The sequence below is a fragment of the Micromonospora olivasterospora genome (assembly GCF_007830265.1).
In the GTDB taxonomy this organism is placed as follows: Bacteria; Actinomycetota; Actinomycetes; order Mycobacteriales; family Micromonosporaceae; genus Micromonospora; species Micromonospora olivasterospora.
Map to the genome: position 1 here is coordinate 3,267,906 of NZ_VLKE01000001.1, position 115,343 is coordinate 3,383,248.

85 protein-coding genes, 2 pseudogenes and 1 riboswitch (2 of these 88 cut by a window edge) are annotated in these 115,343 nt (G+C 71.1%); of the genes and pseudogenes, 46 read left to right on the forward strand and 41 right to left on the reverse strand.

The genetic code is table 11. From position 1 onward, the window contains the following. A protein-coding gene (locus JD77_RS14935) for a TnsA-like heteromeric transposase endonuclease subunit (protein ID WP_246140673.1) crosses the window boundary here: on the reverse strand, window positions 1–429 show its 5' portion. It extends 300 nt beyond the left edge of the window; only the first 429 of its 729 coding nucleotides appear in the window; it begins with the start codon at window positions 427–429; its stop codon lies off the left edge, out of view. A 201-nt stretch (window positions 430–630) separates the two neighbouring features. Between JD77_RS14935 and JD77_RS14940 the strand changes: the two genes are divergently transcribed. Both JD77_RS14940 and JD77_RS14945 read left to right on the forward strand, forming a co-directional pair. Next, window positions 631–816, forward strand: coding sequence for an antitoxin (locus JD77_RS14940; RefSeq protein WP_145774941.1), 186 nt, complete (start codon window positions 631–633; stop codon window positions 814–816). A 223-nt stretch (window positions 817–1,039) separates the two neighbouring features. Then, window positions 1,040–1,288, forward strand: a complete 249-nt coding sequence (locus tag JD77_RS14945; protein ID WP_145774942.1) for a ferredoxin — start codon at window positions 1,040–1,042, stop codon at window positions 1,286–1,288. Window positions 1,289–1,352: 64 nt separating this feature from the next. On the opposite strand, the gene JD77_RS14950 is transcribed toward JD77_RS14945, so the two are convergent. From JD77_RS14950 to eccB, 7 genes are all read right to left on the reverse strand, one after another. Further along, complete coding sequence (locus tag JD77_RS14950) at window positions 1,353–1,988, reverse strand: C39 family peptidase (protein WP_145774943.1); 636 nt, start codon at window positions 1,986–1,988, stop codon at window positions 1,353–1,355. A 217-nt stretch (window positions 1,989–2,205) separates the two neighbouring features. After that, entirely contained in the window at window positions 2,206–2,541 is a 336-nt protein-coding gene (locus tag JD77_RS14955; RefSeq protein WP_145774944.1) for a YkvA family protein, read from the reverse strand. 91 nt (window positions 2,542–2,632) lie between these two features. Further along, the gene (locus JD77_RS14960; RefSeq protein WP_145774945.1) at window positions 2,633–3,469 is read right to left on the reverse strand and encodes a hypothetical protein; all 837 of its coding nucleotides are present in this window, start codon (window positions 3,467–3,469) and stop codon (window positions 2,633–2,635) included. Window positions 3,470–3,664: 195 nt separating this feature from the next. After that, window positions 3,665–4,129 (reverse strand): hypothetical protein, encoded by a 465-nt coding sequence (locus tag JD77_RS14965; RefSeq protein ID WP_145774946.1) that lies wholly within the window; start codon window positions 4,127–4,129, stop codon window positions 3,665–3,667. A gap of 200 nt (window positions 4,130–4,329) precedes the next feature. Beyond that, window positions 4,330–5,562: a WXG100 family type VII secretion target gene (locus tag JD77_RS14970; RefSeq protein ID WP_145774947.1), complete on the reverse strand. Its 1,233-nt coding sequence runs from the start codon at window positions 5,560–5,562 to the stop codon at window positions 4,330–4,332. Beyond that, complete coding sequence (locus JD77_RS14975; protein ID WP_145774948.1) at window positions 5,555–5,923, reverse strand: hypothetical protein; 369 nt, start codon at window positions 5,921–5,923, stop codon at window positions 5,555–5,557. The genes JD77_RS14970 and JD77_RS14975 overlap by 8 nt, the downstream gene beginning before the upstream one ends. A gap of 92 nt (window positions 5,924–6,015) precedes the next feature. Continuing rightward, window positions 6,016–7,644 carry a type VII secretion protein EccB gene (gene eccB / locus JD77_RS14980; RefSeq protein WP_145774949.1) on the reverse strand — a complete coding sequence of 543 codons (1,629 nt, stop codon included), beginning with the start codon at window positions 7,642–7,644 and terminating at the stop codon, window positions 6,016–6,018. 151 nt (window positions 7,645–7,795) lie between these two features. Between eccB and JD77_RS14985 the strand changes: the two genes are divergently transcribed. Continuing rightward, on the forward strand, window positions 7,796–8,989 hold the full coding sequence (locus JD77_RS14985) for a type VII secretion protein EccE (RefSeq protein ID WP_145774950.1): 1,194 nt from the start codon (window positions 7,796–7,798) through the stop codon (window positions 8,987–8,989). A gap of 249 nt (window positions 8,990–9,238) precedes the next feature. Here JD77_RS14985 and eccD read toward each other — a convergent pair whose 3' ends face one another. Next, a complete protein-coding gene (gene eccD / locus JD77_RS14990) occupies window positions 9,239–10,636 on the reverse strand; it encodes a type VII secretion integral membrane protein EccD (RefSeq protein WP_145774951.1) in 1,398 nt (465 codons plus the stop codon). Window positions 10,637–10,876: 240 nt separating this feature from the next. Here eccD and eccCa point away from each other — a divergent pair, with 240 nt between their 5' ends. The 6 genes from eccCa (at window position 10,877) to JD77_RS15020 (ending at window position 19,231) form a co-directional block, all read left to right on the forward strand. Continuing rightward, on the forward strand, window positions 10,877–14,842 hold the full coding sequence (gene eccCa, locus JD77_RS14995; protein ID WP_145774952.1) for a type VII secretion protein EccCa: 3,966 nt from the start codon (window positions 10,877–10,879) through the stop codon (window positions 14,840–14,842). A 186-nt stretch (window positions 14,843–15,028) separates the two neighbouring features. Further along, window positions 15,029–15,337 (forward strand): WXG100 family type VII secretion target, encoded by a 309-nt coding sequence (locus JD77_RS15000; RefSeq protein WP_145774953.1) that lies wholly within the window; start codon window positions 15,029–15,031, stop codon window positions 15,335–15,337. Between the two features lie 28 nt (window positions 15,338–15,365). Then, entirely contained in the window at window positions 15,366–15,647 is a 282-nt protein-coding gene (locus JD77_RS15005) for a WXG100 family type VII secretion target (RefSeq protein WP_145774954.1), read from the forward strand. An 82-nt stretch (window positions 15,648–15,729) separates the two neighbouring features. Then, complete coding sequence (locus JD77_RS15010; RefSeq protein ID WP_145774955.1) at window positions 15,730–17,310, forward strand: S8 family serine peptidase; 1,581 nt, start codon at window positions 15,730–15,732, stop codon at window positions 17,308–17,310. 37 nt (window positions 17,311–17,347) lie between these two features. Further along, the gene (locus JD77_RS15015; RefSeq protein WP_145774956.1) at window positions 17,348–17,890 is read left to right on the forward strand and encodes a hypothetical protein; all 543 of its coding nucleotides are present in this window, start codon (window positions 17,348–17,350) and stop codon (window positions 17,888–17,890) included. Window positions 17,891–17,908: 18 nt separating this feature from the next. Continuing rightward, window positions 17,909–19,231 (forward strand): WXG100 family type VII secretion target, encoded by a 1,323-nt coding sequence (locus JD77_RS15020; RefSeq protein ID WP_145774957.1) that lies wholly within the window; start codon window positions 17,909–17,911, stop codon window positions 19,229–19,231. 85 nt (window positions 19,232–19,316) lie between these two features. On the opposite strand, the gene mycP is transcribed toward JD77_RS15020, so the two are convergent. Next, on the reverse strand, window positions 19,317–20,312 hold the full coding sequence (mycP, locus tag JD77_RS15025) for a type VII secretion-associated serine protease mycosin (protein WP_246140674.1): 996 nt from the start codon (window positions 20,310–20,312) through the stop codon (window positions 19,317–19,319). 569 nt (window positions 20,313–20,881) lie between these two features. On the opposite strand from mycP, the gene JD77_RS34740 reads away from it, so the two are divergent. Continuing rightward, window positions 20,882–21,589: a hypothetical protein gene (locus JD77_RS34740; protein WP_170286311.1), complete on the forward strand. Its 708-nt coding sequence runs from the start codon at window positions 20,882–20,884 to the stop codon at window positions 21,587–21,589. A gap of 103 nt (window positions 21,590–21,692) precedes the next feature. Here the strand turns inward: JD77_RS34740 and JD77_RS15035 are convergent, their stop codons facing one another. From JD77_RS15035 to JD77_RS15050, 4 genes are all read right to left on the reverse strand, one after another. Next, window positions 21,693–22,070, reverse strand: a complete 378-nt coding sequence (locus tag JD77_RS15035; protein WP_145774958.1) for a hypothetical protein — start codon at window positions 22,068–22,070, stop codon at window positions 21,693–21,695. Between the two features lie 211 nt (window positions 22,071–22,281). After that, window positions 22,282–22,635: a WXG100 family type VII secretion target gene (locus tag JD77_RS15040; protein ID WP_145774959.1), complete on the reverse strand. Its 354-nt coding sequence runs from the start codon at window positions 22,633–22,635 to the stop codon at window positions 22,282–22,284. 44 nt (window positions 22,636–22,679) lie between these two features. Continuing rightward, window positions 22,680–22,982: a hypothetical protein gene (locus tag JD77_RS15045; RefSeq protein ID WP_145774960.1), complete on the reverse strand. Its 303-nt coding sequence runs from the start codon at window positions 22,980–22,982 to the stop codon at window positions 22,680–22,682. 573 nt (window positions 22,983–23,555) lie between these two features. After that, window positions 23,556–23,891, reverse strand: coding sequence for a helix-turn-helix transcriptional regulator (locus JD77_RS15050; RefSeq protein ID WP_145774961.1), 336 nt, complete (start codon window positions 23,889–23,891; stop codon window positions 23,556–23,558). 197 nt (window positions 23,892–24,088) lie between these two features. On the opposite strand from JD77_RS15050, the gene JD77_RS15055 reads away from it, so the two are divergent. Then, window positions 24,089–24,805, forward strand: a complete 717-nt coding sequence (locus JD77_RS15055; RefSeq protein ID WP_145774962.1) for a carbonic anhydrase — start codon at window positions 24,089–24,091, stop codon at window positions 24,803–24,805. Between the two features lie 136 nt (window positions 24,806–24,941). On the opposite strand, the gene JD77_RS15060 is transcribed toward JD77_RS15055, so the two are convergent. Continuing rightward, a complete protein-coding gene (locus JD77_RS15060) occupies window positions 24,942–25,964 on the reverse strand; it encodes a coiled-coil domain-containing protein (protein WP_145774963.1) in 1,023 nt (340 codons plus the stop codon). Window positions 25,965–25,968: 4 nt separating this feature from the next. Then, window positions 25,969–26,099, reverse strand: a riboswitch (cyclic di-AMP (ydaO/yuaA leader). 166 nt (window positions 26,100–26,265) lie between these two features. After that, window positions 26,266–27,642 carry a YibE/F family protein gene (locus JD77_RS15065; RefSeq protein WP_145774964.1) on the reverse strand — a complete coding sequence of 459 codons (1,377 nt, stop codon included), beginning with the start codon at window positions 27,640–27,642 and terminating at the stop codon, window positions 26,266–26,268. Between the two features lie 239 nt (window positions 27,643–27,881). On the opposite strand from JD77_RS15065, the gene JD77_RS35490 reads away from it, so the two are divergent. Continuing rightward, on the forward strand, window positions 27,882–28,127 hold the full coding sequence (locus JD77_RS35490; RefSeq protein ID WP_425463569.1) for a hypothetical protein: 246 nt from the start codon (window positions 27,882–27,884) through the stop codon (window positions 28,125–28,127). Next, entirely contained in the window at window positions 28,064–29,896 is a 1,833-nt protein-coding gene (locus JD77_RS15070; RefSeq protein ID WP_425463570.1) for a copper-translocating P-type ATPase, read from the forward strand. Before JD77_RS35490 ends, JD77_RS15070 begins: the two co-directional genes overlap by 64 nt. A 121-nt stretch (window positions 29,897–30,017) precedes the next feature. Here JD77_RS15070 and JD77_RS15075 read toward each other — a convergent pair whose 3' ends face one another. Beyond that, complete coding sequence (locus tag JD77_RS15075) at window positions 30,018–30,320, reverse strand: metal-sensitive transcriptional regulator (RefSeq protein ID WP_145774965.1); 303 nt, start codon at window positions 30,318–30,320, stop codon at window positions 30,018–30,020. 151 nt (window positions 30,321–30,471) lie between these two features. Here JD77_RS15075 and JD77_RS15080 point away from each other — a divergent pair, with 151 nt between their 5' ends. The 5 genes from JD77_RS15080 to JD77_RS15100 all read left to right on the forward strand — a co-directional run bounded on the left by JD77_RS15080 (window position 30,472) and on the right by JD77_RS15100 (window position 35,000). After that, window positions 30,472–30,681, forward strand: a complete 210-nt coding sequence (locus JD77_RS15080; RefSeq protein ID WP_145774966.1) for a heavy-metal-associated domain-containing protein — start codon at window positions 30,472–30,474, stop codon at window positions 30,679–30,681. Between the two features lie 31 nt (window positions 30,682–30,712). Further along, on the forward strand, window positions 30,713–31,708 hold the full coding sequence (locus JD77_RS15085; protein WP_145774967.1) for a hypothetical protein: 996 nt from the start codon (window positions 30,713–30,715) through the stop codon (window positions 31,706–31,708). A 13-nt stretch (window positions 31,709–31,721) separates the two neighbouring features. Further along, window positions 31,722–33,980, forward strand: a complete 2,259-nt coding sequence (locus tag JD77_RS15090) for a heavy metal translocating P-type ATPase (protein ID WP_145774968.1) — start codon at window positions 31,722–31,724, stop codon at window positions 33,978–33,980. Between the two features lie 162 nt (window positions 33,981–34,142). After that, complete coding sequence (locus JD77_RS15095; protein WP_145774969.1) at window positions 34,143–34,316, forward strand: CsbD family protein; 174 nt, start codon at window positions 34,143–34,145, stop codon at window positions 34,314–34,316. 141 nt (window positions 34,317–34,457) lie between these two features. Next, window positions 34,458–35,000, forward strand: a complete 543-nt coding sequence (locus tag JD77_RS15100; protein WP_211372572.1) for a hypothetical protein — start codon at window positions 34,458–34,460, stop codon at window positions 34,998–35,000. A gap of 90 nt (window positions 35,001–35,090) precedes the next feature. On the opposite strand, the gene JD77_RS15105 is transcribed toward JD77_RS15100, so the two are convergent. From JD77_RS15105 to JD77_RS15120, 4 genes are all read right to left on the reverse strand, one after another. Continuing rightward, the gene (locus tag JD77_RS15105) at window positions 35,091–36,341 is read right to left on the reverse strand and encodes an RNA polymerase sigma factor (RefSeq protein WP_145774971.1); all 1,251 of its coding nucleotides are present in this window, start codon (window positions 36,339–36,341) and stop codon (window positions 35,091–35,093) included. Further along, on the reverse strand, window positions 36,338–36,697 hold the full coding sequence (locus JD77_RS15110; protein WP_246141291.1) for a YciI family protein: 360 nt from the start codon (window positions 36,695–36,697) through the stop codon (window positions 36,338–36,340). The genes JD77_RS15105 and JD77_RS15110 overlap by 4 nt, the downstream gene beginning before the upstream one ends. A 162-nt stretch (window positions 36,698–36,859) precedes the next feature. Then, complete coding sequence (locus JD77_RS15115) at window positions 36,860–37,930, reverse strand: DUF2786 domain-containing protein (RefSeq protein WP_246140675.1); 1,071 nt, start codon at window positions 37,928–37,930, stop codon at window positions 36,860–36,862. Window positions 37,931–38,258: 328 nt separating this feature from the next. Beyond that, on the reverse strand, window positions 38,259–38,702 hold the full coding sequence (locus tag JD77_RS15120) for an ATP-binding protein (RefSeq protein WP_145774973.1): 444 nt from the start codon (window positions 38,700–38,702) through the stop codon (window positions 38,259–38,261). A gap of 186 nt (window positions 38,703–38,888) precedes the next feature. Here JD77_RS15120 and JD77_RS15125 point away from each other — a divergent pair, with 186 nt between their 5' ends. After that, window positions 38,889–40,493 carry a glycosyltransferase family A protein gene (locus JD77_RS15125; RefSeq protein ID WP_246140676.1) on the forward strand — a complete coding sequence of 535 codons (1,605 nt, stop codon included), beginning with the start codon at window positions 38,889–38,891 and terminating at the stop codon, window positions 40,491–40,493. A gap of 142 nt (window positions 40,494–40,635) precedes the next feature. Here the strand turns inward: JD77_RS15125 and JD77_RS15130 are convergent, their stop codons facing one another. The 5 genes from JD77_RS15130 to JD77_RS15150 all read right to left on the reverse strand — a co-directional run bounded on the left by JD77_RS15130 (window position 40,636) and on the right by JD77_RS15150 (window position 49,635). After that, on the reverse strand, window positions 40,636–45,000 hold the full coding sequence (locus JD77_RS15130; protein WP_246140677.1) for an ExeM/NucH family extracellular endonuclease: 4,365 nt from the start codon (window positions 44,998–45,000) through the stop codon (window positions 40,636–40,638). 438 nt (window positions 45,001–45,438) lie between these two features. Next, window positions 45,439–45,960, reverse strand: a complete 522-nt coding sequence (locus tag JD77_RS15135) for an ABC transporter permease (RefSeq protein WP_145774974.1) — start codon at window positions 45,958–45,960, stop codon at window positions 45,439–45,441. A gap of 133 nt (window positions 45,961–46,093) precedes the next feature. Beyond that, the gene (locus JD77_RS15140) at window positions 46,094–47,269 is read right to left on the reverse strand and encodes a zinc-dependent alcohol dehydrogenase (protein WP_145774975.1); all 1,176 of its coding nucleotides are present in this window, start codon (window positions 47,267–47,269) and stop codon (window positions 46,094–46,096) included. Between the two features lie 13 nt (window positions 47,270–47,282). Beyond that, window positions 47,283–48,260: an SRPBCC family protein gene (locus tag JD77_RS15145; RefSeq protein WP_145774976.1), complete on the reverse strand. Its 978-nt coding sequence runs from the start codon at window positions 48,258–48,260 to the stop codon at window positions 47,283–47,285. Between the two features lie 388 nt (window positions 48,261–48,648). After that, window positions 48,649–49,635, reverse strand: coding sequence for a small ribosomal subunit Rsm22 family protein (locus JD77_RS15150; protein ID WP_145774977.1), 987 nt, complete (start codon window positions 49,633–49,635; stop codon window positions 48,649–48,651). A 413-nt stretch (window positions 49,636–50,048) separates the two neighbouring features. Between JD77_RS15150 and JD77_RS15155 the strand changes: the two genes are divergently transcribed. The 15 genes and pseudogenes from JD77_RS15155 to JD77_RS15225 all read left to right on the forward strand — a co-directional run bounded on the left by JD77_RS15155 (window position 50,049) and on the right by JD77_RS15225 (window position 84,349). Next, entirely contained in the window at window positions 50,049–51,062 is a 1,014-nt protein-coding gene (locus JD77_RS15155) for a hypothetical protein (protein WP_145774978.1), read from the forward strand. Next, window positions 51,059–52,711 (forward strand): type 1 periplasmic-binding domain-containing protein, encoded by a 1,653-nt coding sequence (locus JD77_RS15160; protein WP_145774979.1) that lies wholly within the window; start codon window positions 51,059–51,061, stop codon window positions 52,709–52,711. The genes JD77_RS15155 and JD77_RS15160 overlap by 4 nt, the downstream gene beginning before the upstream one ends. Before the next feature lie 256 nt (window positions 52,712–52,967). Then, window positions 52,968–53,462 (forward strand): hypothetical protein, encoded by a 495-nt coding sequence (locus tag JD77_RS15165; protein ID WP_145774980.1) that lies wholly within the window; start codon window positions 52,968–52,970, stop codon window positions 53,460–53,462. A gap of 374 nt (window positions 53,463–53,836) precedes the next feature. Continuing rightward, window positions 53,837–54,219 (forward strand): annotated as a pseudogene (locus tag JD77_RS15170) (MoaD/ThiS family protein). Window positions 54,220–55,148: 929 nt separating this feature from the next. Continuing rightward, window positions 55,149–65,852 carry a non-ribosomal peptide synthetase gene (locus JD77_RS15175; protein ID WP_145774981.1) on the forward strand — a complete coding sequence of 3,568 codons (10,704 nt, stop codon included), beginning with the start codon at window positions 55,149–55,151 and terminating at the stop codon, window positions 65,850–65,852. A gap of 16 nt (window positions 65,853–65,868) precedes the next feature. Further along, complete coding sequence (locus JD77_RS15180; protein WP_170286448.1) at window positions 65,869–75,522, forward strand: non-ribosomal peptide synthetase; 9,654 nt, start codon at window positions 65,869–65,871, stop codon at window positions 75,520–75,522. Window positions 75,523–75,582: 60 nt separating this feature from the next. Then, on the forward strand, window positions 75,583–76,839 hold the full coding sequence (fes, locus tag JD77_RS15185) for an enterochelin esterase (protein WP_145774983.1): 1,257 nt from the start codon (window positions 75,583–75,585) through the stop codon (window positions 76,837–76,839). A 59-nt stretch (window positions 76,840–76,898) separates the two neighbouring features. Further along, window positions 76,899–78,020 (forward strand): 3-isopropylmalate dehydrogenase, encoded by a 1,122-nt coding sequence (gene leuB / locus JD77_RS15190; protein WP_145774984.1) that lies wholly within the window; start codon window positions 76,899–76,901, stop codon window positions 78,018–78,020. A gap of 55 nt (window positions 78,021–78,075) precedes the next feature. After that, window positions 78,076–79,521 (forward strand): pyridoxal phosphate-dependent aminotransferase, encoded by a 1,446-nt coding sequence (locus JD77_RS15195; RefSeq protein WP_145774985.1) that lies wholly within the window; start codon window positions 78,076–78,078, stop codon window positions 79,519–79,521. A 117-nt stretch (window positions 79,522–79,638) separates the two neighbouring features. Next, window positions 79,639–80,952, forward strand: a complete 1,314-nt coding sequence (locus JD77_RS15200) for a hypothetical protein (protein WP_170286449.1) — start codon at window positions 79,639–79,641, stop codon at window positions 80,950–80,952. A 62-nt stretch (window positions 80,953–81,014) separates the two neighbouring features. Then, window positions 81,015–82,421: a 3-isopropylmalate dehydratase large subunit gene (gene leuC / locus JD77_RS15205; protein WP_145774987.1), complete on the forward strand. Its 1,407-nt coding sequence runs from the start codon at window positions 81,015–81,017 to the stop codon at window positions 82,419–82,421. 17 nt (window positions 82,422–82,438) lie between these two features. Continuing rightward, window positions 82,439–83,098, forward strand: a complete 660-nt coding sequence (gene leuD / locus JD77_RS15210) for a 3-isopropylmalate dehydratase small subunit (RefSeq protein ID WP_145774988.1) — start codon at window positions 82,439–82,441, stop codon at window positions 83,096–83,098. A 49-nt stretch (window positions 83,099–83,147) separates the two neighbouring features. Next, window positions 83,148–83,354, forward strand: coding sequence for an MbtH family protein (locus tag JD77_RS15215; protein ID WP_145774989.1), 207 nt, complete (start codon window positions 83,148–83,150; stop codon window positions 83,352–83,354). Between the two features lie 249 nt (window positions 83,355–83,603). Next, window positions 83,604–84,017 carry an MMPL family transporter gene (locus tag JD77_RS32095; RefSeq protein WP_170286450.1) on the forward strand — a complete coding sequence of 138 codons (414 nt, stop codon included), beginning with the start codon at window positions 83,604–83,606 and terminating at the stop codon, window positions 84,015–84,017. Beyond that, the gene (locus tag JD77_RS15225) at window positions 84,014–84,349 is read left to right on the forward strand and encodes an MbtH domain protein (RefSeq protein WP_145774991.1); all 336 of its coding nucleotides are present in this window, start codon (window positions 84,014–84,016) and stop codon (window positions 84,347–84,349) included. The genes JD77_RS32095 and JD77_RS15225 overlap by 4 nt, the downstream gene beginning before the upstream one ends. A gap of 112 nt (window positions 84,350–84,461) precedes the next feature. Here JD77_RS15225 and JD77_RS15230 read toward each other — a convergent pair whose 3' ends face one another. Then, complete coding sequence (locus JD77_RS15230; protein WP_145774992.1) at window positions 84,462–85,172, reverse strand: M23 family metallopeptidase; 711 nt, start codon at window positions 85,170–85,172, stop codon at window positions 84,462–84,464. Window positions 85,173–85,565: 393 nt separating this feature from the next. Between JD77_RS15230 and JD77_RS15235 the strand changes: the two genes are divergently transcribed. Next, window positions 85,566–86,243: a response regulator transcription factor gene (locus tag JD77_RS15235; RefSeq protein ID WP_145774993.1), complete on the forward strand. Its 678-nt coding sequence runs from the start codon at window positions 85,566–85,568 to the stop codon at window positions 86,241–86,243. A gap of 70 nt (window positions 86,244–86,313) precedes the next feature. On the opposite strand, the gene JD77_RS15240 is transcribed toward JD77_RS15235, so the two are convergent. Both JD77_RS15240 and JD77_RS15245 read right to left on the reverse strand, forming a co-directional pair. Continuing rightward, window positions 86,314–87,048, reverse strand: a complete 735-nt coding sequence (locus tag JD77_RS15240) for an ABC transporter permease (RefSeq protein WP_145774994.1) — start codon at window positions 87,046–87,048, stop codon at window positions 86,314–86,316. Further along, a complete protein-coding gene (locus JD77_RS15245; RefSeq protein ID WP_145777598.1) occupies window positions 87,032–87,970 on the reverse strand; it encodes an ATP-binding cassette domain-containing protein in 939 nt (312 codons plus the stop codon). Before JD77_RS15245 ends, JD77_RS15240 begins: the two co-directional genes overlap by 17 nt. Before the next feature lie 99 nt (window positions 87,971–88,069). On the opposite strand from JD77_RS15245, the gene JD77_RS15250 reads away from it, so the two are divergent. Together JD77_RS15250 and JD77_RS15255 are read left to right on the forward strand one after the other, a co-directional pair. Further along, on the forward strand, window positions 88,070–88,675 hold the full coding sequence (locus tag JD77_RS15250) for a TetR/AcrR family transcriptional regulator (protein ID WP_145774995.1): 606 nt from the start codon (window positions 88,070–88,072) through the stop codon (window positions 88,673–88,675). A gap of 117 nt (window positions 88,676–88,792) precedes the next feature. Then, window positions 88,793–89,827: pseudogene (locus JD77_RS15255) on the forward strand (metallophosphoesterase); the annotation flags it as partial. 124 nt (window positions 89,828–89,951) lie between these two features. Here JD77_RS15255 and JD77_RS15260 read toward each other — a convergent pair. Next, the gene (locus JD77_RS15260; protein WP_246140681.1) at window positions 89,952–90,536 is read right to left on the reverse strand and encodes a TetR/AcrR family transcriptional regulator; all 585 of its coding nucleotides are present in this window, start codon (window positions 90,534–90,536) and stop codon (window positions 89,952–89,954) included. 87 nt (window positions 90,537–90,623) lie between these two features. On the opposite strand from JD77_RS15260, the gene JD77_RS15265 reads away from it, so the two are divergent. After that, entirely contained in the window at window positions 90,624–91,238 is a 615-nt protein-coding gene (locus tag JD77_RS15265; RefSeq protein WP_145774996.1) for an amidohydrolase family protein, read from the forward strand. Then, on the forward strand, window positions 91,235–92,089 hold the full coding sequence (locus JD77_RS15270) for an alpha/beta hydrolase (protein ID WP_145774997.1): 855 nt from the start codon (window positions 91,235–91,237) through the stop codon (window positions 92,087–92,089). The genes JD77_RS15265 and JD77_RS15270 overlap by 4 nt, the downstream gene beginning before the upstream one ends. Before the next feature lie 168 nt (window positions 92,090–92,257). Here the strand turns inward: JD77_RS15270 and JD77_RS15280 are convergent, their stop codons facing one another. Both JD77_RS15280 and JD77_RS15285 read right to left on the reverse strand, forming a co-directional pair. Then, the gene (locus JD77_RS15280) at window positions 92,258–94,297 is read right to left on the reverse strand and encodes an amylo-alpha-1,6-glucosidase (RefSeq protein ID WP_145774998.1); all 2,040 of its coding nucleotides are present in this window, start codon (window positions 94,295–94,297) and stop codon (window positions 92,258–92,260) included. After that, window positions 94,294–94,671, reverse strand: coding sequence for an SCP2 sterol-binding domain-containing protein (locus JD77_RS15285; protein WP_145774999.1), 378 nt, complete (start codon window positions 94,669–94,671; stop codon window positions 94,294–94,296). Before JD77_RS15285 ends, JD77_RS15280 begins: the two co-directional genes overlap by 4 nt. Before the next feature lie 208 nt (window positions 94,672–94,879). Here JD77_RS15285 and JD77_RS32100 point away from each other — a divergent pair, with 208 nt between their 5' ends. Both JD77_RS32100 and JD77_RS15295 read left to right on the forward strand, forming a co-directional pair. Continuing rightward, window positions 94,880–95,257 carry an SCP2 sterol-binding domain-containing protein gene (locus JD77_RS32100; RefSeq protein WP_170286451.1) on the forward strand — a complete coding sequence of 126 codons (378 nt, stop codon included), beginning with the start codon at window positions 94,880–94,882 and terminating at the stop codon, window positions 95,255–95,257. Continuing rightward, window positions 95,254–97,317 carry an amylo-alpha-1,6-glucosidase gene (locus JD77_RS15295; protein ID WP_145775001.1) on the forward strand — a complete coding sequence of 688 codons (2,064 nt, stop codon included), beginning with the start codon at window positions 95,254–95,256 and terminating at the stop codon, window positions 97,315–97,317. Before JD77_RS32100 ends, JD77_RS15295 begins: the two co-directional genes overlap by 4 nt. A 385-nt stretch (window positions 97,318–97,702) precedes the next feature. On the opposite strand, the gene JD77_RS15300 is transcribed toward JD77_RS15295, so the two are convergent. Then, window positions 97,703–98,344 (reverse strand): hypothetical protein, encoded by a 642-nt coding sequence (locus tag JD77_RS15300; protein WP_170286452.1) that lies wholly within the window; start codon window positions 98,342–98,344, stop codon window positions 97,703–97,705. A 536-nt stretch (window positions 98,345–98,880) separates the two neighbouring features. Here JD77_RS15300 and JD77_RS15305 point away from each other — a divergent pair. Continuing rightward, window positions 98,881–102,021 carry a discoidin domain-containing protein gene (locus JD77_RS15305; RefSeq protein WP_145775003.1) on the forward strand — a complete coding sequence of 1,047 codons (3,141 nt, stop codon included), beginning with the start codon at window positions 98,881–98,883 and terminating at the stop codon, window positions 102,019–102,021. A gap of 251 nt (window positions 102,022–102,272) precedes the next feature. Here JD77_RS15305 and npdG read toward each other — a convergent pair whose 3' ends face one another. The 8 genes from npdG to JD77_RS15345 all read right to left on the reverse strand — a co-directional run bounded on the left by npdG (window position 102,273) and on the right by JD77_RS15345 (window position 111,041). After that, window positions 102,273–102,953, reverse strand: a complete 681-nt coding sequence (gene npdG / locus JD77_RS15310; protein ID WP_145775004.1) for an NADPH-dependent F420 reductase — start codon at window positions 102,951–102,953, stop codon at window positions 102,273–102,275. A gap of 150 nt (window positions 102,954–103,103) precedes the next feature. After that, the gene (gene rocD / locus JD77_RS15315; RefSeq protein ID WP_145775005.1) at window positions 103,104–104,321 is read right to left on the reverse strand and encodes an ornithine--oxo-acid transaminase; all 1,218 of its coding nucleotides are present in this window, start codon (window positions 104,319–104,321) and stop codon (window positions 103,104–103,106) included. Further along, window positions 104,318–105,175, reverse strand: a complete 858-nt coding sequence (ddaH, locus tag JD77_RS15320; protein ID WP_211372574.1) for a dimethylargininase — start codon at window positions 105,173–105,175, stop codon at window positions 104,318–104,320. Before ddaH ends, rocD begins: the two co-directional genes overlap by 4 nt. 6 nt (window positions 105,176–105,181) lie before the next feature. Continuing rightward, on the reverse strand, window positions 105,182–106,702 hold the full coding sequence (argH, locus tag JD77_RS15325; protein WP_145775006.1) for an argininosuccinate lyase: 1,521 nt from the start codon (window positions 106,700–106,702) through the stop codon (window positions 105,182–105,184). Next, window positions 106,699–107,601, reverse strand: coding sequence for an arginase family protein (locus tag JD77_RS15330; protein WP_145775007.1), 903 nt, complete (start codon window positions 107,599–107,601; stop codon window positions 106,699–106,701). The genes argH and JD77_RS15330 overlap by 4 nt, the downstream gene beginning before the upstream one ends. A gap of 33 nt (window positions 107,602–107,634) precedes the next feature. Next, window positions 107,635–108,426, reverse strand: coding sequence for an amino acid ABC transporter ATP-binding protein (locus tag JD77_RS15335; RefSeq protein ID WP_145775008.1), 792 nt, complete (start codon window positions 108,424–108,426; stop codon window positions 107,635–107,637). Then, window positions 108,423–109,346, reverse strand: coding sequence for an amino acid ABC transporter permease (locus JD77_RS15340; protein ID WP_145775009.1), 924 nt, complete (start codon window positions 109,344–109,346; stop codon window positions 108,423–108,425). The genes JD77_RS15335 and JD77_RS15340 overlap by 4 nt, the downstream gene beginning before the upstream one ends. A 90-nt stretch (window positions 109,347–109,436) precedes the next feature. Further along, window positions 109,437–111,041, reverse strand: a complete 1,605-nt coding sequence (locus JD77_RS15345; RefSeq protein ID WP_145775010.1) for a PucR family transcriptional regulator — start codon at window positions 111,039–111,041, stop codon at window positions 109,437–109,439. Window positions 111,042–111,359: 318 nt separating this feature from the next. Between JD77_RS15345 and JD77_RS15350 the strand changes: the two genes are divergently transcribed. The 4 genes in view from JD77_RS15350 to JD77_RS15365 are tightly spaced (at most 2 nt apart) and all read left to right on the forward strand, a layout consistent with a single transcriptional unit that may run on beyond the window. Continuing rightward, the gene (locus JD77_RS15350) at window positions 111,360–112,142 is read left to right on the forward strand and encodes an ABC transporter substrate-binding protein (protein ID WP_281292180.1); all 783 of its coding nucleotides are present in this window, start codon (window positions 111,360–111,362) and stop codon (window positions 112,140–112,142) included. 2 nt (window positions 112,143–112,144) lie between these two features. Continuing rightward, the gene (locus tag JD77_RS15355) at window positions 112,145–113,347 is read left to right on the forward strand and encodes an amidohydrolase family protein (RefSeq protein WP_145775012.1); all 1,203 of its coding nucleotides are present in this window, start codon (window positions 112,145–112,147) and stop codon (window positions 113,345–113,347) included. Continuing rightward, the gene (locus JD77_RS15360; protein ID WP_145775013.1) at window positions 113,344–114,372 is read left to right on the forward strand and encodes a zinc-binding dehydrogenase; all 1,029 of its coding nucleotides are present in this window, start codon (window positions 113,344–113,346) and stop codon (window positions 114,370–114,372) included. Before JD77_RS15355 ends, JD77_RS15360 begins: the two co-directional genes overlap by 4 nt. Next, window positions 114,369–115,343: the 5' portion of an LLM class flavin-dependent oxidoreductase gene (locus JD77_RS15365; RefSeq protein WP_145775014.1), read on the forward strand. The gene runs 54 nt beyond the window's last position; 975 of the gene's 1,029 nt are visible here — the first part of the coding sequence; its start codon is at window positions 114,369–114,371; its stop codon lies beyond the right edge, outside the window. Before JD77_RS15360 ends, JD77_RS15365 begins: the two co-directional genes overlap by 4 nt.

The window sequence follows — 115,343 nt, forward strand, 5'->3', positions numbered from 1 at the left end:
CGTCGCCGCGAACGCCGCAGCGTCCCTCGCCGCGATCCGGTCCGCCGGGCGGCAGTCGACCACCACCCCAACACCATCGCGCCGGCGAGCGAAGAAATCCGGTGCATGCGACCTCACCCGCCCCGTGCTCGGCCACCACAACCAGAACGGCTGTGCTGCGAAGCCAACCACCGACGCGTCGAAGTCCAACGCCATCGCCTCGTCGCGCTCCAGCCACGACTCGAACTCCACGTGAGCACTCATGCAGGCCGACCAGTACAAGCCCGGATAGTTGCGCTGCCCCCGGTACGACGGGAACGACCGAACCGCAGGCACCCGCTCGAACGGCACATCCGCCACCTCGACCAAGCGCCGACGCACCTCACTGCCGTCCTCACCGACGAAGCCCACCTCGAACTCAACCGGATCCGCCAGACGGCCGCCCGACACGGACCGAAGACTGGCCACCATGAAGACCACCCACATCCCTCACCGGTCCGCCAGTGTGGCAGCCACTGATCAGATTCAGTGGACCAGGTCGCAGATAGGTGGGCCGGCACCCCCAACCTCAGTGGCACATGTCAACTCCACTGGGCCAGGACAGCGGGGGCGGGGGAAGGCTCCTGGACGGACCGAGTGGAGGAGGACAGGATGAGGGACTTCATGGACAAGGCCAGAGATTTCGTCGACAAGCACGACAAGCAGGTGGACGAGGGCATCGCGAAGGCCGGCGAGGAGGCCGACAAGCGCACCGGCGGCAGGTACCGCGGGCAGATCGACAAGGGCATCGAGACCGCCCAGCGGCGTACCGGCAGGGGTGACACCTCGCCGCGCTGACCGTACCCAGCTTTCCCGGGCCGCCGGGTGCCCACGGTGGCCCGGAACCGTCCGCGTCCGACCTCTTTCCCGCCCCGCGGGAAATCCAGCCCCGCCACTGGCCGGGCATCGATTACCCTCGCTACCATCCGCAGTCGGGGCATGACTCACCGTCTGAGCCGTGCGCGCCTCCCCCAGGGGCCGCGGACGGGCACGCCGGCCGGGACGGAGGGAGGGGGCTCGGGTGAGCACGGACGGCGAGAAGACCGGCGTCGGTTGGCGGCTGCACGTCGACCCGGCCCGGTGCATCGGCACGGGCATCTGCGCCGGCGCGGCGCCCGGGCACTTCGCGCTGGTGGACGGGCTGTCCCGCCCGCTGGCCGAACGGGTGGCGCCGGCCCAGTCGGTGCTGGACGCCGCCGACTCCTGCCCGATGGAGGCCATCGTCGTCTCCGACCTGAAGAGCCGTCGGCGGATCGCGCCGGAGGAGTAGGCGGACGAGGCGAGGGCCGGCCTCCCACTGGGAGACCGGCCCTCTCGGTCGTCGTGCCGCCGGATCAGGAGCTGTAACCGCGGCTCGCGATCCAGTTGGCCAGCGCCTTCACGTCCATCCAGTACTCCTGGGCGGCCGGGTCGGCCGGGTCGGCGATCTTCACCGTGTGGCCGTCGTCCTTGTACTCCACGACCGTCAGGTAGTGGCCGGGGTAGCTGTGCTCCACACCGTCGGCGTCGACCGCGCTGCCCAGGACGTTGGCGACCACCGGCTCACCCGCGTCCACGGCGGCCCGCACGTCCGACCGAAGCTGCTCGACCTGCTCGTTCGAGGCCACGTCCGAGCTGATCTCGGTCGTCTTGTACCTGCCGGGCGCGTACTCGTTCAGCACCCGCGTGATGTCGATGGCCGAGTCCGTACCGTTCTCGGTCGTGCCCAGCTTCGCGGCCAGCTCGTCCTGGCTGACGTCCTTGCCCTCGGCGGACAGGGCGATCCGAGTCGAGGCCGGGCCGCAGTAGTAGTAGTTCGGCTGGGCCTGGTACTCGTAGCCGACCCGATGCTGGCCCGGGCGGTCGTTCTTGGCCGCGGGTGCGGTCCCGGCCGGTGCGGCGTGCGCGGCCACGGCCGGCCCCGCGACGGCGGCACCGGTCATCAGCAGGCCGGCGACGGACAGCATGCTCCTGCGCAGGATGAGGTTCATGTCGAGGCTCCGTTCGGGGGTTTGCCGCCTCCGTCGGGCCGGAGGCGCAAGCACCGGGAAAGGCGCTCGGCTGGCGGTCGTACGGGTGTTTCAACCGACCGCCACGTGCCGGCCATTCCGGGTTGGGGGCCTCGTCACGGCTCGACGGAGAACCCCGGCGAGCGGTCAGCTCGGGCGACAAACCGGGTTATACGCTGCGAACCGCCCGAAGGGCGGCTCAGGGAATCGGACGGCGCGGCGGCTCCGTCGGCGTCGTGGGCCGCCCGGGTAGCCGGCGGTCCGCGGCGCGCCGCTGCTGGGCCAGCCGACCGAAGTAGAGCAGCGCGGCGGCCAGTACGCCGATGTCGTCCAGGTAGATCGGGTCCGGCAGCACGTCCACGGGGAAGACCGTGTACGCCAGGGCGCCCCAGAAGGCGACCTTGCCGCTGGTGTCCAGCGCGCCGAGCAGCCGGCGGGCGCGCACCAACCGCACGGCGAGCAGCACGGCGCCGACCAGCATCGCCAGCACGATCGCGCCGGCGAGCGCCACGAGGACCCACTGCTCCCAGGACATGCCCGCAACGTTAGTGGATGCAAGGAAGGGGCCCCTGTCAACGCCGGACGTAGCGGGTGGTTTCCCGCTCACCCGGGCGCGGTGTGCGGGGCTAGGCCGGGACGGTGGCCCGCCCCCGGGCCACCGTCGACTGGCCGCGGCCGACCGCCGGGATCTCCCGGGTCACGGCCGCCGCCTCCCGGCCCCGCTCCGCGGCCGTCGACCGGCCGTCGATCCCGCCGGGCAGCAGCGGCTCCTCCTGCGGCGTCGGCGTGGCCGCGGCCAGCGCCTCGTCCCGCAGGCTGCGCGCCCCCACGGCGGCCCGCTCCGCGGCGCGCCACGCGGCCTGCTCCCGCTCCCGGGCAGCCCGCTGCCGGGCGCGCAGATGGTCCCGGACCGCCCGGTGCAGCACCAGCTCCTGCTCGACGGGGTGCAGCCGCGGGTTCCAGCCGTTGCGGTGCGCGAGGGCGTCGTCGAGCTGCTCCGCCGACAGTTCCCCGCGGCCGTACGCCTCCCGTGCCGCCCGGTGCAGGTACCGCTCGCGGTCCGCGTACTCGGCGGGGGTGCGCTCGGTGTGCGGCCGGGGCAGGGCGGCGGCGGTGACCAGCCGGCGGACGTCGGCCTCCGCGGCCTCGTACGCCTGCCAGGCGGTGTCGGCGTCCTCCTGGGCGGCCAGCCAATCGGCGCGCAGCCGCCGGGCCGTGGCCGCCGTCCGGTCGGCCGCGGCCGCCAGCTCGCCGGCGTACCGCCGTCGTTCCCGTTCCTCCGCCGCGTCCTTCAGGAGGCTGGGCATGGCGGCCTCGCGGATCCGCCCGCCGGCCACCGAGCGGAAGAGGTTGGGCCGGACGACCAGGGCCGCCACGGCGACGGCGGCGACGCCGAGGAGGGCCAGCCAGATCGCGGCGGCCCGGGGCACGTCAAGCAGGACGGTGGAGAGCGCGGTCTGCATCAGGAGCACCTCGGTTGGTACGACGTGGACTGACGTTCGTGGCCCGCTCGGCGGGCGATGGGGTGCGGGATACCCGGTGCCGAACCCGGGGGGAACGTCGTGCCGCCAGCGGTGTGGCCGGCCGGTCGACGGCGTCGAGGACGGCAGCCGGCGGCGGGCTCGCGACGAGCCGCGCGGCGCCGGAGGGCGCGGGGATCAGCGCCGGGGCGGCCCGCGGCGGGCGACGGCGTCCCGGGTGAAGTCGGCGGCCGGCCGGTCGACCGCGCCGGTCACCGGCGCCGCGACGGACGCCGGCCGTGCGGGGAGGGCGGGCCGGGCCTGCGGGAGGGCCGCGTCCGCGGGCAGCGCGGCGGCCGGGGCGCGCCCAGGGCGCAGCTCGTCGGGCCGGCTGGCCACCACGACGGGACGGGCCGCCCCGGCGGGCGTGGCGGCGGCCGGGACCGCGGTCGCGGCGCCGAGGCCGACCGCGAGGACCAGGGCGGTCAGCGCGAGGCGACCCAGCTCCCGGACCCGGCGCAGGCGCACCGGCCACGGCGGAGCGGCCACCCGCGGATGCGCCAACCGGGGCGAACGGAGCCGGCGCAGCCGCGTCGACCAGGCCGGGGCAGCCCCGTGCGGCATCGCCGGCCGGACGGGGCGGGCGAATGCGACGGACTGCACCCCACCAAGGTAGCCGGGTTGTCGGGGACCCGCAGCTTCACCGGCGTGTCGCGCGGGTGAGCCGGGCCACCACCGGAGTGGACGGTCGCGGCCCGGCGGGCCGCCCCGTCCGCCGTGCTCCCGCTGATGGTGGCGGACGAAACGGCGCGGCACCCCTCCCGCAGGTGGAGGGGCGCCGCGCCGGACGGGTGAAAGAAGAATCAGCTCGCCCCGAGGACCGGCGGGGCGGCGGTCTCGCCGTCGCTCCAGACCATCTCGTCCTCGGTCAGCCAGGTCAGCCGCTCGGCGGACTCATCCTCGTCGCCGTGGCCGTGCCCGCCGAGCAGGCCAGCCCGGTTACCGGCCGCGCCGGCCTTGCCCAGCTGGGCCCGACCCACGCCCGTCGCCGCGCGGTTGTCCGCCGCCGGCGTGGGGCCGGCCGGGCGGGCCGCCGGCGCGGTCGCGCCGCTGCCGGACCCGGCCAGCACACCGGTGCCACCCGCGATCAGGCCGCCCGCCGCGGCGCCGACGGGCGCGCCGAAGAGCAACCCGGACCCGGACGTGCTGGCGCCGCCCCCGGCCAGGCCCGTCGTGGTCGGCCCGCCCGCGACCGGCAGTGGGCTGGCCAGCGACGGGTCCGCGCCGGCGAGGGAGGTGCCGGTGCCCGGGTAGGTGCCGGTGCCGGTGCCGCCGATCGTGCCACCCCCGGTGGTGCCACCGCCGGTGTCCCCGCCGGGCAGGCCCGAACCGCCGGTCGGGCCGTGCGCCGGGCTCTTCGGAGCGGCCATCGTCTTGTGGCCGGTCGTCGGGGAGCCGCCGGTGCCTCCGACGGAGCCGGGCGTGGTGGCCCCGGGGCCGGCCGACGGCGTCGTCGTGTCCGTGTCGGGGTGGTACGGCAGATCCTCGTGCGGGTCGGGCGGCGAGACCATGCGCCCGTACGCGGACAGGTCGTAGCCGGCGGCGAGCTCGGAGACGACCTGCACCATCCGCTGGTGTGCCTTCTCCTGCTCCTCCTTGTCCTGCTGGTGCCCGACGATACCGCCGACGATCGCGCCGGGCAGGCCGAACATGGCCCCACCCTTCACCGCGCCCGAGACGGCCTTGTCGTGGTCGTCGGTCTCCTCCGGGCTCTCGGCCTTCTTCTGCGCCGTGCGCAGGTGGGTAGCCATCAGGGTCAGGCCCTGCCGGACGTCGGCCATCCCCTCCGAGAGGGTGGTCGAGTAGTCGACGATCAGCGACAGTCGGCGCTGGAACTCGCGACCGGCGTCGCCCGTCCAGGTGTTGCCCAGCTTCTCCAGGTCGCCCTTCAGGTCGCGGGCGAGGTCGTCGAGGGTGCCCTTCATCGAGTCCCACCCCGCGGCCAGCCCGTCGATCTGGGTCGGGTCGCCGGCGTTCACGCCGTCGTAGAGCTCCTTGTGGCTGACGTGCTGGTAGCGCGCGGTGTACTCAGACACGCGGGTCCTCCTGCCTGCCCAGTGCGTCGTCGACGCCGCTCAGCGCGGCGGCGATGTCGGCCGAGTTGGCCGCGTTGCGCGCCTCGGTGGTCCGGTAGTTGGTCAGGATCGTGCTGGTCGCCTTCTGCGCGGCCTTGACCGCGTCACGGAGCCGCTGGACCTGCTGGGCGTAGCTCAGGTGAAGCTGGCTGTACCGTTGGGCGTTGCTCGTGCCGTCGGCGAACGTGCCCAGCGTCGGGGGGCGGCACTGCAGCTCGGTGTTGAGCTTCTTGAGCACGGCCTCGGCCTCGCTGAGCCGACCGGCCAACCGCTGGTGGAAGTCCTCTAGGGAGAGTACGTCGACTGTCGTGCGCCCGGTCATGGCAGCATCCCCGTAGTCCTCGTCGATAACCGTTGGCGTGATCAGGTTAGTCGACGCCCCGCCAACCGGGCGACCCGGCGAGGCGAAGACGCTCATCTACTGTGGTCAGCCCCCGCTGGACGGGGCCCGGCTCGTCCCGGTCGACCCGCCGTCCGCGGTGGGGCCGGCCCCGCCCGTCGGCGTCCGGCTCGTACCCGCCGCCGGGTCGCCCGAGCGGCCGTCCGGCGTACCGCTCGCCTCGGGGCTCGCGCTCCGGCTCGCCTCCGGGACGCGCTCCGGCTCGGGCTCGACGCCGGCGTGCGGCCCGCCCCGTCGGACGTCGTGGCGCCCGGGGCGAAGTAGTTGAAGGCGTCCTTGCGCCTCAGGGTGGGGCCGGTCGGGATCAGCGACAGCAGCGACGCGGGCACCGCCAGCGGGGTCACGCCCTCGTACCCGAGCGCCTGCTGCGCCTCCGCGTCGAGCGGGTAGCGCACGCCCTGGGCGCCGATGAGGTAGACCGTCGCGCCCGCCGCGCCGGTGCCGCCCTCGCCGGCCCCCGGCGCCGCCTGCGCCAGCACGCCCTTGCCGCCCGGCAGCAGCACCTGTTCGGCGGTGCGGACCGCGTCCCGGGCACTCTGCCGGACGGGCAGGGCGGGGCCGTTCAGTTCGGCCGGCAACCGGTCGAAGACCTCCAGCGTGGTGACGGGCGGCCCGCCCGGGGCGCCCCTGCGGTACGTCGCGCAGAGCACCGTCTGGCCTGCCCGGACCGGCTGCAGCGTCGGCAGCGCCTGCGGCGTGCCCTCCGCGTCCAGCCGCTGGTCGGTGAACAGCCGGCCGGCCTGGTCCGGGGTGATCTCGGTGATCCGGCGGCCGTCGCGCTGCAGCAGCAGGGCCGTCACCTCGCCGATCTGCGCCAGCCCTTCCCGAGTCAGCACGTAGTGCAGCCCGGCGGCGCGGAACACCTCGCCGACCCGAGCCCGCCCGTCGCCCACGGTGAACCGGCTGACCTCCCCGTCGCCCGGGATGTCGGGCTCCCGGAGCACGGGCCCCGCCGGCACGGCGTTGAGCAACTGCTCGCCGACGTTCAGCGCGGGCGCGCCGGCCATCTTCAGCGCCGCGATCGCCGGGTCGCCGCCGGCGATGCGCAGCCGCGCGTCGCGGGTGAGCAGGTACCGCTCCCCGCCGGCGGTCACCAGCACCCCGCGCTCGCCCAGCGGCGTGCCGCCGGAGAGCGGGCGGTCGATCGCGACCCGGGTCGTGGAGCGGCGCGGGTCGGCCGGGTCCGGCACGTCGCAGACCGACCACGGCAACTCGACCAGCGACTTGGGCTCCGGCAGCGCGTCCGGGGCGCCGACGATCCCGACCGTACGGCCGCGCGGCCGGTCCGCGATCGACGCCTGCGACATGGTCCGTACGGCCGGCTGTGGCTCGTTGAGGATCAGCCGCGCCGAGGCGTAGTTCAGGGTCGGGTGCAGCAGCCCCTCGACGTAGACGTACGTCGCCCCGGTCTCCCGCTCGATCACCAGGGTGTTCTCCTCGAGCGGGGCGGCGTTGCCGGTGAGCTGGCCGTACGCGCCGACGCCGCCGAGCACGACCGCCGCGGCCACCACGCTGCCCACGACGGCCAGGCCCAACCGCCGCATCGGCAGGTTGGTGGTCTCCGGGTCGCCGGAGAGCAGCGCGGAGACGATCCGGCGGGTGACGAAGCGGTACGCCTGCACCTGGTCGCGGCGGGTCCGCATGACTTACCTCCGGCGGGGGTGGGTCCGGCGGCGATCAGGTCCAAGCTCCGCCGCGGGCTTCCCTACGATAAGGGGCCGCCGGACGCGGATCGGGACCACCGCCCGCCCGGCGCCGCCCTGGGAAGCCAGCTGTTCAGAAGGGACGCCACCGATGACGCAGGTCCAGGCGCCACCCGGTCGTACGGCCGCCGGCCCGGCCGGCCCGCCCGCGCGGTCGGCGCCGCCCGACCGTACGGTCACCCCGGCGGACCGCCGCAGCCGCGGCCGGCTCGGGCCGGTCGTGGTGGGGCAGCTCGTCGTTTTGGAGCTCTGCGCGGTGGCCGTGTACGCCGTGCTCGGCCGCCCGGACTGGCTGGTCGCCGCCGTCGCGGTGCCGGCGGTGGCGCTGGTCGTCGCCGCCTTCGCCCGCCGCGGCGGCCGCTGGTGGTACGAGGACCTGCTGCTGCGCCGCCGGTTGCGGCGCCGCCGGGACCGGGCGCGGGCGGCGGTGCACGCCGGCGGACCGGACGACTCCCGGCTGGCCGCCCTCGCGCCGGAGCTGACCGTCATCGAGCTGACCGAGCGGGGCACCCGGCTCGGAATCGGCCAGGACGGGCAGGGCTGGTTCGCGGCGGTGGCGCTGAACCCCCGTCCCGGCGCGCCCGCCGGCTCGGTCGACGCGGCGGCGGTGGACCGGGCGCTGGCCGTGCTGGCCGAGTTCTCCGCACCGGTCTCCCTCACCCAGGTGGTCTCGCACACGCTGGTCTGGTATCCGGCGCCCGGCGCGCCCCCGGCCGCCCACCGCAGCGTCTGGGTGGCGGTCCGCCTCACCGTCCGGGACGCCCGGACCGAGGCGGTGACCCGGGGCGGCGGGATGCTCGGCGTGCACCGGACCGTCGCGACGGCTGTGGGCCGGCTCGGCAAGGCGCTGAACGCCGCCGGTCTGAGCCACCGCGTCCTCGGTCGGGACGAGCTGCGCGCCGCCGTGGTCTCGGCGGCCGGCGTGGACCTCGCGTCCGCGCCGCAGGCGGAGACCTGGACGGGGCTGCGCGGCGGCGGCTGGACACAGCGCTGCCTGGCCCTGCGGGCCCGGCCCGGGGTCCCCTGGGGCGCCCTGGTGGATGCCGTGACCGCGACCTCGGCTCCCTCGCACACCCTCGCCGCCGTGGTGCGCCCCGGCGCCCGGCCGGCCCCGCTGCTGCGCGTGGCGGCCCCGGCCGACCACATCGAGGAGCTGGTGAAGGTGGTCCGGGACGTGGCGCGGCGCGGTGGCGTCCCGACCCGCCCCGTGGACGGGGAGCACGGCCCCGGCGTCTACGCCACCGCCCCGGTCGCCCTCCGCGTCGCCGACCTCCCCGCCGACTGATCCCCCACCCCACCCCACCCCACCCCACCCCACCCCCACCCCACCCCACCCCACCCCGGCCCACCCCCCACCCCACCCCCTCCGGCGATCTTGCACTTTGTGCCCCGACGAACCGGGGTGAAAAGGGCATCACGGGGGCCGAAAGTGCAAGATCGCCGCGGCCCGGGTGGGGCGCGCCGGGGGTGGGGGCGCGGCGGGGGAGGGGTGGGGTGGGGGAGGGGTGGGGTGGGGTGGGGTGGGGAGAGGGAGTCAGGGGCGGAGGTTGACGATCCAGCCGTACAGGCCGCAGACCCAGACGGCGAGCGGGACCAGCGAGATGATCAGCAGGATCTCGACGATGTCCAGCAGCCGGCCCCAGACCGGCGAGATCCGCTTGCCGGCCACCGTGAGGCCGTAGATCAGGCTGACCACGGCGGCCAGCACCAGGCCGCCGAGAACGACCCCGAGCTTCACCGCCGTCGAGCCCCCCGCGAAGGTGGCCGCCGCGGTCAGGCCGAGCCCGAGGGCACCGGCGAACAGCACGGGGACGCGCAGGGCGCGGCCGATGAACGGGCGGGCGCGCAGCAGCGACAGCAGGGCCAGCACCAGGCAGAGCAGCACGGCCGGCAGTCGGCCGTCCAGGGCGAGGATCACCTCGCCGCCGAGCACCAGCAGCCCCACGGTCCAGAGCAGGCCGGTGAGGAACGCGTCGGCCCGCTCGCTGAGCCGCAGCACCCGGCGGCCGTCGACGCTCTCGGTGTCGTTCTTCAGGTCGTCCGGCCCGGTCGGGATGGACGGCACCGGGAGCCGGGCGAGCCGGTAGGCCGCCATCGGCAGGGCCGGCACGACGGCGAACGCGACCGTGGCCACCACCGCCGCGGCGGCCGACGCGCCCACGCCGAAGGCCAGGCTGACCACCGCGCCGAGGCCGACCGCGCCGGCGACCGCCGTCGCGCCGAAGAACAGCGGCGCCCGATCCCCGACGGCGAGTACCGCCACCGCCCCGAACACCACCACCGCGGTCGCGGCGAGCAGCAGGTGGGGCGCGGCCAGCTCGGTCAGTCGGCGGTCCCCCGCCAGCACCAGCAGGCCGCCGACCGCGGCGTACCCGAGGCCGACCACGGCGAGCACGGAACCCGTGCGGCTGTCGCCCACCGCCCGCGACAGCACGGCGGCGCTCACCACCAGGCCGAGCGCGACCAGCAGGGCGACGAGCGCCCCGGGCAGCTGCGGCGGGCCGGCGAGCAGCGCCGCCAGCGCGCCGGCCCCCAGCGCCGCCGCCGCGAACAGCACCGCGAAGGACCGCGTCGTGCCGACCTGCCAGGTGCCCGGCCGCTGGTTCGTGGCCGTGGCGACCGCGTCGACCACGTCGTCGAAGACGATCTCCGGCGCCGCCGCCGCGCGGGGGTTGAAGTACAGCACCTCGCCGTCGCGGATGCCCAGCTGGGCTGGGGTACGCCCGCCGTCGAGCGGCTGCCCGCCGAGCCGGGACAGGCTCCAGCCGCCGTGCCGTACCCCCTCGTCGGCGAGGTCCTCGCCGGCGTACCGGAGCAGGGTCGGCAGCAGGTCTGCCAGCGGGACGTCCGAGGGTAGGGCGAGGTCCATCCGGGTCCGGGGAGCCACGATGGTGATCCGGCTCAGACCACCCGTCGCCGTCTTCGTCGCCACTGTGGCCTCCTCGCGCTCGCCTACGATGCACCCGCCGGGCGGCACCATCCCCCGTGGGTCCACGACGCCCACGGGAGATTACCTAGGATGGCGTCCGCGTACGATGCCCACCCGACGGCCCGCGCTCCGGCGGGCAGCACCGCAAGCCCGCCGGGCCGAACAGCGTCGTCGTGCCACCCCCGGTCGCACGTCACGCCGGGCCGGTCGGCGTCCGGGCCGCTTCTGGGGGAGGAGACAGCCGTGAGCACCGTCGTGTTCCGCCGGCTTCCGCGCCAACCGGGGCCCGCCCTGCCGCGCGGCGAGGTGCTGCTGGAGTCCCCGCCGGAGCTGCCCGAGCAGACCCCCCGGGGCATGGGGCAGCTGCTGATGATCCTGCCGATGGTCTGCGGCGTGGGCGCGATGGCGTTCCTCTACGCGGGCCGGGGCGGCGGGATGATGACGTACGTCGCCGGTGGGCTCTTCGGCGTCTCGATGCTCGGCATGGCGATCGGCACGCTGGCCCACGGCGGCGGCGACGCGAAGGCCGAGCTGAACGCCGAGCGCCGCGACTACATGCGCTACCTGGCCCAGATGCGCAAGCGCACCCGGCGCGCGGCCGAGCAGCAGCGGGCCGCGATGACCTGGCGGCACCCGGAGCCGGACGCGCTCTGGTCGATCGCCGCCTCCCGCCGGCTGTGGGAGCGGCGAATCACCGAGGACGACTTCGGCGAGGCCCGGATCGCGGTCGGCCCGCAGCGGCTGGCGGTGGAGATCGTGCCCCCGGAGACGAAGCCGGTCGAGGACCTGGAGCCGATGAGCGCGATCGCGCTGCGCCGGTTCGTCCGCGCCCACTCCACCGTGCCGGACCTGCCCACCGCGCTGTCGGTACGGGCGTTCTCCCGGGTGGTGCTGCGCGGCGACCGGGAACCGGTGCTCGACCTGGCCCGGGCGGTACTCGGCCAGCTCGTCACGTTCCACGCCCCGGACGACCTGATCGTCGCGGTGGTCGCCGCCCCGGACCGGCAGCCGGACTGGGACTGGGTGAAGTGGCTGCCGCACGCCCAGCACTCCGGTCGCGCGGACGCCGCCGGCGCCCACCGGCTCGTGTTCGCGACCCTGGCCGAGGCCGAGGAGGCCCTCGCCGAGGAGTTGGGTGGCCGGCCCCGGTTCGCCCCGGAGGCCAAGCCGCTGACCACCGCGCCGCACCTCGTCGTGCTGATCGACGGTGGCGAGGTCGCGGCCACCTGCCACCTGAACGGTCCGAGCCTGCTCGGCACCACCGTCGTCGACCTCTCCGGCACCGTGCCCCGAGACGCCGGGCGCTGGCTGCTCTGCCTGGACGCGGGCGACGGCAGCTCGCTGGACCTCGTCCGCGGCGCGTCCTCGTCCCGCCTGGGCACACCGGACCGGCTGAGCGCGGCGGCGGCCGAGGGGCTGGCCCGGCAGATCGCCCCCTACCGGCTGTCCCAGCAGCAGGCCAGCACCGACGAGCCGCTGGCCCGCAGCATGGAGCTGCCGGACCTGCTCGGCGTCGGCGACGCCGCCACGGTGGACGTGCGGCAGACGTGGCGGCCGCGCAGCCAGCGGGACCGGCTGCGCATCCCGCTCGGCCTCGGGCCGGACGGCAACGTCGTGGAGCTGGACTTCAAGGAGTCGGCGCACGAGGGCATGGGCCCGCACGGCCTGGTCATCGGCGCCACCGGCTCCGGCAAGAGCGAACTGCTCCGTACGGTGGTCGCCGCGCTCGCGGTGACCCACTCGTCGGAGGAGCTGAACTTCGTCCTGGTCGACTTCAAGGGCGGCGCCACCTTCGCCTCGCTGGACGCGCTGCCGCACACCAGCGCGGTGATCACCAACCTGTCCGACGAGCTGCCGCTGGTCGACCGGATGCGTGACGCCCTGGCCGGCGAGATGAACCGCCGGCAGGAGGTGCTGCGGGCGGCCGGCAACTACGTCTCCCGGTACGACTACGAGAAGGCGCGGGCCGCGGGCGAGCAGTTGGACCCGATGCCCAGCCTGCTCATCATCTGCGACGAGTTCAGCGAGCTGCTCGCCGCGAAGCCGGACTTCATCGACCTGTTCGTCATGATCGGCCGGCTGGGCCGGTCGCTCGGCGTGCACCTGCTCCTGGCCAGCCAGCGGCTGGAGGAGGGCAAGCTGCGCGGCCTCGACACGCACCTGTCGTACCGGATCGGTCTGCGCACCTTCTCGGCGGTGGAGAGCCGGATCGTGCTCGGCGTGCCGGACGCGTACGAGCTGCCCAGCGCGCCCGGCCACGGGTACCTGAAGACCGACACCGCCACCATGCTGCGGTTCCGGGCGGCGTACGTGTCGGGCCCGTACCGCACGCCGGGCCAGCAGGCGAAGTCGTCCCAGGCGCTGGTGCAGCGCCGGATCGTGCACTACGGCACCGAGTTCGTGCCGATGCGGGCCCCGGAACTGCCGGTGGAGCCGGTGGCCGAGCCGGAGCAGCCCGTCGACGGCAAGGCCGTGGCGATGCTCGACGTGCTGATCGACCAGCTCAAGGGCAGGGGAAAGCCGGCCCACCAGGTCTGGCTGCCGCCGCTGTCCGAGCCGCCGAGCCTGCTCGACCTGCTCGCCCCGCTCAGGGTCGACCCCACGTACGGGCTGACCACCGACGGCTGGCAGGGGCGCGGCCGGCTCACCGTCCCGGTCGGCGTCGTCGACCGGCCGTACGAGCAGCGGCGCGACCCGATGATGGTGGAGCTGGCCGGGGCGGGCGGCAACGTGGTCATCGTCGGCGGCTCGCTCAGCGGCAAGAGCACCATGCTGCGCTCGATGCTCGCCTCGCTGGCGCTCACCCACACCCCGCGCGAGGTGCAGTTCTTCTGCCTGGACTTCGGGGGCGGCGCGCTGCGCAGCCTGGAGGGGCTGCCGCACGTCTCCGGCGTGGCCGGGCGGCGGGACACGGAGGCGGTCCGCCGCACCGTCGCCGAGGTAGTCGCCGTCATCGACGAGCGGGAGCAGCGGTTCGCCCAGCACGGCATCGACTCGGTGGCCGCGTACCGCCGCCGGCGGGCGGCCGGCGAGTTCGCCGACGACCCGTTCGGCGACGTCTTCCTCGTGGTGGACGGCTGGAACACGCTGCGCCAGGAGTACGAGGAGTTGGAGCAGACCGTCACCAACCTCGCCGGCCGGGGGCTGGGTTTCGGCGTGCACGTCGTGCTCACGGCGGTGCGCTGGGCGGAGATCCGGATCAACATGCGGGACCTGCTCGGCACCAAGCTGGAGTTGCGGCTCGGCGACCCGGCCGAGTCGGAGATCGACCGGCGGGCCGCGCAGAACGTGCCCGAGAAGACCCCGGGCCGCGGCCTGACGCGCGACAAGCTGCACTTCCTGGCGGCGGTCTCCCGCATCGACGGCCGCCGGGAGGTCGACGACCTGACCGAGGCGTCGGTCGCGCTGGCCACGCACGTGGCCCGGGCGTGGTCGGGCCGGCCGGCCCCCAAGGTGCGGCTGCTGCCGCGCAGGCTGCCGCTGCACGAGCTGGTCCGGGTCGCCGACCGGTCGGCGCCCGGCCTGCCGATCGGGGTCAACGAGTCGGCGCTCGCCCCGGTCTACCTCGACCTGGCCAACGAGCCGCACCTGACCGTCTTCGGCGACGCCGAGTGCGGCAAGACCAACCTGCTGCGGGTCATCGCCAAGGGCATCATCGAGCGGTACACCCCGGCGCAGGCGCGGCTGGTCATCGCCGACTACCGGCGCGGCCTGCTGGGTGCGGTGGAGGGCGAGCACCTGCTCGACTACGCGCCGTCGAACCAGGCGTTCGCCCAGGGGCTGGGCTCCATCCGCAGCGCCCTGCAGAACCGCCTGCCCGGGGCCGACGTCACCACCGCCCAGCTGCGCGACCGGAGTTGGTGGAAGGGGCCGGACCTGTACATCCTGGTGGACGACTACGACCTGGTCGCCTCGGGTGGCAGCAACCCGCTCAGCGCCCTGCACGAGCTGCTGCCGCAGGCCCGCGACATCGGCCTGCACCTGATCATCACCCGGCGGGTCGGCGGCGTGGCGCGGGCGCTCTACGAGCCGGTGCTGCAGCGCCTGCGCGAGCTGGACTCGCCGGGCCTGCTGATGTCCGGCAGCCGGGAGGAGGGCGCGGTCTTCGGCACGTTGCGCCCGAGTCCGCAGCCGCCGGGCCGGGGCACGCTGGTGCGTCGCCGCGACGGCCAGCAGCTGATCCAGACCGCCTGGTCGGACCAGGCGTGACGGGCTCCTCACTATCCGTGCGGCCATAAGGGAGGGATGGCCGCGGTCGTGGGGGAGGGCTGCGCCGGTTGGACCCGGTCGGTTACCGTCTCATCCGGAGTGTCCGTCGGTGGGGTTGGTTGGCCTTGCCGCGGGGGAGGGGCGCGGCGATGCCGCCGCCACAATCAAGACGGAAGGGTGTGAAGCATGGCGTTCGAGGTCGAAGCATCGACTCTGCATACCGCGGCGAATGACGTGCGGTCCACGCGCAGCGACGTCGACGGCGAGCTGAAGAAGTTGTGGAACGTCGTCGACGACCTGGCCATGGCCTGGAAGGGTGCGGCGTCCACGGGCTTCCAGCAGCTCATGGTGCGCTGGTCGGAGGACACCAACAAGCTGCTGACGGCGATGGACAACATCGCCGACCTGCTGGACAAGTCCGGTACGACCCACCAGGTCAACGACGAAGAGCAGCAGCAGATGCTGGACAAGTTCCACGCTGCTCTGAACCCGTGACCGGCAGCCAGGCGCAGAGGAGGCAATCGTGACGATCAAGGTTGACTACGCGGTCCTCGAGAGCAGCAACCAGCAGATGCAGGCCATCTCGCGGACCATCGACGAGAAGCTCGACACGCTGCGGTCCATGCTGTCCAAGCTCCAGTGGGACGGTCAGGACCGCGCCGCGTACGAGCAGCACCAGGCCCAGTGGGACGCGGCCGTTCGGGACATCAACAAGATCCTGAACGAGATCGGTGGCGCGGTCGGCATCGCCCGCGAGAACTACGTCACCACCGAGATGAGCAACTCCAAGGTCTGGGGCAACTGAGATAATCGCCGGCGCGGCTCCGGTCCGGCTTCACCGGACCGGAGCCGTTCTGCGTGACGGGGTCGAGCCTCGGGGGGAAGCGATGCGTACGGGCAAGCACCGCCGGCCGTTGCTGCGGTCCGTCACCGCCGTGCTGGCGCTGGTCGCCGTCGTCGGCAGCGGCCCGCTGGCGGCACCCGAGCCGGCCCGGGCCGCCGACACCGTCCGCGGCCTGCAGTGGTACCTGGACGCGCTGCGCATTCCCGAGGCCCACAAGCTCACCAAGGGCCGGGGCGTCACCGTCGCCGTGGTCGACGGGGGCGTGCACGCCGCCCACCCCGACCTCAAGGGCCAGGTGCTGCCGGGGCGCGCCTTCTCGCCCGACGTGGCCCGCGACGGCCGGACGGACCCGGACTCCGAGAGCGGGCACGGCACCGCGATGGCGGGCATCATCGCCGGGCGGGGCGGGGGCGCCATGCGGGAGCTGGGCATCGCCCCGGAGGCGAAGATCCTGCCCGTCGCACTCGGTCCCGAGGGGCCGGGCCGGGACCTGCCGAGCGCCCTGCGCTACGCGGCCGACGCCGGCGCTGACGTGATCAACCTGTCCGTCGGCGCCCCGGGCAGTGACCCGAAGATCACCGAGGCCGTGCGGTACGCGCTCGACAAGGGCGCCGTGGTGGTGGCCTCCGCCGGCAACCGCCGGGTCGACCGGGCCGTGCCCCTGCCGGCCAACATCCCCGGCGTCCTGGCGGTGGGCGCCACCGGGAAGGGCGGCTCGCTCTGGAGCGGTTCGGTGACGGGCCCGGAGGTGGGGCTGACCGCGCCGGGCGAGCGCATCATCGCGCCGGTGCCGCCGCCGGTCTCGCCCAACGGCTACGGCGTCTCCGACGGCACCAGCCAGGCCACCGCCATCGTCTCCGGGGTCGCGGCGCTCGTGCGCGCGCGCCATCCCAAGCTGAACGCCGCCAATGTGGTGAATCGCCTGATCCGCACCGCCGAGGACCGGGGCGCGCGCGGCCGCGACCCGGAGTACGGCTTCGGGGCGGTGGACGTGCTCGCCGCGCTCACCCGCTCGGTGCCCGCCGTGGACGGCAACCCGCTGCTGGCCGCCGCGTCGCCGAGCCCGAAGCCGGCCACCGGCGACGACGGGGACGACGGCCCGGCCGTCTCCTTCGGCCTGGCCGACAACGCCGGGCTCCAGCTCGGGCTCTGCCTGCTCGCGGTGCTCCTCGTCGGCGTGGTGGCCGTGGTGCTGATCGTGGTGAACCGCCGGGCGGCCCGCCGCCGTGCCGCGGCGCCTCCGGTCGGCGGCCCGCCGCCCCCGCCAGGCGTCCCGCACCCCGGGTACGGGCCACCGCCGGCGCAGCGCCCCGGCCCGCATCCGTACCAGCCGCGGCCGGTCGCGCAGCCGGCGCCTCCGCACGCGTACGGCCCGCCCGGTCAGCACGGCGCACAACCGTACGGCGGCCAGCACGGCGCACAACCGTACGGCGGCCAGCACGGCGCACAACCGTACGGCGGCCGGCAGGGCGCGCCGCCGTACGGGCCGCCCGGGTGGCAGGGCGGGCCGCCACACGGCCCGGCAGGCCCGCCGCCGGGCGTTGCCGGCGCGCCACCTCCGCCCGGGTCGACGCCGGGCGGCCACGCCGCCGGGGCGCCCCCGGTGGATCCAGAGCCGCGTTGACACCGAGACCTGAGACACGGGGCCAGGGGAGGGCACCATGACTGACGAGCACAACGACCCGGACCGGGTGGACGTCCGGTTCAACGTTCCGATGCCGGTCAACCCGATGTATCCCGGTATGGGGAACATCCGGGGGATCAGCTTCGACAAGACCGGCGTGGAGCAGGCCGAGACACCGGGCGGGCTGGTCGCCGGGAGCGGCGAGAAGGGCGTCGAGACGGAGTGGAACGCCGGCACCCTCGACTCGGCCATCACCTGGCTGGAGACGCACGCGAGCTACCTGCACCGGCTGTCGTACGACATGGCCGACATCAAGGAGCAACTCGGCGGTGACCAGGCCGCCGCCGGCAAGGGGGCGCTCGGCGGCTTCCAGTACGCCACGCAGCTCGGCCAGCAGCACCAGCAGGTGTACACCGGCACGGAGAACGGGCTGCGCACCCTCTCCGACAACCTCTACACGGCCGCGGAGGCGCTGCGCACGGTCAAGCGGAACTACGAGACCGCCGAGGGCGCCAACGAGATGACGGCGCAGCAGATGCAGCAGGCCTTCAACGACGCCGCCCGCGGCGGCGAGAGCTAGATCGGGGGAGAGCGGGACGTGGGCGACAAGAGCTGGGAGGAGATGGCCCGTGAGGTGCTCGTCGAGGGCCGTCCGGACAAGGTGCAGAGCGCCGCGCTGGGCTGGAAGGAACTGATCAAGAACCTGGGTCAGGTCAAGGAGAGCCTGGAGACGAACGTCAAGGACCTGGGCGTGGCCTGGAAGGGCCCGGCGTACGAGTCGTTCAAGACGCACATCGAGGGGCTGGCCAAGAGCGCCGGGACGATCATCGACGACGTCGACAAGCCGGGCCGGGGCCGGGTCAGCATCGTGACCACGTTGGAGACCGCCGCCACCCAGCTGCAGGAGGCGCAGAGCAAGATGCCGATCCCGGCGGCCTGCGTCGGCGACGTCCTGGCGGCGCGCAACGGCGAGATCACCCTCGGGGTCGGCATCTTCGAGACCAAGGTCAAGGCCGACCTGATGGGCAGCTGGCCGGTCGAGCAGCTCGGCAAGCTGGGCGACTGGGTCACCAGCTGGTTCTCCGACAAGGAGGGCGAGGCCCGGGAGATCTACAACGAGGTCAACAACAACTTCAAGCAGCGGAGCATGGAGGCGCCGGGCAACGTGAGCCCGACCGGCCGCAGCAACACCAAGCCGGAGATCCCCGAGTTGGAGACCGGCGGCGGTGGCGGGGGCGGCAACGTCAAGCCGCCGTCGCTCGGCGGCGGGGGAGGCGGCGGCCTCGGCGGCGGCCCGAAGCCCGACACCGGAAAGATGCCGGACCTCCCCTCGACCACCACCGGGCCGGGTGACCGCCCCGACATCCCCTCCAGCGACTACCCGGGCAGGAGCGACCTTCCCGACACCGGCGACTACCCGGGCTACGACCCGGACTCCGACGGCTACGGCACCGGCCTGGCCGGCGCCGCCCCGCCCACCACGACCGGCCTCGGTTCGGGCCCCGGCCTGGGCAACGGCCCGGGCCTGGGGGGTGGTCCGGGCCTGTCCGGCGGCTCCAACGCCTCCCTGCCGCCCGGGCTCGGCAAGCCGGTCAGCCCCGGCCTGCCCCCGATGCTCGGCGGCGGCATGGGCGGCGGCGCCGGTGGCCGGGGCGCGGGCGGCAAGCTCGGCGGAGCCCGTCCCGGCATGGCCGGCGCTATGGCCCCGGGGGGCGGGGCGGCCGGCCGGGGCGCCGGCGGCAAGGCCGCGGCCGGCGCCGGACGGCCGGGTGCCGCGGTGGCCGGCCGGGGCGGCATGGCCGGGGCGGGCCACGGCGGCGCCGGGTACGGCGAGGAGGAGGTTCCGCGCAACACCTGGCTGGAGGAGGACGAGGACATCTGGGGCGCGGGCGGCGACGGCGCGCCCGGCGTGCTGCGCTGAAACCCTCGACGGGGCGTCGCCCGGCCGCTGGTGCGGTGGGCGGCGCCCCGTCGTCGTGACGGGCCCTGGAAGGGCGGCGAGGGGCTCAGCCCGTCGGGCCGGTCTCGGCGCGCCGCCCAGGCCGCCAGCCCCGGCCGCGGCCCCGCGCCAGGATGGGCCTCGCGGCTAGCAGCAGCCCGGCCAGCGCGGCCCCCACCACGGCCGCCCAGATCGCGACGGTGCGCTGCCAGGCCAGTGGGTCCCGGAGCGGGGCCGGCGCGGGCAGCGCACCCGGCGCGGGGTCGGTACGCGTACCCAGCAGGCTGGTCACCGCCCGGTACGGGTTCACCACCCCGTACCCGAGTTCGGCGTTGCGCCCGTCCGGCGGGTTGTCCGCCGTCCCGGTCAGTCGCTGGGCGACCTGTGCCGGGCTCAGGTCCGGGTACGCGGCGCGGACCAGCGCCGCCGCGCCGGAGACGTACGCGGCGGCGAAGCTGGTGCCGCCCTGTGGTTCGGCGCGGTATCCCGGTCCCCGGGGCGCCGGACCGACGATGTTCAGCCCCGGTGCCGCGATGTCCACGTAGTCCCCGACGACCGAGCTGTCGACGTGCTCGCCCTGCTCGTTGACCCCGGCGACGGCGATGACCCCGGGATAGGCCGCCGGGTACGCCGGCAGGTTCTGCTGCTGCTCCTGCCGGTTGCCCGCGGCGGCCACCACGACCACGTCCTCGTCCAGCGCGTACTGGATGGCGGCCTCCAGCTCGGGGCGGGGCAGCGTCACCAGCGACAGGTTGATCACGTCGGCGCCGTGGTCGACCGCCCAGCGGATGGCCTGCGCGATCTGCGCCGGCAGGCCCTCGTCGGTCCTGGTCTTGGTGTCCGGCAGCACCCGTACGGGAAGGATCCTGGCGGCCGGGGCGATGCCGGTGAACGTCGTGCCGGTGCCCTCCCTGCCGGCGATGATGCCGGCGACGATCGTGCCGTGGCCGGCGTTGTCGCATTGGCCCTCGTGCCGTTCCAGGTTGTTGAAGTCCGCACCGGGGCGCACCTGCCCGCGCAGCAGCGGATGGGTGGCCGACACACCCGAGTCGATGACGGCCACGGTGACGCCCTCGCCGCGGGTGATCCGCCAGGCCGCGGCCGGTTCGAGCCGGGTCAGCGCCCACGGGGTCCCCGCCGGCAGCGGCTCCCCGGGGGGCCCGCAGACGGGGCGGCCGCCGCCGGCGTGGGCGGCACCACGGCGGTGCCGACCAGCAGCGCCGCGAGTCCACACAGGAGGGCCCGGCGGACCCGCCCGCTACGCCCGATCACTGCCATCCCGTCCGGCCGGAAGCTCTCGCGCACCGGGAGAGACTATCGCCCCTGCCCGGCTCGGCTCGGACCCCGTCCGGGCCATGCTTCACCCCGGTAGGGCCGATGCCAGCGCAGGCGCATAGGGGCTCGCCGGCGGCCGGAAGTGGGGCCAGCCGTCATCTGCCGGTACCTCTGGACCGGCTCCCCCGTTACCTTTTTGATCGTCCCAGCCGGGGACTGCTCGGTCGCCCGGCCCGGTATGACCTACCGCCCCTGTCGTACGCATGATCCGGGGGTGTCGTCGCCGGGTCGGGTGGCGTCGGCGGACCGCTGATAGGGACCCGGCCACCCCGTGCTCGGGGTAGGTCTCCTCGTAACGTGGCTGCCGGCAGTCCGGCGCCTGACCTGCGGCCGAGCCACGACGAGGTGGTGGGGAGGCAGGGCGTGCACGACGGGTACGGCGTCTTTGTAGGACTCGACGTCGGCAAGGAGGGGCATCACGCGGTCGCGCTGAGCCGCGAGGGTAAGCGGCTGCATGACGCCACGCTGCCCAACACCGTCGACCAGGTCGACGCGGAGGTGCCGGCGCGGGTGTCGCTGGCCTACGAAGCCGAGGACGCCTGCTGCTGGCTCCTGTTCTACGACCTGGAGGTCGACGAGCCGGACGCGTGCGCGGAGCACCTCGCCGACCCCGACGACGTCGACGGCGCCCAGGCGTGGGCGGCCGAGGTGTTGGCCGAGCGGCACCGGATCGAGGTCACCGGCTGGACCGACGGGCAGTTGCTGCCCGGCCGGCCGGCGTACCTCGCGGTGCACGCCGGCGATCCCACCGCAGCGGCGGCCGGGACGGGCCCGGTGGGGAAGTGGCGGCTGGTGCACGACCCGGTCGACGACGCCTGGCTGCTCCTGGTCGACGACAAGCCCCACGCCGACCACGACGCGCTGCCCGCCGCCAGCGTCGACGAGGCGTGCCAGTGGGCCACCACCGTGCTGGCCGACGCCGGCGTGGTCTGCCACGGCTGGACCACCCGCGCTGACGGCAACGCGGCGCTCGAGTACATGGCCGACCTGACCGGGGAGTGCTGACCTGACCGACCGTGGTGATTCCGCGTAATCGAGTCACGGCGAGCGGCCCGAAGGAGATTCGGGCCGCTCGCCGTGTGTCCAGCAATCGATCGCTTTCCCAATTTCAGTCGGCGTCGAGTTCCTTCAGCCGCTTCTTCGCACGCTCCACCCAACCTGAGACCCATTTCCGGGCGTCGGCTTCGGTCGTCGCCGGGTCATCGCCTTTCACGTAGACCTCACTGTCTGCCTGGAGGGTGTCGTGGTGGATCCCGGAGGCGGTCAGGTATGCCGGCCCGGTGTGAGGCCCGGCGATGTCGTTCAGCCCCAGTGCGTAGACGCGTTCGGGTTTGCAGAACGTCTCCAGTCCACTCTCCGCGGATTCCAGCGTCTCGTGCCATGCTTCCGCGGTCTTATCGCCTTCACGGCTGAGTTCGGCGCGCGCCATACCGGTACGGGCGACGTACAGCGGCTGCGCAACGCTTACCCAGGTAAAAGCGGTCATGTTCATCTCCCCATGACAGGTATGTGGCTTTTTCGCTCGGCTGGAGGCCACTGCTGTGCGTCGGTGTCACCAACGCCATGGCAGCGCAACGACGATACTGTCCGCGCCGGTCGAGCCCCATGCCGCCGATGACGATCTTGCCTAATCTAACGGGACTTTTCCGAGCGTTGGTCCTCAAGGGCCGGCCCAGCGGAAGACGTCCATCTGACGGTCACTTTGTGTAAAGCACCCGAGACATAAGGGGGACGGGCTGTTCCCGGGCCCAATTGCCGGCCTGCATGGCGTTGTCGTCTTCGGTCGTGGTGGTCAGTTGCGAGTACTGCTGCATGCTCTGGTTGAGCTTGTCCAGGCCCTGCTGGACCTTCCGCCAGCCGGCCAGCCACTGATGGACGGCCTCAAGGAACCGCGGCGAGGCCGTGTCGCTCGTCCACGAGCGGAGCAGCGCCTCGGTTGCGGCCACGACGTTCCGGTGGCTGTCACTGGCCTCGGTCTGGGCCTGAGCGAACGCCACGACCATGCCGGTGATGGTCGCCTCGTCGGCCATCAGGCCGAACTCGCCACCCACGACCCCTCTGTTGGGTGTTGTCATAATGACTCTCTCCTTGTCTGTCATCCGGCGGCTGTCGCGCCGGAAGGTCCGTGACGTGGTCGCGCCCGCCACGTCCGTCGGGTGGGTCGGGCCGCGGCGGCAGCAGCCGGGCCGGGACTCCGGGTCGGGGTGCCGCCAGGCCAGCGCGTCCTGCTGTTCCGCCGCGTACTGGCGGATCTGACCCTGGTCTGGGACAGGTAGCGGAAGTAGTCGCGCCGGTCGCCGTTGATCCGCTGGTTGCGGTTGCCGTTGTTCATCGTCATCTGGAAGACCGCCATGGCCAGCATGCCGCCGCCCATCTCGACCAGCATGACCATGCCCATCAGGCCCCTCTGAGCGAGTTGCTCATCATCATGAACGTGAACCCGCCGGTCATCAGCAGCGGCTCGGCAGGATCATCCCGAGCGAGCGGAACCCGGCGGGCTGGACCTCCGGGACGACCGGCTGCTCCTGCAGGGTGATCTCGCCGTGCGGTAGCTCGGGTCCGTCGCGGCGGGCCGGCCGCCGGATAGTCTGGTGCTCACCTCCCTTACACGGCTGCGAGCCGGAAAGGGTTGACCGGTACCGGGATCGATACTGTTTGCACCGCGAGATTCAGGCGACGCCGTCTGCCGGGTGGGGCGAGCCGGGGCCGACGACGATCAGAACCGTCTCCGCAGGGGAGTTCCCGCCGACCCCGGCCGACTGTACGACCGCAACCTCTCCTGCGTCGCATCCGCGCTGTCCATTGCCGGGAGCACCGGCATGTCCGACAGCCCGTGCAGGTTGACGTCGACGGCGAAGGGCACCCCGCCCACTTCTTCCTCCGGGGATCGCCGCTACCGCCGCGGGGCTGCGCACGGCGATCAGGCCGGGGCGGTCGACCCACCGAACCGGTGACCCTCACGACGGCGGGGTCACGGGGCCGCGCTCTCCTCCTCCGGGTTGCCGGTGAAGAGGGCGAGCAGGTCGCCGATCTGGCGGTACGACTCCGCCGGGTGGCGGAAGTGGCCACTGGGGTTCACTGTGTACTCGTTGCGCCGGCCCACCCGGGTCCGGTGCAGGTACCCGCCGGCCTCCAGGTCCGCCACGATCGCCTGCGCCGCCCGCTCCGTCACGCCCACCTCGTCGGCGACGTCCCGCAGCCGGGCGGTGGGATTGCGGGCGATGGCGAGCAGGACGTGCGCGTGGTTGGTGAGGAAGGTCCAGTTTCGGGTGCTTCCGTTCCCGTCTGTCGTCGCCATGCCCGACATGGTATGGCTCCGGGCATCCGGGGTACGCGCCTGCCGCCATCCGCGCGCCCGGCTCAACGTATGAAATGCATATCACGTAATGCTTGACGTGCCTTTGGCTGCGTGTGACGGTGGGGCGACGGCGCGTCCGCCACGATCGGCGCCGCGGCCGACGGGTGAAGCGCGAGGTGATGGGCATGCAACAGGCAGGATTTCCAATGACTCAAACGGTTCCCCGGTCGACCGGCCGTGAGCCCGCCGCCGGCTCCCCGCCCACTCCGGAGCAGGCCCTCGCCGAACTGCTCGCCGGCAACCGCCGGTTCGTCACCGGCACGCCGCACCACCCGAACCAGGACGCCGACCACCGGGCCGCCCTCGCGGGCGGCCAGCACCCGTTCGCGGTGATCGTCGGCTGCTCCGACTCCCGGCTGGCCGCCGAGATCATCTTCGACCGGGGTCTGGGCGACCTCTTCGTGGTCCGCACGGCCGGGCACACCGCCGGCCCCGAGGTGCTGGGCAGCGTCGAGTACGCGGTGACCGTGCTGGGCACCCCGCTGGTCGTCGTGCTCGGGCACGACTCCTGCGGCGCCGTGCAGGCGGCCAGGGCGGCCGCGAGCACGGGCGTGGCACCGGCCGGTCACCTGGGGGCGGTGGTGGACGCCGTGCTGCCCAGCCTGGGCCGGGCCGCCGAGCGGGGGGTCGAGGACCTCGACGGAATCGTCGACATCCACATCGCGCACACCGTCGAGGCGCTGCTGGCCCGCTCGTCCGTGCTGGCCGCCGAGGTCGCCGCCGGGCGGTGCGCGGTCGTCGGCCTGTCGTACCGGCTCAGCGCGGGCGAGGCGCGGATGGTGGCCGCGGTGCCGGTCGGGGCGGGAGCCGATGCGGCCGAATCCCCGGCTGGCGGTGCGGCCCGGCCGCCGGCCGCCGCCTGACCCGCCCCGGCCGCACGGGAACGGGCCGCCGGCCCGCCGGCTGGCCCGTCCTGGGCGCCCGAGAGGCGGCCGCCGCCGCGCCCGACGCGAACGAGGGCCGTCCCGCACGGGACGGCCCTCGTCGGCGTGACGGCGTCTACAGCAGCGACATGTGTACGTGATCCGTGTGGTTGGACGGGCCGCTGTAGGACTTCCACCCGGTCGCCGGGAACCAGATCTGGCGGTTCCAGATGACGTAGTAGATGCCCAGTCGGTCGGCGTTGCGGATGAGGAACGCGGCGAGGTTGTTGCCGTACATCCGGGTGTCGTTGTTGTGCCAGGGGCTGAAGCCGCTCCTCTGCAGCGACCAGTCGCAGGCGCGGCCCTTCGGGTGCTCCCACGGCCCGCCTGGCCGGTAGCAGCCCACGAAGCGGTTGAAACCGACCCGCTTGACCTCCCTGTACGCGTGCAGCGTGCGCGGGGTGATGCAGCCCGAGGTCGTCGGATCCTTCTCGCTGCACGACTCCGGACGCCAGCCGCCGTCCGCCGTGCGGCCCGGCGCCATCCTGGCGACCGGGGACGTGGCGTTGACCAGCCCGCCGGTGAAGCCCTCGCCGCCGACCAGCGCGAGGGCCTTCTCCGCGTCGTACTTCTTCTTGGCCATGATCGCCGTCTGCTTCTGCTGCTCGCGGACCTCGACGTCGAGCGCGAGCTTGGCCTGCTCCGCCGCGGTCTTGACCGCGTTCACCTTGGCCAGCTTCTGCGCGTTGATCATGTTTAGCTGGTCGAGGGCGGACGCGCGCTGGACGAACGAGTCCGGATTCCGGCTCTCCAGCAGCGCCGCCATGGCGCCGACCCGTCCGGTCCGGTACGCCTGGGCGGCCAGCTCGCTGACCTGCGGCGCGAGGGCCTCCAGCTCGTCCTGGGCCCGCTGCACCTCCAGGGCGTACTGCTGCTGGCGCTGCTTGGACTTCGTCAGCTTCGCCTTGGCCTGGCTGTACTCGCGGTTGGCGGCCTCGATGACTTCGGTGATCAGCTGGGGCTCGTCGTCCTCCTCGTGCCCGGACGGGGTGGGGCCGGAGGGCTCGCCCATCGCTGGGGCGGCCGGCCCGGCGACGATCGCCAGGGCCGCGAGCACGGCCATCACGGGTGTCAACCAGCGGCGCAGGGGTGCCGTCACAGTGTTCCCTTCCGTCGTCCGCCGACCGGGTTAGCTGACGGGTTCGGGGCGGAAGTGGCCCCTACCGCGGTCGCGGATTCACCCCGGGTACCTGGTTCCCCGGCTCGCCTCGCGGCGATTTGGCGGTGGCACCGCAGACGCCGCTGCGCGCCTTCGGCGGTGACCGGCAGCGAGGTTACCTGACGGTCCTCCTGGGGATCTACGCCCGGAAGTCCGCAAAGTGCGTCATTTCGTAATTGCTTTCGGTAATCAGTGACGCGTTTCGCACGTTGCGCGCCGGGAGCGGTCACGTTGAGTAGTGTCACCATGCGGCGTCCGTGCTCCCCTCTCGGTCTCCTCGCCCGGGCCTCGGGCGGCCCGGCCCGTCCGGGGCCCCTCCCCCGCTCAACGCCTCCAGCGCCAACTCCCGCTGGTTGGGACGGCCGCCGGCGACGGGCGTACGCGAGGCCGGCACGGCGGCGGGCGGGTCGTCGGCCGCAGCGCGGTCCGGGTCGGCGCGGCCGGCCGCGGTGACCACCGCGGCCAGGCCGGTCGTCAGTGGTACGGCGGCGACCAGGCCCAGCGTGGCGACCGCGCTGCGGACGATCTCCTGTGCCAGGAACTCGCTCGTCAGGAGCTCCGTCACCGGCCGGGAATCGGCCGTGAGCAGGAGCAACAGCGGCAGCGACGCGCCCGCGTACGCCAGCACGATGGTGTTCACGGTCGAGGCGATGTGCGCCCGCCCGACCCGGGTGGCCGCCCGGTAGAGCTGCAACCGGGAGAGCCCGGGGTTGGCGTGTGCCAGCTCGGTCACCGTGGCGGCCTGCGTCACCGTGACGTCGTCGAGCACGCCGAGCGAGCCGATGATGATGCCGGCGAGCAGCAGCCCGTGCAGGTCCACGTCGCCCCGGAACATCGACAGCGTGGTGGCGTCCTCGGTGCCGTACCCGGTCAGGTGGGTGGCGGCGGTGGCCAGGGTGCCGAGGACGCCGGTGAGCACCAGGCTGCCCAGGGTGCCGAGGACGGCCACGGACGTCTGCGCGCTGACCCCGTGGGTGAGGTAGAGCACCACGAACATGATCAGCGCGGAGCCGACGATCGCGATCAGCAGCGGCGACCCGCCGTCGCCGATTCCGGGGAGCACGAAGGTCAGCAGGATCGCGAAGCTGGCGGCCAGGCCGGCCAGCGCGGCCAGCCCCCGCCAGCGGCCGAACGCGACGATCGCCAGGGCGAACACCAGCGCCAGCCAGGCCAGCGGCTTCCCGCGCTGGTGCTCCGCGATGTTGTAGCTGCTCGCCGCCGGGTCCGCCGGGTCGGTCAGCCGTACCAGGACGATCCGGTCGTCGACCGCGACGGTGGGGGCGCCCGGGCCGGTGGGGATCGGTGTCTCGACCTGCTGCCCGGCGTCCGGCCCCTGCTCGACCCGGACGGTGACCGTGCCGCACGGGCCCTCCGCCGCCCCGGGCCCACCCTCCGGGCTCTCGGGCTGCGGCGGGCAGGGCTCGGTCACCACCCGGGTCACCGTGCCGTGGTAGCGCGGTACGGCCGCGGCGTCGTCGGTGTCCGGGCCGCCGCCGCCCGGCCAGAGGAGAAGCGCGGCGATCACGGTGAGGGCGAAGAGCGGGACCACGGTCGCGACGAGGATCCGCCGCACCCGGGGCGGGGTGGGCGGAGCGGGTCGGCTGTGGTCGGCACCCATCCACGGTCTCCAAACAGTGTCAGCGCGGGACACGGGCCGGCGGCCCCGGCGGTTCCCCGGTCCGCGCCGTCCGGCCCCACCACGGATGGTCGCTCCGCACGGGCGGGGCGGCCGGGGGGAGGATCCGGATGACCATCGCCCCGGAATCGTAGCCACCCCCACCTGCCGGTGCAGGGCTGCACGCCGTTCCGCCGGTGGTTCGGCCGGCGGCGGGTCGGCTGAACGGGCATGTTGGGGACATGGGCCACGACAGGCACGCCGGGCACGACCCCGGGATGTTCCGTCGCCGGTTCTGGCTGTGCCTGGCGCTGACCGTGCCGATCGTGGCCACCAGCCACCTGGTGGCGGGGTGGCTCGGCTACCGGCCGGAGTTTCCCGGCCGGTCGCTGATCGGCCCGGCGCTCGGCTCGGTGGTCTTCTGGTGGGCGGCTGGCCGTTCCTGGCCGGGGCGGTTCGCGAGCTGCGCGACCGGGCGCCGGGGATGATGCTGCTGGTCGCGATGGCGATCACCGTGGCGTACGCGGCCTCGCTGGCGGCCAGCGCGGGCGTGTTCGGGCTCGACTTCTGGTGGGAGCTGGCCGCGCTGGTCACCATCATGCTGCTGGGGCACTGGCAGGAGATGAAGGCGGTCGGGCAGGCCCGGGGATCGCTCGCCGCGCTGGCCGCCCTGCTGCCGGACGAGGCGGAGCGGGTCGGGCCGGACGGCGACACCGAGTGGGTCCCGGTGGCCGGGCTGCGCGTCGGGGACGTGCTGCTGGTCCGGCCCGGCGGCCGGGTGCCCGCCGACGGTCGGGTGGTCGAGGGCGCGGCCGAGCTGGACGAGTCGATGATCACGGGCGAGTCCCGCCCGGTCGCCAGGTCGACGGGGGACCGGGTCGTGGCCGGCACGGTCGCGACCGACTCGGCGGTCCGGGTGGAGGTGCGGGCGCTCGGCGAGGAGACCACCCTCGCCGGCATCCGGCGGATGGTCGCCGAGGCGCAGCGCTCCAGCGGCCGGGCCCAGGTGCTCGCCGACCGCTTCGCGGCGTGGCTGTTCTACGTGGCCACCGCCACCGCCGTCGTGACCGTGCTGGTCTGGACCGCCCTCGGCCGCCCCGACGAGGCCGTCGTGCGGACCGTCACCGTGCTGGTGATCGCCTGCCCGCACGCGCTCGGCCTGGCGATCCCGCTGGTCGTCGCGCTCTCCACGGCGGTCGCGGCGCGCTCCGGCGTCCTCGTCAAGAGCCGGCTCGCGCTGGAGCGGATGCGCACCGTCGACGCGGTGCTGTTCGACAAGACCGGGACGCTGACCCGGGGCGAGCACGTGCTCACCGGTGTCGCGGCCGTCGCGGGGACCGGCGAGGACGAGGCGCTGCGGCTGGCCGCCCGGGTCGAGGCCGACAGCGAGCACCCGTTGGCCCGGGCTATCGTCGCGGCCGCCGGGCCGCCCGGCGGGGCCGCACCGGCCACCGGGTTCCGCTCGCTGCCCGGGCGGGGGGTCCAGGCGACGATCGACGGTACGGCGTACGCGGTGGGCGGGCCGGCCCTGCTGCGGGAGGTGGGTGCGGACCTTCCCGCCGAGCTGCACCGGGCCGCCGCGGACTGGGCGGCCCGCGGTGCCGCCGTGCTGCACCTGGTCCGCCTGCCCCGCACCGTGCTCGCGGCGTTCGCCCTGGCGGACGAGGTACGCCCCGAGGCCCGGGCCGCGATCGACGAGCTGCGCGCCCTGGGGGTCGGGACGATCGCCATGATCACCGGGGACGCCGCTCCGGTGGCCCGGGCGGTCGCCGCCGACCTCGGCTTCCGGCCCGGGCTGGACGAGGTCTTCGCGGAGGTGCTCCCGACCGACAAGGACGAGAAGGTCGCCGACCTCCAGCGCCGACGGCTGACCGTGGCGATGGTCGGCGACGGGGTGAACGACGCCCCGGCGCTGGCCCGGGCCGACGTGGGCATCGCGATCGGGGCCGGCACCGACGTGGCGATCGAGTCCGCCGGGGTGGTGCTCGCCTCGTCCGACCCGCGCGCGGTGGCCGCGGTGATCCGGCTGTCCCGGGCGTCGTACCGGAAGATGGTGCAGAACCTTGCCTGGGCGGCCGGCTACAACGTGGTCGCGCTGCCGCTGGCCGCCGGCGCGCTGGCGCGGGCCGGGGTGGCGCTGAGTCCGGCCGCCGCCGCGGTGCTGATGTCGGCGTCCACCATCGTCGTGGCGCTGAACGCCCAGCTGCTGCGCCGGGTGCGCCTCGGAGCGGGTGCCGCTGCGCAGGATCGTGCTTGAACGCGGAAGCAGTGGCCTCCGAGCCGCTCGGAGGCCACTGCTTCCCGGATCGAGCATGATCTTGGTGAGGGCTGACGCGGGCGTGGCGGGGCCGGCGGCCACCGGCCGCCACTCCCGCGGGTCAGCCGCGCTTCATCAGGCGGCCGACGGCGGCCATCATTTCGGTGGCCATCTCGTCGGCCCGGCCCTCGGCGGCGCCCTCGTGCATGCAGTGCCGGGCGTGCCCGTCGAGCAGGCCGAGGGCGACCTTGTCCAGGGCGGCCTGGATCGCCGAGATCTGGGTGAGCACGTCGATGCAGTAGCGGTCCTCGTCGACCATCTTCTCGATGCCGCGGACCTGGCCCTCGACGCGGCGGAGCCGCGCGAGCAGCTGGTCCTTGCTGGCGGTGTACCCGCGGACGGGGGTGGGCGTCGGTCCGGTCATGCGAACGAGGATAGCGTACCCCTGGGGGGTATGGTACCGTCCGAGCGTGGCGCCGATACCCCCACCGGGTACCGGTAGCGTGAGCAGGCCGACGTGCGCCCCGCTCTTACCCCCGGGGGGTATCATGGGGCGCGGTGAGAGGAGAGGTTCCATGGTCACCACGACGTACCAGGTGCAGGGCATGACCTGCGGGCACTGCGTCAACGCGGTCAGCGCCGAGGTCGGCGCGATCGAGGGCGTCAGCGAGGTCCAGGTGGACCTGGCCACCGGCCGGGTCACCGTCACCAGCGAGCGCCCGCTGGACACCGACGCCGTGCGCGCCGCCGTCGACGAGGCCGGGTACGACCTCGTCGGCGCGTGACGTCGTTCGACCCGGAGAACGAGGTGCCACGATGAACACGGCGACGAAGCTGAGCGGTTTCGCTCTCGGCCTCGCGGCGGTGTTCGGCGCGGCGTACGGGGTCGGCCAGGTCGCCGGCCCCGTCGCCCCCGCCGCCGAGACCCGCCACGACACCGGCGACACCGCCCACGACGACCCCGCCGGGGTGAGCCCCGGCCACGCCGACGCCCACGCACCCGCCGGCGTCGCCGCCCACCTGCCGGGCGGCCTGCTCGTCTCGGACCAGGGCTACACCCTCACCCCGCTGGCCGAGGCGCCGGCCGGCGACTTCGTCTTCCGGATCACCGGCCCGGACGGGCGGCCGGTCACCCGGTACGACGTCGCGCACGACAGGCGCATGCACCTGATCGTCGCCCGCCGGGACCTGTCCGGCTTCCGCCACGTGCACCCCGAGATGGCCCCGGACGGCACCTGGCGGGTCGCGTCCCCGCTCGCCGGCGCCGGCGTCTGGCGGGCGTTCGCCGACTTCACCCCCACCGGCGGCCCGGCGCTGACCCTCGGCGTCGACGTCATCGTGCCCGGCCCGCTCGAGGCCCGGCCGCTGCCCGCCGCGGCGACCAGCGCCACCGTCGACGGCTACACCGTCACCCTGGCCGGCGTCCCACGGCCCGGCCACGCCAGCGAGCTGACCCTGACCGTGAGCCGGGACGGCGCGCCGGTCACCGACCTCCAGCCCTACCTCGGTGCGTACGGCCACCTGGTCGCGCTGCGCCGGGGGGACCTGGCCTACCTGCACGTGCATCCCGAGGGGGCACCCGGCGACGGGCGGACCCCGGCCGGGCCCGCGGTGACGTTCTCCGCGGAGTTCCCCGCGGCCGGCGCCTACCGGCTCTACCTCGACTTCCGCCACGGCGACGCGGTGCGGACGGCCGAGTTCACCGTCGTCGTCCCCGGAACGGGCGACGCGGCGACCGCCGGCACCCCGACGGCCACCGCCACCCCGACCGCCGGCGCCGGCCACGGCGCCCCCGGTCACGGCCACGACTGACAGGAGGGCAGCGATGACTTTGCCCGCGAGACCGTTGCGGGTCGCGCCGAACCGGATCGAGCTGGCGATCGGCGGGATGACCTGCGCGTCGTGCGCCGCCCGGATCGAGAAGAAGCTCAACCGGATGGACGGCGTGACGGCCACGGTCAACTACGCCACCGAGAAGGCCGCCGTCTCGTACCCCGACGGCGTCACCCCGGACGACCTGATCGCCACCGTCGAGAAGACCGGCTACACGGCCGCCGTGCCGCCGCCCCCGGCGCCCGCCGGTGTCGAGCGGGAAGCCACCGAGCCGGCGGACGAGCTGCGCGGGCTGCGTACCCGGCTGTGGGTGTCGGTCGCGCTGACCGTGCCGGTGATCGTGCTCGCCATGGTCCCGGCCTGGCAGTTCGACTACTGGCAGTGGCTGTCGCTGACGCTGGCCGCCCCGGTGGTGGCCTACGGGGGCCTGCCCCTCCACCGGGCCGCGTGGATCAACCTGCGGCACGGCGCGGCGACGATGGACACCCTCGTCTCGATCGGCACCCTCGCCGCGTTCGGCTGGTCGCTCTGGGCGCTGTTCCTCGGCGACGCCGGCATGCCGGGGATGACCCACCCGTTCCGCCTCGACATCACCCGCACGGACGGGGCCGGCAACATCTACCTGGAGACGGCCGCCGGGGTGACCGCGTTCATCCTCGCCGGCCGGTACTTCGAGGCCCGGTCGAAGCGCACCGCCGGTGCGGCGCTGCGGGCCCTGCTGGAGTTGGGCGCCAGGGACGTCGCCGTGCTGCGCGGCGGGGTGGAGACCCGGATCCCGGTGGACCAGCTCGCCGTGGGCGACCGGTTCGTGGTCCGCCCCGGCGAGAAGATCGCCACCGACGGGGTGGTGGACGAGGGCACGTCGGCCGTCGACGCCAGCATGCTCACCGGCGAGTCCGTGCCGGTCGAGGTGGGCCCGGGCGACACCGTGGTCGGTGCGACCGTGAACGCCGGCGGCCGGCTGGTGGTGACCGCGACCCGGATCGGCGGCGACACCCAGCTCGCCCAGATGGCGCGGCTGGTCGAGCAGGCGCAGACCGGCAAGGCGGCCGTGCAGCGGCTGGCCGACCGGATCTCCGGGGTGTTCGTGCCGATCGTGATCGCCCTCGCCGTCGGCGCGCTGGGCTGGTGGCTGGGCGCCGGGGCCGGGCCGACGGCCGCGTTCACCGCCGCCGTCGCGGTGCTGATCATCGCCTGCCCGTGCGCGCTCGGCCTGGCCACCCCGACCGCGCTGCTCGTCGGCACCGGGCGGGGCGCGCAGCTCGGGATCCTGATCAAGGGGCCGGAGGTGCTGGAGTCCACCCGCCGGGTGGACACGGTGGTGCTGGACAAGACCGGCACCGTGACCACCGGCCGGATGACCCTGGTCGACGTGCTGCCCGCCGACGGCGAGGACGCCGCCGAGCTGCTGCGGCTGGCCGGGGCGCTGGAGGCGGCCAGCGAGCACCCGATCGCCCGGGCGGTCGCCGCCGGGGCGGCCGAGGACGGCCCGCTCGCCCCGGTCACCGGCTTCGCCAACGCCGAGGGGCTGGGCGTCACCGGGACGGTCGACGGCCGCGAGGTGACCGTCGGCCGGCCGCGACTGCTGCGCGAGCGCGGACTCGACGTACCGGAGGAGGTCGCGCGGGCCGTGACCGACGCGGAGGCCGCCGGCCGGACGGCGGTGCTGGCCGGCTGGGACGGCGGCGCCCGGGGTGTGCTCGCGGTGGCCGACGTGGTCAAACCGACCAGCGCGGCGGCGGTCGCCGGGCTGCGCGCGCTCGGCCTGGCCCCGGTACTGCTCACCGGCGACAACGCCATCGTGGCCCGGGCCGTGGCGGCCGAGGTCGGCATCGACGAGGTGATCGCCGAGGTGCTGCCGGCCGACAAGGTGGACGTGGTCCGGCGGCTCCAGGCCGAGGGGCGGACGGTGGCGATGGTCGGCGACGGGATCAACGACGCGGCCGCGCTCGCCCAGGCCGACCTGGGGCTGGCGATGGGCACGGGCACCGACGTGGCGATCGAGGCGAGCGACCTGACCCTGGTCCGGGGCGACCTGACCGCCGCGGTCGACGCGATCCGCCTGTCCCGCCGCACGCTGGCGATCATCAAGGGCAACCTGTTCTGGGCCTTCGCCTACAACGTGGCCGCCCTGCCCCTGGCCGCCGCCGGCCTGCTCAACCCGATGATCGCGGGCGCGGCGATGGCCTTCTCCTCGGTCTTCGTCGTCGCCAACAGCCTCCGCCTGCGCCGCTTCCGCGCCGTGGCGTGATCCCGACGATCATGGAGTTGGCGGCCGGTTCGGGCACTGGAACCGCCGCCAACTCCATGACCGCCGCCGGAGGGGGGGACAGGCGGGCATGGTTGGGGCGTCCGGGGCGGGGTACCTGAAGGGCGTACGGGAACAGGCAGACCACGGCAGTGGAGGTTCACGATGGGTATCGACGACAAGATCGCCAACGCTTCCGAGGACGCCGCCGGCAAGTTGAAGGAGGGCGCCGGGCGGGCCACCGACAACGAGCGGCTGGAGGCCGAGGGGCGCAACGACCAGGCCGCCGCCAACCTCAAGCAGGCCGGCGAGAAGATCAAGGACGCCTTCCGGAGCTGACTCGCGACCGCTCACCACGCGCCGGGCCGACCCACGTCGGTCCGGCGCGTCGTGTCCGATCCGCCCGAGGCCGGCCGACCCCGGCCACGACGCGCCCGCCGCGCGGCGTGGCCGGGTCGGCCGGCCTCGGACCCGGCGGGCATGCTGGATCCTCCACAACCGAACGGGGAGAAGATGTCTCGTCACGCCGTGTCCACGCTGCGTACCGCCGTCGTCGTCGTGGCGGTGGCGGCGGTCGCCGCCGGCTGCCAGCCGGCCGAGGACGGCGCGGGGGAGCCCGCCGCCGCCCCGACCAGCACCGCGGCGGTGGCGCCGACCGTTGCCGAGCCGACGCCGTCCGGGTCGCCGACCGCCGTCACGGCCGCCAACACCGAGCAGGTGTGTCGCGCGGTCGACAAGCTGATCCTCGCCGGCAGCAGGAGGCTCGCCGCGGACTCGGCCGCCGCCACGCGCGACGAGGCGACCCCCGAGGAGTTGAACGCGCGGCTCAAGCGGACCCTCGCCGGGCTCGCCGACGACGTACGCGACCAGGCGGGCCGGGCCGAGGACCCGCGGATCGAGGCCCTGATCGCGGACATTGCGCGGCGGCTCGACGCGGGCGCCCGGTCGAGCAGCCCCGCCAAGTGGATGGGCGACACCTTCGTCGACATCCCGCCGAGGCTGGCCCGGGACTGCCGCGCCTGACCCAACCGGCCTCGCCGGTGCGTCCGGCGGAGCCATCCGCCGGGCGTCCACGCCGCCGCCGATCAGCGTGTTCTCCGCCGGCCGTCGCGCCTATCGCCGATCGGCCAGCCGGGCCGCTCGCACCTCCAGGTAGCGCTGTTCCGGCAGGCTCGTCGTGGCCCGGGCCGCCGCCAGGTACGCCTCCCTGGCGGCGGCCAGCTCGCCGGCCAGCTCCAGCAGGTGGGCCCGGACGGCGTAAAGCCGGTGGTGCCCGGCCGTGCGTTCGTCGTCGTCCAGCGGGGCGAGCAGGGCCAGCCCGGCCCGCGGACCGTCCGCCATGGCCACCGCGGCGGCCTGGTTGAGGGTGACCATCGGGTTCGGGGCGACCCGGGCCAGCAGCCGGTACAGGGCCGTGATCTGCCGCCAGTCGGTCTCGGCGGCGCTCGGCGCCTCGGCGTGCACCGCCGCGATGGCCGCCTGGAGCTGGTACGGCCCCGGCGGCGACCAGGTCAGCGCCTCGGTGACCAGGGCGGTCCCCTCCTCGATCTCGGTCCGGTTCCACCGGCCGCGGTCCTGCTCGGCCAGCGGGACCAGCTCGCCGTCCGGCCCGGTCCGCGCCGCCCGGTGCGCGTCGGTGAGCAGCATCAGCGCCAGCAGCCCGGCAACCTCGCCGTCGTCGGGCAGCAGCCGGTGCAGCTCCCGGGCCAGCCGGATCGCCTCCCCGGTCAGCTCGGCGCGCCGCAGGTCCGGCCCGCTGGACGCCGTGTACCCCTCGTTGAACACCAGGTAGAGCACCTGGACCACGGCGCGCAACCGCTCGTCCCGCTCGGCGGGCGACGGCATGGCGAACCGGGCGCCGGCCGCCTCGATCCGCTGCTTGGCCCGCCGGATGCGCTGGCTCATGGTCGCCTCGGGCACCAGGTACGCGCGGGCGATCTGCGCGGTGGTCAGCCCGCCCACCGCGCGCAGCGTCAGCGCCACCTGCGCCGGCCGGTTCAGCGCCGGGTGGCAGCACAGGAACAGCAGCCGCAGCGTGTCGTCGCCGGCCGGCGGCTCCTCGTCGGGTGGCGGGGCGACTCCCGCGTACGCCGGCTCGCGGACGGCCACCGCGACCTCGCGGTCCCGGCGGGCGCGCTCGCTGCGCCAGGCGTCGGTGAGCCGGCGGGTCGCCACGGTGACCAGCCACGACCGGGGGTGCTCCGGCACACCGTCGGCGGGCCACTGGGTCGCGGCGGCCAGCAGGGCCTCCTGCACGGCGTCCTCGCAGGCGTCGAACTGCCCGTGCCGGCGGACGAGCAGGCCGAGGACCTGCGGCGCGAGCGTGCGCAGCAGGTCCTCGACGGTCGGGCCGGGACCGGTCACATCTCGGTCCCGGCGTCGTCCATCAGCGGCCGGACCTCCAGTACGCCGAACCCCATCCGGACGTCCGGCCAGCGGGCGGCGATCTCGGCGGCCCGCTCCGGCGACTCGCAGTCCACCGTCAGGTACCCCGCGAACTGCTCCTTGCTCTCCATGAACGGCCCGTCGGTGACCTCAGTCCGGTCGCCGACCAGCCGGACGGTCCGGGTCTGCGACGGGTCGGCCAGCGCCTGGCCGCCGACCAGCTCACCGGACTCGGTCAGCTCCTTCATGATCTCGTCGACCCCGCCGAAGATGGCGTTGCGGTCCTCCTCCGACAGCCCCTCGACGAAGCCGGGGCGGTTCCAGATCAGCAGCATGTACTTCACGGCGGTACTCCTCGCGTCTCTCGGCCGCGCCCCGTCGGCGCGTCCCGGTGAGGGGTCGGAGCGGGTGCCACGGATCCGACACCCGGCGGAAAGAAATGTCAGCCGAATCCTGCCGGCCGGGCGCCCGCTGGCGCCACCGACACGCGCGGCAGGTCAGCGGGCGGGACGGTGGCCGCCGCGCACCGGGCGGGGCGGGCCTGCGCCGGGGGCCAGCGAGGCCCGGTCGGCGGCCGAGGTGCCCGAGGACCAGCCCTCCTCGTCCGAGACGGTCAGCCGCTTGCGGGTGACCCCGGGAAACAGGTCGTCGAGGCGCTCCCGCACCGCGTCGGTGCGGGCCGCCAGCACGGGCAGCAGCCGCGCGGAGCCCTCGTTCCGGGCCGCCTCCCGGCTCGCCTCGTCGGCCGCCGCGCGCAGCCGCTCGCCGATCCGCAGCGCGAACGCGTTCAGGAACGACTCGTCGTACGCCTTCGTGCGCCGGCCGCCGCCCCGGCGCTCGGTCCGGCCCCGCAGCATGGCGGCGGTGGCCTGCACCAGCAGCGAGGTGTAGAGCAGTTCGACGGCGGCCAGGTCGGCCGGGAACCCGAGCACGGTGGCGAAGCCGAGGTCGTCGGACCAGATCGACTCGCACCGGTTCGCCGCCGCGACCTCCTGCACGAGCAGCGCCTTCGCCCCCGGATACGGCGGGTCGGTGCCGAGTCGCACCCCGCCGGGCAGGTCGGCCCGCTCGGCGGTCCCCGCCACCAGGGCGACGCCGATGCTGTGCCGGCTCATCAGCTCCTGCGCCTTGCCGGTCAGCGCCTCCGCCTCGGCGGGGAAGGTGGTCGACTCGGCCTTGGCCAGCAGGGCGCGTACCCGGTCGAGGATCCGTGAGCCGCTGCCACCGGCCGGTGCCGCCGCCACCTGCCCGGCCACGCCGGGTGGCGGGCGCAGCACCGCGATCGGGGGCAGGCTCTCCACCAGCGCCAACACCTCGACCGCGTCGCGCAGGGCCGCGATCCGGTCCGTGCCCTGCCGGGCGGCCCAGGCGGTGAGGTATCCGCCGTCGTCGTCCCACCACACGGTCGCGTCGAGGCCGGCGAGCTGGTCGTCCCACCAGCCGGGCACCGGGCCCGGCTGCCCGCGGCGCTGGGCTGCGGCGATGTCCGCGACGAGCCGCCCGGCCGCCGGGCCGAGCCGCCGGGTCGCGATCCGCGCCAGGTCCGCCGGCTGCCAGCCCCGGGCCACAGCCGGCCCACGCCGCGTACCAGCCGCGCCACCAGGGCGGCGTCCACCGCCGTCATGCCGCCCGCGATCCCGCCGCCGACGACCAGCCGGTCCAGCTGCCGCTCCGCCGTGCGTACGTCGGCGCCGCGCGCCGCCGCGAGGGCGTCGGCGATCAGCTCGTCGGCGTCCGGCACGGGCGTCCCTCCGTCGTTCCTGCTCTGCCCGGTGCCGGCGGCCGGCCTGGCCGGTGCGGCTCCGCCGGGAAACCGTACCGCCGCCGGGAGTCGGAGCGGGCGTGAGCGCCGGCACGGGGCCGGTGTCCCACCCCTACCGCCGCACGCGGCCCGCCTCACCCGTCGTGCGTGGCCTCCCGGGGGAAGGACGCCCAGATGTGCTTCGCGTGCGAGGTGGCGTACCAGCCGACGTCGAGGGAGAAGGCGCGCGCGAGCTGGAGGCCCCGGCCGCCGGCGCCGAGCGGGCGGGTGTCGGCGAGTTCGGGCACGGTGCTCAGGTCGTGGTCGGCGACGTCGAGGATGAACACGTCGTCCGCGCAGAGCAGCCGTACGGTGGTCGGCGGAAGCCCGTGCTGCAGGGCGTTGGTGGCCAGCTCGGTGGCGACCAGCACCACCCGCTCCGGGATGTCGTCGAGCTGCTCGCCGGCCCGCAGGGCGTGGCCGGTCAGCGCCTCGTGCAGGGACGCGCGGAGGCCGCGCAACTCGGCGCCGCTGCCGAGCGCCCAACGCTGGAGTTCGGTGGCCCGGGGCGGTGGCGGCGAGGTACGCAACGATCCCATGATCTCGCTTTACCCTGGGTAGTCTCGGCTCACACAAATCCGGGCCGGATCGATGTCTCCGCTCCGGACCTGGCAACCCGGCGACCGGTGGAAGCGTTTGGATCTCAGGCGGCGGGTGACTGGCATGTGGACGGAACGGCCTCCGTAACATCGCAGACACGGACCGGACAGCGCGAGGTGCACTCCTTGGGCCACGATCGATCGGGGTCCGCCCACCGGTTCGTCAACTCGACGGAGAAGAAGATCATGACTGCTCCGAAGGTCAGTGTCGTGGTTCCGGCCTACAACTCCGGGCCGCACCTGGAGAAGCTGATCGCCTCGCTGCTGCGGCAGTCCCTGCCGCCCGGGCAGTTCGAGGCGGTCTTCGTCGACGACGGCTCCACCGACGGCACGGGGAGCCGGCTGGACGAGCTGGCCGCCGCCCACCCGCACCTGCGGGTCGTCCACATAGACAACTCCGGCTGGCCGTCCCGGCCGCGCAACGTCGGGGTCGCCCACGCCCGCGGCGAGTACGTCTTCTTCGCGGACGACGACGACTGGTTCGGCGACGAGGCACTGGAGCGCCTGTACGCCTACGCCGCCGCCAACGACGCGGACATGGTGATCGGCAAGATGGCCGGGCACGGGCGCTCGGTGCCGCGCGAGCTGTTCCGGAAGAACCGGCCCAGGGCGACGCTGGCCAACGCGCCGCTGATCGACAGCCTGACCTCGCACAAGCTGTTCCGGCGGTCCTTCCTCAACGAGCACCAGATCCGCTTCCCCGAGGGGCGCCGCCGGCTGGAGGACCACGCCATGGTGGTCCGGGCGCTGCTGCTGTCCCGGCGCACGTGCGTGCTGTCGGACTACGTCTGCTACCACCACCAACGGCGGCAGGACGCGGGAAACCTGACGGCCCACCGGCTGGATCCGGCCGGCTACTTCACCAACCTGCGCGAGGTGCTGGACATCGTCGACGCGCACGTCGAGCCGGGCCCGCTGCGCGACCGGCTGCACCGGCGCTGGCTGCGCAACGAGATCACCAGCCGGCTGCGCGGCAAGCGGCTGCTGGAGGCCCCGGAGGAGTGGGCCGCGCAGGTGGCGCTGGAGTCGGGGAAGGTGATCCGGGAGCGCTTCGCGCCGGGCGTCGCCGCCGGGCTGCCGCCGTTGCAGCGGGCGATCACCGCCCTCGCCGAGCAGGACCGGCTGCCCGACCTGCGCCGGCTCGCCGAGTGGGAGGCGGGTATCCGGGTCCGGGCCCGCATCGACCGTCGCCACGTCGACGGGGCCGTCCTCACGCTGGCCGTCACCGCCGCGCTCGAGTCCGGCGACCAGCCCGTCACGCTCGACGCCGCCCACGGCCGGCACCGGCTGGTGCTCCCCGTGGACGGCCTCGATCCGGTCCTGCTCGAGGTGAGCGACCTCCTCGCCAGGGCGCGGCTCGACGTCGTCGTCCGGCGCAAGGACGGCGGGGAGGAGTTCTTCCTGCCGGTGGACGGTCGCCAGTTGGAGGAGCGGCCCTGCCGCGGCGGGGTGCGCCTGGTCCACCACGCCATGGCCCGGCTCGACCTCTCCGCCCTGAACTCGGGGCGGCCCACGGGCAGTTGGCTGCTGAAGGCGCGGATCACCGAGAACGGCTGGACCGTCGACGCGCGGCTGCCGCTCATGCTGCACTATGCCGCCGACGGGGCCGAGCCGGTCCTGGAGACGCTCCGGGTGGGCCTGCGCGCCCGGCTGGGCCGGGTCGCCCGGCGCCTGTTCCCCTGGCCCTCTCCCGCCGCGCCCCACGGTCGCCGCCCCGCGGCTCGAACGTGAGCGGGGAACGCCTTCGCGGGAGGCGTTGAGCAGGGCCCCTCGGCGCCGCGCGGAATGGACTGGCGGGGCTGCGGCGCGGGCTCCTGTATGAGAACACCCCCCCTCGGCGGGTGCGCCGAGGGGGGGTGTCCGCACTAGCGGGTCACAGCTTCGCGCACTGCCCGGTGGCCGGGCCGCGCACGGTGTTCGGCCGGTTGTCGTTGCCGGGGGCCGGGCTGTTGCCCGAGCACCCGAGCGGGCCGCCGATGGTGTTCGCCGCGACCACCACCGGCTGGCTGCCGGTGTTGCCGGTCAGGGTGACCGGGCCGGTGATCGTGACGCCGTCGAGGCGTACCCCGCCGGTGTTGGCCGTGAGCGACACCGGGCCGGTCACCTTGCCCTCGCTGATCTCCACGCCGCCGGTCGCGCCGGTGACGGTGAGCGGGCCCGTGATGATCGCGCCGTCGACCTCGAACAGCACCGGACGGACGGCCGACACCGGGCCGGCGATGCTGCCGCCGGTGACGACCAGCGAGGCGCCCGGGTCGACCCTGACCGGGCCGCTGACCGTGGCGTTCTCCAGGCAGGTCAGGCCCGCGGTGACGACCAGGGGCTTGCTGTACTTGCCGGTGATCGTCGTGGTGCACTGCGGCCCGGCCTGCCCGACGGCCGACCGCGGCTCGGTGTCCGCGGTGACCGGCGAGTTCGCGGCGAAGTAGTTCACCAGCATGGTGAGGTCGTTGTCGCCGGTGGTCGTCCGGTTCGTGCCCTGCCCCAGGGCGGCGTAGTTGTCACCGCCGGCGGCGAGGAACGAGTTCATCGTGACCCGGTAGGTGGCGGCCGGGTCGAGCGGCGTGCCGTTCAGCTTGATCGACGTGATCCGCGAGCCCTTGGGCGCCTCGGGGTCGTAGGTGTAGTTGAGGCCCTTCGACACGCCCAGCCACAACACCGGCCGGGACGCCCCGTCCGGCTGCCACTGCTCCTCCAGCGCCTGCTTGACCTGGGCGCCCGTGAGGCTCTTGGTGACCATGTCGTTGGCGAACGGCTGGACCGAGAAGGCGGCGGCGTAGGTCACCGTGCCGTCGGTCCCGTACAGCAGGTCGGCCCGCAGGCCACCCGGGTTCATGAACGCGATCTGCGCCCCGCCCCGGCCGGCGTCCTTGGTCTGGGAGAGCTGCACGTCGGCGATGAAGTTGCCGAGCACCGACTCCTTGCCCCGGTCCTCGTTGCCGTTGGTGTAGGCCCGCTTGATGTCCGCGGTGATCTTGCCGAGTGGCTGCTTGCCCAGCTCGGCGGCCTTGGCCTTGGCGGCGGTCACGATGTCCGCCACCGCCGGGTCCTGCGGCGCGCCCACGACGTCGACCAGCGCGGCGTCGGCCGAGGTGACCGAGCCCGAGTTCGGGTCGAAGGTCAGCGTGACCTTGCCCAGCCGCTTGCCGTAGTCCTCGGCCTGCACCACCGGGCGCAGCTTGGCCGACCCCGGCACGGGGACCTCGAAGGCGTACGGCTGGTGGGTGTGGCCGCTGAAGATCGCGTCGATCGTCGCGTCGACCCGGGTGAACCTACCGAAGACCGGGTCGTTGGCCAGCGCCTCGGCGGAGCTGATGTTCTCCGTCGCCGCGCCCTCGTGGGCGAGCAGCACGACCACGTCGGCCTCGCCGTTGTCCGGGTTGCCGTCCTTGAGCTGGCCGGCGACCAGGTTGGCCTCGGCCACCGGGTCGCGGAAGGTCAGGCCGGCGATGCCGTCCGGGCTGACCAGCGACGCGGTCTGCTCGGTCACCACGCCGACGAAGCCGACGCGGACGCCGCCGACGGTGCTGACGGAGTACGCCGGCAGCACCCGGCTGTCACCCCGGTACACGTTGGCGCCCAGGTACGGGAAGTCGGCCCGGTCGGACACCCTGCCCGTCAGGTCGGCGATGCCCTTGTCGAACTCGTGGTTGCCCACGGCCGAGGCGACCAGGCCGGCGCTGTTCAGCGCGTCGATCGTCGGGTTGTCCCCGTCGATCGCCGAGATGAACGTGGACGCGCCGATGTTGTCACCGGCGGACACGAACGCGGTGTTCGGGTTCTGCGCGCGCAGCTGGCCGACGAGACCGGCGACCTGCGCCGCGCCGCCGACCGGCTGACCGCCACTGGTGGCCGGGGACTCCAGCCGGCCGTGGAAGTCGTTGACGCTCAGCAGCTGGAGGTCGACCGGCTTGGCCCGGGTGCTGAGACCCACCACGAGCGGGTTGTGGTCGCTGGCCCGGTACGGGTTCGCCTCGTAGAACGCGGCCAGCCCGTCGTACTGGAAGGCGAACGACTCCACCGCGTTGATCTGCCACACGTCGACGCCGGTGACCCGCGTCGCCAGCGACGGCGAGGCGACGGCGTGGTCGAGCGAGCCGGACTCGCCACCGAAGACGTAGGTGGCCTTGCCGGTGTCGTTCAGGTCGCGGTAGTCGGCGTCGTAGAGGACCTGCATCGGGTCCTCCTGGGTGTACGCGTTGAAGTCACCCAGCAGGAGCACGTTGTCGGTGCCGCTGTCGGCCTTCACCCGGTCGACGAACGCGGTCAGCGCCCGCGCCTGCCGGACCCGGTCGCCGTTCCACGCGCCCTGACCGTCGCCGGCGTCGGCGTTGTCGCCGGTGCCGGAGCCGCTCTTGGACTTGAGGTGGTTGGCGACCACGATGAAGGAGATCTTTCCCGCGGTGAACGTCTGCGCGATCGGCTCGCGGGCGTTGAACCAGACGCTCTCGTCGTTGACCGAGCGGGACGGGCCCTTGGTCTGCACCTTCGCCGGCTTGAAGATGATCGCCGTGGTGATGAAGTCCTGCTGGGCCGCGCCCGGCAGCTCGGCCGGGGTGCGGACGTAGTCCCAGGTGCCCGCGCCCGCCGCGCTGTTCAGCGCCGCCACCAGGCGCTTCAGCGCCTGCTGCGGGTCGCTCGCGTTGAACCGGACGGAGTTCTCGATCTCCTCGAGCGCGACGACGTCGGCCCCGAGGGCGTTGATCGCCGAGACGATCTTCGCCTCCTGCCTGGCCAGCTCCGCCTCGTTCGCGGCACCGCGGGCGTCGCCGCCGAAGTGCACGAAGTAGTTCAGCACGTTGAAGCTGGCCACCCGCACGTCGCCGCCGACGTCCACGGGGCCGGCGGTACGGGGGTTGGTGGCCTTGAAGCTGGTCCGCTCGGCGGCCGGGGTGTCCGCGCTGACCGGCGTGGTCGGCTGGAGCCGCCACTCGTTGAAGCTGTACGACAGCACCGACGGCCCGAACGCCTCGACCGAGTCGCCGACGCGCACCGGGTTGGCCTTGGACAGGTACGGCGGCAGCAGCCCGGCGGTGGACAGGTTCGTGGTCTTGCCGTCGTCCACCAGGATCCGGCGGAGCTTGTTCGCGGCGGCCACCTGCCTCGCGGCGTCGGTGCCCGGGCGGGCGACGTCGGTGGGGTTGGCGGCGGGACGGTCACCGGCGGCGAGCACGACCTCGCCGTACCGGTTGGTGTTGTAGACCTCGGAGACGGTGAACTGGCCGACGGGGGCGACCAGCATGGACTCGACCGACTCGCGGGCGGCGTCGTCCAGCGGCAGGGTCACCGGGACCGGCGCGGGCAGGGCCACGTTCCGCTCGCAGACCTGCACGTCGGACTTGCCGGCGATGCTCAGCTGGGTGAGGCCGTTGAACTCGCTCACCGTGCCGCTGACCCGGACCCGGTCGCCGATCGCGACGGACGGGTGGTTCGCGGTGTTCGTGGTGAGGTAGACGAAGACGGCGTCGGAGGCGGTGCCCGCGGCGACCGTGCGCTCGCCGCCGCTGCCGGCGGTCTGCACGTACACGCCGTTGTAGCCGCCGGTGCGGTGGTCGGCCGTCACCACGCCCTCGACGGTGACCCGGGTGCCCGCGAGTGGGGTCGCCGCGCCGGTGCCCTGGACCTCGGCGATGGTGCGGTCGACGGTGACGGTGCAGCCCGGGGTGGGCTCGGGGTCCGGGTCGGGGTTGCCGCCGCCGTTACGGACGCCGAAGGTGTTCTGCGCGGGGGGCTGCCAGGTGCCGCCGACCTTCTGCAGCGACTGGCCGACCGGCGTGCTGGTGGTCTCGGCGACCCCGATGTCCGTGCCGGTCAGCCCGTTGGCCGGGCCGCCGACCGCGGTGAACGTGCCCTCGTAGGTGAGGAACTCGGCGACCGCGCCGGTGGGGGAGACCAGGGCGACGCCGTCGGGGGAGCCGTTCTGGATGCCGTCCGTCGGGTAGCTTGCGACGACCACGCCCGCCGCCGGCACCGCGCCGCTCAGCGTCCTGGTGTCGTACGCCGCGCCGTTGGCGCCGTTGTAGAGGACGATCTGCCAGCCCGACAGGTCGAAGCCGACGGGGGCCTCGATCTCGATGGCCTCGCCGGTGTCGGTCCCGGCGTTGTCGTAGTGGATCTCACTGATCGTCGGCGTCCCCGTCTCGGCGAGGGCGGTGGCCCCCGTGGAGAGGGCGAGGGCAGTGCCTGCGGCGAGGACGATCGAGGCGTTCTGTATGCGTTTGCGCCTCTTGTGGTTCATCAAACTGAGCCTCCGATACGGAATGGGCGGATGGAGAGTAAATGGTTGCGGTGTCCGGGCGAGAGCCGCCAGATGTACAAATCGTCCCGACGGTGAGCGGGGAAGCTGGGCGCACGGCCGGTGACCGCATGTCCGACCGGCGCTGCGGGCCGACTCCGGGGCTCGAGCCGGGTCGTGCCGCACCGTGACCGGGTGAAGCCGCCCAGCTACCTCTCAGGCTGTGTTGCTAGCCTCGCCGGCCGGCAACGGATCCACTGTAGATACCGTCGAATTCGTTGCCCCGCAACGGGTCCGGTGTGGAGGTTCCACGACCGGCGCTGTCGAGGGAGACGTACGTGGTGTTCTTCGAAGCCCTGGGCGACGACGAGGAGGAGGGCGGCGAGGAGGACTGAGGCGGCCGCCGCGATCCACAGTGGACCTAGTGGCGCCCGTTTTCGCTCACCGGCCACGCCCGCCGTGTCCGGGCGGCGTGGCCGGGCGCAACCGGCCGCGGGCGACCAGCTCGACGGTGAGGACGACCGCGACGGCCTCCACGGCGAGGAAGCCGACGAGGACGAACAGCTGCGTCACGCCGGCCGCGAGCGGGCTCGCCCCGCCCAGCAGCACCCCGACGAACGCCCCCGGCAGGGTCACCAGGCCCACCGTGCGGGTCTGGTCCAGTGCGGGGATCAGGGCCTGTCCCGCCGCGGGGCGGCACACCAGCAGGACGGCGTCGCGCGGCGGGAAGCCCAGCGTCAGGGCGGCCTCCACCTCGCCGCGCCGGTCGGTCAGCTCGTCCAGCGCCCGGCGGCCGGCCAGCGAGGTCGCCGTCATCGCCCCGCCGATCAGGATGCCCGCGACCGGGATGATCGCGATACCGCGTACCGGGACCAGGCCCGCCAGCAGCAGACCCGCCACCACCGGCAGGCTGCCTCCGACGATCGGAGCGGCGGCCCACCAGCCCCACGCCCCGGCGGTGATCCGCCGGCGACCAGCATCGTCGACGACATCGGGCCAGTCTTGCGCGTGGGGCGGGGCCGGCTCGCCCGCCCCCCGCCCACGACGGCGGTCCGCCGCCTCCGCGTGTCGCGCAGGGGCGGCGGACCGCTGGGACCTACGGCTTGAGCACCACCTTCAGGCACTCGTCCTGCTTGTTCTTGAAGATGTCGTAGCCGTGCGGGGTGTCCTCCAGCCGCATCGTGTGGGTGATGATGTAGCTCGGGTCGATCTCGCCCCTGCGGATCCGCTCCAGCAGCGGCCGCCAGTAGCGCTGCACGTGGGCCTGCCCCGACCGCATCGTGAGCGAGCGGTTCATGAAGGAGCCCATCGGGAACTTGTCGATGAACCCGCCGTACGCGCCGATGACGGAGATAGTCCCGCCGTTGCGGCAGCTCAGCACCGCCTCCCGCAGCGCGTGCGGCCGGTCCAGCTCCACCTTCACCGCCTGCTTGGCCCGGTCGTACGCGTACAGCGCCGGCGACGCGTGGTGCCCCTCCGTGCCGACGGCGTCGATACACGCGTCCGGGCCGCGGCCGGCCGTCATGTCCCGCAGCGCGTCCATGACGTCCGTCTCCTCGTAGTTGATGATCTCCGCGCCGCACTTCTCCCGCACCATCCGCAGCCGGTACTGGAACCGGTCGATGACGATGACCCGCTCGGCGCCGAGCAGGTACGCGCTCAGGGCGGCGAACTGGCCCACCGGGCCCGCGCCCCAGACGGCGACGATGTCGCCGCGCTTGATGTCGCACATCTCGGCGGCCATGTAGCCGGTCGGCAGCACGTCGGACAGGAACAGCACCTTCTCGTCCGGCAGGTCGTCCTCGATCTTCAGGGCGCCGACGTCGGCGTACGGCACCCGCGCGTACTGCGCCTGGCCGCCCGCGTAGCCGCCCAGCATGTGCGAGTACCCGTAGATGCCGGCGGGGGCGTGGCCCATCGCCAGCTCGGCGATGGCGGCGTTCGGGTTGGAGTTCTCGCAGACGGAGTAGAGGCCGCGCTGGCACGAGGCGCAGTTGCCGCAGGCGATCGGGAACGCCACCACCACGCGGTCCCCGATTTTCAGGCCGTCCCGCGCGGCGTGGCCCAGCTCCACGATCTCCCCCATGAACTCGTGGCCGAGCACGTCGCCCTTCTTCATCGTGGGGATGAAGCCGTCGAGCAGGTGCAGGTCCGAGCCGCAGATCGCCGACGAGGTGATCTTCACAATGGCGTCGCGCGGGTTGAGGATCTTCGGCTCGGGGACCTCTTCGACCGCCACGTTGTTCGGGGCGATCCAGCAGGTGGCTTTCATCGCGTCCTCCCTCTCACGCGCGCGGCATCGCCAGCGGCTGCGCCGGACGCTGCTTGATTTGCTGCTGGGTGTTCGTGCCGTCCGGGCTGCCGTCCGAGCGGGCGATCTCGCCCGTCTCCATGACCTGCTTGAACCGCCGCAGGTCGTCGCAGATCTGCTGCTGCGGGTGCTCGCCGAAGATCTTGGCGAGTGCCGCGCCGAACATCCGGCCGGGCGGGGCGTACTCCAGATCCACCCGGACCTCCGTGCCGCGCCCGCCGGCCGCCGGCACGAACCGCACCGACCCGGAGTTCGGTACGGTCGCGCCGTCGACCGAGCGCCACGTGATCATCTCGTTGGGGCGGTCGGCGACGATTTCCGCGTCCCACTCCACCCGCCGGCCGGCCGGCGCCTTCGCCGTCCAGTGCGACCGCCGGTCGCCGACCATCCGGACCGATTCGAGGTGGGACATGAAGCGCGGCAGGTTCTCGAAGTCGTGCCAGAACCGGTACGCGTCCTCCGCGCTGCGGTTGATGGTCACGGACGCCTGCACCCGGTTGGACGCCCTGAACCTCCCGCCCCGGGTGACCTGGACGGCCGCGTAGAGGTCGACGGCGGTGATCCCGGCGAGCGCCCAGGTCGTGTACATCAGGCGCCGCCGCCGCTCGCCCCGCCGGTTCCGCATGGCCGTGGTGCTCGCGGCGAGGTCCATGACGTCGCCGGCGACCCGCGTCCACGCCCCCCAGCCCGCCCGGCGCGGGAAGAGCAACGCCGCGGCGTGCCCCAGTTCCCGTACGCCGGCGGCCTGCAGCACGGTCTGCGCCGTGCGGGAGTCGTCGACACCGCAGAGCCGGCCGACCTGCGGTCGCGCGGCGAGCGTGGTGACGCCGAGGCCGAGGCTGAACCAGCCCAGGAACCGCGCCAACCCCTGCGATCCGCGGCTCTGGGTCTCCCGTTCGATACCCAGCGTGTCCGTCACCGACCGGACGTCGATCGTGCTCCTACGGCCCATGTCCCTCTCCTCGATCCGACAGTGGCGGTCGCTGGTCGCCGCGCCGGCGCCATACCGACAGTCACATCCTCGCAACCAGCTGTGCCCGACAAGGCGGGATTTGCGCATCCGGCCCGACGCGTCGTGCGCTGCGGTCGCTGCTGCCCGAGGAGGCGATCGCGACGGGCCCGGGCATCGACTCGTGGTTCATGGGCCACAGCACCGTGGAGTCGGGCGAGGGCGGGCGCACGAGCTCCGAGATGGCCGGCCACGTCGAGCGGGCCACCGTCACGGCGTGGGAGCCCGGGAAGCGGTTCGCGTACGCCACCGACGCCGGGCCGGACGGCGCCGTCATGGCCATCGGGAATTCCGCAGCCGGCCGCGATCCCCGCGGCGTTCCGGGAACGGTTCAGCTCGTCGGCGGCCAGATGCCGCCCCACCCGGTGTCCCGCGCCTGCCGGTAGCGGTCCCCCTGCCGCTTGGAGATCAACTCCTGCCGGGCGCCGCCGTCGTCGCGAACGCAGACCTGGAGGGTCACCAGCCCCTTGCGGAAGGTCGGGTGCCGCAGGACCCTGCCGGCGACCGGCAGCGGCTGCCGCCGGGCGGCGGCGACGTAGGAGAACTTCTCGTCCTCGTAGCCGAGCTGCGCGTCCTTCAAGCGGCGGTGGAGGGCGGAGCGGTTGACCCGGGCGGCGAAGTGGCACCAGTCCGCCGTCCCGGACAGCGGACAGGCCCCCTGGTGCGGGCAGGGCGCCAGGACGGTGTGCCCCGAGCCGACGAACGCCGACCGGGCGTCCAGCACCCGGCCGTGGCCGGCCGGTGTGCCGGCCTCGACGACCACGACCAGCGCGCCGGCTGCCGCCGCCTGCGCGACCAGCGCCGACCGGTGCGCCGCCGGCAGCTCACCGAGGACGTAGGAGACGGTCACCAGGTCGGCGGCGGGGAGCTCGCCGGAGGGATCGAAGCGCCACTGGCGCCAGCTCGCCGAGCGCAGGGCGGGGTGGCCGGCCCCGGCGGACAGTCGGCGGCCCAGCGCCAGCGCCTCGCTGACCTGGTCGAGCACCGTCACCGTCTCCAGGCCGGGAAAGGCCTCGCTGGCGGCCCAGGCCGCGGCTCCCGTGCCGCCGCCCACGTCCAGGTGGCGACGGGGCCGGAAGTCCGGCACCACCTGGGCGAGCTGGCCGAGCGCCGCGCGCACCGCGGCGAAGGTGGCCGGCATCCGGTACGCCGCGTACGCGGTCACGTCCGTGGCGGACGCGAGAATGGGGCTGCGGCCCACCCGGCCGGACCGGTACTCGTCCATCAGCCGGCGCACCGAGGCGGAAAGCACCTCGACGCGCGCCGACGTCAACGCCGATGCCAGGCTGTTCCGTAGGTCGTCGGGCAGGTCTGTCATCGGGGGTCGCGTCTCCGTTCGGGTGCTGGCCGCGCAATTCTCGCAGTCCCTGACGGCTGTCCCGCGGTCGATCTCCCTCCGGCCGCCTCGGTTCGCCCGCCGGCCCCGGCCGGACATCGACGGAAGGCGGCCGCCCGGTGCTCCGGCGAGCAGCGCCGGATTCGCCGAACCTCAATGTCAGGGACACGTTCCGCCGCCCCCTGCGACGGCCATGGTTCGCGTTACGATCCAATGGCCGGCTTCATTGCGACAGCGGCGGCACGAAGGCGTGCGCCAGGCCGCTTTCCGGCGCTTCGTGCCCGGTGTGGCGGCCTGTTTTCGCCGGGCATGCGACCGACGTATCCGCGTTCTGCGGGCGGCCTCGGAACGGAAACGGGAGCAGATGACGGACGACAGGTCCCCCGGAGTTGGGCATGCGGGTCTACGCGGAGTTCCACCGGTTGGTGGGGCTGGTCGAGTCGATGGTCCTGCGGCCCAGGCGCAACGGCTGGCAGTTGCCGCTGCTGTGCCTGGTCTCCCGGCCGGGGGTCACGTCGCCGGTGACCATGATGGCGCATGTGCTCGCCGGCGAGGAGCGGCGGGTCCCGCACGTCCGGATCAGCGCGACGGGCCGGGACGTACGCACGCTGCTGCACGAGGCGTACACGGGGCTGGCGGCCGGGAACTTCGGCGGGTCGGATCCGCTGCGGTTCCGCCACTACGCGCTGGCCGACGGGCTGATGCAGGTCGACCTCTCGGGGGTACCGACGAACCGGCGCCGCCGGGAACTGGCCCGACAGTTGCGGGAGCGCGTCTGGCAGCGGGGGCCCTGGGAGGGCCAGCAGGCGCCGCCGGACGTCGGCGGCTGGACGGGGTTGCTGCTGTGGCTGGCCCTGCGGGTCCTTCCCGGACTGGTGTTCTGGCTGCTGACCACCGGGTGGCTGTTCGGCGCGGGCCGGCGGTTCCGCTGGTTCATGCGCCAGCAGTACCTCGCACCCACCCTCGCGGCGGGCGACTTCTTCACCTTCGCCAGGCGGCTGGCGCTTCCGTTGCGAACGACGGAGGACCAGGGGCAGATCGACCTGCTGCTGGTCCACGCGTTCCTGCAGGATCTGCGCGTCGAGTACCGCCGCCGGCCGTGGCGGCTGAGGCCGTGGCGGCGGACGGCGTGCCCGGTCCTCCTGATGGACGAGGTCGCGCCCGAGAACGGCGGGTACGCCCTGATCAGGCTGATCAACGCGGTGCGCGACGAGACCGGCCAGTCCGACCCGTTGCTGGTCATCACCAACAGTCGCGATGTGCCGCCGGACGGGCTGGCGCCGACCGACCCGGCGGTCGCCGGCCAGTTGGTGCCGCTCGACGGGGTGGAGGGAGCGTACCGGGCCTGGCGCAGCGGGCTGCCCGGGCCCGGCGGGCCCGGGAGGACAACGCCTGGTACCTCCAGGTGAAGATTCCGCCGGCCGACCTCAAGCCGTACGAGGACCTGCTGTCCCGCATCGTGCCGCCGAAGCCGCGGTGGCCGACCCGGCCGGTCGCGCTGGTGGCGCTGGCGGTCGTCGTCCTGGTCGTCGTCGGCGGCTGGCAGGTACCCACCGGGATCGACAAATGGCGGGCCGACTGCGAGTGGCGGCCGTGGGCCTCGGGCGGCCTCGTCCGCACGGCGGTGCGCGACGGCCAGTGCGTCGGCTACAGCGACCACGAGCGGCAACTGTTCAGCTCGGACGAGTCGCTGCGGGACGTGCAGCGGAAGATCTTCGACCAGAACCGGGAGGTGGAGGCCGCCTGGCGGGTCAGGAAGGACCGCCCCCGCGTCACGCTGGTCTACTTCGGTTCCCTGACCAAGCCGGACGCCCTCCCCGGCGAGGAGACCTTCGCGGGCGAGCGGGAGGAGCTCCAGGGCATGGCGGCGGCGCAGCGCCGGGCGTACCTGGAGGCCAACGAGTACCCGGCGTACCCGTATCTGCGAATCGTGGTCGCCAACGCGGGCCAGGAGATGCGGTACTCCGCCGATGTGGTGCGGATGCTGTCCGCGCTGGCCGAGGAGGAGCCGACGGTGCTCGGGGTGGTCGGGCTGGTGGAGAGCCGCAAGGCGGTCCAGGACGCGATCCGGGCGCTGGGCAGGCTCGACCTGCCCGTCCTCGCGCCCACGCTGTCGGCCGACGGGATCGCGGACGCGTCGAGCAGGTACCTGCAGATCTCCGCGCCCAACCGCGACGAGGCGACACTCGTCCACGAGCACGTCACCCGGGTGCTCGGTAAGAAGAAGCTCTTCAACTACTACACGTTCGGCAGCGCCGACCCGGACGAGGGCGCGCAGAACGACCTCTACGTCAACACTCTGCGGGACGGACTGCGGGACCGCTTCGGCGAGGGCAACTACCAGGAGACGTACTGGCGGAACGGTGTCGACCTCGCTTCGGTCTGCGCGGACAGGTTCCGCGACGGCGTGGTCTTCTTCGGCGGTCGCTACAGCGAGTTCGGTGCGTTCGTGAGCAGGCTGGCGCAGGCGTGCAGCGGCAGGGTGCCCCAGTTGATCGGCGACGACTCGGTCAACCGGTACCTGGCCAACACGGCCGCACGGGTGGTCGCCCCCGACAACCTGCCCCTGGCGTACGTGTCCAAGGGAGAACTGGCCTACTGCAACCGGCTCGTCGGCGCGAACGACACCGAGCGGAAGCTCTTCCTCAACGACGTGCGGACCGTCCTGTCGATGTGCAGCTCGAACACCCCGATCGGCGAGCGGGTGGGCCTGGCGTACGACGCGACCCGGCTGCACCTGGCGGCCGTCCAGACTCTGGCCGGCTCCGCCGGTCGGGAATGGGACCCGACGGCGGTCAGCCCGACCACGGTGTACCTCGCGATCCATGATGTGGCGAACCCCTATTACCGAGGGGTTACCGGCCTGCTCCGGTTCGACGCCAACGGGATCGCCGTCCGGAAGCGCCTGACCCTGCTCTGCGTGCCGAACATCAAGGAGGCGTTCAACTCGCCGTCGTACGTGCCGCGCGAGATCGACCGTCACCCGAACGACCCCGAGGAGAACAGGCTGTACGACACGCCGCCTCCCGTGCAACGGCCCTGCGCAGCGGCGGAGTGAACCCTGGGCGGTCGCCCGGGAAGGTCGTACCAGGAGAGAATGACTCACCGTCACCTAGTCCTGACGGTCGATATGACTGACCGCTCAGTCGGGTCGCCCCCCGTTCGATCGGATGTGTCATGTGTTGACCTGGGGCAATATCCGTGATCATCCGTATTGACGGGTACCTTCATCCAATTTTTTCCTTGTAGGCTCCTCGCGTACTCTGTGGCCGGCATTACACACATCGTTCGTGGCGTGATTGCCGCGGGGAGAGTTGATCGACGTGGAACGTGTCGGAAATCCGTGCGCCCAAAATCGGGATGGCTGTAGCGTCCTGGTCCTGGCCGACAACGAGTTGGCGCGTCGGGGCCTGAGCGACATGCTCAGCTCGCTCGACCTGGTGACCGAGGTGAACACGATCTCGACGGCACACCCGGAGCCTGCGACATCTGGTCGTCCTTTCGACATCCTGGTCGTGGCATGTGACGACCTTGGTGCGGAAAGTCTGGACGGGGTCGTGGAGGCGGCGCGGGGTCAGGGTACGAAGATTCTGCTTCTGATCGGCCGTGGTGCGGCGTGTCTCGACACTGTGATGCGTTTTCCGAGTAACGGTTTTCTGATTCAGGATGATGTGACGAAGGATGCGTTGGCGCAGGCGTTGGACCGGATGGTCGTTGGTGAGGTGCCTGTGCCGGGTGTTCTGGCGAATCGGTTGTTGGAGCGGGCTCGTGGTGCGGTGGCGCGGGAACGGCATGATGTGGAGGTGTGAGCCGGCCGCTTCCGCGCCGGAGGTTTCCGCTCCCGGTGCGTTGCGACAACGGGCCGACCCGGCGCGCGGATGCCGCCGTGGTGCGTTGATCGTCGCCGCTCCGATGATGCCGGCTGACCTGTTCCATCCGTGGTGCGGGCAGGCCCGGGCGTCCCGGCGACGCCGATCGGAGTGCCCGAATGGTCAGAGTTCGCGCGGACCCTTGTCGTGGGACCGTTGAGCGGCGGAGATGGTGCGGCGGTGAATGGCCGCAGCGCTGGCGGTACCGAACCGGGCGGGCCATGCTGCCCGGCCGGCGGAATCGTCGCCCCGCCTCGCCTGTTCGGCACGCGCCACCTTTCGTCGTCGTCGATCCCGTTGAGGAGGCCGCCGCCATGGCCATCGAAGTTCGCGTACCGACGATCCTGCGCAGCTACACCGGTGGCGCGTCGACCGTGGAGGGCGCCGGGGAGACCCTGGACGACCTGCTTCACGACCTGGATGCCAGGTACGCCGGGGTCCGGGCTCGCCTGCTCACCGACACCGGCGCCCTGCACGGGCTGGTCAACGTGTACGTCAACGACGAGGACGCGCGCCTGCTCGGCGGCCTGCGGGCCAAGGTGTCGGACGGTGACGTCGTGGCGATCCTGCCTGCCGTGGCCGGGGCGCACTCGGGTTCGCCGCCGCGGCGGCCCTGGTAGGCCACCGGATGCCCGCCCGATCCCCTGGAACCGTCCGCGATCCGGCGCGCGAGGAACTGCCACGAGTACGACAGTGACCGCGGGCGATGAGGTGCGGTCGCCGGAGGCCGCGGATCCGGGGACGCCGAGGTTCGAGTGCGATGGCGGGCACCATTCCCCGCTCCCGTGAGGGCTCGACGTCCTTTCGACGCTCGGCCGGAAGTTCGGCCGGTGTGCCGGGTGGAAGAAGCCGGCGGTGATTGCGGCGCCGGGATAAAGTCGAATGGGTGACCCGAGTTGCGGCACAATTGACGAATTTGTTGTCAACTCATTGGCGTCAATGACCGGGCGCGTCTACGCAAATCAGGCAAGACTGGCGTCCCGGGACGGCTTTGTCGGCGCCACGGGTGCTCCCGTGAGCGTAGCCAGATGGCTACCTGATAGTCGCAGACCTGGGATGCCTCGCGCCGATCGGGTATAGCCACACGAGCCGTGCCGCTCTTCCGGCGGCTCGCCATAGAGTTGCCCCAGGACGCGGGAAGCGCCCACATCCGGCAGGTGCGGCGGCTGTTGCCGTCGATGGTGTGCGCGGCATAACCGTCAATGCGGAAGCCGTGCGCTCCGTCGCCGATCTGCCGAGGTGAGCGGCGTGATCGCGTTTATTCGGTGTAGCGATTCGACATATTGGGGGAGAAGACGTCTGGGGGGCATCTGCACCGATTCGTACCCGTCGACCGTAGGCGAACATCGCCAGATCACCCGACGCTGACGAGTCCGACGCTGCGACATCGAACACCGCAACATTCTGGTCACACCGCCTGAGCGCTATGCGGCGGGGTGCGCCCTCCGGCTTCAGCGTCAACGGTGGTGGCTGGGTTCTCCTGGTCCCGGCCGGCTTCCGACAGGCAGGGGTCAGCCCGATACGACGACGGCCGCCGCCGACAGACGGTCCGCGACTCATTGGCATATCCAAAGGTCTGCCTGTGAACGCAGGTGGACCTCGGCAGCAAAGGGTGTCCGATCCGCAATGAGCGAGGAAATCGTTGAAGCACGCTACCCGATGACTCCCACGCAACAGGGAATCATGTTCCAGAGCGACTTCGGTGGGAGGCCCGGGCTCTTCCACGTGCAGGTGGAGTACCGCATCGAGCAGGAGCTCGACGTCGAGGCGTTCCGCCGGAGTTGGCTGCATGTCATGGAGCGCCACACCGCGCTGCGTACGGGCTTCCGTGACCTGCAGAGCACGACCCCGTTGCAGGAAGTGCATCAGCGGTTGGACGTTCCCTTCGCCGTCGAGGACTGGCGCGGGCTCAGCGCCGAGGAGCAGCGCAGCCGGCTGCAGTCCTACAAGCAGCGGGATCTCGCCAGGGGCTTCTCCCTGGCGGAGCCTCCGCTGTGGCGACTCCACGTCGCCCGGCTCGACGAGGCGTGCTACCAGGTCGTCTGGAGTCTTCACTACATCGTCCTGGACGGGTGGAGCCAGACGATCATTCTTCGCGAGGTCGAGTCGTACTACGGCCACCTGACGGCAGACCGGCCGCTGGAGCTGCACCCGGCGACGCCGTACCAGGAGTACGTGCGGTGGTTGGGCCGCCAGGACATCGATCAGGCCGAGCGCTACTGGACCGCCGAGCTGGAGTCGGTCGCGCCTGCCGCGCCGCTGCCGATGGAGCGGAAGGCCGCCGCCGGCGAGGAGCCGAACGCCGCGGCCGCGCCGGCCGACTACGACCAGACCCGGCTACTGCTCGACGAGGGGGAGACGGCCCGCCTGTCGGCGGTGGGCGAGCAGCACGGTCTGTCGCTCGAGACGATGATCCAGGGCTGCTGGGCGCTGCTGGTGAGCCGGTACACGGGGGCCCCGGAGGTGGTCGTCGGGGCGACGGTGTCGGGCCGCTCGGGTGACCTACCGGGGGTCGAGCAGGTGGTCGGCCTGCTCATCAACACGCTTCCGCTGCGGATCCAGGTGCCGCAGACCATGCCGTGGGCCGAGTGGATGCACCGGGTGCGACGGCAGTACGCCCAGATCCAACGGCACGAGCACAGTCCGATGCTGCTCGTCCAGCAGTGGAGCGAGATCGGGTCGGGCAACGCGCTGTTCGAGAGCGTCGTCTCCGTCGAGCACGGCGTCCAGCCGGAGCCCGGCCAGCGGCTGCCGATCACCGGGCGCCGGGAGGAGACCCGCGTCCCCTATCCGCTGAACGTCGTCGTCACCCCGGGCGAGCGATTGGCGATCACCATCCACTTCGACACCCGGCGCTTCGACCGGCGGACGGTCGAGGGGATGTTGGGGCACCTGCGCCAGATCTGCTCGGATCTGGTGCGGCTTCCGCATGCCCGCCTGGCGGAGATATCGGTGCTCACGGCCGCGGAGCACTCCCGGCTGGTCTACGAGTGGAACGACACCGAGAAGCCGTACGCCCGGGATCTCTGCATGCACCAGCTGTTCGAGCGGCAGGTGCGGCGGTCCCCTGATGCTCCGGCCCTGTTCTTCCAGGACCGGAGCTGGACGTACGCGGAAGTCAACAGGCAGGCGAACCAGATCTCGCACTACCTCAAGGGGCTCGGCGTCGGCCCCGGCGTCCACGTCGCGATCCTGATGGAGCGCGCCGCGGAGATGATCCCGGCCCTGCTGGGCATCCTGAAGGCGGGCGGGATCTACGTGCCGCTTCAGACGGGTGCCCCGGTGAAGCGCTGGCACGGAATCCTCGACTCGCTGGGCATCACCTGCATCCTCACCCAGCGCGCCCTGGTGCCCTCGCTCCTTACGGCCGATCCGCTGCCCGAGCTCGCCCACATCGTGTGCGTCGACGACGCCGACGAGGACTCCGAGCCCCTGCAGCCGCAGCCCTACCGCCTGCACGCGCCGGCCGACATCGCCCGCATGCCGCAGGACGACCTGCCGCTCCAGGGGACCTCCCAGGACCTCGCCTACATCATCTTCACGTCCGGTTCGACCGGCACCCCGAAGGGGGTCATGGTCGAGCACCGCGCCGCCATCAACCTGATCGAGTGGGTCAACGACACGTTCTCCGTCGGCCCCGACGACCGGCTGCTGTTCATCACGTCCCTGAGCTTCGACCTCTCCGTCTACGACATCTTCGGCATTCTCGCGGCCGGTGGGTCGATCCGCCTGGCGGCCAAGGAGGACATCCAGGAACCGACCCGGCTGCTGGACATCCTGGCGACGGAGCCGATCACCTTCTGGGACTCGGCGCCCGCCGCGCTCATGCAGCTCGTGCCGTTCCTGCCGGGGAGCGACAACGCGGCGGGACAGGTCGTGTCGACCTCGCTGCGCCTGATCTTCATGAGCGGGGACTGGATCCCCGTGAACTCGCCGGACATCATGAAGGCCGCATTCCCCAACGTCCAGGTCATCGGCCTGGGCGGTGCGACGGAGGCGACCGTCTGGTCCAACTTCTTCCCGGTCCACCAGGTCGACCCCGCCTGGACGAGCATCCCGTACGGCAAGCCGATCCAGAACGCCTGCTACTACATCCTCAACGAGAACCTCCAGCCCTGCCCGGTCGACGTGCCGGGCGACCTCTACATCGGCGGCGACTGCCTGAGCCTCGGCTACGCCGAGGACCCGCAGCTCACCGCCAGCAAGTACATCGCCTCGCCCTTCAGCGCCCAGCCCGGCGCCCGTATCTACAAGACGGGCGACATGGCCCGGTGGCGTGCCGACGGGAACCTGGAGTTCCTGGGGCGTACCGACTCCCAGGTCAAGATCCGGGGATACCGCATCGAGCTCGGCGAGATCGACACCGTGCTGAGCCGCCACCCCGTCGTCAAGACCGCGGCGACACTGGTGCGCACCGACCAACCCGGCGGCGCCTCTCTCGTCTCCTTCGTGGTGCTGGACCCGCTGCACGCCCAGTCCGCCGTCGAAGGGAAGGAGGCGGGACTGCTCGACGATCGGCTGCAGCACTGGCAGCAGGTCTACGACGCCTTCGACGAGCTGGAGGTCGCGCCCACCGAGGACGGCGCCGACTACTCGGGCTGGAACAGCAGCTACACCGGCCAGGCGATCCCGCTGGAGGAGATGGAGGCCTGGCGGCAGGACACCCTGGCCCTGGTACGCGCCTACCGGCCGCAGTCGCTGTTGGAGATCGGCTGCGGCACGGGCCTGCTGCTCTTCCCGCTCGCCCCTGACTGCGCTCGCTACTACGGCACCGACTTCTCCCGTGCCGTGCTGGAGTCCGTCCGCAGGCGCCTGGACGGGATGCCGCAGCTCCGCGACTCCGTCACGCTGCTCCAGCGGCAGGCCGACGACTTGGCCGACCTGCACACCGAGGCCGTCGACACGGTCCTCATCAACTCGGTCATCCAGTACTTCCCCGACATCCACTACCTGGTGCGCGTCCTGAACGGCGCCCTGGAACGGGTCGACCCCGGCGGACGCATCATCGTCGGCGACGTGCGCAGCCTCCCGCTGCTGGAGGCCTTCGCCGCCGCCGTGGAACTGAGCCGCGCGTCGGAGGCGACGTCCCGCCAGGAGCTCTGGCAGCGGGTACAGCAGCGCGTACAGCAGGAGAAGGAGCTGACGCTCGACCCGTCCTTCTTCCGGGACTGGGCGGCGAGCACCGGTCGCATCTCCCGGGTCGAGATCCGCCTCAAGCGCGGCCGCCACCGCAACGAGTTGACGCAGTTCCGGTACCAGGTGGTGCTGCACGTCGGGAAGCCGGTTCCCGCCGACCGGGCCCCCGAGCCGCCGGGCGCCCCGGAGCAGGACTGGTCCGCCGCGGGGCTGACCCTCGCGGGCCTGCGCGAGTTGTTGGAGCGGGACCGGCCTGACCGGCTCCGACTGCGCGACGTGCCAAACGCTCGCGTCGTCGCGGCGACGCAGACCCTGCGTTGGCTCAAGGGCGAGTCGAGCCTGGAGTCGGTCGAGGCGTGGCGGGCCCAGGCCCCGGCCGCCGGCGGCGTCGACCCGGAGGACGTCTGGGAACTGGCCGAGCAGCTCGGCTATGACGCGACGATCAACTGGGGCCGCCACGGCGTGGACGGCGGCTACACGGTCCTACTGCGGCGCGCGGACGCCGAGTGCGTCGAGATGGACGACGACGAGCGGATCGACCCGACCACGGGCGACGACGAGCCCGACTGGCAGCGCTACGCCAACCACCCGCTCCGCGCCGAGATCGAGGACCTGCTGATCCCGCAGATCAAGGCGTACCTGCAGGAGCGCCTGCCCGACTACATGGTGCCGGCCGACCTCGTCGTCCTCGAGAACCTGCCGATCACGTCGAGCGGGAAGCTGGACCGCCGGGCCCTGCCGTTGAACCAGCCCGCCCCGACGGGCGGCTCGGGCGCGTACGTGCCGGCACGCACCACGACCGAGGGACTGCTGGTTTCGATCTACGAACAGGTCCTGTCGCGGAGCCCCATCGGCATTCACGACGACTTCTTCGAGCTGGGCGGTCACTCCCTCCTCGCGGTGCAGCTCGCGGCGCGCATCCGTCGGGTCTTCTCCGTGGACCTCCCCGTCCGCACCTTCTTCGACCTCCCGACCATCGCCCGGATCGCGCCCGAACTCCAGCGACTCCAGCAGGAGGCGCAACCGCTGCAGATGCCGCCGCTGGTTCCCGCGTCCCGGGACACGCCGGTGCCGGCGAGCTTCGACCAGCAGCGGCTCTTCTTCCTCGACCGCCTGAACCCGGGCAGCACCTTCTACACCATCAACTGGCTCATCCCCCTGGCCGCCTCCGCGCCCCGGGGCGTCATCGAGGCCGGCCTGCACGAGATGATCCGTCGCCACGAGAGCCTGCGGACCACCTTCCACGAGGAGAACGGCCAGGTCTGGCAGGTCATCGCGGACGACTGGCAGGTCGAGCTGCCGGTGCTCGACCTCTCCACGGTTCCCGCCGACCAGCGAGAGACGAGGGCCAAGGAGGAGATCCGCGAGCTGTGGGGACAGCCCTTCGACCTGGCGCAGGGGCCCCTGCTGCGCGCCATGCTGATCAACCTCTCGGACACCGAGCGGCTCGTGGTGCTCGGCGCCCACCACATCGTGTTCGACGGCTACTCGATCGGCCTGTTCAGCCAGGAGTTCCTGCAGCTGTGCCACGCGCTGACCACCGGTGCGCCCGATCCCCTTCCCGAGGTGGCGATCCAGTACGGCGACTACGCGGTGTGGCAGCAGAACTGGCTGCGCGAGGAGTGGATCCAGTTCCACCTGGCCTACTGGAAGGAGCAGTTGGCCGAGGCTCCCGACCTGCTCACCCTGCCGACCGACTTCCCGCGGCCGGAGGTGCAGCGGTATCAGGGGTCGTTCCTGCGGCGGCAGTTGTCCCTCGACCTGACCGAGAGGATCAAGCAGTTCAGCGGTGAGGCGCAGGTAACGAACTACATCACGATGCTCGCCGGCGCCGCCGTGCTCCTGGCCCGCTACAGCCGGCAGGACATGGTCGTGCTGGGCGTGCCGATCGCCAACCGCCACCGCGTCGAACTGGAGCCGATGATCGGCTTCCTGGTCAACACGGTGGCCCTCTGCGTCGACCTGCGGGGCAACCCCACCTTCTCGGAGGTGCTGCTGCAGGTCCGCAGACAACTGTTCGACGCGCAGGCGCACCAGGAGATCCCGTTCGACCGGGTCGTCGAGGCGCTGCGGCCGGAGCGCAACCTGAGCTACAGCCCCATCTTCCAGGTGATGGTCGCGGACGAGAGCATCTCACTGCTGGAGCACGCGCCGGACTCCGTGCCGCCGGCGCCCTGGATGCGCGACCTCGTCGAAGAGGGGATGAGCCTGCGCATCTCGCGCTTCGACATCGTGCTCATGGTCCGCGAGGACTCCGCCGGGCTTCGGCTGGGCTTCGAGTACAACACGGACCTCTTCAGGGAGCGCACGGTCGGCCGCATGGCCGACCACCTCCAGGAGCTCCTGGAATCGGCGCTCGCGCAGCCCGAGCGGCCGGTTCAGCAGCTGTCGATGCTGCCCGAGGACGAACGTGCGCAGATCGTCGAGCAGTGGAGCGGCGTCCGCACCGAAGGCACGCCGCGGCTGGAGTACCTCCACGAGCTGTTCGAGGCGCAGACGAAGCGGACGCCCGACTCGATCGCGGTGGTCTACGAAGAGGAGCAGGTCAGCTACGCCGAGCTGGACGGCCGCGCCAACCAGTTGGCGCACTGGCTCCAGGGGCAGGGCGTCGGCCCCGACGTGCTGGTCGGTCTGTGCGTGGAGCGTTCGGTCGAGGTGATCGTCGGCATGCTCGGCATCCTGAAGGCCGGCGGGGCCTACGTGACGCTGGACCCCAACTATCCGAGGGACCGGCTGGCGTTCCTCATCGAGGACGCGGGACTGAGGCTCATCCTGACGCAGTCCCACCTGCAGGAGCGGCTGCCGGCAGAGGGCGTTCCCACGCTCTGCCTGGACAGCGGCTGGTCCGCGGTGGCCCAGGAGTCCCGGGAGACGCCACCGAACGACCTGACCCCGGAGAACCTGGCGTACATCATCTACACGTCGGGCTCGACCGGCCGCCCCAAGGGCGTGATGGTCGCCCACCGCTGCATCAACAACATCGTGCCCTGGCAGCGCGAGAACCCCTGCTTCAGCACGCCGCACAACGTGCTCCAGGTCGCCTCGTACAGCTTCGACTTCTCGGTCTGGGAAATCAGCATGCCGCTGGTGACCGGCGGCACCCTGCACATCCCGAGGCGCGGCACCCGGATGATCGGCTCCGACCTGCACGACGTGGTGGTCGAGCGGGCCATCGAGAGCCTGAACTTCACGCCGAGCGCTCTGGCCACCCTGCCGAAGGCCGACCTTCCGCACCTGCGCACCATCGTGCTCGGTGGCGAGGCGTTCTCGGCCGACCTCGTCCGTACCTGGGCGCCGGGGCGCAACTTTTTCAACGGGTACGGCCCGACGGAGACCACCGTCTTCTCCAACGGGACCCGGCTCGACGAGAACGCCGACGTCGTGCACATGGGCCGCCCGATCACCAACGTCGAGCTCTACGTCCTCGACTCCTGCATGCAGCCGGTGCCCGTCGGGGTGCCCGGTGAGCTGTACATCGGCGGCGTCGGCGTCACGCGCGGATACCTGAACCGCCCCGAGCTGACGGCTCAGTACTTCGTCGCGAACCCGTTCGGTGGGGACGGAAGCCGCCTGTACAGGAGCGGGGACCTGGTGCGGTACCTGCCCGACGGCAACATCGAGTACCTCGGGCGGATCGACCACCAGGTGAAGATCCGTGGGTTCCGGATCGAGCTGGGTGAGATCGAGAGCGCGCTCGCCGAGCACCCGCAGGTGGAGGGCGCCGCGGTGCTGGTCCACGAGGAGGCGGGCACCAAGCGGCTGGTCGCCTACGTCGCCTCGCCCGAGCCCCTGTCCCCGGAAGCCCTGCAGGCCTTCCTGGGCGATCGACTGCCCAGCTTCATGGTGCCCAGGATCTTCCTCTGCCTGGACCAGCTACCGCTCAGCTCCAACGGCAAGCTCGACCGGCGGGCCCTGGCCGCGATCCCCTGGGAGCAGCACGCCGCTACTCCGATGGGGGAGTACACCGCTCCGCGCAATCTCGTGGAGCAGCGGTTGGCGGAGATCTGGGGGGCCGTGTTGGCTGCGGCCGACCCGGTGAGCATCCACGACAACTTCTTCGCGCTGGGTGGCGACTCGATCCTGAGTCTTCAGGTGATCTTCCGGGCGAAGCAGGCGGGTCTGCACTTCAGCGTCAAGCAGTTGTTCCAGCACCAGACGATCGCCGAGCTGAGCCACGTGGTGGTGCAGCAGGACGCGGCGAGTGTGCAGGCCGAGCAGGGCCCGGTGACCGGGCGGGTGGAGCTGACGCCGATCCAGCGGTGGTTCTTCGCGCAGGAGTTCGACCGGCAGGAGCATTTCAACCAGTCGCTGCTGTTGGAGGTGCCGGCGGAGCTGACGCCGTCGCAGTGGCAGCGGGTCCTGCGGCGGCTGCTGGAGCACCACGACGGGCTGCGGGCGCGTTACGTCCAGGGCGCGGACGGCTGGCAGGCGGAACTGGTGGCGCCGCCGGAGTCGGTGACCTGCCAGGTCTACGACCTCTCGTTCGCGCCGGCCCAGCGGGCCCAGCTGCTGGACATAGCGCGGCAGGTTCAGGCGAGCCTGGTCCTCGCCGAGGCGCCGCTCTTCCGCGCCGTTCTCTTCACCGGGCTGAAGGACGGCCGTCATCGTCTGCTGCTGGCGGTGCATCACCTGGTGGTGGACGTCGTCTCGTGGCGGGTGCTGCTGGAGGATCTGGCGGCGCTGTCCGAGCAGGTTCGGCAGGGGCAGGAGCTGGCTCTTCCGGCGAAGTCGAGTTCGTGGCAGCAGTGGGCGGCCCGGCTGCGGCAGGAGGCGTCGAGCGACACGACGCTGGCGGAGGTTCCGTACTGGCTCGAGCAGGTCGAGCCCACCGAGCCGCTGCCGCTGGACGACGACCCGGACCGCGACGGCGCGCTCGGCGGCAGCCGGGCGTGCGAGGTGAGCCTGGGCCGGGAGGAGACGCGGGCCCTGCTTCAGGACGTTCCGGCGGCGTTCAACACCCGGATCAACGATGTGCTGTTGACGGCGGTGGCCGCGGCGTTGGGGTCCTGGACGCGCGGCACGCACGTGCGGGTCGACCTTGAGGGTCACGGGCGGGAGGACCTGTTCGGCGACATCGACCTGTCCCGCACGGTCGGCTGGTTCACGACGATCTCGCCGGTGCGGCTGCCGGTGCCGTCGGCGACCGCCCCGGCCGAGGGGTTGAAGGAGATCAAGGAGCTGTTGCGGCGGCGGCCGCGGCAGGGCATCGGCTACGGGCTGCTGGTCAACAGCCAGTCCGACGCCGCCGCCCAGCTCCGGCGGGCCCCCGCCGCGCAGGTCAGCTTCAACCACCTCGGAGCCTTCGACGGGGCCGACAGCTTCGCCGCCGCCTACGGGGCGGTCGACTCGGACATCGCCCCGGAGAACCGGCGACCCTACCTGCTCGAAATCGTGAGCCTCGTGCGAGACGGCGAGCTGCGGATGCAGTGGACCTACCACGAGGCGGCCCACCAGCAGCAGACCGTCGAGCGGGTGGCGCGGCAGGCGTTGGACGTGCTCGTCCGGCTCGCCGGCGAGACCCGCCGGCCGGACCTCAGCGGCTACAGCCCGTCGGACCTGCCGATCAGTGGCCTGACCCAGCCGGAGATCAACGACCTGGTCGGCCAACTGCGGGCGCTGCCCGCCTGGCGGAACAGCGAGCTGGCCCGCCCGCTGGAGGACGTCTACCCGCAGACGCCGCTGCAGCAGGGCCTGTGGTTCCAGAGCCAGTTCGCCCAGGGCCAGGGTCTCTACCACGTCCAGATGATCCACGACATCGACCTGGACCTGCAGGTCGAGGTGTTCCGCCAGAGCTGGGCGGAGGTCATGCGGCGTCACCCGATCCTGCGCACCAGCTTCTGGTCCAGGCCGGGACACGAGGCGATGCAGCTGGTCTGGCGGCAGATCCCGGTTCCGCTGGAGACGCAGGACTGGCGGTCCGACTCGCCCCAGCAACAGCGCGAGCGCCTGGACGCGTACCTGAAGCAGGACCGCATCCAGGGCTTCGAGCCGAACGAGATCCCCCAGTGGCGCATGCTGCTGGCCCGCACGGCCGACGAGCATTACCAGTTCATCCTGAGCATGCACCACGCCATCCTCGACGGCTGGAGCTACGCCCTGCTGCTGTCCGAGGTCGTCCAGTGCTACGAGGCGCTCAGCCACGGCCGCCAGGATCTCGCCCAACCGGTGCGCCCCTACCGGGACTACGTGGCCTGGCTGCGCGAGCAGGACATGCGGGAGGCCGAACACTACTGGCGCGGGATGCTGCAAGGGATCGAGGAAGCCGCCCCGCTGAGCATCGAGCGGCACGACGTGGCAGCGGCCGCGGAGCCGAGGGAGCACGTCGAGACGAGCGTCCTCTTCGGCGAAGAGGAGAGCATCCGTCTGCAGGAACTCGCACAGCGTCACCGGCTCACCCTCAACACGATCATGCAGGGCTGCTGGGCACTGCTGCTCAGCCGCTACGAGGACACCGACGACGTCGCTTTCGGGGTGGTGGTCTCGGGCCGGCCCGCGGAGGTGCCCGAGGTCGAACGGTCGAGCGGCCTGTTCATCAACACCCTGCCGCTGCGGGTCCGCGTTCCCGGGGAGAAATCCTGGATCGACTGGATGCGGGGCCTGCAGGAGCAGAACATCCAGCTGCGGCAGTACGAATACAGCCCGCTCGACCAGGTGCAGCGCTGGAGCGGCCTGCCCTCCGGCGCGGAGTTGTTCAACACCCTGTTCGTGTTCGAGAACTATCCGGTGGAGCAGCCGCGCGACACCGCGCTGCGGCTGACCAAGCCAGAACGCTCGGAGGAGCGGATCCACTACCCGTTGGGCGCCGTCGTGGTGCTGCGGGGCCAACAACTGCACCTGACCGTGCAGTACGACCCTCGGCGCTTCGAGCCGGAGACGATCGACCGGGTAATGGCACATTTCCAGTACCTCTGCGCCCAGATGGTCGAGTCGCCCGAGGCTCCGCTGGCCCAGTTCTCCATCCTCACCGAGCAGGAACGCCGCCAACTGCTCCAGCAGTGGAACACCCCGTCGGACGACTCGGACATCAACGCGGACCCTGATCTGGCGGCCATCGCCGAAGGCATAGAGCAGTCAGCCGACCCGGAGCTTCTCGCGCAACTTCTTGCGGAGATCCAGGGGCTCTCGTCGGACGACCTACTCGCACAGATCCAGGATTCTTCGCCTGCTGCAGAGAAGAGTGAAGCCAATGAGTGAGCGTCTCCCTCAGCAAATGTCGCAGCTCTCTCCGGAGCAGCAGAAACTGCTGCGTCTGCGCCTTGCGCAGATGAAGCAGCAGGCGGAGCGCCCGACATGTTTCCACGAGCTGTTCGAGGAAAAGGCCCGTCGCTTCCCGGATCGCGTGGCCGTGGTCTCCGGGGACACGCAGCTGAGCTACGCCGCTCTCGACCGGCTGTCGAATCAGCTCGCCCACCGGCTGCGGGGCCAGGGCGTCGGGCCCGAGACGCTGGTCGGGCTGTGCGTCCCGCGGTCCCCGGAGATGGTGGTCGGCCTGCTGGCCATCCTCAAGGCAGGTGGCGCGTACGTTCCGCTCGACCCCACGTACCCGCGTGAGCGTCTCGCGTACATGGTCGCGGACTCGCAGGCGCGGGTGCTGCTGACCCGGCAGTCCCTGGCCGAGCTGCTGCCCGACTCCGGCGCGACCGTGCTGGACGTCGAGACGGTGTGGCCGCGGTTGGCCGACCACCCCGCGGACGCTCCCGCGACCGGGGTCACCCCGGACAACCTGGCCTACGTCATCTACACGTCCGGTTCCACCGGTCAGCCCAAGGGTGTCCAGGTGCCGCACCGCGGCATCCGGTTCATCTCGCAGTGGCACCGGGAAAACTACGGCCTCGACACGCCCCGGCGGGTCATGCAGGGCACCCCGCTCAGCTTCGACATCTCGGTCTGGGAGATCACCGTTGCCCTGCTCTCGGGCAGCGTTCTCGTCCTGCCCCCGGCAGACCTGCGGATGATCGGCGGTGACCTCGCCGACTTCGTGAGCGAGCAGGCGATCGAGAACATCTCCATCACTCCGTCCGCCCTCGCCACCCTGCCGCCGGCATCGCTGCCGTCGCTGCAGTTCATCAGCGTCGGTGGCGAGTCCTGCCCGCTCGACCTCGCCCGGGCCTGGGCCACCGACCGCGCCTTCTTCAACGGTTACGGGCCGACGGAGACCACGGTCGGTGCCAGCATCGCGCGCTACGGAAAGGACCTGGAGCGGATCCACATCGGCCGGCCCATGCCCAACACCCAGGTCTACATCCTCGACTCGCGCCTGCAACCGTTGCCCGTCGGCGTCGCCGGGGAGCTCTACATCGGCGGCAGCGGCGTGACCCGCGGCTACCTGGGACGGCCCGACCTGACCGCCGAGGTCTTCATCGCCGACCCGTTCGGCAAGCGCCCGGGTAGCCGTCTCTACAGGACCGGCGACCGCGCCCGGTTCCTCCCGGACGGGAACATCGAGTTCCTCGGGCGGATCGACCACCAGGTGAAGATCCGTGGGTTCCGGATCGAGCTGGGTGAGATCGAGAGCGCGCTCGCCGAGCACCCCCAGGTGCAGAGCGCCGCGGTGCTGGTCCACGAGGAGGCGACCACCAAGCGGCTGATCGCCTACGTCGTCGCGCGGAGACCCCTGTCCCTGGACGCCATGCAGGCGTTCCTGGGTGACCGGCTGCCCAGCTACATGGTCCCGAGCATCCTGGTCCCCCTGGACCAGCTACCGCTCGACCCCAACGGCAAGCTCGACCGGCGGGCCCTGGCCGCGATCCCCTGGGAGCAGTACGCCTCCGGCGCCAAGGCGGAGTACGTCGCTCCTCGCACCTACGTCGAGGAGCAGTTGGCGCAGATCTGGCAGGCGGTGCTGGGGGCGGCCGACCCGGTGAGCATCCACGACAACTTCTTCGCGCTGGGTGGCGACTCGATCCTGAGCCTTCAGGTGATCTTCCGGGCGAAGCAGGCGGGTCTGCACTTCAGCGTCAAGCAGTTGTTCCAGCACCAGACGATCGCCGAGCTGAGCCACGTGGTGGTGCAGCAGGACGCGGCGAGTGTGCAGGCCGAGCAGGGCCCGGTGACCGGGCCGGTCGAGCTGACCCCGATCCAGCGGTGGTTCTTCGCCAAGGAGTTCGTCCGGCAGGAGCACTTCAACCAGGCGTTCCTGCTGGACGTGCCGGCGGAGCTGACGCCGGAGCAGTGGCAGCGGACGCTGCTTCGCTTGCTGGAGCACCACGACGGGCTGCGGGCGCGTTACGTGCGGGGCGAGGACGGCGGTTGGCAGGCCGAGCTGGCCGGGGCGCCGGAGACGGTGCCGTGGCAGGTCCACGACCTCTCCGCCACGCCGGCGGCGGACCGGGCGGACCAACTGCTGGAGATCACCAGGCAGGTCCAGGCCAGCTTCGATCTCGCCGATGGCCCGCTGGTCCGCGCCGTGCTGTTCACGGGGCTGGCGGACGGTAGGCATCGTCTGCTGCTGGCGGTGCACCACCTGGTGGTGGACATCGTTTCCTGGCGGATCCTGCTGGAGGACCTGGCCGCGCTGTCGGAGCAGGTCCGGCAGGGCCAGGATCTGGTGCTGCCGGCGAAGTCGAGTTCGTGGCAGCAGTGGGCGGCCCGGCTGCGGCAGGAGGCGTCGAGCGACACGACGCTGGGCGAGCTTCCGTACTGGCTCGAGCAGGTCGAGCCGGTCCAGCCGCTCCCGCTGGACGGCCCCGACAGCGACAACACGGTCAGCCGCAGCCGGGCGTGCGAGGTGAGCCTGGGCCGGGAGGAGACGCAGGCTCTCCTTCAGGACGTCCCGGCGGCGTTCAACACGCGGATCAACGACGTGCTGCTGACCGCGGTGGCCGCGGCCCTCGGGTCGTGGACGCAGGGCACGCACGTGCGGGTCGATCTCGAGGGCCACGGGCGCGAGGACCTGTTCGACGACGTCGACCTGTCCCGCACGGTCGGCTGGTTCACGACCGTCTCGCCGGTGCGGCTGCCGGCCCCGTCCGCCGCCGACCCGGCGGCGGGGCTCAAGGAGATCAAGGAGCTGCTGCGCCGGCGGCCGCGGCAGGGCATCGGCTACGGGCTGCTGCTGAACAGCGAGACCGAGGCCGGCGCGCGGCTGCGGCAGGCCCCCGCCGCGCAGGTCAGCTTCAACTACATCGGGGAGCTCGACGGGCCCTTCACCGGCAACTTCGCCCTCGCCCAGGAGGCCATCGGCCCGGACGTCGGGTCGGAGAACCAGCGTCTCTACCTGATCGACATCGTGAGCCGCATCCAGGACGGCGAGCTGCGGATGCAGTGGAACTACCACGAGGCGGCCCACCAGCAGGAGACGATCGAGCGGGTCGCCCGGCAGGCCCTGGACGTGCTCGGCCGGCTCGCCACCGAGGCCCACCGCCCCGGCGTCAACGGCTACAGCCCCTCGGACCTGCCGATCAGCGGCCTGACCCAGCCGGAGATCAACGACCTGGTCGACCAGCTGCGGGCGCTGCCCGCCTGGCGGAACAGCGAGCTGGCCCGCCCGCTGGAGGACGTCTACCCGCAGACGCCGCTGCAGCAGGGCCTGTGGTTCCAGAGCCAGTACGCCCAGGGCCAGGGCCTCTACCACGTCCAGGTGGTGCTGGAGATCGAGCAGGACCTGCAGGTCGAGGTGTTCCGCCAGAGCTGGGCGGAGGTCATGCGGCGTCACCCGATCCTGCGCACCAACTTCTGGTCCGTTCCCGGTCACGAGGCGATGCAGCTGGTCTGGCGACAGGTGCCGGTGCCGCTGGAGGAGCAGGACTGGCGGTCCGACTCGCCCCAGCAGCAGCGGGAGCGCCTGGACGCGTACCTGAAGCAGGAGCGCGCCCGGGGCTTCGACCCGTACGAGATTCCCCAGTGGCGCATGCTGCTGGCCCGCACGGCCGACGACAACTACAGCTTCGTCCTGAGCGCCCACCACACGATCCTCGACGGCTGGAGCAACAGCCTGCTCCTGGCCGAGGTCGTGCAGTGCTACGGCGCGCTCCTCCAGGGCCGCCAGGCGGCGCTGCAGCCGACCCGTCCCTACCGCGACTACGTCGCGTGGCTGCGGAAGCAGGACATGCAACAGGCCGAGCGGTACTGGCGCGAGCTGCTGCAGGGGGCCGAACAGGCCGTTCCCCTCAGCGTCGAGAAGAAGAGCGAGCCGGCGGCGCGGGACTCGGATCAGCCGACCATGCGTCTGGCGACCACGTTCCTGGGCGACGAGGAGACGACCGAGCTCCAGAAGCTGGCCCAGGACCACCACCTGACCCTCAACACGGTGCTGCAGGGCTGTTGGGCCCTGCTGCTGAGCCGGTACACCCGCAGCGAGGACGTCATCTTCGGCACCGTGGTGTCCGGGCGCCCTCCGGAGTTCGAGGGCGCCGAGCGGATGGTCGGCCTCTTCATCAACTCGCTGCCGATCCGCGTGCAGGTACCGGGCCGGGCGCGCCGGCTCGACTGGCTCCAGCGGCTGCAGGAGCAGAACACCCAGATGCGCCAGTACGAGCACAGCCCGCTGCTCCAGGTCCAGCAGTGGAGTGAGATCCCGGCCGACGGGCAGCTCTTCGACAGCCTCTTCGTCTTCGAGAACTACCCGCTCCAGGAGGACGAGGCCGCGGCCCTGCGCCTCAAGCTGACCGACGCGGAGGAGCGGACCCACTTCCCGCTCAACGTGGTGGTCAACCCCGGAGAGCGGCTCGGGCTCAGCATCCTCTACGACACCAGCCGCCTCGACGGCGAGACGGTCGAGCGCATGCTCGCGCACATGCTCCAGACCTGCCGCGAGCTGACCAACTCGCCGCAGCTGAGCCTGGCCGAACTGACCATGCTCACCGAGGGCGAGCGGGGTCGCATCCTGAACGAGTGGAACACCGCCACGACGACCACCACCGATCCGGAGTACCTGCACGAGCTGTTCGAGGCGCAGGCGAAGCGGACGCCCGACTCGATCGCGGTGGTCTACGAAGAGGAGCAGATCAGCTACGCCGAGTTGAACGGCCGCGCCAACCAGCTGGCGCACTGGCTCCAGGGGCAGGACGTCGGCCCCGACGTGCTGGTCGGTCTGTGCCTGGAGCGCTCGATCGAGGTCCTCGTCGGCCTGCTCGGCATCCTCAAGGCGGGCGGCGGGTACGTGCCGCTGGACCCGAGCTACCCGACGGAGCGGCTGGCCTTCCTCGTCGAGGACGCCGGGCTGAAGGTCATCCTCACCCAGTCCCACCTCGAGGAGGGGGTGCCGGCGGAGGGCGTTCCCACGCTCTGCCTGGACAGCGGCTGGTCCGCCGTCGCCCAGGAGTCGCGGGAGACGCCGCCGAGTGCGCTGACCCCGGAGAACCTGGCGTACATCATCTACACGTCGGGCTCGACCGGCCGGCCCAAGGGCGTGATGGTCGCGCACCGCTGCGTCAACCACATCGTGCCCTGGCAGCAGGAGCACGACTGCTTCACCAGGCGGCAGCACGTGCTGCAGGTGGCCTCGTACAGCTTCGACTTCTCGGTCTGGGAAATCATCATGCCGCTGCTGACCGGCGGCACCCTCTACATCCCGAGGCACGGCCTGCGGATGATCGGCACCGACCTGCACGACATCGTGGTCGAGCGGGCCATCGAGAACCTCAGCTTCACCCCGGGTGCCCTGGCCACCCTGCCGACGCCGGATCTCCCGCACCTGCGCACCCTGGTCGTCGGCGGCGAGGCCTACTCGGCCGACCTCATCCGCACCTGGGCGCCGGGCCGCACCTTCTTCAACGTGTACGGCCCGACGGAGACCACCGTCTTCGCCACCGGCACGCACATCGACGAGAACCTCGACGTCCTGCACATGGGGCGCCCGATCACCAACGTCGAGCTCTACGTCCTCGACGCCCACATGCAGCCGGTGCCGGTCGGAGTTCCCGGTGAGCTGTACATCGGCGGCGTCGGCGTCACGCGCGGGTACCTGAACCGCCCCGAACTCACGGCCGAGTACTTCGTCGCGAATCCCTTCGGCGAGCCCGGCAGCCGGCTGTACAAGAGCGGCGACCTGGTGCGGTACCTGCCCGACGGCAACATCGAGTTCGTCGGGCGGATCGACCACCAGGTGAAGATCCGTGGGTTCCGGATCGAGCTGGGTGAGATCGAGGCCGTGCTCGGCCTGCACCCGCAGGTACGCAACTGCGCCGTACCGGTGCTTCCGGGTGAACGGGGCCAGCGGCTGGTCGCCTACGTGGAGCCCGAGCCGGGAGCGTCCGACATCACCGATGCGCTGCGCGCGTACCTGGGCGAGAAGCTGCCCAGACACATGGTTCCCGCGGCCTTCGTCTGCATGGAGCAGCTGCCGCTCAACCAGAACGGGAAGCTGAACCGGCGCGCGCTCCCGCTTCCCGAGGAGGCGCCGGCGGCGACCCTGGCCGCGAACGCGCTGCCACGCACCAGGACCGAGGCCCTGCTGGCGACCGTCTTCGAGCAGGTGCTGGGCCGCGCCCCGGTCGGCATCTTCGACGACTTCTTCGTCCTGGGCGGCCACTCGCTGCTCGCGGTGCAGGTCGTCGCCCGCATCCGGCACGCCTTCGGCGTCGAGATGCCGATCCGTCTGCTCTTCGAGCAGCCGACCATCGCGAAGCTCGCCGGCGAGTTGGAGCGCCTGCAGCAGGACCAGGCTCCGCAGCGGGTGGCCCCGCTGGAGCCGGTCTCCCGCGACCAGCCGTTGCCCGCCACGTTCGACCAGCAGCGGCTCTGGTTCATGGACCGCCTCAACCCGGGCAGCGCCTTCTACACGATCGGCTGGCTGCTGCACTGGCCCGACGCGCTGGAGTCGGCGGCGCTCCGGCGCGCCCTGCGGGATCTGACCACGCGCCACGAACCGTTCCGTACCACCTTCCACGAGCACGACAGCCGGGTCTGGCAGGTGATCGCCGAGGAGGCCGAGGTCGCCCTGACCGAGGCGGACCTCTCGTCGACCCCGCGGGAGGAGCAGCAGGAGTCGGCGAGGCGGCTCATCCACGAGTGGTGGAGCCGGCCCTTCGATCTGGCGCGGGGACCGCTGCTGCGGCCGTTGGTCGTTCGCCTCTCCGCCACCGAGGCGGTCCTGGTGTTCAGCGCCCACCACATCGTCTTCGACGGCTACTCGATCCGGCTCTTCAACGGGGAGCTGCGGGAGCTCTACCAGGCGGCCGCGACCGGCGGCTCCCCGTCGCTGCCCGCGCTCGCCGTCCAGCACGCCGACTACGCCGTCTGGCAGCAGCAGTGGCTCGAGGAGGAGCGACTGCGCCCGCACCTGGACTACTGGAAGGAGCAGCTGGCCGAGGCGCCCGAGCTGATCACGCTGCCCCTCGACAAGCCGAGGCCGGCGGTGCAGAGCTTCCGGGGGGCCAACCTGGCCCGCTCGCTCTCGCCCGACGTGACCCAGCAGCTGAAGCGGGTGAGCGGTGAGAACCAGACCACCCACTTCATCACGGCACTGAGCGCGTTCGCCGTTCTCCTGTCGCGCTACAGCGGGCAGGACAAGGTCGTCATCGGTGTTCCGGTCGCCAACCGGAACCGGATCGAGACCGAACCGCTGATCGGCTTCCTGGTCAACACGGTCGCCCTCTGCGTGGATCTGCAGGGCAACCCGGGATTCGCGGAGGTGCTGAAGCAGGTCCGGTGGAAGCTGCTGGAGGCGCAGAGCCACCAGGAGATCCCGTTCGAGCGGATCGTCGAGGAGCTGAACCCGGAACGCAGCTCGAGCTACAGCCCGATCTTCCAGGTGATGTTCACCGGCCTCGACAAGCTCTTCGAGGAGCTGCCCGAGGACCAGGAGGAACCGGCCTGGATGCGGGACATCCTGGAGGAGGGCATCGGGGTCGCGAAGTTCGACCTCCTGTTCAGCATCCAGGAGAAGGCCGGTGCGCTGCAGTACGCCTTCGAGTACAGCACCGACCTGTTCGAGGAGCGCACCGTCGCCAGCATGGCGGAGCACTTCGAAACCCTGATCCAGGCGGCGCTGACCTCGCCCGACAAGCCGGTGTCCGAGCTGCCGCTGCTCAACGCCGCGGAGGTCGTGCGGCGGCTGGAGGAGTGGAACGCGACCCGGGACGACCGGTGGCTGCGGCCGGCGACCCTCCACGAGCTGTTCGAGGCCCAGGCGCGCCGGTCGCCCGACCACATCGCCCTGTCGTACGAGGAGCGGACCCTCACCTACGCGGAGCTGGACCGGCACACCAACCAGCTGGCGCGGACCCTGCGCGCGAAGGGCGTGGGACCCGAGGCGCGCGTCGGCATCTGCGCGGAGCGGTCCCTCGAGCTGGTGATCGGCCTCCTCGCCATCCTGAAGGCCGGCGGTGCCTACGTCCCGCTCGATCCCGACTACCCGGCGGACCGGCTCGCCTTCATGGTCGGGGACGCCCAGATCCAGGCGGTCCTGGTGCAGCCGCAGACCCAGGAGCGCATCGAGTCACTCGTGGGTGCGGACGTCCCGCTGGTCCAGCTCAGCGGCGACGGGGCGGAATGGCCGCAGGAGAGCGCCGAGCCGCTGGTGAACCTCGCCGGGCCGGACAACCTCGCCTACGTCATCTACACGTCCGGCTCGACCGGCAGGCCCAAGGGCGCCATGCTCGGCCACCAGGGCATCTGTAACCGCCTGCTCTGGATGCAGGACACCTACTCGCTGCAGAGCGAGGACCGGGTACTGCAGAAGACCCCGTTCAGCTTCGACGTCTCGGTCTGGGAGTTCTTCTGGCCGCTCATCACGGGCGCCCGGCTGCACGTCGCCCGCCCCGACGGGCACCGTGACCCGGCCTACCTCGCCGAGGTGATCGACCGGCAGCGGATCAGTGTCCTTCACTTCGTCCCCTCGATGCTCCAGTCGTTCCTGGAGCAGCCGGCCGTGGCCGAGCGCTGCCGGAGCATCAGGCACGTCATGTGCAGCGGCGAGGCCCTTCCGCTCGACCTGCAGGAGCGGTTCCTTCGCCACCTGCCGAACGTGCGCCTGCACAACCTCTACGGGCCGACCGAGGCCTCGGTGGACGTGAGCTTCTGGGAGTGCCACCCCGTCGAGGGGGCGACCACCGTACCCATCGGCCGTCCGGTCGCCAACACCCGGCTCTACGTGCTGAACCCGGCCATGATGCCGGTGCCGGACGGCGTCATCGGCGAGCTGTTCATCGGCGGCGTGCAGCTGGCGCGTGGCTACCTCGGTCGACCGGACCTGACCGCGGAGCGCTTCGTCGCCAACCCCTTCGGCGAGGGGCGGCTGTACGCGACCGGCGACCTGGCCCGCCACCGGCGCGACGGCGTCATCGAGTACGTCGGGCGCAAGGACCACCAGATCAAGATCCGGGGCCACCGCATCGAGGTCGGCGAGATCGAGGCCGTCCTGGCGCAGCACCCCGCGCTCCAGTCCTGCCTGATCACGGTGCACGAGGTCAGCGCCGCGGACAAGCGGCTGGCGGCCTTCTACACCGTGAACGAGGAAACGACGGTCACCGTCGAGGAGCTGAAGGAACATCTGCGCCAGCAGCTCCCCGAATACATGGTTCCGACCTACTTCGTCGACCTGCCGGAATTCCCGCTCAGCCCGAACGGGAAGGTGGACCGCAAGGCTCTGCCATCCCTTTCCTCGATCGTGCGGCAGACGCAGGAACGGGAGAGCTTCGTCGCTCCGAGAACGGAGACCGAGCGGGCGCTGGCCGAGATCTGGACGAAACTCCTGAACGTGGAGCGGGTGGGCGTCCACGACGACTTCTTCGATCTCGGCGGCCATTCACTGCTGGTGGCCTCCCTGGCGACCGAGGTGCAGTCGTCCTGGGACGTGTCGTTGATGCTCCCGATCGTCTTCCAGAACCGAACCCTGGAGGCCCTCGCCCAGGTGATCGACGAGAGCCTCGCCGGAGGCGACGGGGAGGAGATGGATGCGGACGATCTGTTCGACCTGGACTGACGTCACGCCAACGACCCGCCCGTCCACGACGACGCGCCGGCCCGGCGCTAGGAGAACACGATGATCGCTCCCACGAATTCGCACACGGATCACCGCATCGTCCGGCTCAAGGAGGCTCTCGCCGCGGGTGACCCGGGGGCCCTCGACGATTTCTGGAAGACCGTCGAGGCCGACGGGTCGCCGCTGATGGAGCCGATGGAAGGCGAGGAGGGCCGGACTCTCGTCACCTTCCTGTGGCGCGATCCCGGCGACACCGACAACGTGCTGGTGCTCTTCTACAGTGCGCCGACCCAGGACGGTTTCAGCGAGTACCTCTTCGAGCGGATTCCGGGGACGGACGTCTTCTACAAGGCGTACATCCTGCCGCCCGACCTACGTACGACCTACCTGCTGTCGGTCAACGACCCGCTGGAGCCGTTCGAGAAGTACTCGGACATCATGGCCCGGATCCCGTTCTACCAACGCGATCCGCTGAACCCCCGCGAGGTCACGATCCTCGACGACCTCGTGGTGTCGGTGCTGGAACTTCCCGACGCGCCTAAGCAGCCGTGGAACATCGCGCGGCGTGGCGTGCCGAAGGGGAAGAACAACATGCACATCCTCGACAGCGAGATCCTGAAGACGCAGCACCACGTCTCGGTGTACGTGCCGCCGGGTTACTCGACCGACGGCGAGAAGTACAACGTTTTCGTCCTCTTCGACGGCTGGTCCTACTTCAGCTTCGCGGCGACGCCCACCGTGCTGGACAACCTCCTGTACGCGGGTCGGATCGACCCGTTCATCCTGGTCATGCACAGCAACATGGACCAGGCGGTCCGCGCCACGGAACTGCCCTGTCACGAGCCGTTCGCCGAATTCCTCGAGCGGGAAATGATGCCTTTCCTGCGCGCGAACTACCACATCAGCGACGATCCGGCGAGGACGTATGTCGGCGGGTCCTGCTACGGCGGACTGGCTGCGGCGTACGTGGGATTCAAGCTGCCACACATCTTCGGCAACGTCATCTCTCAGTCCGGCTCCTTCTGGTGGCCGGAACCGACGACGCCGGACGTCGAGATGGAGTGGCTGACCCGGCAGTTCGCGGAGAGCCCCAGGCTTCCTGTCCGCTTCTCCATGGAGGTCGGTTCGCTCGAGGCCGCCATTGCGGAATTCGACCAGCTGGCGACGAACCGCAAACTGCGCGATGTCCTGCTCGAAAAGGGCTACGAGGTGCACTACAACGAGTACACCGGCGGGCACGACATGATCACCTGGCGCGGCACGCTGGTCCGGCGCCTGCTCGCCCTGGCCGGAAAGAAGCCGAAGCCGAAGTCCTGAGCTTCGCCGCTGGCCCCGCACGAATACAGCGCCAAAACACTCCGAAAAGGTAGAGAAACATGGGTGATTATTCGGTAACCGTCCTGCCTGGCGACGGTGTGGGGCCAGAGGTCACGGAACAGGCTCTCGAGGTTCTGCTCACCGTCGCGGACCTCTACAGGCACAAGCTCACGATCCACCATCGTCTCGCCGGCCTGGCCAGCATCGCAGCCGAGGGGGTGGCCATCTCCGAGGCCACCATGCAGACCTGCGCCGAGAGCGATGCCATCCTCTTCGGTGCCATCGGCAGCCTGCCGGCGCATGAGCGCCGGAACGCCACGGTCAAGCCGGAGCAGGCCCTGTTCCGGCTGCGCAAGGACTTCCAGTTCTTCGCGAACCTGCGTCCCATCCGGCCGTCGAGAAGCCTCTACAGTGCCTCGCCGCTCAAGCCGAGCTATCTCGAGGGCACCGACCTGATATTCGTCCGGGAACTGTCCGCCGGTCTCTACTACGGGCACCTGGAGTCGGTTCCGGGCAAGCCGAGCGAGATCCGCCGCACCGAGCGGGGCGAGGAGGCGATCGACACGCTCCTGTACACCGAACAGGAGATCGAGCGCGTCGTACGGGCCGCGTTCGACATCGCCGTCGCTCGGCGTCGTCTGGTCACGTCGGTCGACAAGGCCAACGTCCTCAGCTCCTCGATCCTTTGGCGCCGGATCGTGGAGCGGGTCGCCGTGGACTACCCGGCGGTGACGTACGAGCACATCCTCGTCGACGCCTGTGCGATGTACCTCGTCCGTGATCCGTCCCGCTTCGACGTGATCGTCACCGAGAACCTGTTCGGCGACATCCTGACCGACCAGGCCTCCATGTTGACCGGCTCCATCGGGATGATCCCGTCGGCGAGCCTCGGCGTACGCCGGAGCCAGGCCGGCACGTTCGGCCTGTTCGAGCCGATCCACGGCTCCGCGCCCGACATCGAGGGCCAGGACAAGGCCAACCCGGTCGCCGCCATCCTCTCGGCCGCGATGCTCCTGCGTCACTCGCTCGGCCTGCACGAGGAGGCCCTCGCGGTGGAGGCGGCGGTCGAAGAGGTGATCCAGGACGGTTACCGCACGGTCGACATCCAGGAGGAGGGCGCGAAGGTGGTCGGGACCCGCGAGATGGGGAAGCGCATCACCGCAGCATTGCGCCGGCCGTAAATCCCGGGCGGTCTCAGCCGAGCCGTCCGGTCGTTTCGAGGGAGGTCCGTTACCGATGGTGCTGCAGCGCGACATGGCCAGGCCGGAGAACGACCTGGCGGAACAGCGCCTGCTCGTTCGACAGATCCGCAGGGAGTTGGTGCAGGAGTACCGCGCCCGGTTGGAGACATGTTACGAACCACCGATCCGGATGATGGCCTCCCTCGTCCAGGCACTCGAACGGGAGTGCGCCGAGCGCCATCTGGACGAGACCGCCACGCGCCTGGAGATCGTGAACCGGACGATCGGTGACGTCAACCTCCGCCTCGTCTCCGAGTGCGACGGAGCGGAGGGTGGCCCCGGCGACTACCGGAGACTCGCCGACGAGCTGGGGGTCGCGCTGCCGGGTGAGAACCTGCAGGGATACGTCGCGACCGGGGCCGTGTACCACTGGCTGCGCGACCAGATGCTGGAGGCGGAGCGCGACCTCATGGATCGTGGTTGCGATCCGCGTGTCTACGACATCGCGAGTGTCGGCAACCCCGTCCTGCGGGGCTGGCTGGCCGACGACATGCGGCAATGGGGCCTGACGGTCGGAGCCGAGCACATCGCCCTCGGGCTGGGCGCGACCGACTGCATGGACAAGGTGCTCCGCGGCCTGGGCGCCCTCGCCCGCCTCCGTTCGGAGCCCGCCGGCGCGGTGCTCCTGCCGACCCCGGGCTTCAACATGGTCGAGTCGCAGGCCGCCGCCAACGGTTACCAGCTCCACAGCGTCGAGACCCGGCCCGAAGACAGTTTCAAGTTGACCGCCGAACAGCTTGCCGCGGCGCTCGACGAGAACCCGGAGGTCAGCGTCCTCTACCTCACCGTCACGAGCAATCCTTCCACCTTCGCCTACCAGCCCGACGAGCTGCTCGACCTGCTGGGCGTCCTGCGCCTGCAGCGGCAACGGGGGCGCACCGTCTATCTCATGGCCGACCTGGCCTACGTCGGTACCGGCGTCCCCGCCGAGGACGAGGCCCGGATGCGGGCCCTCAGTTCCGCGGCCGACCTGGCCGACCAGGTCAGCTACGTGAGCAGCCTCTCCAAGACCCACACCCTCACCGGCGAGCGTTTCGCCTGGGTCACCTTCGGCGACGCCGACCTCGCCGGCCGCATGGTCGGCAGTTGGATCAACAGCACCGTGTCGATGCCGGGCGAGTGGCAACTGCGCTTCATGGCGTACCACCGCCTCTTCCGCGAGAACCCCCAGCTTCTCGACAAGGTCCGCAGTCTCTACGGCATGCGGCGCGCTCGGTTGAGGGCCCAGCTTCGGCGGCTCGACGAGCAGTACCAGCTCTTCGAACACATCTACCTCGACGACGACACGACCATTTACAACTGGAGCAAGCTCCGCGAGGGAGAGGACTGCTTCTCGGTACTCGAGAAGACCGGCATCGCGGGAATTCCCGGATCCACCTTCGGCTATTCCGACCAGTACGTCCGCTTCTCGGTAGGGATCCTGCCGGTGGTGCTGAACTGATTCACCCTCTTCGACGCAGAACCAGCGATCGCTTCAATTCAGGAGGTTCCAATGACAAGCTCGGCGAGTGGAACACCGACAAACGGTTCCGGGGAGGCCCAGCTGCGCTCCACCGGCGTGGTTGTGGACTTCAACTGGAACAGCGATCCCAATCCGCTCGCACCGCTGCCCGGCTCGCTTCCGAGCGAGCCGACCCCGCTTCAGGCCGCCCAGGCCGACATCGTCCTCTCCGAGTGCCTGCGTGACGGGCTTCAGGGCGTCGGCAGGTACCCGTCCGTCGACGAGATGTTGCGGTACCTCGAACTGCTGAACAACTTCGGCATCCGGTCCGCCACGGTCGGCATCTACGCCGGGGCCGGTGCGCTCGACGTGACGGTGAAGGAACTGCTCGCCAGCATGCGCGACCAGTTCCCCGACATCGTCCCCTCGGTGCTCTCCGTCTGCACCCCGGCGTCCCTCAGGTGGACCGCCGAGTGCAAGGAGATCCACCCCGCGCTCGAGGCCATCGTCTTCATGGGCAGCTCGCCGTCGCGCCGCATGGTGCAGGGCTGGGACCTGGACTTCGTCCTCGGCAAGCTGGAGACGTTCATCAAGCAGACCGTCGACGAGGGCATTCCTGTCATCGGCGGCACCGAGCACACGACCCAGACGTCACCGGAGGACGTCCGCGAGATCACCCGCGTCCAGGTCGAGAACGGTGCCTACCGCGTCGCGGTCGCGGACACCATCGGCATCGCGCGTCCGGTCGGCGCGTACCGGCTCTGTCGCTTCGTCCGCGAGATCCTCGACGAGCTGGGCACCCCGGACATGAAGCTGGACTGGCACGGCCACCGCGACACCGGAAACGCGCTGGGCAACGCCATGATGGCCCTCGTGGCCGGTGCCGACCGGATCCACGTCGTGTCGCGCGGCGTCGGCGAGCGCTCTGGGAATGCCTCACTCGAGGAGGTCGTGCTCAACCTGGCCGCCATTCGACAGGAGGGCGGCCTGCCGGTCGGCTGGAACATGTCCGAACTCCTCGGCCTGATCTCGTTCTATCAGGAGATGGTCGGCGTCGTCACCCCCGAGCACGGGGTGCTGGGCAAGCGCTACAGCTACACCAGCTCCGGCATCCACACCGACGCCATTCTCAAGGCGAACGCCCTCGCCGAGAACGCCCGGAAGGCGCAGGACTTCGAGCTGGAGAACAAGCTGCGCACGATGGCCCGCACCGTGTATTCGGCGATCGATCCCGCCTTCGTCGGCGGGGCGTACTCGGTGGGCGTCAGCCAGTGGAGCGGGCTGAGCTCGGTGAAGCTCGCCTGGCTGGAGAGCGGCCGCGACCCCGAGAAGCTCTCTGCCGAGCGTGCCGAGGAGGTCCTCTCCCACGTCAAGGGGCTGGGCCGCGAGCTGGAGGGCGAGGAACTGGAGGCCTGGTTCGCGAAGTCGTGAACCGCTCGCGAAGCAGAGGAACACGAGGGAACCACACACATCCTGCGGCTTGGAGAGGCGCCATGAGTCAACGAACGATGTTCGACAAGATCTGGGATGCCCACGTAGTGCGTGACGAGCCCGGTGAGGTGCCCGTCATCTATATCGACCGCCATCTGACACACGAGGCGACATCGCCGCAGGCCTTCGCCGGTCTGCGGGCCCGCAAGCTGCCGGTTCACCGTACCGACGCCACCATCGCCGTGATCGACCACAACGTGCCCACCGTCCCCGGTCGGCGGATGATCGACGTCGTCGACGCCGCGAGCGTGACCTGCATCGAGACGATGGAGGAGAACGCCCGCGACTTCGGGGTCACCCTCTTCGACATGAAGGACGAGTACCAGGGCATCGTCCACGTCATCGGCCCCGAACTCGGCATCTCTCTTCCGGGCATGACCGTCGTCTGCGGCGACTCCCACACCTCCACCCACGGCGCCCTGGGAATCTTCGCCATCGGCATCGGCACCAGCGAGGTCGAGCATGTGCTGGCAACCCAGTGCCTGCAGCAGCAGAAGCCGAAGACGATGAACATCCGGGTCGAGGGGACGCTCGCGCCCGGGGTCACCGCGAAGGACGTCGCGCTGGCGATCATCCGCAAGTTCGGCACGAACGTCGGCTCCAACCACGTCATCGAGTTCAGCGGCTCCGCCATCCGATCGCTCTCCATCGAAGGGCGCATGACGCTGTGCAACATGGCGATCGAGGCCGGCGCGCGTGCCGGCATGGTCGCCCCCGACGAGGTCACGATCGAGTACGTCAAGGGCCGCCCGTACGCCCCGCAGGGCGAGCTCTTCGACCTGGCGGCGGCCAACTGGCGGGAGCTTGCCAGCGACCCCGGCGCCCAGTTCGACGCCGTCCTCGACATCGACGTCGACGACCTCGTCCCGCAGGTCGCCTGGGGCACGGACCCGGGCATGGTCGCCGACATCACCGGCACGGTGCCCGACCCGGCCGCGGAGAGCGACAGCGTCACCCGCCAGGCCTACGAGCGGGCTCTGGAGTACATGGGGCTGACGCCGGGCCAGAAGATCCAGGACATCGACATCCAGACGGTCTTCATCGGTTCATGCACCAACTCACGACTCGAGGACCTGCGGGAGGCCGCCGGCTACGTCGAGGGGCGGCACGTCGCTCCGCACGTACGCGCGATCGTCGTACCCGGCTCGATGCAGGTCAGCCGGCAGGCCGAAGAGGAGGGGCTGGCCAAGATCTTCCGCGAGGCCGGCTTCGAGTGGCGCGAGGCGGGATGCAGCATGTGCATCGCCATGAACGGCGATCGCCTCTCCGCCGGCGAGCGGTGCGCCTCGACGAGCAACCGGAACTTCGAGGGCCGCCAGGGACGCGGCGGACGTACGCATCTCGTCAGCCCGATCATGGCTGCCGCCGCGGCCGTCGCCGGGCACTTTGTCGACGTTCGGAACCTGTAGAAAGGCGAAGGCTCTTCATGGAGAAGTTCATCACCCACCTCGGGGTGGCCGCGCCGCTGGCGCGGTCCAACGTCAACACCGATGACATCGTGCCGGCGCGTTTCCTGAAGACGATCCGTCGCACAGGCTTCGCCGACGCGCTCTTCGCCAACTGGCGCTATCTCGGTGACGGTAAGGCGCCGAACCCTGACTTCGAGCTGAACCAGCCGGCCTACGCGGGCGCGACTGTTCTGGTCGCCGGCCCCAACTTCGGCTGCGGCTCCTCGCGTGAGCATGCCCCGTGGGCCCTTCGTGAGTACGGCTTCCGGTGCATCATCGCGCCCAGCCTCGCGGACATCTTCTACAACAACTGCTTCAACAGCAGCATCCTCCCGGTGGTCCTGGACGCGTCGACGGTGGAGGACGTCCTGGCGACCGTCACCGGCCAGGAACAGTGCCGGCTGCGGATCGACCTTCCGGACCAGACCGTCACCATGCCCGACGGGCGGGCATTCCGTTTCGACGTGGACGGGTTCAAGAAGGAAGCCCTCCTGGAAGGGCTCGACAGTATCGACTGGACGCTCTCCCGCAGGAGCGAAATCCTCGCCTACGAGGACCGGCGGCGCCGCGAGGCGCCCTGGCTCTTCGTCCCCGGGGAGGCCGGTCAGAGGCGGGTCGCCGTCGCTCCGGCAAGCTGATTTCTCGTCCGAGGAAAGCATCCGACGCACAGATAGGAAATGAGATCACATGGATGACGCCCGCGTTAAGGTCCTTGTCAACCACGAGGAGCAGTACTCCCTCTGGCCCGATTTCCTGGACGTTCCCTCCGGGTGGAAGGACACCGGGGTCTCCGGCAGCAAGGAAGAGTGCCTGGCCTATGTCAAGGAAGTCTGGACCGACATGCGTCCGCTGAGCCTCCGCAAGAAGATGGAGGAGTCGGCGCCGGGGGCCTAGGCCGCGCAGTGGGGCAGTGAACTGTGGAGGACCGCCCGGGGACGAACGCCCGGCGAACGAGACAGGAAAGAGAAGAAGTGTTCTCGAGGGCTAGCAGAGCGATCATTGCCGGTCGCTGGCTGTCTGTGGTCCTGTGGCTCGTCCTCGCGGCGGTCCTCGTACAGGTCGCCCCCAATCTGCAGGAAGAAGCGAACGGCAGCCAGCAGGAAGCACGCTCGCAATCGAGCCTGGAGGCCTTTCAAGGCCCCGGTGGCCGCCTTCGTCATCCTGGTGGCCCTCGGTATCGACTACAGCATCTTCCTGATGACGCGCGTGAAGGAGGAGTACCGGACACACGGGCGGTCGGCCGGGGAGGCCGTCAGGAAGGGACTCGCCGGCACCGGTTCCGTCATCACCTCGTGTGGCATCATCCTGGCCGGCACGTTCACGCCACTGCTGTTCTCCGGGATCAAGTCGTACCTCGAGATGGGCTTCGCCATCGTCGTGGGCCTACTGCTGGACACCTTCGTGATCCGCACTCTCCTCGTGCCGGCCATCGCCGTGAGGTTCGGAGAGCGCAGTTGGTGGCCAGGGAAGCGGCAGCGTGCCGCGGATGACGTTCCTGCCGAACCCAAGGAATTAGTACGGGCCGCTCAGTGGCAGATATGGAGGATTTTCCCGTGAACGACCTCATCCAGCGCCTCTCCGTGGAGAACCAGAGCGTCCTGGTCGGCGGACCCGACCCCTCCCTGGACGAGCTCCAGAAGCGTGCCACGGAGATCGGGTACGTCTTCATCAAGTTCCCGGACACGACCGGGGGAACCGATCTGGGCGTCCGCGTCGACAAGGCGGCGACCGACCTCAGGAACGCCGACTTCACGACCGGCCGCGGCAGCGCTCACATCGAAGGCACCCTCACCCTGGACTACGTGCAGGTACGGTGTGTCGCTGACATCGATCTGGCGTCGCTCAGCGGCACCGGCCACCTCAAACCCGAGGGGGCACAGGCGGCGTAACTGCCGGCGGTAGCCGGAACGGGGCAGCTCCAGAGCGCCCCGGTGATTCCCCCGCCGTGGCGCCCGGACCGCCGGGTGCCACGGCGCGCGGGGGAGCGATCGGTCTCCGGCGTCAGAACGGCAGCGGTTCGACCACCGCCTCCTCGGCCGGAATGCCGGACTCCCTGATCTGGAACTGTCGGGTGCCGTGGGGCCGTTCCCGGAAACGGCGGAAGGCCATCGGGACGCCCCGGGCAACGGACAGGTCCGCGCTGTCCATGACCTGCACGTGCACGTGGGGCTGGGTCGAGTTGCCGGAGTTGCCGCAGTCCGCGACCGGTTGCCCCGTCGTCACCGTGTCGCCGACCGCTACCCGAACCGAGCCGGCCCGCAGGTGTGCGAGGGCAAGGAACGCGTCGCTGTCGCGCAGGGCAATGATCAGATAGTTGCCGGCAACCGCGCCTACTCCCTGCCGGAGCCGCCCCATCTGGCCCAACGCATAGGGAACAAGGCTCAGCTGCGACCGCCGACCGGCATGATCGATCTCGCCGTCGTGTACGTCGACGACGGTGCCGTCGGCCGGGGCCAGGAGCGGGCGGCCGAAGGCGTAGAACCGCTCCGGCGGTTCGGTGGCGAGGAAGGTCCGCCAGTCGCGGCGGTCCGCGGTCCGGCGGTGCTCGTCCACGCCGATGAAGTCGATGGCGTAGCGCTCGCCCAGCAGGTCGCTCCCGTGACTCGGCACCCGCCGGGCCGGGCTGTTGCGCGCCAACCACAAGCCCGTGAACGGCAGCGAGATCACGACCTCTCGGCTCGTCGAACCCGGGGCAGGCGGTTTCTCGGCCATCGATCCAGTATAGGCAAGATCACAGATGGCGGCGTGGGTAAGGCGCGCCCCGAACCGGGGCTCGGCGCGGCCGGAGTTGGCCGGCGTTGGCCGGTGCCCCGGCAGATGGCCGTGGGCGCGCGCTACCTTCCGGGTACCGCGACTTTCCCGCATGCGCCGTCCGCCGGCGCCTTCGGTGCCATTGTCTCCGGCGGCTCCAGCTGTCGGCTCCCGGACCCGGCCCGACCTCGCTATTCAGGAGCTGCGGCGGTGCCGGCCGGCATCACCGGCCAATCCGGCCGCCTGGGAATCTACTCGCATGGGAATTGATCCCTTGTGGATTCTTGGCGTACCCTGTCACAGGCAAGAAACACCTCTTTCCTCACGGGTGCCGCGGCGAAGGGACCGATCGACGTGGATCAATCAGATAACCCGTTTGAGCAGGGCGAACGCGGCCACACCGTGCTCGTTGTCGCTGACAACGAGCTGCGGCGTCGTGGCCTCGCCAACATGCTCGCCTCACTAGAGGCACCGATCAAGGTCAATGCGATTGTGGCGGCGCACCCAGATCGTGTGCCCTGCGACCGCCTCTTCGACTTACTGATCGTGGCGTGTGACGACCTTGGTGCGGAAAGTCTGGACGGGGTCGTGGAGGCGGCGCGGGGTCAGGGTGCGAAGATTCTGCTTCTGATCGGCCGTGGTGCGGCGTGTCTCGACACTGTGATGCGTCTTCCGAGTAACGGTTTTCTGATTCAGGATGATGTGACGAAGGATGCGTTGGCGCAGGCATTGGACCGGATGGTCGTTGGTGAGGTGCCTATGCCGGGTGTTCTGGCGAATCGGTTGTTGGAGCGGGCTCGTGGTGCGGTGGCGCGGGAGCGGCATGATGTGGTGCGGTTGACGCCGCGGGAGCGTGAGACGTTGGTGTTGCTGGCCGAGGGGTTGAGTAACAAGCAGATCGCTCGTCGGATGCTGATCAGTCAGCATGGGGTGAAGCGTCTGGTGGCGAGCATTCTGACGAAGCTGAACTGCTCGAACCGTACGTTGGCCGCGGCGATGGCCATCAGGCAGGGCCTGCTCGAAGAGGTGTGAGTGAGGGGGTGCGGCGCCCGCCAGGACGCCCATGCACCCCACCACCCAAGCCCGGCTCCTCGCACGGGGCTCAGCTTCTGCGGGTCATGACCCGCAGCGTGAGCGCCAGACCGGCCACGCACCAGACGGCGAGAACGGTGAACGGAAGCGCCCTGACTCCGTCCGCGCCGGTGGCGAGGGTGTCGCGCACCGCGTCGGCCATGTACTGGAAGGGCAGCACCTCGTGCACGGCCTGGAGCCAGCCCGGCAACCGGTCGGCCGGGAAGTTGATCGGGGAGAACATCAGGGCGATGAAGACGATCACCTGAGATATCAGGCTGGCGACGGCGGGCGGCACCGCGTAGGCGACGGCGTAGCCGAGGCCGGTGGCGGTCAGCGCGACGAGCAGGATCGCCGGAACGACGAGTGGGCTGACGTTGAGGTCGAGGTCGAACCGCAGCGTGGCGGTGAGCAGGGCCAGGGCCAGGCCGGGCAGGGACGTCAGGAGCCAGGTGGTGACGTCCGCGGCCAGGATCGCCGTCCGGGGCACCGGAAGCGTGCGGTTGTACTCGAACGTTCCCTCTGTCTTGCTCTGCGCGATCAATTGAGGGGCGAGCACCATGCCGACGGTGATCAGGCCGAGGGTGGGAGCCCCCGTCGCCAGGTACAGGGCCGTGCCCTTGCCGACCGTGGGCATGAGGAAGGAGAAGCCGACCACGATGCCGACCGCCAGCAGCGTCTGGATGATGAGCATCAGCGGGAGCATGAACTTGAGCCGGATCGCGTGCCAGCGCAGGAGCAGCAGGTAGCTACGCAGCCACCGCATCGTGGTCCTCCTCGGAGGTGTTGGTCAGCCCGACGTAGATGTCTTCGAGGCTGATCGGGTTCAGAACGAACTGCGCGATGGCCTCGGTGGCGTGGAGCTGTTGCGCCCACGCGATCGCCTGCGGGGCGTCGGCCGAGGCGATGGAGATGACCATGCGCTGGTCGGTCACGTTCGCGAGGCCGGCCCAGGACGGCGGTTCGGGCGAGACGACGCCCGGCGTCAGCGTCAGCTCCAGCCGGAGATCGCTGGAGGCCTGCCGGCGCAGTTCGGCCGGCGTGCCGGTGGCGGCGACGTGCCCGTGGTCGAGCACGACGATGCGGTCGACGCTGCGCTCGGCCTCGGTCACGTTGTGCGTGACGATGATGACGGCGCAGCCGTCGGTGGCGAGCTTGCGGACCTGCTGCCACATCAACCGGCGGCGCACCGGGTCGACGTCGTTGGTGGGCTCGTCGAGCATGACCAGACGACCCGGCTCGACCACCGCCATGCAGAACGCGGTCAGCCGGCGGATGCCGCCGGACAGCTTCTCACCCGGCGTGTTGGCCCACTCCTCGATGTCGAGGGCGGCGAGCAACTGCTCGGTGCGTTCGCGTACCCGCTGGCGGCTGCCGCCGCGGATCCGGCCGAGGATCTCGATGGCCTGCCTCGGGGTGACCCCGGTCAGCGGCGCCTGAGCCTGTAGCTGCAGGGAGCAGGCGCGTCGCGCGTACGCCGGGTCGGCCACGGGGTCGCGGCCGTCGAGCCTGATCGTGCCCTGTGTCGGCTGGACCAGGCCGGCTACCTGGTTGAGCAGGGTTGTCTTCCCGGCTCCGTTGTGCCCGAGCAGGCCGAGCACCTCTCCTTCGCCCACCTGTAGTGAGAGGTCGTCGTTGGCGCGCACCCCACGCGGGTAGACCTTGGTCAAGTGATCGATCTGGAGCAACATCAGGCCCCCTGGACGCCGGCCGATTTATGCATACCGTTGAGTATCTGGATACCGTCGGGGATGTCAAGCACCGTGGTGGTGTGCGAGGATCGCGGCATGGGTGAGCGACTGACCCGGGCGCAACAACAGCAGCGGACCCGCCAGCGCCTGCTCGACGCAGCGGAGACGCTGTTCGCCGAGCGGGGGATCCACCAGACCTCACTCGAGGAGGTGGCGGCTGAGGCAGGGCTGACCAAGGGTGCGATCTACGCCAACTTCGACGGGAAGAACGGTCTGTTGGCGGCGATCCTCGAACGCCGTTACGCCGAGGATCAGATCGCCGATGCCGGCCCCGCCGTCGACCCTGGCGTTTCCTCCGCGGTCGACTGGCCGGCCGACATCTACGAGTCCGTCATCTCCCTGCCGGAGACTCGCAGGTTCGCCATGGCACTCGTCGAGTTCTGGCTGCACAGCATGCGAACCCCGGCGGCCCGTGAGGCCATGGCGCAGTGGCTCCGGGCCGTACGCGAACACAACGCCGAGCGGATCGCCGAGCGGATCGGTGGCGACTCGCCGATTCCGGCCGGGCAACTGGCGGCCCTGATGGCCGCGCTGGACGTCGGTGTCGCCCTCCAGCACCTCATCGACCCCGAGGGTGTCCCCGCTGATCTGTACGCCCTCGGCCTCAGGGCGATCATCGACCCCGGTGGGACGGGCGGCTGAGGTGATCGTTGCCGCGCTTGTCATGAAGCCCGCGTCGGGCACCCCGCCCGGACCTCGTCAGGGCCGCGTCGACGCGGGGTGAACGCCTCGCCGAGCTCGGCCCCCGCTACCCCGCGGGCGCCGGTGGTGGCCGCCGGCACGGCAGTGTTCGTCGTCGCGCTTGTCGCGTTCCCCGTCCTGATGTATCTCGGGCACGGCCGCCGGCGGCTGGACGCGGCGGCCCGCGCCGGGGACACGCTCCTCGGCCTGGTCTGGATCCTGTTCGTCTGGGCGCTGCTCGGCAACGTGGCCCGGCTTCCGCTGGCCGCCGCGGGTGTCGCCGATCCGCTGCGGTCCCGGGCTGTGGCGGTCGGTGCGGCGGTCGTCTCGGTCGTCCTGGCCGTCTGGGGGTACGCCGAGGCGATGCGGGTGCCCCGGGTCCGGCGGGTGGACGTCACCGTCGACCGGCTCGGCGCCGGTCTCGACGGGGTCCGGGTGGTGCTGCTGACGGACACCCACTACGGCCCGATCGAGCGGACCCGCTGGTCCGCCCGGACCATCGAGGTGGTCAACGGGTTGGCCGCCGACATCGTCTGCCACACCGGCGACATCGCCGACGGTACGGTCGACCAGCGCCGGGCGCAGGCCGCGCCGCTGGGCGCCGTCCGGGCCCGGCTGGCCCGGGTCTATGTGACGGGCAACCACGAGTACTACGGCGAGGCGCAGGGCTGGGTCGAGCACATGCGGGACCTCGGCTGGGAGCCGCTGCACAACCGGCACCTCGTGGTGGAGCGGGACGGCGCCCGGCTCGTCGTCGCCGGGGTGGACGACGTGACCGCCGCCTCGTCCGGTGTGGCCGGTCACCGGGCCGACCACGCCGCAGCGCTCGCCGGCACCGACTCGCGGCTGCCCGTGCTGCTGCTGGCTCACCAGCCCAAGCAGATCGGCGACGCGGTGGCGGCCGGCGTCGACCTGCAGCTGTCCGGGCACACCCACGGCGGCCAGATGTGGCCGTTCCACTACCTGGTCCGGCTCGACCAGCCGGTCGTGCAGGGCCTCAGCCGGCACGGCCGGACCCAGCTCTACACGAGTCGGGGGACCGGTTTCTGGGGTCCGCCATTTCGCATCTTCGCACCGAGCGAGATCACCCTGCTCACCCTCCGGGCGGGGTAGCCCCGGCGGGGCCTGCACCTGCCTCCCCCCGCCAGTTGCAGTTGCGCACATAACGCGATCATGGCGGAGATGATCTATTTGTCGAGCACTCGGCATCGACGCTCCTCGCCGTAACGGAAGGCTACTATCTGGTTGCCCGACCGTCTTTCAGGTGCAGGATCAAGGTCACCGCGTCCTCGGAGTGGGCTGTTGGTGTCAGAACCTCCTGCAAGAGCAGGCCACGCATCGCGGCAATGGTGACGGTGGCCAAAGTCAGCGCTTCCTTGGCGTCGAGCCCTTCGCGTTCCGCCAGCGAGGCCAGCATCTTGGTCAGGTCATCGAGCGAGTCGATGAACTCACGAAAGTCCTCCGGGCTGTGCGCGGCCAGTCCTACGACGTGGAAGAAGCCACGGACCCGCGACAGCTGCTCCGGCCGAGTGTAGGCCCGCCAGATCGCCACGACGAGGTCGTCGAAGCTGCCTTGCTGGGCGGCCTCGAAAAGCGCCTCGTTGTCACGAGATCGCTGTGCCTTGAGCATGGCCGCCAAGACACCCGAGAGCGACCCGAAGTGGTACCGCAGGAGGGCGTGGCTGGTCTGGGTCCTGGCGGCGATCTCACGGAGCGACACCTCCGGTGAGGGAAGCGCCTCCTCGTAGGCGTCGAGAAGCCGGGCCAAGAGACGCTCGCGTGCGTCGCCTTTGCGTTCCGTGCTTGACAGGATCACTCCCACAGTTTATCCATTGGAAAAGAACGACTGCGGTGTCGTGGTGCTTCACGCATGGTCTCAGTCGGCTCGCAACGACGGAGGGGACGACTGGTGGGAAGTTTTCAGGTAGTCGGCGCGGCGGTCGTCGACGGGTCGGGTCGCGACCCCGTCAACGTCGACGTCAGCATCGAAGACGGGCATATCGCCCGGCTTGGTGCCTCCAGCGCACACGGCGAGCACCTCGATGCCGAGGGGCTGACGATGACGCCCGGCCTGATCGACGCTCGCGAGGTCGCCCTCGTGCCCACGTTCGCCGTCGTCGAGCAACTGCTGCACGACACCGCTGGAGCGGGCCTCGACGAATCGACCCGCGATCGTGTGATGGGTGTTCGTGAGCGGATGACCGAGGCGCTCGCTGTCGCCAAGGAGGCCGGAGTGCGGATCGGGCTGGGTTCCGATCTCATCGGTCCGGCTCAGAACCGTCGAGGCGAGGAGCTCAGATTGCGCGCGGAACTTGAGACACCGATGGAAGCTCTCGTGGCGGCCACGAAGACCAATGCCGAGATCCTCGGCCTGTCCAGCGAGGTGGGGGGCATCGCTCCCGGCATGCAAGCAGACCTTGTGCTCTGGAAGGGCGACCCGCTCGAAGATCCGACGGTTTTCGCCGACCCGTCCAACGCCATCGTCGTCGTCCAGGCCGGACGCGTTGTGAAGGACCTGCGATGAGCGCCATGTGGCAGGGCTGCCTCGCCGACACAGACTATTTCGAGACGCGTTCCAGCGGAGGGCACGACTACGGCGTCTGGGTCACCACGCCACCGGGCTACGACCCCGCCACGACGCGAGCGCCTGTCGTGTACGTGCTCGACGGCAACTGGGCCGTGGGCATGACGGCTCCGCTCATCGTCACCCAGCGGGACCCCATGCAGCGGATCCAGCCCTACATCCAAGTCAGCGTCGGCTACGCGGGCGAGGAAGCCCGGCACTGGGAACGGCTGCGCAACAGAGACCTCGTGCCACCCGGCGAGCCCATCGCCAAGGAATTCGTCGATGCCGTGGAAATGGCACTCCAAATGGGCGCGATGACACGCGAGGAAGCCGATGCCTATCTCGCCGAGCTACGCGCCTCCCGCGCCGACGCGTTCCTGAGCTTCCTTACTGCGGAACTGCACCCGCGGATCGAACACGACTACGGCACAGCCATGAGCGGTCACGGCCTCTTCGGCTACTCCTACGGCGGACTCTTCAGTCTCTATGCCTGGCTCACCGGCAATACGCTCTTCGAGAGCATCGGAGCAGGCAGTCCCGGCGTTGCCAGTGAAGACAGTCAGGTCTTCGCCCAGCTCGAAAAGATGGGCGACAACCTGCCTACCGCCAAGCTTCACCTGACCGTAAACGACCGAGAGCTTCTCGGAGACCTGGCCGTCTACCAGACCCTCGCGAAGAACACGGCCACCGTCCTGCACCGCCTGACCGCCCGCGGCGGAGCCGTCACCAGCGCGGTCCTGCGCGAAACGCACGTGACCGGCCTGCAGGCCTCGTTCCTCAGCTACCTCAGGACCTGCCGTGCGCTATGAGAGAGGACGACATGCGAGTACCGATGTGGTCGTGATCGGGGCAGGTGTGATCGGTTCGTCGATCGCCCTTGAGCTTGCGCGGGCTGGGCGCCGCGTGAAGGACGCAGAACACTCGCTCGATGGCGTGTACACCCCGGACGCCGGTTACGTCTCAGACCCGAGCCCGGGTCAGCGTCGCTCCGGGTGGGCGCGTCCGAGGGCACCCGCCCTGCCCCACCGCCCGGGGATGTCGAGCAGTTCGATCCGGCCCATGCCCGGGGGCACGGCCGGTCTGGCCACCAGGTGCTCGCCGCGTGGCTCCATGCCGAGCATGGTCCGCAGCAGCAACAGGGGAGTTCCCGTGGACCACGCCTGTGGGCTGCACGCCGTGGGGTACAGCACGGGATATCTGGTCAGCGTCCGCTCGTATCCGCCGAACGCCTCGGGGAGCCGCCCGTCGAAGTGTTCCGCGGCGTCGATGATTCCCTCGGCGATCTGCCCGGCTTCCTGGTGGAATCCGTAGCGGCGCAGCCCCCAGGCGATGAAGGAGTTGTCGAACGGCCACACGGTGCCGACGTGGTAGCCGATCGGGTTGTAGCGTCCCTCCCCCAGCGCGAGGGTGCGTACGCCCCAGCCGGAGAAGAGGCGGGGGCCGAGCAGGTGTTCGGCGATCTTCGGTGCCCGGGATTCGTCGACGATGCCGCTCCACAGTAGGTGGCCGATGTTGGAGGAGAGGGCGTCGACCTGGCGGCCGTCGCCGTCGAGGGCGAGTGCGTAGTACTCGCCGTCGGAGACCCAGAAGTCGCGGTTGAAGCGTTCCTTGAGGTCGGCGGCTTCCCGTTCGAGGCGGTCGGCGTACGCGGGGTCGTGCCAGAACTCGCGGGCCAGCCTGGCGCCGCGGATCTTGGCGTCGTACGCGTAGCCCTGCAGCTCACAGGTCGCCCGGGGCAGGCTGGGCAGCCGCCCGTCCCGGAACGAGATGGAGTCCCAGGAGTCCTTCCAGCACTGGTTATCCAGCCCGGTCCGCTCGTTGCGGCGCTGGTACCAGACGTAGCCGTCGCCCATGATGTCGCCGTACTCGTCGATCCAGTGCAGGGCGGCTCTCCCGGCACGTTCGAGAGACCGGACCAGGGTGGCGTCGCCGGTCCACCGCTCGTACTCGTCGAGCAGGATGACGAAGAGAGGAGTGGAGTCGGCGCTACCGTAGTACGGCGAGTGTGGCTGCTCCTCGAATGCGGTCGTCTCCCCGTACCGCAGCTCGTGGAGGATCTTCCCGGGCTCCTCCTCGCGGAAGTCGTGCAGGACGGCCCCCTGTCGCACGATGAGCTGGTGTAGCGTCGTGGCGGCGAGGTCGGGCGCGAACGGCAGTGCCTGGATGCTGGTGAGGATGCTGTCCCGGCCGAAGATCGCCATGAACCATGGTAGGCCGGCGGCGGGGATGGCGTGCCCGCCGCCGGTCAGCGGTGCGTAAAGCAGCGCGGAGAGGTCGGCCAGGCTGCGTCGGTAGGTCATTCCCAACGTGGGGGAGTCGCAGGTGAGGCGGGGTGCCTGCGCGAGCCAGTCGGCCAGGTCCTGCCGGATCTGCGCTCGGGATCGACCGGGTCTGCCCTCCAGGCTCTCCCGAAGGTCGCGCCCGCCCAGGCCCAGCGCCTGCACGTGCAGGTTGGTGGTCCATTGACCGTGCGGTTCGAGTCGAACGCGGTATGTCAGCCCCTGTTCGTCGACTCGGGCCGGCACGGTGGACGAGACCAGGGTTTCCCGGCAGAACCCTTCCCGCTGGTAGCCGAGACGTAGGCGCCCGCCGTCGACCTGGGTGTAGTACGTCCCGCGCTTGTTCCGCACGTCCTTGATCTCGAAGAGGTCGGCGAAGTCGCTGTCGACGTCGATCCGGATCCGCAGGTCGACGGGCTTGGGTTCGTGGTTGATCACGGTCAGTTGCTCCGTGAAGCTGCCGCCGATGGAGCGGTCGCGAATGGCCGAAACACCGATGTCGACGAGTGGAGCGGGGAGGGTCGGGACGACGACCATGCGGCTCTCGAAGTACTCGACCTCCTCGACGGTGAGCGCGTTGACCCGCTCGTCGTTGATGGACAGGATCCATTTCGACAGGAATCGGGTGTCGAACGAGAAGAACCCGGTCGGGATGGTGGGGGACGCGTCGATGTCGCCCGTCTCCTCACTGACGACGAACGTGTTGCCGTCCAGCAGCCGGACGAGGCCGTCGCTCATGCCGCACGTCTCCGTTCGCGGCCGAAATCCCGAGGGTGATGGGCTTCGGGCGGCGCCGGCATGAGCCGAACGAAGAGGCGGGCCAGCCGTTGGTCACCCTCCGTGGTGACTTCGTTGCGCAGCCATGACGGGTACATCTGTGACTGGCCAGCCAAGATCCGGTCGAAGATCGCCCGGCTGCCATGGAAGACACAGTCGGCCTTGCCTCCATCCCGAGAGACGCTGATATGGCCCCGTTCGATGGCCACGAACCAGCGGTCGACGCCCTGCTCGTGGGTGAGGTCGAACCGTATGGTCCCGGTGGCGTCCTCGAGGAGGGTTTCGTGCCCGCGACGGGCGAGGGATTGGAAGAAGCTCGTGGTGGGATTCGACATGTCCGCCTCCCTCCGCTGCGTGCCGAGCCCGGATGAGCCGCGTACCCACCCTGACCCGGAGCGAGGCCCTGCCGCATCACCCGGATCGGGTGATTTCCCCGCGCCGCTCGCGGCCGCAGTCCAGGTTCATCCGTTCCGGGTGAGGCCGACCCACCCTGATACGAATGATGCTGCTCGTGGTCCGGCGGATTTCTTTGGGGGTGGTGCCATGTCGGAGGCGACCAGGAAGTTCTTCGAGGCGCTCGAACGACACGGCCACGAACGCCTGCTGAAGAAGACGAACGGCACCATACGGTTCGACCTCGAGCGTGACCACGAGGTCGACCACTGGTTCGTGGAGATCCGCGGCGGCGTCGTCCGGGTGTCACAGCAGAACCGCGCCGCCGACACCGTCATCCGCTCCGACGACGCCTTCTTCGACCGGATGGTCCGCGGCGAAGCCAAACCGCACCCGGCGTGGCTGAGGAACGACATAACGTTCAAAGGACAAATCCGGCTCGTCAGCTTGCTGGAGCGGCTCTTCGCGCCGCCGCCCAACGCGCGTCACCCGCGGATCGCCGCCCGGGGCCGGGGGAGGCAGGGATGAAAACCGATCTCGTCAGAATCCTGGACGGCAACATCTTCGTGTTGAGCGACGGCAGCGGCGACATAGAGGCGACGCCCCACGTCCCGACCGGCTACTTCTCATTCGACACCCGGTTCCTCTCGCTGTGGCGACTGACCATCAACGGGGAACGGGTGAGCACACTGGCGACGGACGACCCGTCGTACTTCGAGGCGCGGTTCTTCCTGGTGCCCGGGGCCCCGACACACTACGTCGACGCCAAGGTCTCGGTGATCCGCGAACGGGCGGTGGCCGGCAGCTTCGAGGAGCGGTTGACAGTGCTCAACCATTCCGGGGGACCGGCCGAGTTCACCGTCCGGGTGGACGCTGGCTCTGACTTCAGCTCCTTGTTCATGGTCAGACAAGAACGCACGCCGGCCGGCCGGCTCTACCAACGCGTCGAGAACGGTCGCCTGCACCTCGGCTACGTGCGGGAGAAGTTCCGGCTAGAGACGTTGATCTCCACGACCGAGCCGGCGCAGGTCGACGAACAGGGGCTGACCTACCACATCCGGATCGAACCCCACGGGCAGTGGACCACCATGCTGCATGTCCGGGGGCTGCTGCTGAATCCCGACGGTCAGGACATGCGAGAACACCTGACTCCCTCCCGCCAGCAACGCGACACGGCAAGGCTCCAACACGACCTGCGGCAGTGGCTCGACAAGGCTCCGCAGCTGCGCTGCGACTGGAAGCCACTGGAGCGGACCTACCAGCGCAGTCTGGTCGACCTTGCCGCGCTGCGGTTCTCGCCGCTGGCGCTACCGGCCGAGCCGCTGCCCGCGGCGGGCCTGCCGTGGAACGCCACCCTCACCGGCCGCGACCCCATCCTCACCAGCCTGCAGGTCCTGCCGTTCACACCGGACATGGCCGTCAACACCCTGCGGATCCTCGGCATCGACCAGGGCAGCGTGCTCGACGACTTCCGCGACGAGGAGCCGGGCAAGATCCTGCGCGAGTTCCGCTACGGCGAGCTGACCGCGTTTGAAGAACATCCCACATCGCCCTACTTCGGCGCCGCCGACAGCACCCCGCTCTACGTCATCCTGCTCGACGAGTACGAGCGGTGGACGGGGAACGCCGCGGTGGTGCGCGAATTCGAGGACGAGGCGCGCGCGGCGCTGCACTGGATCGACGAGTACGGCGACATCATGGGCGACGGCTACGTCTGGTACCAGCGCCGCAACGAGCGGACCGGGCTGGAGAACCAGTGCTGGAAGGAATCCCCGACGGCCATCTCGTTCCGGGACGGGCGGCTGCCCAGCCTGCCCCGGGCGACCTGTGAGCTGCAGGGCTACGCGTACGACGCCAAGATCCGCGGCGCCAGGCTGGCCCGCGAGTTCTGGCACGACCCCGCGTACGCCGACCGCCTCGAACGGGAAGCCGCCGACCTCAAGGAACGCTTCAACCGCGACTTCTGGGTCTCCGACGGCGAGTACTACGCACTCGCCCTCGACGGCGACGGCCGCCAGGTCGACGCCCTCTCCTCCAACATCGGCCACCTACTGTGGAGCGGCATCGTCGACGAATCCCGGGCACCGAAGATCGCCGAACACCTGCTCGGCCCCCGCCTCTTCTCCGGCTGGGGCGTACGCACCCTCGCGCTGGGGGAGGGGCAGTACAACCCACTCGGCTACCACGTCGGCACTGTCTGGCCATTCGACAACGCCTTCATCGCCTGGGGGCTACGCCGCTACGGATTCCATCAGGAAGCCGGGCAGATCGCCGAGGGAATCATCGACGCGTCCCGGCACTTCCAGGGTCGACTTCCGGAAGCCTTCGGCGGCTACGACCGCGAGTTGACCCGGCACCCCGTCCAGGAACCCGCGGCGAACAGCCCACAGGCCCTGGCCACCGCAGCGCCCCTGCTGCTGATACGCACGCTGCTCGGCCTCGAGCCCTACGGCGATGATCTGGTGGTCGCGCCGGCACTGCCCGAACGGTTCGGTCGCATCGAACTGCTCGACATCCCTGGACGGTGGGGCCGCGTCGACGCCATCGGCAGCGTGGCATCCCAGGAGGCGAACGCGGCCGACAGATGAGAGTGGCGGCGTTGCCGCCGTCCGATGCCGGTGACCAGTGCTGCGGCAGACAAAGCCGCAGTTCACAACCCCTGCGAACCAGTTGTGGCACGGCACAGGGTCAACGGATCAAGCGAGCGAACCTCCGCAGCTCCTCGGTAAGAATTTCCGGTTGTTCAAACATGTTGCGGCGGGCGCACCGGGCGGTGATCTCCGGGTCGTCCGGGCTGGTGTGCCCGCCGGGACGGGTCGACAGCGGCGATGTCCGCCAGGGCCCGAGCGAATCGGTCCCTCGCGGGCCGGTCGAGCGCGACGGCTGCTAGTCAGGCAGACAAATAACGACCAACCTACTTCTGCGCTACAGCATGTGATCAACCCTGCTCGAGCCCCACTTCCGAAGCGCGCCCTAGGGCCACTGGACGGCCTCGACGACGAGCTCTGCGGAGCACGAATTATCATCGATCCGCTCGGCTCGAATGGTGAGCGATGACTTGCCCTTAGGTACGTTCAGTTCTTGTTCCTGGCTCCCAGAACCAGCCATGCCGTTGCCGAGAGCTTCGCCATCAGCGAGAAGCTCCCACCGGACCTGCGCGCGGCCCGAGCAGCCATCAACGACGATGCTCAGATCTCTCTGGCGTGCCGGACCTGAGAGGGTGGCCTGTGCCTGAATCCTCTGTCGCGACGAGTCAAGGAACCAGTGGTTGGTACATGTAGTACTCGTTGCCCAGTCGAGACCCGTGGTCTCGCATTCCTGCTGTGCCGCGTCGCCGACGGAGAATCGTATCTCGGTGCGATTATGAAGCTTAGGGAGCTTAGGGAGAAGTTGGGTCCCGCCGACCCCCGTTGCCAGTAAGGCAAATGCCAATCCTGCCCCAACGAGCCAGCGGCGCGTCTTCTTGCGCAGGATGTCCCCGGCGGTCGTACACTCGGATTCGTATGCCGCCAGGATTTCTGGCTTGTCCAGGGAGAGCGCCAACGCGCGGACAAAGGGCCTCGCCATATCCAGCGTCGCCTTCATCCGAAAGGTGTTCGACGCCTGCACGGCCACGAAGACGGCGACTAGCGTACCTGCTATCGCCGCCAACCAGGACCCCCGTTCCAACCAGTCCGTCCAGTGCGACATGGCTCCCCCTCTCCACCGCTCGGCAGTTGTAGGAAATACGAGTGAGCATAGGCGAACGTCCGGCGGTAGGCCGGTTTTGTTCCGCCCTCCGGCGGGCACCCATTGCCCCTTTTGTGCGCATCCCGGCGGGCTCCGGTTTCCGCACTCGCCGTACCACTTAACCAGCAGACCAGCATGCTCTTCTCAATGAGTGCCTGCCTCTGAGTGCCTACCAGGCCCACCGACAGGGCGTGGTGGACTACCTCGCTCCTGCTGGACTCACCGGGCCCGCGCTCACCGAATGGATTGTGGAGTTCAGCAGGAACTACGGCGCCCAGGTCGATCGGCGCGTCACAAAGGTGAGCGACGCCCCAAGCGCCGCGTGGCCTGACATTTCAGGGGTCTGTGGTAGCGGGCGACCAGGGCACGGTTGCGTGAGGACGGACCTTGACACGTCGGATGGATACACACAAAAATGCCCTATGACGTCGGCGTCAGGCTCGCTTCCCATCCACCCTCGGGTCAGCCGCCGCAGGTTCCTTCAGATGGCTGCCACTGTCGGTGCGCTCGCTGCCGTGTCGGTCGCGCCGTCCGGCCCGGAACCGGAACTCCTCGCTGACGATGCGGTGGCGCAGACCTACCACCGTGTGTTGTTGCGGCATACCCGCTGGGCTGAGACGCAGTGGGACGAGGCCGCCGGGCACTACCGCACCGCGAACTTCTCCTTCGCCGTGGTTCTCGGCAACGCGCTGGTGCTGACGCGTGGCACGTTTGACGAGGCGCTGGCGGGCATCGACGCCGAGACTCTGAAGGCGCACACCGTGGCGACGCTGTCGCACTTCGCCGCGTCGAACCGGCTGGTCGGTGGCACCGAGTGGGGCAAGACCCTCTACTTCGACAGCACATTCGAGCTGTACTTCCAACTCGCCGGCCGGCTGCTCTGGAACGACCTCGACGCGACCACCCGGGCCAACCTGGACCAGCTCGCCCAGTTGCAGGCGACGTACACGGCGTCCCTCGGCACCGGCGACGACCCGCGGTCGCCGGGATGGACGACGAACGGGCTCGCCGGCGGCTGGATCGGCGATACCAAGCTGGAGGAGATGGGCGTCTACGCGCAATCCCTCGCACCCGGCCTCGCCTGGGCACCGAACGCTCCGGACGCCGCGGCCTGGCGCACCCGATTCGGCCAGTGGAGCCGGAACCAGACCGGCCTTCCGGTTGCCGACCTCGCGAATCCGACGATCATCGACGGTGTCGCCGTGTCGGCGAACACCGCGCGGAACCTGTACGACACGTTCGTGGTCGAGAACCATGGCTCGTTCGGCCCGCACTACCAGTGCGAGCTGTGGCGGACCTCTGCGCGCAACTGCATACATTTCATGATTGCCGGACAGCCGATACCCGAGGTGATGCGAGCGCAACCCAACGGTGATCGGCTGTGGCGCAGCATCCTGTCGGTGATGAGTGACGCCGGCGAGCCGCTGATGCCGATGGTGAACGACCGCGAACACCTCTACGGCCGCGATGTCATCCCGCTCGCGTTCCTCGCCCAGGTGCTCGGCGACCGGAGCGCCGCCTGGGCGGAATCGGCGATGGCCGACCGGTTCGAGGCCTACCAGCAGTATCCGCCGCAGTATCGCATCACCAAGTTCTCCGGAGAGCCGAAGTACGAACCAGAGGCGCGGGCCGAGGTGGCTATCAGCTACCTGCTACACGAGTGGCGGGCGCGCAGCGGCGAACCGGTTGTCCCGCTCAGCAAGGACGACGTGTTCGCGGCGGCCAGTGGCGTCATCGACTTCGGCGCCGGCCCCGGCCTCCTGTCGCACCAGTCGAAGAACAGTTGGGCCGGTGCGGTCAGCAGAGCCGGCTATGTCAAGTTCGCCTGGCAGCCCGCCCACGACGACTGGTTGTTCCTGATCAGCGGTGCCACCCCGATGTTCCTGCCCAGCACCGCAGGCACCGTTCGCAAGCGCAGCGTCGCACCGTATACCGCGTTGCGCGACGGGTTCGACGGCAGCGCGACGGTGCTCGGCTTCGACACCGGCTGGGCCGGGTTTGCCACGCTGCCCGGCGGTTCGGTCGTCTATGCCACGAGTGGGGTCGCGGCCGGGGAGGGGCACCTCGAGGTCTACAACCTCACCATGCCCGGCGTCCCCGGCCTGGACGGCAGCCGGACCTACACCGCCGCAGAAGGAACGGTCACCGTCGCGTCGCAGGATTCGGGCGGTGCGACTCCACCACCGGGGGTTGCCCGCGTCGACACGGTCACCTTCCCCACCACGACCGCGCAGTGGGTTCGGATGCTCGGTGTCGAACCCCATCCGACCTATGGCTACTCGATCTTCGAATTCGAGGTGCGCAACGGCGCGGCCGGCCCGAACCTGACGCTCGGTAAGCCCACCACCGCGTCATCCGCTGACACGGGGCGCGGCGCCGCCCTCGCCACCGACGGCACCATGACCACACGCTGGGCGGTGTCCCGCGCTGACCGGCCGCGCGCCGCCAGTTGGCTCGCCGTCGACCTCGGCGGGCCCCGCACGTTCGATCGGGTGGTCATCTACTGGGAAGCCGCCTCCGGGCGCCGTTATCGCGTGCAGGTCTCCGACGACGGCGTCACCTGGCGCGACATCGCCACGTATCCGCAGCCGAACCTGTCGAGCACCGGCGGTTGGCTCGATATCGACGGCCGCGCCAGCCTGGTGGTGCGGGGCTCGGCCAATCCGATCACCGTCACCGGCAACGTCATCACCCTGTCCGACGGACCCGCCGCACCGCTGCTCGTGGAGGGCTACCCCCGGCTCGATCCCGGGCAGACGCAGGCGGTGGCCGCGCAGCCCGCACCGACAACATCGCAGGCATCGGTACGTGCCAGCACCGCGGAGGGCCAGCTGAGCCTGTTCAACCTATCGGGCTCCGCCGCCACCGCAACCGTCTCGTTGCCGCAGTCGCGGACGAGCGTCCAGCTGTACGCGGGGACGCAGACCATCACCGCGACAGGCACCGACTACGCCGCCGTCCTCAAGGCGTCGAGCGCTGAGGTGCTCGCGCCACGGTTCACGATGCGGACCGTCGGCGAGGGCGAGCTGCCGGTGGGCCTGCACGCCGAGGTGATCGACGGGCAACGCCTCCGGCTCAGTGGCCCGACCTGCCAGGTGAGCGTAAGCTCGCCGGCCGCACCGGGCGACACGGTCGTGGTCGTTGACACCCAGCCACGTGACATCGTGCTGCCGGAGGCGCCGGCGTACCCGCTCACCAACCTGGCGCTCGGCCGAGTCACCTTCCCGACCAGTCCGCTGCCGCCGGGGATGTCCGATCCCGGCGCGGCCGTGGATGGCCAATCGGACACCGCTTGGACGCCAGGGGTGGACGGGCGGATGGTCGTCGACCTCGGCCAGCAGCAGGCGCTCGGGAGTATCGAGCTGGACTGGACCGGCGATCGCTCACCAACCGTAGACGTAGCGACTAGCATCGACGGGATCACCTATACCCATGCGGTGCGGCTGCCCGCCGGGCGCGATTCGGCGCTGCTCACTGGCGCAGCCCGCTACGTCGCGGTACGGGTCGCCGGTTGGCGCCCGGGTGATCCCTCGCTCCACAGCCTGGTGATACAGCCAACGTAGGGGCGATTCGTGCCCTAGCCGCAAGGCCGGGTAGTTAGGCGGCGGGCGTGGCTGTCAAGCCGACCTGGGTTACCTGTGAAAGGCTCCGCACGACGTCACTCAGCATGGCCCGCGCCAGTTGGCCGCACTGGTCTGTGCGCGGTTCGCGGCAGCGGTCTCCGCTTGGTGGAACGGTTTGGCTGGAACGACGATCAGCCACGCGTTGGTCATGGCACGGTGGGCCCCATCATGGTCAGTTCGGAGTGGGCGTGTCAGATGTCGGTGATCCGGATCCCTGCGTGCGCCTTGTACCGGCGGTTCACGCTGATGAGATTGGCGGTGAGTGCCTCGACCTGGTGTGCGTTGCGCAGTCGGCCCCCGTACACGCCGCGTACGCCGGGGATGCAGCTGGCGAGATCCCGCACCAGGTCGGCCGCCTCCCGCACGTCTGCCAGCACCAGGACGTCGGTGTCGACCGAGGCGGTCTCGGAGTCGTCGAGCTTGACTGCGCTCACGTTGTGGAATGCGCCGACCACGGTGCTGTTCGGCAGTAGCGCCTGCGCCTGCTGGGCCGCTGATCCCTCCTCGACGGCAAGCGCGTAGGCACCCTGCTTGTCGAAGCCGAGCGGGTTGACGCAGTCGACCACTACCTTGCCAGCCAGGCTGGGCGCCAGTCCTTTCAGCAGGTCCGCGTGCCCCTGCCAGGGAACGGCGATCACGACGATGTCCCCGGCAGCGGCCGCGCCGGTGTTGTCCATGCCGGACACGAGGCCGCCCGTCGCCCCAGCCAGCTCGGTGGCGGTGTCGGCGGCCCGCTCTGGGTCGCGGCTGCCGATGACGACCGTCAGCCCGGCGGCTGCGAATCGTCGGGCCAAGCCACGGCCTTGCGGTCCGGTACCACCCAGGACGGCGACAGTCTTGCCGACAAGCGACTCGGGCGGGAGATCTGTCATGTGTTCTACTCCTGTTGCATCAGTCTGTGGTCGGTGTGGGACGAGCTGGCCGACTCGGGCCATGAGGGTGCCCACCGCGAAGTCGTAGGCCAGGCGACGCGGCCGAGCGCGGGTCAGGTCCGCAGGCCACGGGATCAGCCGTCCCTACGGCTAGACAGTGCTTTGCCGAACGGCGAGGACCTCCCGCAGTCGGTCCAGTGCCCAGCGGATCTCGTCGTCGGTGGTGACCAGGGGAGGGGCGAACCGGATGGTGCTGCCATGGGTGTCCTTGACCAGTACGCCACGCTCGGCCAGTGCGTCACAGATCTGCCGGCCGCTGCCGATCGCCGGGTCGATGTCGACGCCGGCCCAGGCGCCGACGCCGCGTACGGCGGTGACGCCGTGACCGATCAGGTCCCGCAGTCCGCGGTGCAGCACGTCGCCGATCCGGCGGGCGGCGGCCTGGTACTTGCCGGTGGCGAGCAGGTCGACGACGGCCGAGCCCACCGCCGCGGCCAGCGGATTGCCACCGAAGGTGCTGCCGTGTTCACCGGGCCGGATCAGCCCGAGCACGTCGCGGCTGGACACCACCGCGGAGACGGGGACGACGCCGCCGCCGAGCGCCTTTCCGAGCAGGTAGATGTCGGGGCGTACGCCGGCGAGTTCGCAGGCGAACGTCGCGCCGACCCGGCCCAGTCCGGACTGGATCTCGTCGGCGACGAACAGGGCGCGACGGTCGTCGCAGATCCGCCGGATGCCGGCGAGGTAGCCGTCGGACGGCACGACGACGCCGGCCTCGCCCTGGATCGGTTCGACGAGTACCGCGGCGGTCCGTTCACCCACGGCCGCATCGAGGGCGTCGAGGTCGTCATAGGGAACCACGGTGAAGCCGGGGGTGAACGGGCCGAAACCGGTTCGGGCCTGCTGGTCGGTGGAAAAGCTGACGACAGTGGTGGTCCGGCCGTGGAAGTTGCCCGCCGCCACGACGATCTCGGCGTCGTCGGCGGGCACGCCCTTGACCTGGTACGCCCACCGCCGGGCGACCTTGATGCCGGTCTCGACGGCCTCGGCGCCGGTGTTCATTGGCAGCACCAGATGCATGCCGCAGAGGTCGGCGAGTTTGGCGGCGAACGGACCGAGCCGATCGTTGTGGAAGGCGCGGCTGGTCAGGGTGGCCCGCTCGAGTTGAGCCCGGGCAGCGGCGAGCAGCGCCGGATGCCCGTGGCCGAAGTTCAGTGCGGAGTAGCCGGCGAGGCAGTCGAGGTACCGCTTCCCGTCCACGTCCGTGATCCAGGAACCTTCGGCGCGCTCGACCACCACCGACAGCGGGTGGTAATTGTGGGCGAGCACATCCTGCTCGATCTTGATGGCAGCGGCAGTACGGTTCATCGGCGGATCTCCAGGGTGCAGCACTTGGCACCGCCTCCGGCCTTCGCCAACTCGGAGAGGCCGACCGGCACCGGCTGGTAGCCGCGTGCGGCGAGCTGGTCGATGAGGCCGGTCGCGGCTTGGGCGACCACGACGTTCGCGCCGTCGGACACCGAGTTGAGGCCCAGAACGAGGGCGTCGGCTTCGCTGGCCACGATCGCGTTCGGGAAGAGCCGGGCCAGCGTCCGCTGGCTGCCCAGGGTGAACGCTGGCGGATAGTAGGCGATGGTGTCGTCGTCCAGAACGAACAGGGCGGTGTCGAGGTGGTAGAAGCGCGGGTCGGCCAGCCGCAGTGAGACGACCGGCCGGCCGAGGAACTCCTGCGCCTCGCCATGGGCGGCTGGTTCGGTGCGGAAGCCCGCCCCGGCGAGGACGATGTCGCGGACCACGGCGAAGTCTCCCTCCCCCTCGTTGACGTAGCGCGGCAGGAGAACACCGCCGAACCCTGCGGCGGCGAACCAGGCTCGGTAGGCGGGCGCTTCGGGTTGCCGTACCGGCTCGCGGAACCGGGCACCGTAGATCTTTCCGTCGACGACCAGGGCGCAGTTGGCGGCGAAGACCATGTCGACCAGCCCGGGCTGCGGGTCGGCCAGCTGCACGGTATGTCCGAGCCGGCGATACGTGTCGCGTAGCTCGGCCCACTGCCGCTGGGCGAGGTCTCGGTCCACGGACACGCCGGGGTCCATCCACGGGTTGATCGCGTACACGACGTCGAAGTAGGTCGGCGGGCACATCAGGTACTCCCGCCGGGTGGCCTGGCGGGTAGCCGCGGCGGCAGTCGGTGCCGTGGTCGGGGTGACCGCAGTCGCGCTCATCTGGCCTCAGTCCCCTCGGTGCTGGGTCCCGCCGGTGGCGAGGATCGTGTCGATCGCGGTTTCCAGGGCCACCTCGGCACCGCTGACCTGGCGGCGCAGCCCGTCGATCCGGGTGCGGTCGGCCGCGAGCCGGTCGGCGAACTCGGCGTTCTCCCGGCGTACGGCGTCCGGGGCCGGTCCGCCGTACAAGGTGCGCCGAGCGACGAAGGCGCGGGCGTCCATGGCGTCGGCGAACTGCTCCGCGGTGAGTCCGCTGGGTCGATTGAGAAGTTGCCCGGCGGCCTCGTCGAGCAGAGCGAGCGTCGCCGCGGGAGCGGCGAGTCCACGTTCGACGCCGAGCCGGACGAACACACCGACGACCTGGTGGGCGTGCCGCCAGTCCAGGCCGGTGTAGCGGACGAGGGCAGACGCGACGTCGGTGACCTGGGCCCAGTGGGCGCCGGCTCGGGCGGCCATGCGCGGCTCGTCGAGTCGAAGGTCGGTGAGGATCTGGGTGGTGTCACCGACCTTGGCGGTGATCGCCGCGCACATGGACCAGATCGCCTGCTGCGAGTAGCGCCGCTCCATGATCGGGAAGCCGGTCGGACCACGTTCGGCGGTGATCACGCCGATCAGCGCCGCGAGCGCCTGGGTGGCCACCGACTTGACGTCCTCCAGCGCGTCGGGGTTCTTCTTCTGCGGCATGATGCTGCTGGTGCCGCAGAACCTGTCGGGCAGCTCGACGTACCCGAATTCGGAGGTGGACCAGAGGTAGAGGTCGTCGGCGAGCCGGGCCAGCGTGGCGCCGGCCGTGGCCAGCACGGCGGCCACCTCCATCTCCAGGTCGTGGCTGAGGATCGCGTCCATGGTGTGCGGCAGCGGGGCGTCGAAGCCGAGCAGGTCGGCGACCCGGTGCCGGTCGAGTGGCAGGTCGCTGCCGGTCAGGATGGCCGCGCCGGCCGGTGAGAGGTTGAGCCGGCCGTGCAGGCTGAGCAGCCGCTCGGTGTCGCGGGCGAAGGCGCGCTCGAACATGGTGGCCCAGTGCGCGAAGGTGGTCGGCTGGGCGTGCTGGCCGTGGGTGTAGCCGGGCATCACCGCCTCCCGGTACGTGTCGGCGAGGCCGAGCAGCACGGCGCGCAGGTCGGCCAAAGCCGGCAGCATCGCGTGCAGGTGCCAGCGGATCGTCATCCGGCGGGCCACCTCGATCAGGTCGCCGGAGCTGCGACCGAGGTGCAGCCGCCCGCCGAGGTCGGCGCCGATCGCACGGATCAGGTACTGCTCGCCGGAGTGCATGCCACCGCCGGCTTCGATGCGCGCCGCGGCGACTCCGTCGGCCTCGGCCTCCATGCCCCGCAGCGCGGTGAGGATGGCTCGCCCGGCCGCCGGCTCGAGCAACCCGCGCTCGGTGAGCATGACCGCGTGTGCCTTGTCGAAGGCGTGGATCGCTGGCAGTGAGTCGCCGAGCAGCTCAGTGCGGTGCGCCTGCAGGTGCGGCAGTTGCTCCTCGGTCAGTCGTACTCCGGTACCCCGGAAGCCCTGGTACGTCATCGGCGGTCCGCCCCGGAGCCGAAGACCGCGAAGTGGAACAGCAGGTAGGCGGCGAGGGTGGCGGTCGTCGAGGTGCGGTCGTCGGTAAGCGGGTTGACCTCGGTGACGGCCAGCGCGTCGCAGTGCGGGGCGAGCAGTCGGACCGCTTCGAGGGCCTCGCCGGAGGTGAGGCCGCCAGGCTCGTGGGCGCCGGCGCCGGGCGCGAACGCCGGGTCGATCGCGTCGATGTCGAAGGACAGGAAGATGTGGTCGGCGCCGGAGACGCGGTCGAGGATCTGTTCGACGGCGGAGACCGGGCCGAGGGCCTGGAACTCGCGGGCGGTGATGTGGGGCAGGCCGCTCTTTCGCTTGAACTGGGCCGAGGACGGGAAGTTGAAGTGCCGTACGGCCACCTGGATGCAGTCGTCGGCGTTGAGCCGGCCGAGTTCGAGGCTGCGGCGCATGCCGCTGGACTGGCTGAGCCGTCCCTGGAACCGGTTGTGATCCAGTAGATCAAGGTGGGCGTCGAAGTGGATCACTCCGATCCGGCCGGGCAAGGCGTCGTGCACGCCGCGAGCGACCGGGAACAGCACCGAGTCGTCGCCCCCGATCACGATCGGGGTACGGCCGTCGCGCAGCGACTCGGCGACCGAGGCGGAGCAGGCGTCCAGTGTGGCCTCGATGTCGTGCCCGACGACGTCGACGTCGCCGCGGTCGCGCAGCAGGTCGTCGCCGACCTCGTGGACGGAGTCGGTCTCCAGCGAGTAGATGGCGCCGTCCTCGATGCGTTGGGTGATCCAGCGCAGCGCGTCGCGGATCCGGCCGGGGGCGTACCGGGAACCCGGCCAGCCCAGGGTGGATCCCCCGTCGAAGGGGACTCCCCACAGGTCGAACTTGCGCGATTGGTGCGAACGTGGCATTGCGGACCTCTCGGAGGTGGGGTACGGGTGCTCTCAGCCGAGGACGCGGGAGAGGAATTCCTGGGTGCGCGGGTGCTGCGGGGCGCCGAGGACGATGCCGGGCGGACCTGACTCGACCACGACGCCTTCGTCCATGAACACGAGCGTGTCGCCGACCTCGCGGGCGAAGCCCACCTCGTGGGTGACCACGATCATCGTCATGCCGTCGGCGGCCAGCGACTTCATCACGTCGAGCACCTCGCCGACCAGTTCCGGGTCCAGCGCCGAGGTCGGCTCGTCGAAGAGCATCAGGTAAGGCTCCATCGCGAGTGCCCGAGCGATCGCGACCCGCTGTTGCTGGCCGCCACTGAGTTGGGCCGGGTAGGCGTCGTACTTGTCGGACAGGCCGACCCGGTCGAGCAGCCGGCGGGCGGCGGTCTCGGCGGCGGCCCGGTTGTGCCCCAACGCCCGTATCGGCCCCTCAAGGACGTTGCCGAGCGCGGTCATGTGCGGGAAGAGGTTGAACCGCTGGAAGACCATGCCGATGCCGCGCCGCTGCCGTGCGATTTCGCGTTCGGTCAGCTCGTGGAGTCTGCCGCCGCGCAGTCGGTAGCCGACCAGGTCCTCGCGCAGCCACAGCTCGCCGCCGTCGAGGCGTTCCAACTGGTTGATGCAGCGAAGGAAGGTGGACTTGCCGGAGCCGGACGGGCCCATCACGCACAGCACCTCGCCGGCGCGCACCTGCAGGGACACTCCGCGCAGCACGTGTACCGGTCCGAACGACTTCTGCAGGTCGACCGCGCGGACGACCGGGGTCGTGCCGTCTGTCGGTGGTGGCTGGCTCACTGCTGCGGGGCTCCCTTCAACCGGCGCCCGAGTGACCGGGCCTTACGGTTCGGCAGGGCGTGGAAGCCCCGGCCGAACCGGCGCTCGACGAAGTGCTGGATGACGCTGAGCACGGAGACCACCGCCAGGTACCAGATCGCGGCGACGATCAGCAGTTCGATGATCCGGTTGTTGGAGTAGTAGATGAACTCGACGGTCTCCAGCATCTCGCCGTACGTGATGACGGCGGCGAGCGACGACATCTTCAGCGTGCTGATGAACTCGTTGCCCAGGGGCGGCAGGATGACCCGCATGGCCTGCGGCAACACGATTCGGCGCCGGATCTGGTTCGGGGTCAGGCTGATCGCCTGGGCCGCCTCGATCTGGCCCTTGTCGACCGAGAGGATGCCGGCGCGGACCAACTCCGCGGTGTAGGCGCTCATGTTGATGCCGAGGCCGAGCAGGGCGGCCATGAACGGCGTCATCACGTCGATCATGCGGGCCTCGAACGGCCCGAAGCCGACCGTGGGGAAGACCAGCGCCAGGTTGTACCAGATCAGCAACTGCAGCAGCACCGGAATACCGCGGAACAGCCAGATGTAGCCGAAGGCAATGGTCCTGGTCACCGGGTTCGCCGACATCCGCATCACCGCGACCAGCACACCCAGGACGATGGCCAACGCCATGGAACAGAGGGTGATGATGACGGTGTTGGCCAGACCGTGCAGGATCGCCGAGGCGGTCAGGTAGCGGCCTACGACCGACCATTCGATGCTGCCCTGGGCGAAGGCCCGCACCAGAAGTGCGACCAGCACGACCACGACGGCTGCCGAGACCCACCGGCCGTAGTGCCGTAGCGGCACCCGGGGCAGCCCGGCAAGCTGCCCGGGGCCCGGCGGTGCCGCCAAGGTGCTGGCCCCGCCGTGTCCAGTGCTCCTCATCGCGTCTCCCGTCTGTACTTTCGCCGAGTCTCACCGGGCCGGCAGGGGCAGCGATACCTGACATCGGGTCCAGTCAGCGCACCGCGGGCGCTACTTCCTGTCCTGCTCCGGCCCGCTGCCACGGCCCGCCCGTCCGGTGCCCTGCTCCGGCACGGGCTGGTCGTCGGTGTCGGCCGCGCTGTCGGCGAGCAGCGCGAGCCACAGCTCCATCCGGCCGTACGCCGAATCGAGGTCGCGCCCGGTGATCTGCTCGATCCGGTCGATCCGGGCCCGCAACGTGTGCCGGTGGATGCCCAGCTCCGCGGCGGTCTCGTTCCAGTGGCCGTTGTGCGTCAGGAAGGTGCTCAGGGTGGCCAGCAAGGTTCCCTCGCGACCCTGGTCGTGCTGCTTCAGCGGGCCGAGGACCCGGCGCACGAAACCGGCCAACGCCTGCGGCGACTGGGCCCGGATGAGCATGTGCAGCGCCTCCAGATCGTCGAACCGAGTCACCGGCCGCCGCTCGGCCCGGCCGACCTCGGCCGCGTGGGTCGCGGCCCGGTACGACAGCCCCACCTGCTCGATCGGCACCACGTCGCCCAGCCCGAGCGGCACCATCGGGCGTACCGAGGCCAGCCGGGCCAGCGCGGCGGCGGCAGTCTCCGAGCCGTCGACGAGTACGGCGACCCGGGCCTGCCGACCGGCCTCCTGCGCGACGACGGCGCCGGGCAGGTTCGCCTCGGCCATCAGCTCGTTGAGTTCGTCGCAGACCTGACTGCCCCGGCTGGCGGCACAGAAATAGACGCCAACCCGGACAGCTGCCGGGTCGAGGTCCCAGGCGAGGGCGTGCTGGGCGGCGACCTCGCCGGTGACCGCACCGCGCAGAACCTGGGCCAACTGGTCGGCGCGCAACCGGCGGATCTGCTGGCGGGCCGCCTGCGAGCGCTCCATCTCCAGGGACAGCAGCGCCACCGCGCCGGCCAACACCATCCGGCTGTAGTCGCTGGCCGCGCCGGGGACGCCGGCGATCAGGAAACCGCGCATCCGGCCCCGCGCCCCGAGTGTGTGGATCGCCACCGACTCGGTCGGGCCGACCACCGAACCGCTGGAGCGGATACCGCGCTCGCGGGTACGCATCACGTCCGGCAGCAGCGCGGGCAGCCGGTCGGCGGCCGCTGCCGGATGCGCCCGCACAACGTTGGCGGCGAGGTCGGTGAGCACTGCCCAGCCGCCGAGTGCGCGCGAGACCTCAGCAACGAGGCCGCCTCTGCCGGACTCGACGGCCGCGGCGGTCAGCGCCTGCTGAGCGTCGAACGCGCGGGCGATGGTGTCGTAGCGTTCCGCCGCGAGCAGGTTCGACACGGCCTCGGAGATTGCCACGTAGGGCGCGTCGACCGGCACCTCCAGCACCGGTAGGCCACGCTCCTCGGCGGCCTGGATCAGCGGCCCAGGGACCTGGTCGTACCCGAGTCCGACACCGAAGCCGAGTCCTGCCAGGCCGGCATCGGCGAGCCGGTGGACGTACGGGCCGAACTGCTCCGGATCATCGATCTTCAGGCCGGTGGTGAGTAGCAACTCCCCGCCGCGAAGCCACGGGGTCGGGTCGATGGTCTCGCTGACGTGCACCCACCGGACCTCGTTGTCGAGACCGCGGTCGCCCGCGCATACCCGCAGGTTCAACTCCGGCAGCGCCAGAACCTGCGCAATCGTCACAGTCACGGGAACATCCCATCTCCTCGGCTGGACCAGTGTTGCCAGATGGTGACATGGCCGTGAAGTACAGTCCGACCTGCGGCGACTGGACAAGCGGTCCCCTTCCGATGCTTTCGCCGCTACTTGAACACTGGGGCCACGTTGCCGAGGGGAACCGGTGGCGAACGTGCGGGGCGGGTGTGCTGACACCCCGCCGACCCGGAGGAGACACACGTGAAGAAGCGAGCCATCTGCGCGGTCTTTGCCGCAGCCCTGCTCGCCGGATGCGGCGGCACCGATGCCGACGCCCCGGCCCCGGACCAGTCGGACAACGCGTTGCACGCGATGCTGCCGGAGTCCATCCGAAAGGCGGGAGAACTCCGGGTAGGAAACAGCCCGGTATATCCTCCGATGTCGTACTTGCCGAAGGGGACGGAGGACAGGAACAAGAGGCAGGGTTTCGACGTCGACCTGGCGCGGGCCATCGGCGAGAAGCTCGGCGTCCGGGTGACCTTCGTGACACAGGAGTACGAACAGTACATCCCGTCATTGGCCACCGGCCGGATCGACCTTATCGAGTCGGCGATGCAGGATCTCGAATCGCGTCGGGCAACGGTCGACTTCGTCGACTACTACACGACCGGCCCGCAGTTGTTCACCCTGGCGGACAAGGCCGCCCGGTTCCCCGCCGAGATTGACGTCTGCGGCGCCAAGGTCGCCGTCGACAGCGGCGACACCGGCTACCGGAACGCCCTGGCCAGCTTCAGCCAAAAGGTCTGCGCTCCGGCCGGCAAACCGCCGGTGGAGGAGCTGACCACCAACGGCACCGCCGACGCCCTGTTGCAGATAGGGCAGGGGCGGGCCGATGTCGGCATCCGGGGTGCCGAGTCAATCCGGTACGTCACCAGCGAGCAGGAACCGGGCAAGTACGCCCTGATCGGCAAGCCGATCACGGAGATTCCCGTCGGTATCGCGGTGAGCAAGCAGCAGCCCGAGTTGCGGGACGCGGTAGCGGCGGCGCTGACAGCGGTGATGGACGACGGCACCTACGCCCAGATCGGCGACAAGTGGGGGCTGTCGGACATCCTCCGTCCGGCGGTGACGATCAACGGCCAGCCGGCGAGCTGATCGTGACCCTTACCGTCCTGCGCGGGGGCATCCTGCTGGCGCCGCAGCCCGCCGGAACCGGCGACGTGGTCGTCGCCGGCCGGGACATCCTGGAGGTCGGACCGCCCGGCCCCACCTCCGGCATGGCCGCCCAGGCGACCGTCGTCGACTGCGCCGGGTTGCTCATCGCACCCGGCGTCGTCGACGGCCACCTGCACATCCTCGGCGGGGGCGGCGGCAGCGGGTACCACACGCGCATCCCCGAACTGCCCGCTGACGTGATCGTCGAAGCGGGCACCACGAGCTGCGTCGGAATGCCCGGCGTGGATCCGATCACCAAGAACCCCGAGGCGTTGCTCGCCCGGGCGTACGCGCTACCGGCCACCGGGCCACGCGCCTGGGCGATGGCCGGCGGCTTCCACTGGCCGCCACCGACCGTCACCGGCTCGATCCTGCGCGACCTGCACCTGCTGCCCCACCTCGTAGGCGTCAAGATCGCCCTGTACGAACACAAGGCCACCGCCCCCGGGCCGACCGAACTGGCTCGACTGCTCCGCGAACTCGAATGGGTCGCCGGCGCTACCGGCAAGGCCGGCCTGCTGCACGTGCACCTCGGCACCGCCGTCGGCGACCCCGACCTGCTGGCGCGAGCACTCGACGAATCCGGTGCCGACCCCGGCCGGGTACAGGTCACGCACGCCAACTACACCCCTGACACCCTCGGCCTGGCCACCCGCCTCGGCGGGCTCGGTTGCCGGGTAGACGTCAACCCACTGATCAATCCCGACCGGATCACCGGCGCCATCGCCCCGGTGGACGCGATCGCTGCCCTGCTGGCCGGGGGCGTGCCCGCCGGTCAGCTCACCCTCAGCAGCGACGGCAATGCATCGGTGCCACGTACCCTGCCCGGCGGCGATATCGAACCGTTCGCCTACCGGGTGGAGTTGCTACCCACCGTACGGGCGCTGGTCGCCGCTGGCGTCCTCGACCTGCCGGACGCGCTGGCCCTGGTCACCGCGAATCCGGCCGCCGCGCTGCGGCTGGACAGCGCCGGTCCTCATGGCATCGGCACCCTGCGCACCGGCGGCCCCGCCGACATCGTCGTTCTCGAGCCCGACCTGCGGGTCCGGCACGTCTACCGTGACGGCGAGCAGCTAGTCCGCGACGGCCGCGCCGTCGCCCCGAACCCGTTCCGCCCGCCGCAGCGACCGGACACCACCCCGTGACCGCCGCCGACCCGGTGACCCGGCAGGTGTTGTTCACCCCCGCCGAGGCCGCAGCCGGCGGCCGGCCGGCCCCGCCGCACCCCGTGTGGCGGTCGGCATCACGGGCGGCGCCGGCTGCCGATCAGGTACTCATCCAGGTGCATGCAGCCGGCCTCAACCGCGCCGACCTGCTGCAACGCGACCTCGACTACACGCCGCCGGCAGGCGAGTCCGCCGTACCCGGCCTGGAGTGTGCCGGCACCATCGCCGCGATCGGTCCAGATGTCGCCGGCTGGCAGGTCGGCGATCAGGTATGCGCACTGCTCGGCAGCGGTGGTTACGCCAGCCACGCTCTGGTGTCACACCACCAACTGCTGCCCGTCCCGACCGGCTGGACGATGGCCGAGGCGGCGGCGCTGCCGGAGGCGCTGGCGACCGCCTGGTGGAACCTGCGGATGATCGCCGGCGTACGCCCCGGCGACCGCGTGCTGGTCCACGCCGCGAACTCCGGCGTCGGCACCACCGCCGTCAAGGTCGCCCAGTCGCTGGGCGCCACCGTCGCCGGCACCGTCCGTGGCCCAGCCCTCGCCGACGCCGTGCACCGGCTCGGCGCCGACCCGGTGGTGGTCTCCACCGCCCTGAACTCCGCCGACGAACTGCGCCGGCTGGCACCCGACGGCTTCGACGTCGTACTCGACCTCGTCGGTGCCGCCGTCGCCGACATGACCATGGTCGGGCTGCGCACCGGCGGTCGGTGGCTCAGCGTCGGCGTACTCGGCGGTGACCAGGTGTCGCTGAGCCTACGCACGGTGATCCGGCGCCGCCTGGTACTCACCGGCGGCTCGCTGCGCAGCCTGCCACCGGCCGAGAAGGCCGCCATCATCGCCGACCTACGCCGAGCCACACCGTGGGCCGGACCGGTCGACCTGCGACCGGTCATCGCCGCCCGCTACCCCGCCGCCCACGTCGCCGCCGCTCTGGACCACCTCGAGCGGGGCGGCCTGATCGGCAAGATCGTGCTGACCGACCTCGAGGAGATCACATGACGCCGTCCAGTTCCGCCAACCCCATCGGCCTGGCACTCGGCTACGACCCGGCGGTCACGGTCCGCCGCATGGCCGACTCGGCCGCCGCCGCAGAACGAGCCGGCTTCGACACCGCGTTCTTTTCCGAGACGCTGTTCACCAACCGCGATTCGGTCTCTGCACTGGCCGCGTTCGGCCTTGCCACCAGGCGAGTCACACTCGGCGCCACCCAGGTCGTGCGGCTGCGCAGCCCACTGGTGATGGCCCAGTCCGCAGCCACCCTTGACGAACTCAGCGGCGGCCGGCTCGTGCTGGTGCTCGGCGCCTACACCGCCAAACACGCCGCCCGCAACGGCCGGCCGCTGACCGACCCCGTCACCACCCTGCGCGAGTATGTCGAATCGATCCGCGCCCTACTCACCGGCGAACCCGTCACCTACCACGGCGAGGTCGTACGGCTCGACGACGTCGCACTCAACTTCCAGCCGCTCCGGCCGGACATTCCGATCTGGATCGCCGCCGCCAGCCGCAAGGGTCTGGTCAACGCCGCCTCGATCGGCGACGGCGTGCTACTCGACGCCGGCACCTCCCCGGAGTACTCGGCGAACGCCGTCGCGCTGCTACGCGCCAGCGCCGAACAGGCCGGCCGCGACCCGGACGGGCTCGCCGTCGCCCAACTCATCAATACCTCGATCGAGGACGATCGCGCCGCCGCCATCGAGGCGATCCGCTGGGAGGTGGCGACCAAGTTCAAGTACGCCTCCACCCCGAAGGCGAAGATGTCGGTCGGTGAGCCGACCATCGACCCGACGGACCTGCCCCGGTTCGCCGCCACGTACGAGGCCGGCGGAGAGGCGGCCCTGCAAAAGGTGTTGCCGGAGCGGTACGTCACCTCGCTGACAGCGACCGGCACCGTCGATGACGTACGGGCCCGCGTCGATGCCTACCGGGCGGCAGGCGTGACAATGCCCCTGGTTCGCCCCGCCGCCCCG

Coding starts and splice junctions, on each gene's coding strand:
- JD77_RS32100 (WP_170286451.1), top strand. CDS start 94,880: ATGTCGGAGGCGACCAGGAAGTTCTTCGAGGCGCTCGAACGACACGGC.
- leuD (WP_145774988.1), top strand. CDS start 82,439: ATGGAGAAGTTCATCACCCACCTCGGGGTGGCCGCGCCGCTGGCGCGG.
- JD77_RS15140 (WP_145774975.1), bottom strand. CDS start 47,269: ATGAAAGCCACCTGCTGGATCGCCCCGAACAACGTGGCGGTCGAAGAG.
- JD77_RS14940 (WP_145774941.1), top strand. CDS start 631: ATGAGGGACTTCATGGACAAGGCCAGAGATTTCGTCGACAAGCACGAC.
- JD77_RS15120 (WP_145774973.1), bottom strand. CDS start 38,702: ATGGGATCGTTGCGTACCTCGCCGCCACCGCCCCGGGCCACCGAACTC.
- JD77_RS14950 (WP_145774943.1), bottom strand. CDS start 1,988: ATGAACCTCATCCTGCGCAGGAGCATGCTGTCCGTCGCCGGCCTGCTG.
- JD77_RS15095 (WP_145774969.1), top strand. CDS start 34,143: ATGGGTATCGACGACAAGATCGCCAACGCTTCCGAGGACGCCGCCGGC.
- JD77_RS15295 (WP_145775001.1), top strand. CDS start 95,254: ATGAAAACCGATCTCGTCAGAATCCTGGACGGCAACATCTTCGTGTTG.
- JD77_RS15230 (WP_145774992.1), bottom strand. CDS start 85,172: ATGGCCGAGAAACCGCCTGCCCCGGGTTCGACGAGCCGAGAGGTCGTG.
- JD77_RS15085 (WP_145774967.1), top strand. CDS start 30,713: ATGAACACGGCGACGAAGCTGAGCGGTTTCGCTCTCGGCCTCGCGGCG.
- argH (WP_145775006.1), bottom strand. CDS start 106,702: ATGACGTACCAGGGCTTCCGGGGTACCGGAGTACGACTGACCGAGGAG.
- JD77_RS15150 (WP_145774977.1), bottom strand. CDS start 49,635: ATGACAGACCTGCCCGACGACCTACGGAACAGCCTGGCATCGGCGTTG.
- JD77_RS15000 (WP_145774953.1), top strand. CDS start 15,029: ATGGCGTTCGAGGTCGAAGCATCGACTCTGCATACCGCGGCGAATGAC.
- JD77_RS15180 (WP_170286448.1), top strand. CDS start 65,869: ATGTCGCAGCTCTCTCCGGAGCAGCAGAAACTGCTGCGTCTGCGCCTT.
- leuB (WP_145774984.1), top strand. CDS start 76,899: ATGGGTGATTATTCGGTAACCGTCCTGCCTGGCGACGGTGTGGGGCCA.
- JD77_RS15270 (WP_145774997.1), top strand. CDS start 91,235: ATGAGCGCCATGTGGCAGGGCTGCCTCGCCGACACAGACTATTTCGAG.
- JD77_RS15110 (WP_246141291.1), bottom strand. CDS start 36,697: ATGCTGCTGATCTGGAACCGCCCCGGCTTCGTCGAGGGGCTGTCGGAG.
- JD77_RS14960 (WP_145774945.1), bottom strand. CDS start 3,469: ATGCAGACCGCGCTCTCCACCGTCCTGCTTGACGTGCCCCGGGCCGCC.
- JD77_RS15340 (WP_145775009.1), bottom strand. CDS start 109,346: ATGAGGAGCACTGGACACGGCGGGGCCAGCACCTTGGCGGCACCGCCG.
- rocD (WP_145775005.1), bottom strand. CDS start 104,321: ATGAACCGTACTGCCGCTGCCATCAAGATCGAGCAGGATGTGCTCGCC.
- JD77_RS15195 (WP_145774985.1), top strand. CDS start 78,076: ATGGTGCTGCAGCGCGACATGGCCAGGCCGGAGAACGACCTGGCGGAA.
- ddaH (WP_211372574.1), bottom strand. CDS start 105,175: ATGAGCGCGACTGCGGTCACCCCGACCACGGCACCGACTGCCGCCGCG.
- JD77_RS15050 (WP_145774961.1), bottom strand. CDS start 23,891: ATGTCGGGCATGGCGACGACAGACGGGAACGGAAGCACCCGAAACTGG.
- fes (WP_145774983.1), top strand. CDS start 75,583: ATGATCGCTCCCACGAATTCGCACACGGATCACCGCATCGTCCGGCTC.
- JD77_RS15080 (WP_145774966.1), top strand. CDS start 30,472: ATGGTCACCACGACGTACCAGGTGCAGGGCATGACCTGCGGGCACTGC.
- JD77_RS15305 (WP_145775003.1), top strand. CDS start 98,881: ATGACGTCGGCGTCAGGCTCGCTTCCCATCCACCCTCGGGTCAGCCGC.
- JD77_RS15010 (WP_145774955.1), top strand. CDS start 15,730: ATGCGTACGGGCAAGCACCGCCGGCCGTTGCTGCGGTCCGTCACCGCC.
- JD77_RS15065 (WP_145774964.1), bottom strand. CDS start 27,642: ATGGGTGCCGACCACAGCCGACCCGCTCCGCCCACCCCGCCCCGGGTG.
- npdG (WP_145775004.1), bottom strand. CDS start 102,953: ATGACAGATCTCCCGCCCGAGTCGCTTGTCGGCAAGACTGTCGCCGTC.
- JD77_RS15280 (WP_145774998.1), bottom strand. CDS start 94,297: ATGAGCGACGGCCTCGTCCGGCTGCTGGACGGCAACACGTTCGTCGTC.
- JD77_RS15090 (WP_145774968.1), top strand. CDS start 31,722: ATGACTTTGCCCGCGAGACCGTTGCGGGTCGCGCCGAACCGGATCGAG.
- JD77_RS14955 (WP_145774944.1), bottom strand. CDS start 2,541: ATGTCCTGGGAGCAGTGGGTCCTCGTGGCGCTCGCCGGCGCGATCGTG.
- JD77_RS15250 (WP_145774995.1), top strand. CDS start 88,070: ATGGGTGAGCGACTGACCCGGGCGCAACAACAGCAGCGGACCCGCCAG.
- eccB (WP_145774949.1), bottom strand. CDS start 7,644: ATGCGGACCCGCCGCGACCAGGTGCAGGCGTACCGCTTCGTCACCCGC.
- JD77_RS15175 (WP_145774981.1), top strand. CDS start 55,149: ATGAGCGAGGAAATCGTTGAAGCACGCTACCCGATGACTCCCACGCAA.
- JD77_RS15240 (WP_145774994.1), bottom strand. CDS start 87,048: ATGCGGTGGCTGCGTAGCTACCTGCTGCTCCTGCGCTGGCACGCGATC.
- JD77_RS15130 (WP_246140677.1), bottom strand. CDS start 45,000: ATGAACCACAAGAGGCGCAAACGCATACAGAACGCCTCGATCGTCCTC.
- JD77_RS14975 (WP_145774948.1), bottom strand. CDS start 5,923: ATGACCGGGCGCACGACAGTCGACGTACTCTCCCTAGAGGACTTCCAC.
- JD77_RS15215 (WP_145774989.1), top strand. CDS start 83,148: ATGGATGACGCCCGCGTTAAGGTCCTTGTCAACCACGAGGAGCAGTAC.
- JD77_RS15350 (WP_281292180.1), top strand. CDS start 111,360: ATGCTGCCGGAGTCCATCCGAAAGGCGGGAGAACTCCGGGTAGGAAAC.
- JD77_RS35490 (WP_425463569.1), top strand. CDS start 27,882: ATGGGCCACGACAGGCACGCCGGGCACGACCCCGGGATGTTCCGTCGC.
- JD77_RS15015 (WP_145774956.1), top strand. CDS start 17,348: ATGACTGACGAGCACAACGACCCGGACCGGGTGGACGTCCGGTTCAAC.
- JD77_RS15075 (WP_145774965.1), bottom strand. CDS start 30,320: ATGACCGGACCGACGCCCACCCCCGTCCGCGGGTACACCGCCAGCAAG.
- JD77_RS14985 (WP_145774950.1), top strand. CDS start 7,796: ATGACGCAGGTCCAGGCGCCACCCGGTCGTACGGCCGCCGGCCCGGCC.
- JD77_RS15045 (WP_145774960.1), bottom strand. CDS start 22,982: ATGGGCATGGTCATGCTGGTCGAGATGGGCGGCGGCATGCTGGCCATG.
- leuC (WP_145774987.1), top strand. CDS start 81,015: ATGAGTCAACGAACGATGTTCGACAAGATCTGGGATGCCCACGTAGTG.
- JD77_RS15155 (WP_145774978.1), top strand. CDS start 50,049: ATGCGGGTCTACGCGGAGTTCCACCGGTTGGTGGGGCTGGTCGAGTCG.
- JD77_RS15100 (WP_211372572.1), top strand. CDS start 34,458: ATGCTGGATCCTCCACAACCGAACGGGGAGAAGATGTCTCGTCACGCC.
- JD77_RS15285 (WP_145774999.1), bottom strand. CDS start 94,671: ATGTCGAATCCCACCACGAGCTTCTTCCAATCCCTCGCCCGTCGCGGG.
- JD77_RS15330 (WP_145775007.1), bottom strand. CDS start 107,601: ATGCCACGTTCGCACCAATCGCGCAAGTTCGACCTGTGGGGAGTCCCC.
- JD77_RS15035 (WP_145774958.1), bottom strand. CDS start 22,070: ATGACCGCTTTTACCTGGGTAAGCGTTGCGCAGCCGCTGTACGTCGCC.
- JD77_RS15145 (WP_145774976.1), bottom strand. CDS start 48,260: ATGGGCCGTAGGAGCACGATCGACGTCCGGTCGGTGACGGACACGCTG.
- JD77_RS15055 (WP_145774962.1), top strand. CDS start 24,089: ATGACTCAAACGGTTCCCCGGTCGACCGGCCGTGAGCCCGCCGCCGGC.